Annotated in this window: 80 protein-coding genes, 1 tRNA gene and 1 other RNA gene; 30 read left to right on the top strand and 52 right to left on the bottom strand. The window is 58.2% G+C overall.

Annotation, left to right across the window (positions count from 1 at the left end; genetic code table 11):
• Positions 1 to 965, top strand: a 965-nt coding sequence (gene pfkA, locus A3K90_RS02235) for a 6-phosphofructokinase (RefSeq protein ID WP_303680970.1), incomplete at its 5' end; no start/stop codon positions are given.
• A 272-nt stretch (positions 966 to 1,237) separates the two neighbouring features.
• Here pfkA and mnmE read toward each other — a convergent pair.
• Positions 1,238 to 2,656, bottom strand: coding sequence for a tRNA uridine-5-carboxymethylaminomethyl(34) synthesis GTPase MnmE (gene mnmE / locus A3K90_RS02240; protein WP_303680971.1), 1,419 nt, complete (start codon positions 2,654 to 2,656; stop codon positions 1,238 to 1,240).
• Positions 2,657 to 2,686: 30 nt separating this feature from the next.
• Positions 2,687 to 3,370 (bottom strand): SDR family oxidoreductase, encoded by a 684-nt coding sequence (locus tag A3K90_RS02245; RefSeq protein WP_303680972.1) that lies wholly within the window; start codon positions 3,368 to 3,370, stop codon positions 2,687 to 2,689.
• Between the two features lie 113 nt (positions 3,371 to 3,483).
• Between A3K90_RS02245 and mazG the strand changes: the two genes are divergently transcribed.
• Positions 3,484 to 4,296, top strand: coding sequence for a nucleoside triphosphate pyrophosphohydrolase (gene mazG / locus A3K90_RS02250; RefSeq protein ID WP_303680973.1), 813 nt, complete (start codon positions 3,484 to 3,486; stop codon positions 4,294 to 4,296).
• A 6-nt stretch (positions 4,297 to 4,302) separates the two neighbouring features.
• Here the strand turns inward: mazG and A3K90_RS02255 are convergent, their stop codons facing one another.
• The 3 genes from A3K90_RS02255 to A3K90_RS02265 are packed head-to-tail and all read right to left on the bottom strand — an operon-like array spanning position 4,303 to position 10,407.
• Complete coding sequence (locus A3K90_RS02255; protein ID WP_303680974.1) at positions 4,303 to 4,980, bottom strand: alpha/beta hydrolase; 678 nt, start codon at positions 4,978 to 4,980, stop codon at positions 4,303 to 4,305.
• A gap of 55 nt (positions 4,981 to 5,035) precedes the next feature.
• The gene (gene treS / locus A3K90_RS02260; protein WP_303680975.1) at positions 5,036 to 8,338 is read right to left on the bottom strand and encodes a maltose alpha-D-glucosyltransferase; all 3,303 of its coding nucleotides are present in this window, start codon (positions 8,336 to 8,338) and stop codon (positions 5,036 to 5,038) included.
• Between the two features lie 50 nt (positions 8,339 to 8,388).
• Positions 8,389 to 10,407, bottom strand: coding sequence for an alpha-1,4-glucan--maltose-1-phosphate maltosyltransferase (locus tag A3K90_RS02265; protein WP_303680976.1), 2,019 nt, complete (start codon positions 10,405 to 10,407; stop codon positions 8,389 to 8,391).
• 310 nt (positions 10,408 to 10,717) lie between these two features.
• On the opposite strand from A3K90_RS02265, the gene prfB reads away from it, so the two are divergent.
• The 3 genes from prfB to A3K90_RS02280 all read left to right on the top strand — a co-directional run bounded on the left by prfB (position 10,718) and on the right by A3K90_RS02280 (position 13,578).
• Positions 10,718 to 11,813, top strand: a protein-coding gene (gene prfB, locus A3K90_RS02270; protein WP_303680977.1) for a peptide chain release factor 2 whose coding sequence is annotated in 2 segments (ribosomal slippage) — positions 10,718 to 10,786 and positions 10,788 to 11,813 — 1,095 coding nt in all. Because the reading frame shifts where the segments join, the coding sequence is not laid out codon by codon here.
• 5 nt (positions 11,814 to 11,818) lie between these two features.
• Positions 11,819 to 12,670 carry a metallophosphoesterase gene (locus A3K90_RS02275; RefSeq protein ID WP_303680978.1) on the top strand — a complete coding sequence of 284 codons (852 nt, stop codon included), beginning with the start codon at positions 11,819 to 11,821 and terminating at the stop codon, positions 12,668 to 12,670.
• Positions 12,671 to 12,684: 14 nt separating this feature from the next.
• A complete protein-coding gene (locus A3K90_RS02280; RefSeq protein WP_303680979.1) occupies positions 12,685 to 13,578 on the top strand; it encodes a M23 family metallopeptidase in 894 nt (297 codons plus the stop codon).
• Here the strand turns inward: A3K90_RS02280 and A3K90_RS02285 are convergent.
• Positions 13,544 to 14,614, bottom strand: a complete 1,071-nt coding sequence (locus A3K90_RS02285; RefSeq protein WP_303680980.1) for a UDP-N-acetylglucosamine 2-epimerase — start codon at positions 14,612 to 14,614, stop codon at positions 13,544 to 13,546. The genes A3K90_RS02280 and A3K90_RS02285 overlap by 35 nt on opposite strands.
• A gap of 74 nt (positions 14,615 to 14,688) precedes the next feature.
• On the opposite strand from A3K90_RS02285, the gene A3K90_RS02290 reads away from it, so the two are divergent.
• Complete coding sequence (locus A3K90_RS02290) at positions 14,689 to 15,771, top strand: OstA-like protein (protein WP_303680981.1); 1,083 nt, start codon at positions 14,689 to 14,691, stop codon at positions 15,769 to 15,771.
• Between the two features lie 65 nt (positions 15,772 to 15,836).
• Here A3K90_RS02290 and A3K90_RS02295 read toward each other — a convergent pair whose 3' ends face one another.
• Complete coding sequence (locus A3K90_RS02295; RefSeq protein WP_303680982.1) at positions 15,837 to 16,094, bottom strand: zinc ribbon domain-containing protein; 258 nt, start codon at positions 16,092 to 16,094, stop codon at positions 15,837 to 15,839.
• A 106-nt stretch (positions 16,095 to 16,200) separates the two neighbouring features.
• Here A3K90_RS02295 and recO point away from each other — a divergent pair, with 106 nt between their 5' ends.
• Together recO and hemL are read left to right on the top strand one after the other, a co-directional pair.
• Positions 16,201 to 16,995 carry a DNA repair protein RecO gene (gene recO, locus A3K90_RS02300; RefSeq protein WP_303680983.1) on the top strand — a complete coding sequence of 265 codons (795 nt, stop codon included), beginning with the start codon at positions 16,201 to 16,203 and terminating at the stop codon, positions 16,993 to 16,995.
• A 103-nt stretch (positions 16,996 to 17,098) separates the two neighbouring features.
• Positions 17,099 to 18,394, top strand: a complete 1,296-nt coding sequence (gene hemL, locus A3K90_RS02305) for a glutamate-1-semialdehyde 2,1-aminomutase (protein ID WP_303680984.1) — start codon at positions 17,099 to 17,101, stop codon at positions 18,392 to 18,394.
• Positions 18,395 to 18,507: 113 nt separating this feature from the next.
• On the opposite strand, the gene A3K90_RS02310 is transcribed toward hemL, so the two are convergent.
• The 3 genes from A3K90_RS02310 to A3K90_RS02320 are packed head-to-tail and all read right to left on the bottom strand — an operon-like array spanning position 18,508 to position 19,452.
• Complete coding sequence (locus A3K90_RS02310; protein WP_303680985.1) at positions 18,508 to 18,846, bottom strand: DUF190 domain-containing protein; 339 nt, start codon at positions 18,844 to 18,846, stop codon at positions 18,508 to 18,510.
• On the bottom strand, positions 18,843 to 19,232 hold the full coding sequence (gene crcB / locus A3K90_RS02315) for a fluoride efflux transporter CrcB (RefSeq protein ID WP_303680986.1): 390 nt from the start codon (positions 19,230 to 19,232) through the stop codon (positions 18,843 to 18,845). The genes A3K90_RS02310 and crcB overlap by 4 nt, the downstream gene beginning before the upstream one ends.
• On the bottom strand, positions 19,222 to 19,452 hold the full coding sequence (locus A3K90_RS02320) for a hypothetical protein (RefSeq protein WP_303680987.1): 231 nt from the start codon (positions 19,450 to 19,452) through the stop codon (positions 19,222 to 19,224). Before A3K90_RS02320 ends, crcB begins: the two co-directional genes overlap by 11 nt.
• Positions 19,453 to 19,736: 284 nt before the next feature.
• On the opposite strand from A3K90_RS02320, the gene A3K90_RS02325 reads away from it, so the two are divergent.
• The 4 genes from A3K90_RS02325 to A3K90_RS02340 all read left to right on the top strand — a co-directional run bounded on the left by A3K90_RS02325 (position 19,737) and on the right by A3K90_RS02340 (position 24,730).
• Positions 19,737 to 22,529, top strand: a complete 2,793-nt coding sequence (locus A3K90_RS02325) for a molybdopterin-dependent oxidoreductase (protein WP_303680988.1) — start codon at positions 19,737 to 19,739, stop codon at positions 22,527 to 22,529.
• Between the two features lie 18 nt (positions 22,530 to 22,547).
• Entirely contained in the window at positions 22,548 to 23,147 is a 600-nt protein-coding gene (locus A3K90_RS02330; RefSeq protein WP_303680989.1) for a 4Fe-4S dicluster domain-containing protein, read from the top strand.
• Positions 23,148 to 23,165: 18 nt separating this feature from the next.
• Positions 23,166 to 24,080, top strand: a complete 915-nt coding sequence (gene nrfD / locus A3K90_RS02335; RefSeq protein ID WP_303680990.1) for an NrfD/PsrC family molybdoenzyme membrane anchor subunit — start codon at positions 23,166 to 23,168, stop codon at positions 24,078 to 24,080.
• A gap of 86 nt (positions 24,081 to 24,166) precedes the next feature.
• Positions 24,167 to 24,730, top strand: a complete 564-nt coding sequence (locus A3K90_RS02340) for a molecular chaperone (protein ID WP_303680991.1) — start codon at positions 24,167 to 24,169, stop codon at positions 24,728 to 24,730.
• Between the two features lie 158 nt (positions 24,731 to 24,888).
• Here A3K90_RS02340 and A3K90_RS02345 read toward each other — a convergent pair whose 3' ends face one another.
• Complete coding sequence (locus tag A3K90_RS02345; protein WP_303680992.1) at positions 24,889 to 26,322, bottom strand: NAD(P)/FAD-dependent oxidoreductase; 1,434 nt, start codon at positions 26,320 to 26,322, stop codon at positions 24,889 to 24,891.
• Positions 26,323 to 26,469: 147 nt separating this feature from the next.
• On the opposite strand from A3K90_RS02345, the gene ruvX reads away from it, so the two are divergent.
• From ruvX to A3K90_RS02370, 5 genes are all read left to right on the top strand, one after another.
• On the top strand, positions 26,470 to 26,895 hold the full coding sequence (ruvX, locus tag A3K90_RS02350) for a Holliday junction resolvase RuvX (protein WP_303680993.1): 426 nt from the start codon (positions 26,470 to 26,472) through the stop codon (positions 26,893 to 26,895).
• Positions 26,896 to 27,027: 132 nt separating this feature from the next.
• Complete coding sequence (gene pyrE / locus A3K90_RS02355) at positions 27,028 to 27,603, top strand: orotate phosphoribosyltransferase (protein ID WP_303680994.1); 576 nt, start codon at positions 27,028 to 27,030, stop codon at positions 27,601 to 27,603.
• Positions 27,600 to 28,472: a prephenate dehydrogenase/arogenate dehydrogenase family protein gene (locus A3K90_RS02360; protein ID WP_303680995.1), complete on the top strand. Its 873-nt coding sequence runs from the start codon at positions 27,600 to 27,602 to the stop codon at positions 28,470 to 28,472. The genes pyrE and A3K90_RS02360 overlap by 4 nt, the downstream gene beginning before the upstream one ends.
• Positions 28,469 to 29,326 (top strand): NAD(+)/NADH kinase, encoded by an 858-nt coding sequence (locus tag A3K90_RS02365; protein ID WP_303681051.1) that lies wholly within the window; start codon positions 28,469 to 28,471, stop codon positions 29,324 to 29,326. The genes A3K90_RS02360 and A3K90_RS02365 overlap by 4 nt, the downstream gene beginning before the upstream one ends.
• 17 nt (positions 29,327 to 29,343) lie before the next feature.
• Entirely contained in the window at positions 29,344 to 30,804 is a 1,461-nt protein-coding gene (locus tag A3K90_RS02370; protein WP_303680996.1) for a hypothetical protein, read from the top strand.
• A gap of 30 nt (positions 30,805 to 30,834) precedes the next feature.
• Here the strand turns inward: A3K90_RS02370 and A3K90_RS02375 are convergent, their stop codons facing one another.
• Positions 30,835 to 31,386, bottom strand: a complete 552-nt coding sequence (locus tag A3K90_RS02375; RefSeq protein WP_303680997.1) for an HAD family hydrolase — start codon at positions 31,384 to 31,386, stop codon at positions 30,835 to 30,837.
• Positions 31,387 to 31,422: 36 nt separating this feature from the next.
• Positions 31,423 to 32,253 (bottom strand): 3-deoxy-8-phosphooctulonate synthase, encoded by an 831-nt coding sequence (gene kdsA, locus A3K90_RS02380; protein WP_303681052.1) that lies wholly within the window; start codon positions 32,251 to 32,253, stop codon positions 31,423 to 31,425.
• Between the two features lie 135 nt (positions 32,254 to 32,388).
• Here kdsA and A3K90_RS02385 point away from each other — a divergent pair, with 135 nt between their 5' ends.
• Genes A3K90_RS02385 through A3K90_RS02395 form a run of 3 tightly spaced genes read left to right on the top strand, consistent with a single transcriptional unit; the run spans position 32,389 to position 35,344 of the window.
• Positions 32,389 to 33,714, top strand: coding sequence for an AAA family ATPase (locus A3K90_RS02385; protein WP_303680998.1), 1,326 nt, complete (start codon positions 32,389 to 32,391; stop codon positions 33,712 to 33,714).
• Positions 33,711 to 34,847 carry a glycoside hydrolase family 3 protein gene (locus A3K90_RS02390; RefSeq protein ID WP_303680999.1) on the top strand — a complete coding sequence of 379 codons (1,137 nt, stop codon included), beginning with the start codon at positions 33,711 to 33,713 and terminating at the stop codon, positions 34,845 to 34,847. The genes A3K90_RS02385 and A3K90_RS02390 overlap by 4 nt, the downstream gene beginning before the upstream one ends.
• Positions 34,844 to 35,344, top strand: coding sequence for a histidine phosphatase family protein (locus A3K90_RS02395; RefSeq protein ID WP_303681000.1), 501 nt, complete (start codon positions 34,844 to 34,846; stop codon positions 35,342 to 35,344). The genes A3K90_RS02390 and A3K90_RS02395 overlap by 4 nt, the downstream gene beginning before the upstream one ends.
• Before the next feature lie 47 nt (positions 35,345 to 35,391).
• Here A3K90_RS02395 and A3K90_RS02400 read toward each other — a convergent pair whose 3' ends face one another.
• Genes A3K90_RS02400 through lysC form a run of 4 tightly spaced genes read right to left on the bottom strand, consistent with a single transcriptional unit; the run spans position 35,392 to position 39,597 of the window.
• The gene (locus A3K90_RS02400; RefSeq protein ID WP_303681001.1) at positions 35,392 to 36,393 is read right to left on the bottom strand and encodes an NAD(P)H-dependent glycerol-3-phosphate dehydrogenase; all 1,002 of its coding nucleotides are present in this window, start codon (positions 36,391 to 36,393) and stop codon (positions 35,392 to 35,394) included.
• A 15-nt stretch (positions 36,394 to 36,408) separates the two neighbouring features.
• Positions 36,409 to 37,116, bottom strand: coding sequence for a glycerol-3-phosphate 1-O-acyltransferase PlsY (gene plsY, locus A3K90_RS02405; protein WP_303681002.1), 708 nt, complete (start codon positions 37,114 to 37,116; stop codon positions 36,409 to 36,411).
• A 50-nt stretch (positions 37,117 to 37,166) separates the two neighbouring features.
• On the bottom strand, positions 37,167 to 38,156 hold the full coding sequence (gene purM / locus A3K90_RS02410) for a phosphoribosylformylglycinamidine cyclo-ligase (protein WP_303681003.1): 990 nt from the start codon (positions 38,154 to 38,156) through the stop codon (positions 37,167 to 37,169).
• Positions 38,157 to 38,181: 25 nt separating this feature from the next.
• The gene (gene lysC / locus A3K90_RS02415) at positions 38,182 to 39,597 is read right to left on the bottom strand and encodes a lysine-sensitive aspartokinase 3 (RefSeq protein WP_303681004.1); all 1,416 of its coding nucleotides are present in this window, start codon (positions 39,595 to 39,597) and stop codon (positions 38,182 to 38,184) included.
• 155 nt (positions 39,598 to 39,752) lie between these two features.
• Here lysC and prmA point away from each other — a divergent pair, with 155 nt between their 5' ends.
• Both prmA and A3K90_RS02425 read left to right on the top strand, forming a co-directional pair.
• On the top strand, positions 39,753 to 40,643 hold the full coding sequence (prmA, locus tag A3K90_RS02420; protein WP_303681005.1) for a 50S ribosomal protein L11 methyltransferase: 891 nt from the start codon (positions 39,753 to 39,755) through the stop codon (positions 40,641 to 40,643).
• The gene (locus A3K90_RS02425; protein WP_303681006.1) at positions 40,636 to 41,574 is read left to right on the top strand and encodes a Ppx/GppA phosphatase family protein; all 939 of its coding nucleotides are present in this window, start codon (positions 40,636 to 40,638) and stop codon (positions 41,572 to 41,574) included. Before prmA ends, A3K90_RS02425 begins: the two co-directional genes overlap by 8 nt.
• On the opposite strand, the gene A3K90_RS02430 is transcribed toward A3K90_RS02425, so the two are convergent.
• The 10 genes from A3K90_RS02430 to A3K90_RS02475 all read right to left on the bottom strand — a co-directional run bounded on the left by A3K90_RS02430 (position 41,507) and on the right by A3K90_RS02475 (position 52,818).
• The gene (locus tag A3K90_RS02430; RefSeq protein WP_303681008.1) at positions 41,507 to 42,760 is read right to left on the bottom strand and encodes a class I SAM-dependent methyltransferase; all 1,254 of its coding nucleotides are present in this window, start codon (positions 42,758 to 42,760) and stop codon (positions 41,507 to 41,509) included. The two genes, A3K90_RS02425 and A3K90_RS02430, sit on opposite strands and share 68 nt — an antisense overlap.
• Positions 42,753 to 44,435: an AMP-binding protein gene (locus tag A3K90_RS02435; RefSeq protein ID WP_303681009.1), complete on the bottom strand. Its 1,683-nt coding sequence runs from the start codon at positions 44,433 to 44,435 to the stop codon at positions 42,753 to 42,755. Before A3K90_RS02435 ends, A3K90_RS02430 begins: the two co-directional genes overlap by 8 nt.
• Entirely contained in the window at positions 44,432 to 45,715 is a 1,284-nt protein-coding gene (gene bioA / locus A3K90_RS02440; protein WP_303681010.1) for an adenosylmethionine--8-amino-7-oxononanoate transaminase, read from the bottom strand. The genes A3K90_RS02435 and bioA overlap by 4 nt, the downstream gene beginning before the upstream one ends.
• Before the next feature lie 13 nt (positions 45,716 to 45,728).
• Complete coding sequence (gene bioD, locus A3K90_RS02445; protein WP_303681011.1) at positions 45,729 to 46,424, bottom strand: dethiobiotin synthase; 696 nt, start codon at positions 46,422 to 46,424, stop codon at positions 45,729 to 45,731.
• Entirely contained in the window at positions 46,421 to 47,212 is a 792-nt protein-coding gene (bioC, locus tag A3K90_RS02450; protein WP_303681012.1) for a malonyl-ACP O-methyltransferase BioC, read from the bottom strand. Before bioC ends, bioD begins: the two co-directional genes overlap by 4 nt.
• Positions 47,200 to 47,883 (bottom strand): pimeloyl-ACP methyl esterase BioG family protein, encoded by a 684-nt coding sequence (locus A3K90_RS02455; RefSeq protein WP_303681013.1) that lies wholly within the window; start codon positions 47,881 to 47,883, stop codon positions 47,200 to 47,202. Before A3K90_RS02455 ends, bioC begins: the two co-directional genes overlap by 13 nt.
• The gene (locus A3K90_RS02460) at positions 47,880 to 49,046 is read right to left on the bottom strand and encodes an 8-amino-7-oxononanoate synthase (RefSeq protein WP_303681014.1); all 1,167 of its coding nucleotides are present in this window, start codon (positions 49,044 to 49,046) and stop codon (positions 47,880 to 47,882) included. The genes A3K90_RS02455 and A3K90_RS02460 overlap by 4 nt, the downstream gene beginning before the upstream one ends.
• 8 nt (positions 49,047 to 49,054) lie before the next feature.
• Entirely contained in the window at positions 49,055 to 50,077 is a 1,023-nt protein-coding gene (gene bioB, locus A3K90_RS02465; protein WP_303681016.1) for a biotin synthase BioB, read from the bottom strand.
• Positions 50,078 to 50,080: 3 nt separating this feature from the next.
• Positions 50,081 to 51,058 carry a biotin--[acetyl-CoA-carboxylase] ligase gene (locus A3K90_RS02470; RefSeq protein ID WP_303681017.1) on the bottom strand — a complete coding sequence of 326 codons (978 nt, stop codon included), beginning with the start codon at positions 51,056 to 51,058 and terminating at the stop codon, positions 50,081 to 50,083.
• Between the two features lie 65 nt (positions 51,059 to 51,123).
• Entirely contained in the window at positions 51,124 to 52,818 is a 1,695-nt protein-coding gene (locus A3K90_RS02475; RefSeq protein ID WP_303681018.1) for an N-acetylmuramoyl-L-alanine amidase, read from the bottom strand.
• Positions 52,819 to 53,037: 219 nt separating this feature from the next.
• Between A3K90_RS02475 and topA the strand changes: the two genes are divergently transcribed.
• Positions 53,038 to 55,446 (top strand): type I DNA topoisomerase, encoded by a 2,409-nt coding sequence (gene topA / locus A3K90_RS02480; protein ID WP_303681019.1) that lies wholly within the window; start codon positions 53,038 to 53,040, stop codon positions 55,444 to 55,446.
• A 138-nt stretch (positions 55,447 to 55,584) separates the two neighbouring features.
• Here the strand turns inward: topA and feoB are convergent, their stop codons facing one another.
• The 5 genes from feoB to A3K90_RS02505 form a co-directional block, all read right to left on the bottom strand.
• The gene (gene feoB / locus A3K90_RS02485; RefSeq protein WP_303681020.1) at positions 55,585 to 57,723 is read right to left on the bottom strand and encodes a ferrous iron transport protein B; all 2,139 of its coding nucleotides are present in this window, start codon (positions 57,721 to 57,723) and stop codon (positions 55,585 to 55,587) included.
• On the bottom strand, positions 57,720 to 58,013 hold the full coding sequence (locus tag A3K90_RS02490) for a FeoA family protein (RefSeq protein WP_303681021.1): 294 nt from the start codon (positions 58,011 to 58,013) through the stop codon (positions 57,720 to 57,722). Before A3K90_RS02490 ends, feoB begins: the two co-directional genes overlap by 4 nt.
• 109 nt (positions 58,014 to 58,122) lie before the next feature.
• Entirely contained in the window at positions 58,123 to 58,506 is a 384-nt protein-coding gene (locus tag A3K90_RS02495) for a histidine triad nucleotide-binding protein (protein WP_303681053.1), read from the bottom strand.
• Positions 58,507 to 58,514: 8 nt separating this feature from the next.
• On the bottom strand, positions 58,515 to 59,840 hold the full coding sequence (locus tag A3K90_RS02500) for a hemolysin family protein (RefSeq protein ID WP_303681022.1): 1,326 nt from the start codon (positions 59,838 to 59,840) through the stop codon (positions 58,515 to 58,517).
• A gap of 112 nt (positions 59,841 to 59,952) precedes the next feature.
• Complete coding sequence (locus A3K90_RS02505) at positions 59,953 to 60,429, bottom strand: cupin domain-containing protein (protein WP_303681023.1); 477 nt, start codon at positions 60,427 to 60,429, stop codon at positions 59,953 to 59,955.
• Positions 60,430 to 60,597: 168 nt separating this feature from the next.
• Here A3K90_RS02505 and A3K90_RS02510 point away from each other — a divergent pair, with 168 nt between their 5' ends.
• Positions 60,598 to 61,260, top strand: a complete 663-nt coding sequence (locus A3K90_RS02510; protein ID WP_303681024.1) for a fibrobacter succinogenes major paralogous domain-containing protein — start codon at positions 60,598 to 60,600, stop codon at positions 61,258 to 61,260.
• Between the two features lies 1 nt (position 61,261).
• Here the strand turns inward: A3K90_RS02510 and A3K90_RS02515 are convergent, their stop codons facing one another.
• From A3K90_RS02515 to A3K90_RS02545, 7 genes are all read right to left on the bottom strand, one after another.
• A complete protein-coding gene (locus tag A3K90_RS02515) occupies positions 61,262 to 62,038 on the bottom strand; it encodes a succinate dehydrogenase/fumarate reductase iron-sulfur subunit (protein WP_303681026.1) in 777 nt (258 codons plus the stop codon).
• A 44-nt stretch (positions 62,039 to 62,082) separates the two neighbouring features.
• A complete protein-coding gene (locus A3K90_RS02520) occupies positions 62,083 to 64,023 on the bottom strand; it encodes a fumarate reductase/succinate dehydrogenase flavoprotein subunit (protein WP_303681027.1) in 1,941 nt (646 codons plus the stop codon).
• Between the two features lie 25 nt (positions 64,024 to 64,048).
• Entirely contained in the window at positions 64,049 to 64,702 is a 654-nt protein-coding gene (locus tag A3K90_RS02525; protein ID WP_303681054.1) for a succinate dehydrogenase cytochrome b subunit, read from the bottom strand.
• Between the two features lie 109 nt (positions 64,703 to 64,811).
• The gene (locus tag A3K90_RS02530; protein ID WP_303681028.1) at positions 64,812 to 65,465 is read right to left on the bottom strand and encodes a cyclase family protein; all 654 of its coding nucleotides are present in this window, start codon (positions 65,463 to 65,465) and stop codon (positions 64,812 to 64,814) included.
• A 16-nt stretch (positions 65,466 to 65,481) separates the two neighbouring features.
• On the bottom strand, positions 65,482 to 66,468 hold the full coding sequence (locus A3K90_RS02535; RefSeq protein WP_303681029.1) for a dihydroorotate dehydrogenase-like protein: 987 nt from the start codon (positions 66,466 to 66,468) through the stop codon (positions 65,482 to 65,484).
• A 53-nt stretch (positions 66,469 to 66,521) separates the two neighbouring features.
• Positions 66,522 to 68,024, bottom strand: a complete 1,503-nt coding sequence (locus tag A3K90_RS02540; RefSeq protein ID WP_303681030.1) for an alkaline phosphatase — start codon at positions 68,022 to 68,024, stop codon at positions 66,522 to 66,524.
• 105 nt (positions 68,025 to 68,129) lie between these two features.
• Positions 68,130 to 68,918, bottom strand: coding sequence for a carboxylesterase (locus A3K90_RS02545; RefSeq protein ID WP_303681031.1), 789 nt, complete (start codon positions 68,916 to 68,918; stop codon positions 68,130 to 68,132).
• Positions 68,919 to 69,120: 202 nt separating this feature from the next.
• Here A3K90_RS02545 and A3K90_RS02550 point away from each other — a divergent pair, with 202 nt between their 5' ends.
• The gene (locus A3K90_RS02550; RefSeq protein WP_303681032.1) at positions 69,121 to 69,630 is read left to right on the top strand and encodes a septal ring lytic transglycosylase RlpA family protein; all 510 of its coding nucleotides are present in this window, start codon (positions 69,121 to 69,123) and stop codon (positions 69,628 to 69,630) included.
• A 43-nt stretch (positions 69,631 to 69,673) separates the two neighbouring features.
• Here the strand turns inward: A3K90_RS02550 and fsa are convergent, their stop codons facing one another.
• The 3 genes from fsa to ffs form a co-directional block, all read right to left on the bottom strand.
• Positions 69,674 to 70,339, bottom strand: coding sequence for a fructose-6-phosphate aldolase (gene fsa / locus A3K90_RS02555; RefSeq protein ID WP_303681033.1), 666 nt, complete (start codon positions 70,337 to 70,339; stop codon positions 69,674 to 69,676).
• An 8-nt stretch (positions 70,340 to 70,347) separates the two neighbouring features.
• Positions 70,348 to 71,397, bottom strand: coding sequence for a deoxyhypusine synthase (locus tag A3K90_RS02560; protein WP_303681034.1), 1,050 nt, complete (start codon positions 71,395 to 71,397; stop codon positions 70,348 to 70,350).
• A 52-nt stretch (positions 71,398 to 71,449) separates the two neighbouring features.
• Positions 71,450 to 71,548, bottom strand: an RNA gene (gene ffs, locus A3K90_RS02565) — signal recognition particle sRNA small type.
• 203 nt (positions 71,549 to 71,751) lie between these two features.
• Between ffs and trpS the strand changes: the two genes are divergently transcribed.
• The 3 genes from trpS to argS are packed head-to-tail and all read left to right on the top strand — an operon-like array spanning position 71,752 to position 75,148.
• The gene (gene trpS, locus A3K90_RS02570; RefSeq protein ID WP_303681035.1) at positions 71,752 to 72,780 is read left to right on the top strand and encodes a tryptophan--tRNA ligase; all 1,029 of its coding nucleotides are present in this window, start codon (positions 71,752 to 71,754) and stop codon (positions 72,778 to 72,780) included.
• Entirely contained in the window at positions 72,780 to 73,481 is a 702-nt protein-coding gene (locus tag A3K90_RS02575) for an HAD family phosphatase (RefSeq protein ID WP_303681036.1), read from the top strand. The genes trpS and A3K90_RS02575 overlap by 1 nt, the downstream gene beginning before the upstream one ends.
• Before the next feature lie 8 nt (positions 73,482 to 73,489).
• Positions 73,490 to 75,148, top strand: a complete 1,659-nt coding sequence (gene argS, locus A3K90_RS02580) for an arginine--tRNA ligase (RefSeq protein WP_303681037.1) — start codon at positions 73,490 to 73,492, stop codon at positions 75,146 to 75,148.
• A 20-nt stretch (positions 75,149 to 75,168) separates the two neighbouring features.
• Here argS and nadD read toward each other — a convergent pair whose 3' ends face one another.
• From nadD to A3K90_RS02625, 9 genes are all read right to left on the bottom strand, one after another.
• Positions 75,169 to 75,753, bottom strand: coding sequence for a nicotinate (nicotinamide) nucleotide adenylyltransferase (gene nadD / locus A3K90_RS02585; protein WP_303681038.1), 585 nt, complete (start codon positions 75,751 to 75,753; stop codon positions 75,169 to 75,171).
• An 11-nt stretch (positions 75,754 to 75,764) separates the two neighbouring features.
• Positions 75,765 to 76,685, bottom strand: a complete 921-nt coding sequence (locus A3K90_RS02590; protein WP_303681039.1) for an outer membrane protein assembly factor BamD — start codon at positions 76,683 to 76,685, stop codon at positions 75,765 to 75,767.
• A gap of 70 nt (positions 76,686 to 76,755) precedes the next feature.
• Positions 76,756 to 76,828, bottom strand: a tRNA-Ala gene (locus tag A3K90_RS02595).
• 108 nt (positions 76,829 to 76,936) lie between these two features.
• Positions 76,937 to 77,482: an ATP synthase F1 subunit delta gene (gene atpH, locus A3K90_RS02600; protein ID WP_303681040.1), complete on the bottom strand. Its 546-nt coding sequence runs from the start codon at positions 77,480 to 77,482 to the stop codon at positions 76,937 to 76,939.
• 13 nt (positions 77,483 to 77,495) lie between these two features.
• The gene (locus A3K90_RS02605; RefSeq protein ID WP_303681041.1) at positions 77,496 to 78,023 is read right to left on the bottom strand and encodes a F0F1 ATP synthase subunit B; all 528 of its coding nucleotides are present in this window, start codon (positions 78,021 to 78,023) and stop codon (positions 77,496 to 77,498) included.
• Between the two features lie 104 nt (positions 78,024 to 78,127).
• Complete coding sequence (gene atpE / locus A3K90_RS02610) at positions 78,128 to 78,355, bottom strand: ATP synthase F0 subunit C (RefSeq protein WP_011358809.1); 228 nt, start codon at positions 78,353 to 78,355, stop codon at positions 78,128 to 78,130.
• A gap of 117 nt (positions 78,356 to 78,472) precedes the next feature.
• Entirely contained in the window at positions 78,473 to 79,498 is a 1,026-nt protein-coding gene (locus A3K90_RS02615; protein ID WP_303681044.1) for a F0F1 ATP synthase subunit A, read from the bottom strand.
• Positions 79,495 to 79,881, bottom strand: a complete 387-nt coding sequence (locus A3K90_RS02620) for a hypothetical protein (RefSeq protein ID WP_303681045.1) — start codon at positions 79,879 to 79,881, stop codon at positions 79,495 to 79,497. Before A3K90_RS02620 ends, A3K90_RS02615 begins: the two co-directional genes overlap by 4 nt.
• A gap of 18 nt (positions 79,882 to 79,899) precedes the next feature.
• Positions 79,900 to 80,157, bottom strand: a complete 258-nt coding sequence (locus A3K90_RS02625) for an AtpZ/AtpI family protein (protein WP_303681047.1) — start codon at positions 80,155 to 80,157, stop codon at positions 79,900 to 79,902.
• Between the two features lie 191 nt (positions 80,158 to 80,348).
• Between A3K90_RS02625 and pgeF the strand changes: the two genes are divergently transcribed.
• Positions 80,349 to 81,146, top strand: coding sequence for a peptidoglycan editing factor PgeF (gene pgeF, locus A3K90_RS02630; protein WP_303681048.1), 798 nt, complete (start codon positions 80,349 to 80,351; stop codon positions 81,144 to 81,146).
• Here pgeF and A3K90_RS02635 read toward each other — a convergent pair.
• Positions 81,130 to 81,330: a hypothetical protein gene (locus A3K90_RS02635; RefSeq protein WP_303681049.1), complete on the bottom strand. Its 201-nt coding sequence runs from the start codon at positions 81,328 to 81,330 to the stop codon at positions 81,130 to 81,132. The genes pgeF and A3K90_RS02635 overlap by 17 nt on opposite strands.
• A gap of 212 nt (positions 81,331 to 81,542) precedes the next feature.
• Here A3K90_RS02635 and bchU point away from each other — a divergent pair, with 212 nt between their 5' ends.
• Positions 81,543 to 82,562 carry a bacteriochlorophyllide d C-20 methyltransferase BchU gene (bchU, locus tag A3K90_RS02640; protein ID WP_303681050.1) on the top strand — a complete coding sequence of 340 codons (1,020 nt, stop codon included), beginning with the start codon at positions 81,543 to 81,545 and terminating at the stop codon, positions 82,560 to 82,562.
• Positions 82,563 to 82,719 lie beyond the last annotated feature (157 nt).

Below are 82,719 nucleotides of genomic sequence, written 5' to 3' on the forward strand. Positions count from 1 at the left end.
TCGGCATACTGACATCCGGAGGCGATGCTCCCGGCATGAATGCCGCCATCAGGGCGGCAACCCGCGCAACCATTTCCGCAGGGCGGGAGGCTGTCGGAATCCTGCGGGGATATCAGGGAATGATAGAGGGTGATTTCATCCCCTTGCTGTCATCGGACGTCGGAGGCATCCTGCAGCTTGGAGGAACGATGCTCAAGACTGCCCGATGCAAAGAATTCCGGACACCTGAAGGACGACTCAAAGCCCGAGAGCAGTTGGCAGCCGCATCCATCGACGCCGTTATCGTCATCGGCGGCGATGGATCGTTCACCGGAGCCTGGGTCATGTCGCAGGAATGCGACATCCCGTTTGTCGGCATTCCCGCCACCATTGACAACGACATGTACGGAACAGACTATACCATCGGCTATGAAACTGCCCTGAACTCAGTGGTCTGCGCTGTCGACAAAATCAAGGACACAGCCCGCTCGCACGGACGGATATTCTTCATCGAGGTCATGGGCCACGAAGCCGGCCTCCTCGCCCTCAACAGCGGCATCGCCTGCGGAGCCGAGGTGATCCTCATTCCCGAATCGAAAGCCCAGCACGACGAACTGCAGAAATTCCTGGAGAAGGGATACCGCGACAAGGAGTCCAGCGGGATTGTCATGGTAGCCGAAGGCGACGAAGCCGGCGGTGCCATGCTCATCGCAGAACAGGTCCAGAGGGATCACCCCGACCTCGACGTCCGAATCTCAATCCTCGGCCATATCCAGCGCGGCGGCAGCCCCGTGGCCAGAGACCGGATCAATGCCACAAGGATGGGCATCGCCGCCGTCGACGCGCTCCTGAACGACCAGAAAAGCATCATGATCGGCCTCGACAACGACAGGATCGTGCATGTGACATTCAACAAGGCGGTCAAAATGAACCACAGCATCGACACCGAACTTCTGGAGGTCCACAACCTGCTGAACGGGATGTAGGATGCGGGGCTGTGCCCGGATAAAATACTGAAGCCTCCAAATGAAGCTCTTCTCACTCGAAACCGGAAGACTGAGGGGGCACAATCCGTCCCTCATAAAAGGGGGCCAAAGCGTCTGCGATGCAGGCCTCAAGCAGCCGCCGATAGAGCGGTGAAGCGCCCATAAGCGTATGCGGAAAAAGTCGGAGGTATCGGGAATAATTAAGCACAACCGCAAAAGCCTCTTTCATCTCAGCTCTGGATGAACGCCGCGCCGCCCAAGGCCGCATACGCTCACTTCCCGATGCAGAACTGGCTGAATATCGTATTCAGCAGCTCTTCACTGACAACCTTTCCCGTGATTTCTCCGACATAATCGAGTGCGGAACGGAGCTCAAAGGCGATAAGCTCTGTAGCCTCTCCTCCGTCGATCAGTTCGAGGGCGTTATGGAGTGCATCCGAAGCGTTGCGCAGAGCCTCGTAGTGTCGGAGGCTGGTGACGAGCACGCTGGCTTCATGGAGTTTGTCAAGCCCTTCGACCATTCCTGCCATGACATCTTTGAGCTCCCCGAGCCCTTCGCCCTGTGAAGCGGCCATGGGAACAACGACGCAGCCAACCGCTCCGCGAAGTTTTTCTATGCGCTCAGTCCAGTCCTGCGTAAGATCGGTCTTGTTTGCGACAACAAGCATACGTGCTGCGGGACAGCTCTTTTGGAAGCCTATGGCAACAGCTGCCTCCAAGAGGTAGTCTTGCGATGACAGGTCGAGAATGTAGATAATGAGATCGGACTCGGATATTTTGCGATAGCTACGCTCTATCCCCTCATGCTCCACCTCTTCGTCGGACTCACGCAGCCCTGCGGTGTCGGTGAGCCGGAACATCGTCTTTTCATGGATGAAGCACTCTTCGATATAGTCGCGGGTTGTACCCGGCATGTGGCTGACGATGGAACGCTCTTTGCCGAGCAGCAGGTTGAGCAGGGTCGACTTGCCGGCGTTCGGCCTGCCGGCAATGACGCTCGAAACCCCTTCCGAAAGCAGCCTGCCATGCTGATATGAATCGACAAGGCGTGAGAGTTCTTTATCGAGCCGGTCAACTTCACTCCTGAGTTCCTCCCTGCTCTGGAACTCAAGATCCTCTTCGCTGAAATCGAGTTCAAGCTCAAGAAGAGCACAGGACTGCAGGAGCCCCTCCCTCATCTCATTCAGACGGCGCGAAAGGCCGCCCTGCATCTGCGTTACAGCAGTGCGGAATGCCGCATCGGTACGGGCGTGGATCATCTCGCCGATGGCTTCAGCCTGCAAAAGGTCGATTCGGCCGTTGAGGAAGGCGCGCCGGGTGAACTCTCCGGGTTCGGCGAGCCGGCACCCGCCATCAAGCAGCGCCGCAAGCACCCTGCGAACGACCACGGGCCCGCCATGACAGGTAAACTCGACCATATCCTCCATGGTGAACGACGAGGGGGAGCGAAAAACGAGCGCAACGACCTCGTCGACCATACCTTCACTGTCAAAGAGCGTGCCGACATGCGCGGTGAACCCCTCGGCCGCCTCGAAACTGAACGACTTCCCCATTTTTTTCCTGAACACCCGGTCAGCAATTCCTAAGACGCCACTCCCGCTCATACGGACAATGGCAAGCGCACCGACACCCACCGGAGTAGCAATTGCGGCAATAGGGATATCGGGCTGCTGAAATACGGATGCAGGCATGGCTTCAGGAAGATATTGAATGGTTAATGGTTACAGCGGACAGATGATGACCTCTTCGTGCAGGACATCATCATCGGCAACGATGGCGGCAATGATGGCATCAACGACCGCCATGGTGTCCATGCGTTTTTCAGGCTGGATGCTGGTCGTATCGAAAAACGGTGTATCGACGGCTCCGGGGCAGATGCAGGAAACCCTGATGCCATACTCCCGAAACTCCTCCTTCAGCGATGCCGACAGACCAACGAGACCGAACTTGGTGGCGCAGTATGCCGCAGCCCCCTTGATGCCCCTCTTGCCGGCAATAGAAGCAACGTTGATGATCATCCCCCGGCGCCGTTCCTTCATCGCGCTCACCACCTCCTGTATGGCAAAAAACGGAGCTGCAAGGTTGACAGAAAGCATCCCCTCCCAGCTTTCGCGCGGGAGGGTCTCCATGTCCCCGAATTCACCCCACCCGGCGTTGTTCACCAGAATGTCAACCGGCGGACCCTCTTCCTGGATCCGCCGAAACGCCTCGGCAATATCCTCGGGAAGAGAAAGATCCGCCTGAAAGGAGCGGAAGCGTCCTCCGCCCGCCCCAGCCGGAATGAGGGTCTTTCTCCGACTGAGCCCTATGACATTCCCACCATTTTCAACAAGGGCTTCCGAAAGGGCCAGCCCTATTCCGGAACTTGATCCGGTCACAACGATTCCTGCATCCCTGATTTTCATGGTCGTTCTCCAAATGCATTATGCAAGGGGGGATCATTTCAAGTATACGCAATAGCTCAGAGGAAATTGCTAACTTCACCCAAAGTCAAAGAAACCGATCGATCCCCCGCATCATGAATGAACAAAATCCGAACGAAGCACTGAAAGCCGAGATAGCCGCCATTCGTCCTCGCACCCTCCCCGAACAGTTCGACCGGGTGCTCAGCCTGTTGAAGATCCTGCGCCGGGAGTGCCCCTGGGACCGCAAACAGACGCCCCAGTCTCTCGCGCACCTGCTTCTGGAGGAGAGCTATGAACTGGTGGACGCCATCGACGGCAATGACGATGAGGAGCTGAAAAAAGAGCTGGGCGACCTGTTCCTGCATGTCTGCTTCCAGGCCGAGCTGGGCGAGGATTCGGGGAAGTTCACCTTCAACGAGGTGATGGACGGCCTCTGTCGTAAGCTGATCCACCGCCACCCGCACGTATTCGCCGATACAGTCGCTGAAACAGAGGGTGACGTGCTGAAGAACTGGGAGTCGCTGAAAATGAAGGAGGGGCGCAAGCGCCTGCTTGAGGGGGTACCGAGGGCCATGTCGGAGCTGCTTCGCGCCTACCGGGTGCAGAAAAAGGTTGCGGGAGTCGGCTTCGACTGGGCCAGCGCCGAAGGTGTGCTTGAGAAACTTGCAGAGGAGGTTCGGGAACTGCAGGAAGCGCCAGGGCCCCGGGAGCAGGAAGAAGAGTTCGGTGACATACTCTTCACCCTCGTCAACTACAGCCGCTTCATCGGCACAAACCCGGAAGATGCGCTGAGAAAGGCAACGAACAAGTTCATGGACCGGTTCGGGAAAGTCGAAGAGCAGGTACAGGCGTCAGCTCGAAGCTGGCAGGACCATACCCCCGAAGAACTCGACGCCTTCTGGAGGAAAGCGAAAAACACTCCCTGAGCGGATTCAGCCCCGGACACAGCCGGCGAGAAACGCCCCGGCTGACCGGAGATACTCCGCCCCGGGGCCGTGCCCACCCCTGAAAGTGCAGGCATCAACCATCACACCTGCGTCCCGGAGCCGGGTTCTATCCTCATCGCATTTTTCTACAGTATACAACCGATCCTTGAGACCGCGGGCAAGGTGCACCCGCCCCATCCTACCGAGATCCTCCGCTTCAGGAGGAATATCACCGCCAAGCAGCATTACGGCCGCGGGAGAGTGGTGCCCCTGCAGGGCAGCCCTTACTGCCATCCCGGCGCCCTGCGAAAAACCATGGAAGACAATCGTACCGGGGATGCCGCCCTCGACGTCCAGCGCGTCAAACACACCATCCACATACCGGATATTCTCTTCGATGCGCCTCAGCCGGTCCCGGGAGGTCATCCAGCTGCTGCCCTGTCTGCCATCCTGAAGGATTACGGGATGGAGGGCCTCGATGGACAGAAGAGTCCATCTATCGCTCCCGGGAATGGCGGTAAGAAGGCGGAGCTCATCTTCAGCGGTTCCCCCGTACCCGTGAAAGCCGACAAGGTGCCCGGCTGGTGTTGGGAGCGCGGAAGGACGCAATAGTGCCCGCCCGCAGATTGTAACAGGGATAACCCGTTCGTTCACCATATCCTCATGCTCATCTTCTGTGCTCACCCTGAAAAGCAAAGGGCCGCATCACTTGCGGCCCCCTCTGCTTATCCTGATTCCGTTACATATCGAGCATCTTCAGGATGCCCCTGATCGGGATGCCGACCCACTGCGGGCGGTTGTTGAGCTCGTAATTAAGCTCGTAGACCGCCTTGTTCATGAGGTAGGCGTTCATCAGATGCTCCCGCTGACGGGGATCCTCCGGAACGATTGCACTGCCCTCGGTGCTCTTGAAGTAGGCGTCGAGGAAGTGCTGACCGACAGCATTGCTCCAGCGATCGGCCCAGGGCTCCATCTGATGCCGGTCTTCAGCGCGGACCACCGATTCGTTGAGGTGGAGCACATGGAAGGCCGCATAGTCGAACGAACGAAGCATGCCTGAGATATCACGGAAGACCGAGCGCTTGATCTTGCGTTCTGAAATCGGACGGGCCGGCTCTCCCTCGAAGTCGATGATGACGAAGTCCTTGCCGGTGAAGAGCACCTGGCCAAGGTGGTAGTCCCCATGAATCCTGATTTTCAGGGTATCGATCTTATCCTGTCGGACCGGCTCGAACTGCTGCAGGATGTCCTTCTGGTTCCTAACGAGCAGTGAGCAGAGTTCGCGCTGTTCCGGCTCCATGGAAGGCATCAGCTCGCCAATGAGGATCATGGCGCGCTTCACCTGCTCACACATCGCCTGATAGATCGAGCGCTGGTAGAGGGTGGTGAAGGGCTCCGGGGCGAACGCCGGATCGGCGTCGAGCGAGGCCAGCGAAAGGTGCATTTCAGCGGTACGCTCAGCCAGCTTCTCGATCATGCCGAGATAGGCGCCGCCGATAAGCTCATGCATGAGTTCAGGGACCAGGACGGGGCTGCCGCTGAGCTGCTGCATGGGCGGAAGTTCGATGCCGGCGCCAACCTTGGCCTGAACGTCGCCGAAGTAACGGGCAACCTGGTCAAGAGAGAGCTGCCATGCATCACCTTCATTCTCCACGAAATTCTGCAGGATGCCGATGGAGTATCCGGCATGGCGACCCTGGTCATAGTTGAGCGATCCGAGATATTTCGGAAGGCTTTCAAAGCCGGTTTTTTCCGTCAAGGCACCGCACATCTCGATTTCGGGCGAAATGCCTTTCTCGATGCGCCGGTAGAGCTTCAAGCAGAGCGAGTCATGAAAACGGATTGAGGTATTGGTCTGCTCGACCCCCATGAGGAAGGGCTCCGGCTCCGACCCGTCCGTCACATCGCGGAACGCTTCGAGAGCGGATCCTTTCGTCCCGGAAACGATGCCCGCCTTGCCTTTCCACTGCTCCCCGCCGACCATGATGCTGAAGAGACGGCTGAGGAACGCGTTCTCGTAGGTCGCGTCGCACAGGTACCCGTCCACTTCCCCGACAACAGCGCGGCCGATGACCCTCCTGTAGAAGTTGTCGTCGGAAGACGATGCATCCGCAAGCGGAACAAAGCTGACCGGCAGCTGATAGAGTTCATTCTCTCCGCTGGAGTAGCGGACTTCGGTAACAAGGAGCTTGGCATGCTCCATACCCTCAACCGGAATGGTATCGACAATCGAAATGCGCAGGACATTGCGCGCCTTGCCGCCAAACCAACGCATTGCCTGGTAGTAGCAGGGCAGAACCGAGTTTTCAAGCTTCTCACGGCTCCTGCCGGCAAAGAGCGCCGGCCAGTTATAGACTTCAGCGAACGGCGTTTCCAGACCGGAACGGCATGATACATCGCCGGCATCGGGTACCATCTTCAGCCAGAAATACCCATAGGCGCCAAGCGAGAGCATATAGGGCGACTGGCGGATTTTCGGGAAGCGGTTCATGCTGAACACCTCTTCGGGAGTGTAACCCTCGAAGTCGGAGAGGTCGACGGAGACCGCCTGGGCGTTTCTTGAAAGATTGATGACCGACAGGATGGTTTCGTCCTCGTAACGGCGGATGAAGATGAGCACCTTGGGGTTACTGACCTGCAGAAACTCGATGGTGCCACGGCTGAGCGACTTATAGCGACGCGCGGTGGCAATGGCGTGACGGGTCCACCAGAGCAGCGAGTTGACATTGCTCTCCTGCACCTCGACGTTCACCGCCTCATAGTGGTACTCGGGATCGATGATGACAGGAAGCAGCAGCTGCTGCGGGTTGGCGCGGGAGAACCCGGCGTTGCGGTCGCTGTTCCACTGCATCGGGGTGCGCACACCGTCGCGGTCGCCAAGGTAGTAGTTGTCGCCCATGCCGATTTCGTCTCCGTAGTAGAGAACCGGCGTGCCGGGGAGCGAAAGGAGCATGATGTTCATGAGCTCGATGCGCCGGCGATCGTTGGTCATGAGCGGAGCGAGGCGACGGCGGATTCCGAGGTTGATGCGTGCCTTGGGGTCGTTGGCGTAGACGCGGCGCATGTAGTCGCGTTCCTCGTCGGTCACCATTTCGAGGGTCAGCTCGTCATGGTTGCGCAGGAACGATGCCCACTGGCAGCTCTCGGGGATTTCCGGGGTCTGCTCGAGGATGTCGATGATGGGGAATCGGTCCTCGGTGGCAAGGGCCATGTACATCCTCGGCATCAAGGGGAAGTGGAAGTTCATATGGCACTGGTCGCCATTGCCGAAGTAGGCTGCGGAATCTTCCGGCCACTGGTTGGCCTCTGCAAGCAGCATGCGGTTCGGGAAGTACTCATCGACATGGCGGCGGAGCTTCTTCAGGAACTCGTAGGTCTCGGGAAGGTTTTCACAGTTGGTGCCCTCAGCCTCGTAGAGGTAGGGAACGGCGTCGAGCCGGAGGCCGTCGACCCCCATACCGAGCCAGAAATCGAGCACGTCGAAGAGCGCCTGCTGGACATCAAGGTTCTCGAAGTTCAAATCCGGCTGGTGGTGGAAGAAGCGGTGCCAGTAGTACTGGCCGGCAACAGGATCCCATGTCCAGTTGGAGGCCTCGAAGTCCTGGAAGATGATGCGGGTTTCGGAATACTTGTTGGGATCGTCGCTCCAAACATAGAAGTCCCGCTCCCTTGAGCCTGCCGGCGCCCTGCGTGCGCGCTGGAACCATGCGTGCTGGTCTGAGGTATGGTTGACCACCAGCTCGGTGATGACCTTCAGCCCTCGGCTGTGGGCCTCTTCGAGGAACTCCCTGAAATCGTCCAGCGTCCCGTAGTCGGGGTTGACCGTCATGTAATCGGCAATGTCGTATCCGTCATCGCGCAGGGGCGAGGGATAGAAGGGAAGCAGCCAGATGGCGGTGACGCCGAGGCTCTCCAGATGGGGAAGTTTGCGGCGAAGCCCCTGAAAATCGCCGATGCCATCATTATTGCTGTCGTAGAACGTCTTGACATGCGCCTCGTAGATGATGGCGTCTTTGTACCAGAGCGGTTCAGGTTGATACATGGTGGGGTTGAACGGGTAAAGTGATTGAATTTTCAGATCGACAAAATTTTTCAGGCAAGCCTCACCCTGAACACATGCGCAGGCATGATTGAGGGGTCAAGCTCCACATAGTTCCACTCCCCCCTCCACTCGTACTGCATTCCGCTGAAGAGGTCCTCGACCCTGAAGGCGTGGTCGTGGGAGAGGCCGAACTGCTCAAGCGGAAAGCGCATCCAGCCGCTGCGGCGCCGCTGGTGATCGAGATTGACGACGGTGAGAATGATGTTCGTGCCATCATCGGACTGTTTGACGTATCCCATGAGCCACTCGTTCTCGTGACCAGGCGAGTCTTCGATGGTAAGGAAAGAGATGGACGGGGTCTGCTGCAGGGCAGCATTCTCCCTTCGGATGCGGTTGATGCGGGTGATCTCGGCACGGATGTTGCCGGGGCGGTCAAGATCCCACTCCCTGATCTCATACTTCTCCGAATCAAGATATTCCTCTTTGCCCGGTGCCGGAGGCAGGTGCTCGCACAGCTCATAGGCAGGGCCGTACATACCGTAGTTCGAAGAGAGGGTTGCGGCAAGCACCATGCGGATGATGAATTTCGGCCTGCCGCCCGTCTGCAGCTCCTCGTGGAGGATGTCGGGAGTGTTCGGCCAGAAGTTAGCCCGCATGAAGTGGCTGAGCGGAGGCGTGGTGAGCTCCTTCATGTATTCCTGGAGCTCATGCTTGGTGTTCCGCCAGGTAAAGTAGCTGTAGGACTGGCTGTAGCCGATTTTACCAAGGCGGGCCATGAGCTTCGGGCGGGTGAATGCCTCGGCGAGGAACACCGTATCGGGATGCTCCGCCCTGATTGAGGCGATGGCCCATTCCCAGAACCCGAAAGCCTTGGTGTGCGGGTTGTCGACGCGGAAGATCTTCACTCCCTTTCCGATCCAGAAAAGGAAGACGCTTTTCAGCTCCATCCAGAGGTTCTGCCAGTCGGCCGTCTCGAAATCAAGGGGAAGGATGTCCTCATACCGTTTCGGGGGGTTCTCGGCAAACTGCACCGTGCCGTCCGGTCTCCAGCGGAACCAGTCGGGGTGCTCCTGCACCCAGGGGTGGTCGGGAGAGCACTGGAAGGCGATATCAAGGGCAACGGCAATCCCCTCGGCTCCTGCCGCAGCGACAAAGGCCGTAAAATCCTCGATGGTACCGAGCTCGGGATGGGCCGACTTGTGTCCTCCCTCCGGGCTGCCGATGGCCCAGCAGCTGCCGGGCTCCCCGGGCTCAGCCTTGAGCGCATTGTTCTTTCCTTTTCTTTTCGTAGTACCGATCGGATGGATGGGCGGAAGATAGACGACATCGAACCCCATGCCGGCGATGAAAGGCAGGCGCTCCATGCAGTCGCGGAAGGTGCCATGCCTCCCCGGAACCGAACCCCATGAACGGGGAAAGAATTCATACCATGAGCTGAACCCGGCCTTCTCCTGCTCGACGGTGAGCGGCAGGACCCGGTCATACACCGAAACCGCCGAGCGGTCGGGGTTCCTCTCCATGAGAAGCACGAGGGCCTCGTCAAGCGCGGCATCGACCCCCTTGCTTTTGAGGCGCCCTTCTCTGCGGATTGCTGCGGCAGATGCCTTGAGTTTTTTTGCATCGGCTTCACCGGCGCGACCGGCGGCCGCATCAACCTGGAGCGCACCGATTTCAAGGTCGAGGGCAACGTCCTGAAGCGCTTCGATTTTTTTTACCAGCCCCCTTCGCCAGGTGCTGAAGTGGTCTACCCATGCCTGGACCGTATATTCATAGGGCCCGGGCATGCCGACCCTGAACGAGCCGCCCCAGCGATCGTTGTCCATCGGCTTCATCGGCGAGCATTCCCAGTCAGCAGTTCCCGCCGGGCGGAAGCACACTTCAGCCCGGAGCATGTCGGCACCGTCGACGAAGATGTCCGCCTCAACCTGCACCAGCCCCCCCTCAACCGCCTTTGCGGGATGGCATCCCCCGTAGGCTTCGGGAGAAACATGCTCGATAACGGCCCGTTGCCGTCCATCGAACTCCCTGGGTGAGCAGAGGGGAGCGGAGCGGAGGAAGGTGTCTTTCATCGTGGACTTGGATCTTGTTGTGGGCCGGATGCATTCCGGCGGTGCAGCAGCATCGACTCCCGGAGGGAAAGCCCGCCCTCGGAGGGGCAGGAGGGTGTCCGGCACTGCCGTATGAAAACTTTATTACGGCCTGAACTGGAAAATAGGAAAACTCCCATACTTTTTTGCCAGCGAACTCCGCTAATTTCCTGAGCGCAAGGAAAAGGACCCGCTTTGCATTCCGGCAAAAAAAATCCTTCTTTTATGGAAGTTTCCGTTTTCACCCACACACCAGGGGGCACAGCCGCACCCGCAATAAACAGCAACCATTATGTTTGAACCACAAAAAGAAAGACTGCAGGACATCAACAGGCGCCTGGAACAGTTACGGGGGTATCTTTGACGTCGACCAGCGCAAAGAGAAAATAGAGGATCTCGAAAAGGTTTCCGGAAACCCCGAATTCTGGAACGACCAGAAAGCAGCACACGCTGTCCTCAAGGAGTTGAACGAAAACCGATCCTGGGTCGAGGGCTACGAAAAGCTCGCAGGGCAGGCTGAATCCTGCCGCGATGAGCTTGCAATAGCAGACGAGCTGGAAGACGAGTCGTTCGAACGGGAGCTGACAGCATCGATTGACGCCATTATGCAGGAGATTGCTGCCATCGAGTTCAAGAACATGCTCTCCGGAAAGGACGATCCCGGCAATGCCATCATCACAATCCATGCGGGAGCCGGCGGCACCGAGGCCCAGGACTGGGCCGAGATGCTCTATAGGATGTACATGCGATGGGCCGAGCGCAAGGGGTTCAAGGTCTATACCGATGACTATCAGGAGGGTGACGGCGCCGGCATCAAGACCGCAACCCTTGAAATACAGGGCCCCTATGCCTACGGGTACCTGAAGGCGGAAAACGGCGTGCACCGTCTCGTGCGGGTTTCACCGTTCGACTCGAACGCACGGCGCCACACCTCGTTCGCCAGCGTCTACACCTACCCCGAGGCTCCGCCCGATGTGGAAATCGAGGTCCGCAAGGAGGACCTTGAGCTGTCGACCTTCCGTAGCGGCGGCAAAGGCGGCCAGAACGTCAACAAAGTGGAAACCGCCGTACGTATCAAGCATATCCCCTCCGGCATCGTGGTCGGCTGCCAGCAGGAACGCTCGCAGTTCCAGAACAGGGAACGCGCCATGAAGATGCTGATGGCGCAGCTCTACCAGCGCCAGCGCGAGGAAGAGGATGCAAGGAAACGCGAAGTGGAAGGAAAGAAGAAAAAAATCGAGTGGGGAAGCCAGATCCGCAGCTACGTGCTCGACGACCGCCGCATAAAGGACCACCGCACCAACTACGAACGCTTTGACGTGGAAACCGTGCTGGACGGTGATATCGACGACTTCATGGAGAAGTACCTCTCCGAGTTCGGAGACTGAGGCACATGATGGAACATGGGGAACCCCTGCAGTTCGGCATCGTCACCGACGTGCACTTCCAGACTGAGGACCCCCGGGCCGCACATCGTGACGAAGCCTATCTCCGGCACTGCCTGGAGGATTTAGGAAGCCGTGGTGCCCGATTTCTGGTACAGCTAGGAGACCTCATCAAGGGCACCCCGGATCACGCCCCCGAAGAGCTCCGACAGGCACTCTGCCCGTTCAAGGAGTTCAATGGGCCGATTCACCACGTCATCGGCAACCACTGCCTTCAACTACCGGTAGCGATCCTGCAGCCGGCATACGGGCTCCGGCACCCCTGGTACTCCTTCACGGAGGGGGGAGTTCTGTTCCTCGTGCTCGACGGCATGGAGGTCAGCCTGCTCCGCGAACCCGAAACGGATGAAGACCGGGCTATGCTTGAACACTTCAGGAAAACCCCGGGATGCCAGCCGTGGTGCGGAGCTGTCGGGTCACGCCAGAAAGCCTGGCTCCAGAAAGAGCTTCGACTGGCCGGAGAACAGAGGATGCCGGCCTTCGTGCTCTCGCACCTCCCGCTCCATCCAGCAACCACGGACGAGCGCCACGGCATCCTCTGGAACCACGGCGATATCCGCGACATCCTCGCTGCATCTTTCGCAGTGAAGGCCTGCATCAGCGGGCACTACCACCCCGGGGCGTACAGCAGAGAGAGTGGCATCCACTACATCGTGCTGCCGGCCTTCAACACCCGCGGCACAAAGGGTGACGACGGCTGTTTTATGGCAGTACTCCGGGAAGGACAGCTCATCATAAGCACCTCCGCTGGCACCCTGCTCCATGATGCTGATCTGCCAAAGAGAGCACAGCAAACCTGAAAACCCGACACACCATGCACCCGTTCCACCCCATCTTCCACACGATGCTCCGCACTCTCGCGCTGCTCTCCCCGATACTTCTCATATCGGCCGCTTCGGCCATCGGCCGGGCCACACTGGATGTATCCCTTGACCGCAACAGCCGGGAGCAGGGAGGATTCTTCACCGTTGATGCCAGGGGGAGCGAAACGGCACCCGTCGTCAGTTTCATGGAGAAAGAGTGGCCGATGTTCCGGCAGGAGGACGGGTCATGGCAGGCGCTGGTACCGGTTGAAAACCTCAGCGAACCGGGCACCTACACCCTCGCTGTTTCGGCAGGAGACCTGCATCGGGAGCTGCCGGTCACCGTGAAACCAACCGGAATGAAGGTGCAGTACATCACCCTCAGTCCCTCGAAGTCGTCGCTGCAGGCCACCGCCGCTGAAAAGTCGCGGGTCAGAGCCGCCCTCATGACCAGCACGCCGGACCGACTGTTCGGGGAGGGGTTCATTCGCCCCTGCAAGGGAGAGACAAGCAGCCTGTTCGGCCTGAAGCGATCGTACAACGGGGGACCCGCCACCAGCTACCACAGGGGCATCGACATAGCAGCACCTCAGGGCGCGGCAGTCTACTCGACCTCAGGAGGGAGGGTGGTGTTGGCCGGAACCGTCCAGGAGGGATTCCAGATCCATGGAAACACTGTCATCCTCGACCACGGCCAGGGGGTGACATCGGTATACCTCCACCTCGACTCCATCACCGTGAAAGAGGGCCAGCGGGTGGAAAAAGGATTGCAGATCGGAACGGTTGGCCACACCGGCATCTCAACCGCCCCGCATCTGCACTGGGGCATCTACCTCTACGGGGTAAGCGTCAACCCGGAACTGTTCCTCGTCAATCGTCCCGCCTTTCTTCGAGCCAGGCGCTGATTCTTGAGGCCGCAGCCCCGTCCCATTTTTCCGGAATCTTCGAACGCCGCGTCTCACCTTTCTTCATCTGGAGGCTCTCAAGCATCCGGGCCGAAGCCTCCTCGACATCTAGCCCCACAAGGACGTTGGTTCCGATCTCAAGAGTTGATGGCCTCTCGGTCCGCTCGAGCATGCTCATGCATGGAACGTTCATCACCGTTGCCTCTGCCGCCAGCAGGCCGCTACCCTGAAGCAGCAACGATGCATCACGGAGCAGGACAAGAAGGTCGCCATAAGCAGGAATCGCAGTCACATGCACCCGGGCCATCCCCTCCAGCCTCTGCTGGAGCACGGCCGAGGACGAAGCATCGTCCGGAAGGAGAACAAGGACATCGGTTGCGGCTGAAAGCCCGGCAAGCATCATGAAGAGGGCATCCTCGAACCCGTTGCCGCTGTTCAGAGAAGGCAGGACGAGGGCGTACTGTTTCGGCTTAAGGCCCAGTGATGCTGCCAGAGGAGCAGCACCGCCACGCTCCATGAAAGCACGGAGAGCATCAATGACGAGGTTCCCGGCAAACAGGACACCCTCTTCGGCGACACCCTCGTTGATGAGGTTGTACGCCCCGCTGTGCTCACTTACGATATGAAGCGAGGCAACGGTATCGATGAGCATTCTGCGAATCTCCTCAACATCCCCACGGTCATAACTGCGCAGGCCCGCATCGGAAGAGGCCACAGGCAGACCGAGTTCGGCAGCGGCAAGAGCGGCACCGAGGGCCGGGGCATCGGAACCGCACACGATGACGAGGTCCGGCCCGATGGCGGCGATGGCATCCTCCATCGCCGCCAGAGAACGCGCCAGCGTGCAGGGCGTACCGCAGTCGACAACCCTTGACGACGCCTCTGTAAGGCCGAAGCATAATGCCATGTCGGCAGAGGGCGGCTCCGACGATACGAGAGAAACGTTGAACGAGCCATTTTCTTCAAGAGCGGCAAACAGGGGGCCGGAGACGAGCAGGCCACGGTGGCCGCCGGCGGCAAGGAGTATATTTTTCACAGCGCGGAAACCTTTAGTACATTAAGAAAACAAGAGCACCATATTTTTTTCAAGGCACCCAACAATCACGAACAATGACACGACCGGGCCGACTGCTCATCCTCACCGCAAGCCTCTTGCTGCTTCAGGATGCCCCGCTTCCGGGCCTGCACCATAATACGGCTCATGCGGAGAAAAAGAAAATCATTCTCCGCCACGCCGATACGATTGAAGGCGGCGAGGATGCCGGAGGCAGCTTCCGCGCAGCCATCGGCAACGTGCTGTTCGAGAAGGACAACCTGACATTGAGTTGCGACCGCACCACAGACTATGAGGGCCAGGACCGCATCGTGATGAACGGCAACGTCCGCATCTCTGATGGCGCCAAGGAGATTTTCGGCGATGACGGCGTCTTCCACCCCTCCACCGACGTCTGCGAACTCCACGGCAACGTCCGCGGCCGGATGCTGGACAACTCCATGATGGTCCGGTCCAGAAAAGCAGTCTTTAACAACAAGGAAAACCGCCTCTGGTTCTACGACAACGCCATCGGTTGGCGTTACAACGAACAGGTCAGCGGAGACATTCTGCGGATCCAATTCAAGCCTGCGGATGAGAATGCACCGTCGAAAGATGGTGGCGGCAAACAGAAAATCGAGGAAATGCAGGTCCACGGCCACGCGTTCTACGCCACACGCGATACGCTGACAGCCGAACCCGAAGGCTATGACCAGCTCAGTGGACGCCATATCGTGGTGCTCATCGGCGATGACTCGAAAGTAAAAGGGGTCAGGGTGACCAAAGAGGCAGAAAGCCTTGTCCACATATACGATAATGACAGTATGCAGAAGCCGGACGAAAGCAAAAGGAGCAAGGATGAGGACACGAACAAGCTGAGCGGCATCAACTACTCAAGTGGCGACAGGATCAGGATGATCTTCAAGAACGGCACCCTGAATAAAATGAACGTCACCGGCAATGCCGAGGGAACCGAATACCCTCCCGAGCTGCGCGGGTCAGTCAACCTCCCGAAATTCAAATGGAGGGAAGACGAGCGGCCGTTCGGAAGAAAACCCGCTGCCGATACCACGGCGGTAGGGAGAAAGACAGTAAAAATGCGTAGCGAAACTGCGCCGGACAAGGGCGCTGAGGCGCCTGAAAGAGAAAGCCTTCCGTAAAGGGAAGGCTTTCAGCAGCATGCCGGGTGCCGGCAGCGCACCGATGACGACAGGAAAACGCTGTCTTACTTAGCGAACGGGCATGTACCGGTCGAGCAGGAGGAGCCTGATGACGACGAATCGGAGCAGGAGGACTTCTTCGCACTGTAATCGGTGCCGTAGAAACCCGACCCTTTAAGCACAAAACCGCCCTCGGCGCTGATGACGCGCTCCAGCGCATCCTTCCCGCATTGAGGGCAGGTCTTCAGGGCATTCTCACTCATTTTCTGGACCGCTTCAAGTTCGTAGCCGCAGCTGGTGCAGCGATATTGATAGGTAGGCATAGGTTCGAGCGCATTATGGTTGAAAGGCATCCGGAAAGACTCCTTCTCTGTAGAAGGGCCTGTGAATGTATATAGGGATATTTCAAAAAATAAAAAAGGGGCTCCGTTGATCCTCAAAACCCGGGCGGTCGTGCTGCGGGAGGTCAAATACCGCGACCAGTCCAAAATCCTCACCCTCTACACCCGAGAGTTCGGAAAGATGGCCTGCATCCTGAAGGGGGGGCGCAATCCTAAAAACCGCCTCTCGGGCATCTTCTCCGCCGGAAACGTCCTCGACATCGTCCTCTACCGCAAGCCCGAACGGGAAGTTCAGCTCATCAGCGACGGAAGCCTCGTCTCATGCCCGATGGTGCCCGGGCCCGACATCGAGCGTTTCGGGGTTCTCTACCGGATCATAGACCTGGTGCGCCTGACAACGGAGCGTGACTCCAGAAGTCTCCGCCTCTTCAGCCTTCTGGAGTCGACCCTCCTTGAACTCAACCGGGAGAGGGTTGCCTACAGGACGCTCTACGCATGGTTCCTGCTCCGATTCATCTCATTGCAGGGTTTTGCCCCGGAGCTATGCCGTTGCGTCTTCAGCGGCAGGGAAATACCCGGAGATGGGGGCGAAGGACCCCGCGGTGAACTCCTGTTCGTCATGAACCCCGGAGGCCTTGCCCTCCCGGGTACCATCCACGCTGACGGCCGGAACGTCCGGCCGATCACTCCTGAAGCCGCAGACCTGCTCTCAGCCCTTTCCCGTACAGCAACTGCCGCCTCAGCCGCAGATGGGAGCGGTACGGCGGAGGGCGGAGCTGCCCTCATCTGCGGAACCATCCTCCAGGAATACTGCCGGCACCATCTGGAACACACCGGCGGACAGAAGAACCTTGCCGTGATTTCGCAGCTCCTCGCGGAATGAGCAGCGGGATTTGGAGTTTTATATCTGCTGGAGTATTCCTATCTTGACCCTACATTTTCATTTTTCCACATCGTCTCGTCCAATCAAAAACGCATTGACCGACATGCCGACACTCACCAGATCAGCCGAACTCTTTGAAAAGGCAAAGAAGTTTATCCCCGGAGGCGTCAACTCGCCGGTCCGGGCCTTCAAATCCGTTGGAGGCAACCCCATCTTCATGGCAAAGGGCCAGGGCGCTTACATGACCGATGTGGACGGCAACACCTACCTTGACTATGTCGGATCATGGGGACCGTTCATCCTCGGCAGCATGCACCCGAGGATCACTGCCGCCCTTGAGTTCACCCTCACCAAAATCGGCACCAGCTTCGGAACCCCGATCGAGATGGAAATCGAAATCGCCGAGCTCCTCACCAAGATCGTACCATCCATCGAGATGGTCCGCATGGTCAACAGCGGAACCGAAGCCACCATGTCGGCGGTCCGCCTTGCCCGCGGATGCACCGGCCGTGACAAGATCATCAAGTTCGAAGGCTGCTACCACGGCCACGGCGACAGCTTCCTCATCAAGGCAGGCTCCGGCGCCCTGACCCTCGGCGCCCCCGACAGCCCCGGCGTCACCAAGGGCACGGCACAGGACACCCTGAACGCGAAGTACAACGACATCAAGTCGGTTGAGCTCCTCGTTGCCGAGAACAAGGGCAACATCGCAGCAATCATCATCGAACCGGTCGCAGGCAACACCGGTGTCATCCCCGCGAAGAAAGAGTTCCTCCAGGCGCTCCGCGATCTCTGTGACCGTGAAGGCATCGTCCTCATCTTCGACGAAGTGATGTGCGGCTTCCGCGTGGCCCTCGGCGGTGCGCAGGAGCTCTACGGCATCACCCCGGACCTCACCACCATGGGCAAGATCATCGGCGGAGGCCTGCCTGTAGGAGCATTCGGCGGCAAGCGCAGCCTGATGGAAAACATCGCTCCGCTCGGCGGCGTCTATCAGGCCGGTACCCTGTCGGGCAACCCGCTCGCCCTCACCGCAGGCATCGAAACCCTGAAGATCCTCATGGAAGAAAATCCCTACCCGGAACTTGAGCGCAAGGCAGCGTTCCTCGAAGCCGGATTCAGGGACAACATGCAGAAGCTCGGCCTGAACTTCGTGCAGAACCGCGTGGGCTCCATGGCCTGCCTGTTCTTCACCGAAACCCCGGTCGAGAGCTACGACAGCGCCATCACGGCAGACACCGTGAAGTTCGGCAAGTACTTCAGCTCCATGCTCGAGCAGGGCATCTACCTTGCACCCTCGCAGTTCGAAGCGATGTTCACGAGCACGATGCACACTGATGCCGACCTCGAAAAGACAGTCAAAGCGAACTACGTCGCGCTTCAGGCCGCAACGAAGTAACCGGTCCGGCTAACTGATCGTTAAGGCGGAACATTGAAAAAGGAGGCCCGAAAAGGCCTCCTTTTTTATTTGTCCGAAGGCAAAGAGGAACGAGATCAGGTCCGGCCGAGGTTTCAGCCGATGATGGATGAACGGACCGCCGCCCTCGAAACCATGACGCGGCCGCCTGAGTCGCGGACCATCTGCTCAAGCACAGGAAGAAAGGTGTCAATCTTTTGGGGAGTGTCGCAGATATCCACAACCATCGGCAGGTTCGCTGCGAACTCCATGATCTTCGCGGTATGAATCTCCATATCGTGGCCGAACGAGAGGACCCCCTTCAGCACCGTAGCACCGGCCATTCCCTGAAGGCGGGCTTCGCGGACAACCTCCTCATAGAGCGGCCGGTGGCCGAGGCGGATTTCTTCGCCGAGGAAGATCCTGAGCATTTCACTATTCCTGAATTCCATCATGACCATGGTTTGGCGGCAATGATGCCGGTGTAGAGCGCAACAAACCCGGCAACAATGCTGCCGGCAAGGTAGAGGCTGAAATAAAACAGTTCACCCTCACGGGCAAGCGTCGCACCCTCAAACATGTAGGACGAGAACGTGGTGAAGCCTCCGCAGAAACCGGTCACCAGAAACAGCCTCGCCTCGGGCGACACAATCGTGGTGGAGACAGCAAGCTCGCTCAGAAAACCGATAAGGAAGCTCCCTGCGATGTTGACCGAAAAGGTGGCATACGGAAACCCCGGCGATGCCGGACTGAAGGCAAGCGCCACGAGATAACGGGCCACCGTACCAAGAAAGCCGCCAGCTCCGACCAGCAGGATAGACAAGGGCTGATTAATGCTCATCGCCCCCTTTCTGGCGGTCTTCTATCCGGCGGTGAGCGCAGCACATCTCGTCATGGATGGAAAGAAGTGTATTAAAAATACCCACGGCGATGATGGTCGGAGCCCAGAGGCCGATGAAAATGGCGATCAGTTCGTGGTTTGGAGCCGTGCCGAAAATGAAGACATGAATCGAGAGCACGATTGATAGGGTGGCGGACACGAAATAGTAGAGCGGCTTCATGCACGAATGTCTGTAGTGTGACTGATTGACTGGTAGATGAGTGAAATGTACACATTTGCCGCCATTATGAAAAAAACGGCAGGGGGCCCGAAGCGCCCCTGATGGAGGCTCGGGGGAGGGATTTAACAATTGGAAGAACGGTTGGGCTGGATTATATTGGAACCTTTTCCATGCACTCGGAAAACCGTCAGGCCGGCACAAACGCCATCCTCGCTTTCTCATCGATCCATCGATTCCTTCAAGGAAATCACAGCAATTTTTCATCTGTCTGAAGGGGAGATTCTATGCACAAAACTATTTCACGCCGCCAGTTCCTGAAAGTCGCCGGCGTTCTGGGGGGCATGTCCCTGTTGCGCCCCGTCTGGAGCCTTGGGCAGGCCGGAGCACCCGAACACGGCGGAGCCGTATCGGGAACCGTCACCTGGGTCCCGAGCATCTGCAACTTCTGTTCCTCATTCTGTGACATCAAGGTCGCTACGAAGGAGATTGACGGGGTGAAGCGCGCCGTCAAGATTGAAGGCAATGCCGAAAGCCCCCTCAACCGCGGAAAAATCTGCGCCCGCGGCCAGGCCGGCCTCTACCAGACCTACGATCCGGACCGGCTGAAGCAGCCGCTCATCAGGGTCGAGGGAAGCAAACGGGGCGAATGGAACTTCAGGGCTGCGACCTGGGATGAGGCATACCGCCACATCATCGGCAAGATGCAGAAAGTCAACCCATGGGAAATCAGCCTCGTCGGCGGATGGACGGCCTGCGTCTCCTACATGCATTTCAGCCTGCCTTTCTGCCAGAGCCTTGGAATCCCCAACATTGTTGCATCACCCCTTCAGCACTGCGTTACTGCGGGCCATCTCGGCACCGATCTGGTGACCGGCAACTTCAACGTGCACGACGAAATCCTCGCCGATTTCGAAAATGCGCGCTACATCCTCTTCAGCCTCAACAACGCCTCTGTGGCGGCCATCTCAACGGCGCGTGCCGTGCGCTTCGGCCAGGCAAAGAAAAACGGCGCCAAAGTGGTCTGTCTCGACCCCAGAATGGGCGAGCTTGCCGCAAAAGCCGACGAGTGGATCCCCGTCAAACCTGGCACCGACCACGCATTCTTCCTCGCGATGCTCCACACCCTGCTCCGGGAGAAGCTGTATGACGGACCCTTTGTTTCCAAGCACACCAATGCACCATTCCTGTCGTTCGTCGACGAAAAAGGTGCCGTGCAGCTTGCCGCCGACAAGGGCCCGGACGGAAACCCCACCGCCTACTACGTATTCGACCTCATAAGTCAGGAGGTCCGCGCCGTCCCGGCATACACCAACACCAACGAGCGCACGAAATCGGGATCGAGGATCCAGCCGGGCCTCAATGCCCCGAAAAACCTCAGCTGGCAGGGCCGACCCGTCACAACCGTCTTTGACCGGTTCATTGCGGAGTCCGAACCCTACACCCCCGAGTGGGCATCGAAGATCACCGACATTCCTGCATCAACAATCAAGCGCATCGCCGTCGAGTTCGGTCAGGCACGCCCCGCCATGGTCGATCCAGGCTGGATGGGCGCACGCTACCACCACATCATCGGACAGCGCCGTCTGCAGGCAATCATCCAGACCCTCGTCGGCGGTATCGACCGGCCCGGAGGCTGGATGATGAACGGCGAGCTGCACCACAAGGCCGAGGTTTCCTGGCACAACACGCAGCAGGGCAAGAGCGACAAGGACCTCCTGCCGGTCCAACGCCCCGGCATGGGCTTCGCCTACGGCCTGCTTGACATCTTCGCCAACCCCGGAGCCTGGGAACACGGAATGCCGGCGTTCTCGTTCGCATGGGCCGAAGAGCAGGCGAAAGCCGGCAAGCAGTCCGCGTTCCTTCCCGCCATGGCCGACACCGGTCTGCTTGAAGCGGTGAAGGGCGAACTGAAGTACCATGGGCGGCCTTACAACATCAAGGCCATCATCCTCAATGCGGCCAACCCGATCCGCCACTACTTCCCCGCAAAACGCTGGGAGGAGATCCTTTCGCACAAGAACCTCGATCTCGTGGTGGCAATCGACGTACTGCCTTCCGATTCGACGCTCTATGCAGACGTCATCCTGCCGAACCATACCTACCTTGAGCGCAATGAGCCCCTGCTCTACCCGCTCGGGCCAAACACCGGGATAGGGTTCACGACCAGGATCAGGACCATCGACCCGATCTACGACACGCGCGACACTGCCGACATCCTCTGCGCCATCGCCGAGGGTATGGGCAAGCTCGACAGCTACGTCCAGGGCGTCGCTGAATACGCCAGCCTCGACCATGCGATGCTGAAGCGGGAAATCGCCGCTGCAAAGAAAGCAGGAAAACCGCTGAACGAAGCGTTCCTGAAGACCGCCTATGAAGCCATGGGCCACTTTGCAGGCCATCTGACCGGCAAACACATGAGCGCTGCCGAAGTCGAAGCGACCATTATGGACAAGGGTCTGCTTATGCTGAAAGACGCCGATACCGTGGTTGAAGAGATGAACATGCCTCGCAAAATCCCCGTACCGACATCAACCGGACGGCTCGAGATCTTCAGCCCGATCCTCTCTTCATTCGGAGAGAAAGCAGGACGGATTCCGCTGTTCGACCCCGTGCTCGGCTATGTTCCCAGGGTCATCAGGGACAAATCCCCCGAACCCGCCCTCAAAGCCGACGAGTTCTACTTCACCTATGGAAAGGTCCCGGTGGTGTCGCACGCATCGACCAACAACAACAACGCGGTACTTGCCGCTGTGACAAAACCCAAAGAGGGCGCATTCACGGGGCTCTGGATGAACACGACGAAGGCGCTTTCACTCGGCCTCAGGGATGGTCAGGAGGTGGAAATAACCAACCTCCGCTACGGCCCGAAAGTAACTGCAACACTCTTCGTCACCGAAATGATCCGCCCTGACACGGTCTTCCTCCCTTCATCCTACGGAAGCCGGAACAAGATGCTCTCGGTCGCAGCAGGAAAAGGAACGGCGCTGAACGAGCTCATGCCCTACAGCATCGAGCCGATCGCCGCATCGTTCATGTCACAGGAATTTACGGTAAGCGTCACGCCCGTCAACAGTTAAATGGAGGAGTAAGCACCTATGGCGCGATATGGAATGGTAATGGACATGCGGACCTGCGTCGGATGCCAGGCCTGCATGGCTGCATGCACGGCGGAGAACCAGACGCCGTTCTGGAACGGGAAGTTCCGGACGCATGTCGAAGACAAGGCACAGGGCACATTTCCCGACGTAAGGCGGGTATTGCTTCCGAGGCTCTGCATGCACTGCGAAAACACCCCCTGCCTGTCAGCATGCCCGACAGGGGCAACATTCATGACGGAGGACGGGATCGTCAAGGTCAACTATGACCGTTGCATCGGCTGCTACGCCTGCTGCATCGCATGCCCTTACGACGCCCGCTACGCATACGACCGCGAGGATGTCAAAAAGGAGGAGGAGCTCTACGGAAAGTTCACGAGCCACCAGCAGCCGCATGTCGACAAATGCACATTCTGCGACCACCGGGTTTCGGAAGGGCGTGAGCCGGCCTGCGTCAGCACCTGCCCGACCAACACAAGGATATTCGGAGACCTCGATGACCCCAACAGCGAGGTGCACAAGCTGGCAACAAGCGGAAAAGCCCAGGCGCTGAACCAGTCGCTCGGCACGTCCCCGAAAGTATATTACATCCCATCATAGTTTAGGAGGAGGACCATTATGACTTTTGTTCATCAGGAGGTGTGGCACTGGCAGATCGCCACATACCTATTCTTGGGCGGACTGGGCGGTGCAACATTCGCCATCAGCGCCCTCATCCACCTCTTCGAAGGGTGCGACCGTAAAATGCTATCCGTCGCAGTCATGTCGTCAATCGGGTTCCTTGTGCTTGGAACCATCTTTCTTCTTGCCGACATGCTCCAGCCGCTGAAGGCGATTTACGCCCTCACCAATCCGCGGTCATGGATCTTCTGGGGCGTCATCTTCATCAACTTCTACTTCGTATCGGCCATAGCATACGTGATACCGCTGCTGGAGGTATGGCCGAAGATAAACCCCTACATACAGAAAATCCCCAGAGGGATCCTCGATCTTCTGGAGCGATTCAACAAGCTTGCCGCGCTGACCGGCTCAGCTGCCGGCTTCCTTGTGGCGATCTACACCGGACTGCTTATCTCTGCAGCCCCGGCCATAAGCTTCTGGAACACCCCGGCCCTTCCGTTGCTCTTCGTCATTTCCGGGTTCTCGACCGGTGCAGCATTCCTCCTCCTGCTCTCGACGTTCTCGAAGAACGAGGAGTCCTGGAAGATCATCGCCAAGCTCGAGGAACTCGACGCAATGCTGATCGTGACCGAGCTGATCATTCTCGGCGCCTACTTCAACTTCGCGCTCTTCCTGCCAACCGGTGCCCGCGAGTCCGCCCAGGTGCTTTTCCACAGCCCGCTCTTCATCATCGGATTCTTCATCTTCGGACTCATCGTGCCGCTTGCGCTTGAAACCTACGGGATCTTCTTTGCCAAGCACACCAAGAAATCGGGGCATCTTCTCGTCCTCGCCAGCGTCATGGTGCTTGTCGGCGGCTACCTCCTCCGCTACTACGTCCTCAAAGCCGGGCTCTTCCAGTTCCCCTGGTAATCCGCTTTGAATGAACCGTAACCCTCAACCAGAAAGCCCGTCATGCAGCATCCAATTGCATGACGGGCTTTTATGATACAACGATTATGAACGATTCACGCGATCCACGACAAAAGGCCCTCACCTTCCGCTTTTTCAGCCGCTCGTTTGCCTATCCGAATGAAGCCTTCATCAAGGAGCTCAAGACGTCTCTGGAAGAGCTGAGGGATGCTCCCGACCAGTTCAGGGAGATGATGGCTGCCTTTGAACATGAGGGAATCGAAGCCCTGCAGGGGGAGTACACCCGCCTGTTCCTGAACGGCTACCCCTCGACGCCCTGCGTCCCCTATGAATCGGTCTATCTTGAGAAACGAATGCTCGGAGATGCATCCATCGGCGTACAGGCCGCTTACAGCCAGTGGGATATGACGGTGGCGCCGGGCCTCATCGACCACATCGCAACAGAGTTCGAGTTCCTCGCTTTCCTCGCCTCAGCGGAGTCCATGGGTGGCACCCTCGGGGAAGATGCCCGTATAGCCGCGGAAGCCTTCATGAAGGAGCATCTCTGCCGCTGGATGCCGCGCCTTGCGGCCGACCTCGGCAAGGCTGCCAACCTGGAACCATACCGCCTGCTGGCAGCTGCCCTCCAGACCATCCACTGCCCCGTCTGACGTGCCCCCCACGAACGCTTCTCCTTATGAGGTTTTCTCGTGGTGGACGGCCTTGAGGATCTTGATGTTCAGTACGATAAACCGCCAGAACTGGTAGATGCGGCAGCGCATCAGGGCTTTCTGGAAAGAGGTGGGCCTCATGGGTCGTTACGGTTTGGTTATTCCGGGATGAACTGCCAGAAGGCGCGGCCGCGGAACTTGTGCATGAAGGTGGTCTCGACCATCTGCTTCAGCCAGGCACCGCTGATGCCGCGCTCAACCCGCGTCACGAACATGTCGCGCCCCTCGCGGTTGTCGTAGTGCTTCAGGTCGGGAACGACCGGATAGATGATCATGACAATGGCAGAGCCATTCCATAGCGACTTGCCGTTCGAGGCGATGCAGACGGTGAGCATCTCGGTCATCCGCTCCCGGTGAGTCATGCGGCCCGTCCGGATCATATCCATCACATTGAACGCAACCACCCTGCCGGTGACTCCGGAAATCATTCCGGTCCTTGGCGCGCCGGCAATGATAGATGTACCGTTTTTTGTGATATGCGGCCTGGAAATGGGCCCGGGAGGGGCGAATGCGATGCCGGCGGAGAAGATGTTCCTGTAGACAGGATGGTTGTACTGTGCAGGCCAGGCGTGGGGAGTTTCGCGGAGTTCTTCATAGCTGAGACCGTAGATGCCGTCGGCAAGTACGAACCCTGCGGGGTTGCATACTTTGGAGGTGATGTTTGTGCCATCTCTGTCGAAAAATGGAAAGGTGACGCCCTTCGACTGGGGAATGAGCATCGCAAAATCATAGCCGGTCTCTCCGTAGTTTCCCTCGAAATCCTCCCAGAATATGGTGTTCCGATCAACTTCGTGCACCCCCCTCCGGACGGCTTTTTCGATGCCGAACTCGTCCATCGCGTCTTCGATGAGATCACCGCCGCGGGCTATCCTCCCGCCTTTTGCCACCACATTGATGCCACCGACCCCGAAGTCGCCGATCTCGGGTTCGTTGGTGAGGTAGACAAGGTCCGCCCTGCTTCGCAGCCCGCGCTGGGTAAGGTCGTGGTGGATGTTGGTAATGTACTCGAAGGCCGCACCCTGGCAGGCTGCCGACGGATGACCGGTGCCGATCACGATGCGGCGGTGCTCTCCCTTCTTCATGCGCTCGACATTTTCAAGGTAGCGGTCCCGGGCCTGTATGGCGGTGTCAAAGTGGCAGATGGACTCGGTGTGCTTATGGGGGCCGAGGCCGGGCGTCGCATCGTAGTTCATGTGAGCGCCGGTAGCGATGATGAGATAGTCGTAATCGAGCCGCTCCGCTACGCCACCCTCAGCCCGCCGCAGAAAAACATGGTTTTCATCGGGGTGGACACTCAGGACGCTGCCCTGGATGAAGTGGACATTGAATTTGTCATAAATCGGCTGTAACTTGAACACGGTGTTCAGGGGGCGCACCGCATCAATGCCGAGCCAGACCCATGAAGGTACGAAGCCGAAGTAGTCGAACTTATGGATGACCGTTATGTCATGCTCTTTGCCGATACCGCGGCCAAGGTACATGGCCGCGGTATGACCCGCAAACCCCGCACCAATGATCACAACCTTTGCCATGACGGCTCTCCTTTCCCGTTCTCCGAAGTTGCAGAAATGCCGGAACCTCTTCCCGGACGCCACCGCTAAACTTACGACCAAAAAACCGGAAGGCATAATCCCGTTCGCATGCCAACGGAAGAAAACGGCCCCGGAGGCAACCGAAGCATGAAACCCAAAGGACGTATCATCGGGATCGATTACGGCACCAAGCGCATCGGCCTTGCCGTGACGGACCCGCTGCAGCTGTTCGCCAGCCCGGTCGGCACGTTCGAACCCGAGGGGCTCCATCATGAACTGCGCCGGATCATGCAGGGGGATGGCGTTGTACTGGCCGTGGTGGGCAGCCCTGTCAGCGAAGACGGAAGCGGGAACGCCATGACTGCAGTAGTCGACCGATTCGTTGAAGAACTCAGGGCTGTGTTTCCGGAACTTCGGGTGGAGCGGGTCGACGAGTCGCACTCATCGAAAGAGGCCTCGAGAATCCTTGCCGCCTCAGGCAAAAGCCGGAAAGTACGCCGGGAGAAAGGCCGGTTGGACAGTGCCGCAGCATGCGTGCTCCTCACCCGTTTCCTTGAGGAAAACAGGGGATGAAGGCGGGACTCCGGGGGAGACGTTTTCGTCTGGCTTTTCGGAACTGCTTCTGTATCTTATAGTTAATAGCTGCGGCAAATCATTCCGGAGCCTGTCTTTTTTCCACCTCCACACCATCTGAACAGATACGTAATGCTAGAGATCTTCAAACAGACGGGAGCCCTGCTCGAAGGGCATTTCAAGCTGACCTCCGGCCGGCACAGCAATACCTATTTCCAGTGCGCCAAGGTCCTGCAGCACCCGGAGCACCTGACGGTGGTCTGCGGGGAGATCGCCGGGCATTTCAGCCATAAGGAGATCGATACCGTCATCTCCCCGGCCATCGGCGGCATTGTCGTCGGCACCGAAGTAGGGCGGCAGCTCGGGGTAAAAACCATCTTTGCCGAGCGCAAAGACGGCAGAATGACGATCCGCCGCGGATTCTCTCTGGAAAAAGGGGAACGGGTCCTCGTGGTGGAGGATGTGATCACGACAGGCGGTTCGGTGCAGGAGGTCATCGAACAGGTGAAGGCCGCGGGTGCCGTGCCCGTCGGGGTCGGATCGGTGGTTGACCGTAGCAACGGCAAAGTTCGCCTTATTGATGACCAGTACTCCGTACTTTCGATGGAGGTGGTGAGCTACGATCCCGAAGAGTGCCCGCTCTGCCGGAGCGGCGTACCGATAGAAGCTCCGGGAAGCCGTGCCAGCGTAGGAGGCCCGGCAGCATGAATACGAAACCATCCATAGAGAGCATCTCTTTCATAGGACTCGGCCTGATCGGCATGTCCCTCCTGCGGGCGCTCCGCAGCACCCCCATTGCGGTGGAGGCGGGCATCATCTTCAGCGGATTTGACCCATCGTTCACCGAAGCCGACATAGAGGAGGCCGGAATGCTCGGTCTCGACCAGTTTATTGAAGATCGCGAAGAGCTTTTCAGTGCCGACGTCGTGGTGCTTGCCGCACCGGTGCTGACCAACATTGCATTGCTCGACGAAGCGGCACGCCTCTCGCCACCGACCACCATCATTGCAGACGTATCAAGCACGAAAGGCGATATCTTCAAGAGAGCACAGGAACTCAACCTCCCCTACTTCGGCTTGCACCCGATGGCAGGCAAGGAGTTGCAGGGTTTTCGTGAAAGCTCACCTGACCTCTTCAAAGAAATGCCGATCTTCCTCTGCCATGATCATAAACTGCCCTATAAGGGCCGGGGCCTCATCCTGAGGAAGATGATTGAATCGATTGCCGGCTCCCTGGTAACGTCGAATCCCATCCTGCACGACCAGATTATGGCACGAGTCAGCCACCTCCCACAGTTGATGTCCACCCTCCTCATTGACTACTGCTCGTCTCAACTGCGAGTCTCCGGTCCGGGGTTCGCCTCACTCACCCGCCTGGCGGGAAGCCCCTGGGAGATCTGGCATGACATCATCGGCACCAACAACAAAAACATCGCCGACGCAATTGAGGAGTTCGCAATGAAGCTCGTAGAGCTCTCATGGGAGGTGCGCGATATTGATAATGAGAGTCTGGAATCACGCTTCGATGAAGCAAACAGGCTGCACAAGTACATGCAGTTACCTGGATGGCGCACATGAAATTCGGCATCGTCATCAACGTATCCAGAGAGCGGGCCCTCGAACTGGCACGCAAACTGGTATCGTGGCTTGAAGCGCAAGGCATCGGATACATCTTCGAAACCCTTTCGGCAGAGCGCATTGGGAGCGCGCTGTCAGCTCCGATCGAAGAGCTCAACACCCAGTGCGACGCCTTCATCTCACTCGGCGGCGACGGAACCCTCCTCTTCACCTCGCAGCACTCGGTCACCAAGCCCGTCGTCGGCATCAATGTCGGCTATCTCGGGTTCCTGACGGAGTTCACCCAGGAGGAGATGTTTGAAGCGGTAGAAAAGGTGATCAAGGGAACCTACACCATCCACACGCGCACACAGCTCGAGGCCTCGGTGCCAGCAGACGGACGGAACGAGCAGTTCCTTGCCCTGAACGATGTGGTCATCGAAAAGGGCACCTATCCGAGAATCCCCGCCTTCGTCATCAAGCTCGACGGCGAACTGCTCAGCTCCTACCGTGCTGACGGCATCATCATCGCCACATCTACCGGTTCGACGGCCTACTCGATGTCGGCCGGAGGGCCCATCATCGCCCCGAAGTCGAGCGTCTTCGTCATCACCCCCATCTGCCCGCACATGCTGACGGTGAGGCCCATCGTCATCAGCGACGAAAAGATCATCGAAATCTCGGTCGAAGCCCCCGACGGCGAGTTCCCGCTCAACTGCGACGGGCACCTGCGCAGAATGCTTGAGCCGATGGAGCGTGTAACGGTCCGTAAATCAAGCCGCCTCATCAATCTGGTGGCAAACGAAAAACGGGACTACTGCGAAGTTCTCCGCACCAAACTGCTTTGGGGCCGTGAACACAACTCCGGCCTATAGGCCTCCTTCCTGTCTCAATGAACAGCATCAGTGAAGCATCACTCGGCGCCATGCTGGGCATCCCGGCCGGCACACCGCTCACCATTCCGGCCATGTGCCGGGGGCTCCGGCCGGTGTTCTATCCCGCACCGAACATGTCAGGGCGCCTCAAGGTATTCTCCCGGAGCCTTCAGAGCGCATTTGAAGCGCTCGGCATCAAGGTAGAAAGCCCCGAAGCGGCGTCAGGTCCTGACGGGAGGATTCTTGCAGGCAGGGTTGTCATAGCTCCCGGCGTCTTTCCGGACAATGAGCTTGCGATCAACCGGGTCTCGACGCTCTACAACAACATCATTGTCGGCATCTATGACGAACCGCCGCCGCTCTCCGGCCAGTCGGGTGCACAGGAGCGGCTTGACGCCATCGTGGCACGCCTGGCGCGAGATATGGTCCACATCCTTATTTACGTTACCGCTGAGTCCTGGACCATCTGCACGATGAACGGAGGCGTAGCCGTATTCCAGACGCCGCTGCCCTGCGTGGAAGACGTTCGACGTACGCTGGTACCGAAACTGACGGCCCAGGTCGTACCGCCGCGCCCGAAGGATTTCATGATACGGGAGGGAGAGCTCAGCACCCGGTCTCCCTTCTTTCTGGAGGCCGCAGAGGATTTCCGGAGATCCGGCCGGCTGTGGGAAAAGAGCCCTGTGCTGCTCACCCATACCTCAACCGACAACCTGGAATACCGGAACGGATACTACCGGCGGATTGTCCGACGCTACCTCGATGAACGAAGCGGCATGAGTTACGGGTTCTTCGCCCGCCAGCTTCCTGTGAGGGTCGAGGCGGCAGTGCCAGTAGCATATGGGGATACATACGACATGGCGCCGGAGAAAGATCCCGGCGGCCTCAGGGTCCCGGTACGGGTGGAGGGAACAGTCTATATGATAAAGGTTCCGACGGTGCGGGTACTGACAACACGGTCGGGATGCAAGAAGACCGCCGTCGAGCCCCTGCGCGACCTTCTGGAAATCGGAATGGAGGACGGGCGGCCCTACATCACAACTCCTGCCCTCAGCGAAGAGGGCACAACGCCGCGCCCCTCATTCGACACCCTCACCATCCTGGCCCACGCCCTCGGCAACGCCCTTGTAGCGTCCATACTCCTCTCAATCAGCCCTGAATCCACCTTTGCACGGCGGCTTGGAGAGTCAGGAGCATCCTTGACGCACTGGCACGGATATCCGGAAGAGGAGAATCTGCCGGACGGGTATTTCATGCACGGCACCGCCAATCCCCCGGTGTCGTGTTCGACTCCGCAGTCGGCGGCTTACAGCATCATTGGAAAAATCGAAGGATTGGAGCAGGCCCTCCAGGCGAGGAGCGCATGCACCCGAGGCGCTTCAGGCTATATGGGAGACGTGCATGTCGAGCCGAACCACGGAACGAACATCATAGGGGTCCTCTCGCTTTCGGAGACAGCGGCCGCCCTCAACCCCTAACCAGGGGGAGCCAGCCGTTTCAGGATAAATTCAGTCCTCTTCAACTGAAGGCTCAACCCAGGGCCACAGGCCCTGACTCCCGAGAATCATCTCCAGAACCTCCCGCACGCACCCGTTGCCACCCTCAAACGCAGAGATGTATCCGACACGATTGCGCAACCAGTCTGCACCGTTGATTGCAGTCACAGGAAGACCGACGCGCTCCAGTACAGCCAGGTCACCGACGTCGTCGCCGATGCAGGCACAGACATCGTCACCGAGGCCGTGCTGGTCCCTGAACGCCTCGTAGGCGTCAAGGAATGATCCGGTTCCGAACCGGAGGTCCTGCACGCCGAGCCCTTCGAGAATCGGACGGTACCCCTCGCTGCGCCGCTCCGAAAACACCGAGATGAGTAGCCCTTTGCGTACCGCCTCCTGTATGGCTACCGCGTCGCGTACAGAAACCGAACAGAGCTCTTCACCCCGGCCGTCAAAGGTGATGCGACCGCCGTTGAGCACGCCGTCGATGGGGAATATCAGTGCCCGGGTAGCTTTGAGTGCTTCGGCGACACGCGACGAGGGGTCGGCCAGGGATGGCTCCATCCCGAAATACTGGAAACCTGACAAGGGAGTGGGGATTTAGGATGAATGAAGCGGCTGCACGCACCGGTAGAGGTCGATCAGCTGTTTGACAAGTGGACGGAAACTCCCCAGCGGAAGCTGGGTTGCCGCATCGGAAAGGGCTTTTTCAGGATCCGGGTGCACCTCGAAAAAGAGGCCGTCAACCCCTGCAGCAACTGCGGCACGGGCAAGCGGGGCAACATACGCCCTCTCTCCTCCCGATACGCCGTTGCCGGCACCCGGCAACTGCAGGCTGTGGGTGGCATCGTAGATAACCGGCCAGCCAGATTCACCCATTTTGACGATACCGCGGAAGTCGACAACGAGATTATTGTACCCGAAACTAGACCCGCGCTCCGTCAGCATAATGCGATGGTTGCCGGTCGCCGAAACCTTAGCGGCTGCAAGCGCCATGTCCTGAGGGGCCATGAACTGCCCTTTCTTGATATTGACCGCAAGTCCGGTTTCGCCGGCAGCATGGAGAAGTTCGGTCTGGCGCGAGAGGAAGGCCGGGATCTGCAGAACGTCAACATACCGGGCGGCCAGCTCAACGTCCCTCGTCTCATGCACGTCGGTGAGTACCGGCATATCATACGTATCGCCGATTTCGCGGAGTACCTCGAGAGCCTCCTCGTCACCGATACCGGTGAACGAGGAACCCGAAGAGCGGTTCGCTTTGCGGTAGGAGCCCTTGAAAATGAAGCGCACGCCAAGCTCACGGCTGATACGCTGCAGTTCCTCGGCTACCGTCACGGCCATTGAACGGCTCTCTATGACGCAGGGACCTGCGATGAAAAGCGGGATATCGGGATCGGGTACGGCTATGGAGCCGATGGAGAACTTTTGCATCATCCAGCCTGTTAAGAATTGTAATGGAGGCCAAATCCCGCCAAGGCATTTGGGCATTGTGAGTTTGCCGCCATAAGCGTTAAATTTACAACAATATTCTGTTATTCACAGTCTGCAATCAAACGCACAGCACCCATGAGTATCACCGACACGAAGCAACGGCTGCAGGAGATCGAAAAGCAGCTGGCCGATCTCAGCGAAGAGCAGCGAAGCATCAAGGCGCGCTGGGACAGCGAAAAAGAGCTGATCAGCCAGTCCCGCGACCTGAAATCGCAGATTGAGGAACTGAAGGTCGAAGCAGAAGAGTATGAGCGGCGTGGCGATTACGGAAAAGTCGCTGAAATCCGCCACGGAAGAATCAAGGAGATAGAGAAGGAGGTTGAACGCAACCGGGAAAAGATCGAGCGGAAGCAGTCGGCCGGCGAGCTCATCATGAAGGAGGAAATCGACGCCGAGGACATCGCTGCGATTGTAGCCAAATGGACAGGCATCCCGGTCAGCAAGATGCTCCAGTCGGAACGCCAGAAACTGCTCCACATCGAGAGTGAACTGCACGAGCGGGTGATTGGCCAGGATGAGGCAGTCAGGGCGGTGAGCGAAGCCGTAAAGCGCTCCCGGGCGGGAATGGGTGATGAGAAGCGCCCCATCGGTTCGTTCATTTTCCTCGGCCCCACCGGCGTCGGCAAGACCGAGCTGGCAAGGACGCTTGCCGACTACCTTTTTGACGACGAGGACGCAATGATCCGCATAGACATGAGCGAGTACATGGAATCGCATACCGTCAGCCGCCTTGTCGGAGCGCCTCCCGGCTATGTGGGCTATGAGGAGGGTGGACAGCTGACGGAAGCCGTCCGCCGCAAGCCGTTTTCGGTGGTGCTGCTCGACGAGATCGAAAAAGCGCACCCTGACGTTTTCAACATCCTGCTTCAGATACTCGACGATGGTCGTCTGACCGACAGCAAGGGCCATACGGTGAACTTCAAGAACACCATCATCATCATGACCTCGAACATCGGTGCCCAGCTGATCCAGTCCGAGATGGAAAAAATCGATGGCAGGCCTTCGGAAGAGGTGCTCGAAAACCTTCAGGAGAAACTGTTCTCGCTTCTCAAGCAGCAGGTGCGCCCCGAATTCCTCAACCGGATAGACGAGGTTATACTCTTCAAGCCGCTGACACGCGAAGACTTGAAAAAGATCGTCCTTATCCAGTTCGACAGCATCAGGAGCACCGCCCTGCGCCAGCACATCACCCTCACCATCACGGATGAAGCTCTTGGCTGGCTGGCAGAAGCGGGATTTGATCCCGCATTCGGTGCACGTCCGCTGAAACGGGTCATGCAGCGGAAAATCACCAACAGCATCTCCGAATTGATCCTCTCCGGAGAGGTATCGGAAGGTGAGGGAGTGGAGATCAGCCTCGTAAACAAAGAACTGGCGTTCAAGACGACGAAATCCGCATGAGGCCGAAGGTACCCGTTTATCTTGCGCTGCTGCTCTTGGCCATCCTCCTTCAACCACTGCCCGTAGCAGAAGCCGGAACGAAGCCGGACAGCCTCACCATTAAAATAGGACAGATGCTGATGGTGGGGTTCAGGGGCACCACCCTCGGCCAATCCCCCGACGTACGGCGCGCCATCGACCGCCAGCGCATAGGTAGCGTGGTGCTCTTCGACTATGATGTCCCCTCCCGGACCCCGAAACGCAACATAACCGGCCCGGAGCAGCTCAAGCAGCTGAGTGGCGAACTGCAGGATCGTTCCCCCATCCCGCTCTTCATCTCAATCGATCAGGAAGGCGGCATGGTCAGCAGGCTAAAGTCGGCACGGGGGTTCCCCCGGAGCCCGAGCGCCCGGAGCCTCGGACTGCTCAGGAACCCCGACAGCACCCTCGCTGCGGCGGAGGAGACTGCCCGGACACTGAAGTTGATGCGAATCAACATGAACCTTGCTCCGGTGGTCGACCTTGATACCAACCCCCAGAACCCCGTCATCGGACGCATAGAGCGGAGCTACTCCCCTGATCCCTCAATCGTCACAACCCATGCATCCATCGTCACGAAGACGTTCCTCCGCGAGGGGATCATCCCCGTCCTGAAGCATTTTCCCGGCCACGGCAGCTCGACGTCGGACAGCCATCTGGGCTTCACCGACGTAACGGAAAGCTGGAACGAGATTGAACTTGAACCCTACCGCAGGCTCTTTCTTGATGGATATCAGGGAGCTGTCATGACCGCGCACGTCTTCAACGCCCACCTGGATCCCCGATATCCCGCAACCCTTTCGAAGCCGACCATCAGCAGACTCTTGCGAGAGAAGCTGGGGTTTCGCGGAGTGGTGCTTACCGATGACATGCAGATGGGCGCCATTGCCCATAACTTCGGCTTTGAAGAAGCGATCCGCCTGTCGATTGAAGCCGGTGCTGACATTCTTGTGTTTGCCAACAATACAACCGTCTACGACCCAAAAATCGCAGAAAAGGCATCAGGCATCATCCGCAGGATGGTGGATGAGGGCATAATTTCTCCCCTTCGCATCGAGGAGTCGTACCGGAGGATCATGACACTCAAAGAGACTGTAACCAACCCGGCCAGATGAAAACACTCTACCTTGTCAGACATGCCAAAGCAGGCTGGAGCGCCGATGCCGCCTCGGATTTCGAACGGACGCTCAGTGAACGGGGGATAAAGGATGCACATTTCATGGCGCGGCTGGTGCATGAAAAAGGCGCTCGCCCCGATATGCTTGTTTCGAGCCCTGCACTCAGAGCCCTCACGACTGCGGAAATATTCGCAGGGGTGTTCGCTGTTCCCTTGGAGTCGATCCTGCAGAAAATGGAAATCTACCACGGCGGAGCTCAGGAACTTCTGGACACCGTCCGTTTACTGCCAGATGAAGCCGGGAGCGTGATGCTCTTCGGTCACAATCCCGTCATCTCGGAACTTGCCAACCGCTTTGGCGACATGAACGGTGAGGCCATGGAGACGTGCAGCGTGGCGCGTCTGGACTTCCAGGTCGACCGATGGAGTGAGGCAGGCCCTGGGAAAGGGCTGATGATGTGGCATGAACATCCCGAGAAACGGCATACCCGCTGACCCGGAAAACGGCAAAGGATAGGCAAAAGAATGGACGGAAAAATCCCTCAGTCCCGCTCGGGCTTCGGTTCGCGCGTCATAAGATCAAGGATGGCCTTCTCGACAGGCTTCTCCTCAAACAGCATCTCATAGACCGCCTGTGTTATAGGCATCTCGACGCCGAGGGTGCAGCTGAGTGCGTATACGGCCTTGGAACTCAACACCCCCTCGGCGATCATATTCATATGGGTGATGATGTCATCAAGCGAGCGGCCGCGACCAATCTCCTCACCCACAAAGCGGTTTCGGCTGTGACGGCTAAGGCAGGTGACGACAAGGTCGCCGATGCCCGACAGCCCTGAAATGGTCATGGGGTCGCCGCCGAGTTTCAGCGCAAGACGGGATATCTCAGCCATGCCGCGGGTAATGATGGCAGCCTTTGCGTTGTCGCCGAACCCGATGCCATCGGAAATTCCTGCCGCAATGGCGATAATGTTCTTGACCGAACCGGCAACCTCCACACCGACGATGTCGGTATTGACGTAGACCCGGAACATATTGGTGTGGAACACTTCCTGAACCGATTCAGCGGTCTCCATAGAGGGGGAGGATGCGACAACCGTCGTCGGTTGCTCACGGGCAACCTCCTCCGCATGGCTCGGCCCGTACAGCGCAGCCACCTGGTTCAAAGAGAGACCGGGGAGCTCGTCCATGAGGACTTCCGTCATCCGCTTGCCGGTGCCGACCTCGATTCCTTTGGCCACGTTGACGATGATCACTCCATCAAGCGGCATAGTGCTGAACGCACGGGCCGTCTCGCGCAGCGCCTGGGAAGGCACCGCAGTGACGATCATTTCAGCCCCGGCAATGCACTCCTTGAGATCCGCCATGACTTCGAGAGACTCAGGAAATGGCGTCCCCTTGAGATAGCGGGTGTTTTCGCGCTCGACCTGAAGGGTTCGGGCAAACTCGGGGCGGTGTGCCCATAGCCGCACACTGTAACCCTTTCGGGCAAGCAGGACAGCAAGCGTAGTGCCCCAGCTTCCGGCCCCAAGGACGGCGATATGCATCAACGCACCGCCATCTTAGGCGCGTTTTCCGAAAGTGATGCGGTTCTCGGTACCTGAAATAAGGCGCCGGATGTTCGCTCGATGCGTATAGAGGATGGCAAGAGCCACGATGAGTCCGAAGATCAAGAGGTGGTAATCGAGGCTGTCATGGAAGAAGAACGACTCCCCGAACAGGCGGATGTAGTAATCAAGGCCCCCGCCGAGTTCGAACACATACTTGCGGATGGCTATGATGAGCGGAAATGCGAGGGCTGCAAGGATGGATGCCACGGAAACATAGCGCGAGAGCCAGACCGTAAGAAGAAAAATGCCGATGACAATCAGCATGCTGACAGGAGCGATGCCGATGAGCATGCCGGCAGCCGTGCTGACACCCTTGCCTCCCTTGAACCCGGCAAATACGGTGAACACGTGGCCGATAACGGCAGCCATGCCTGCAAGAAGGCGGAGCGCAACCTCGTTGATATCAGGATAGGCCCCGATGGGGTGCATCCTGAAGAACGCCACAACGCTGACGGCGGCGATGACGCCCTTGGCAATATCGATGAGGGTAACGGTGAGGCCTGTCTTCCAGCCGAGGACCCTGAATGCGTTGGTGCCGCCGGCATTACCGCTGCCGAACTGCCGGATGTCGATTCCTTTGAGCATTTTTCCCGCCATGATGCTGGTGGGAATGGAGCCGATGATGTAGCTCACCGCCAGAATAGCCAGTAGTGTCATCATATCTCTTGTTCGGATGTGCTTATGGAGAAAACCGCTTTGGCGCCGCCAACTCAGGCAGCGCTCACCTGACCTATAATGTACGCATTTTCACCTTGAGATTTCAAGCCCGCCATCACCCTGTCGACTCCGTCCTCCGCAACAATCATGACAAGGCCGATGCCGAGGTTGAAGGTGCGGCGCATATCATCCTCAGGCACGGAACCCTCACGGCGTATGAGATCGAAGATTGGAAGTTCCGGCCAGGCATCCCACTGCACGTCAAGCTGCAGGCCGTCGGGTACAATCCGCATAGTGTTGCCCATCAGGCCACCGCCTGTAATGTGCGACAGTCCATGCAGATCCGGTGATCCGATGAAGGGCTCGACCACCTTGAGATAGGAGCGGTGGACTTTCAGCAACTCTTCACCGACAGAACAGTCAAATCCCTCGAAGGTTTCCCGCATGCGTCCCTCGAATACCTTGCGGGCCAGTGAGTAGCCGTTGGTATGCAAACCCGTGGAGGGAAGGCCGATCATCACGTCGCCAGCACGCATCGCAGTTCCGTTGACGATCTTTTGATGATCGACGACCCCGACGACGGTGCCGGCAAGATCGAAATCGTCGCCATGGTAGACGCCCGGCATCTCAGCAGTTTCACCACCGATCAGGGCGCAGCCGTTCTGGCGGCAGGCCTCAACCATCCCGGCGACAACCGCCGCAGCATCGTCGGGCACAAGTTTGCCACAGGCGTAGTAGTCGAGGAAGAAGAGAGGACGGGCTCCGCAGACCAGTATATCGTTGACACAGTGGTTGACCAGGCATGAGCCTACCGTGTCGAAGCGGCCGAGCTCGACGGCAATTTTCAGCTTGGTTCCCACTCCGTCGATGCTGCTGACCAGCACCGGTTTTTCATAGCCCTTGAAGTCGGCTTCGAAAAATCCGCCGAACGCACCGATGTCAGTCATCACTCTCGGTGTGAACGTCTTGCGGACGTTTGACTTGATCAGGCGGACGAATTCCTCTCCCGCGCCTATGTCGACTCCTGCATTCCTGTAATCCATGTGGCTTAAGCTTTTTTGTTTCGTTTCAGGCCTTCCCTGCGGGAACCTCAAAAATACCTGCCGCGTCGTCCCCGGAAAAGAACTCCCGGTGCAGCGCACTAACAGCAATCGGCACGTCATGCAGGCCGACGACAAAGCCGACGTTGATCTCCGAGGCTCCCTGGGAGATCATCCGGAGGTTCACTTCGGAAAGCGCGCCGAAAATTCTGCCGGCAACCCCTTTCGACATGCGGAGGTTGTCGCCGACAACACTGACGGTGGCTACTCCATGTTCGATGTCGACCTGGCCGAACGCCCTCAGTTCCCCGAGCAGCTCATCACTGAACGGTACGTCTTCGACCGTCACCGACACGGAGACCTCGCTGGTGGAAATCATCTCTACCGATACCCGGTAGCGGGCGAACACATCGAACAGTTCATTCATGAAGCCGTGGCGGCCGAGCATACGGTTGGAACGGACGTTGATGATCGACTGCCCTTTCTTTACGGCAATCGACTTCACAAGGCCTCCGTAGCTCATTCCCGACAGACGCTCCGGATCATTGGTGATGACGGTTCCTTTGGCGTCGGGGTGCCATGTATTGAGGACAAACACAGGAATATTCTTTTCAACTGCCGGAGCGATGGTGTCGGGATGAAGAACTTTCGCTCCGAGATAGGCGAGCTCCGCCGCTTCGGAAAAGGTCATCACCCTTATGCTTCGGGCCTCCGGCACAATCCTGGGATCACAGGTCATAACACCGTCGACATCGGTCCAGATCTGTATCTGCGACTCGTGGAGCCAGGCGCCGAGAAGGGCGGCAGACAGGTCCGATCCGCCACGTCCGAGCGTTGTGGTCCTGCCGTCCTCCGTCCTGCCGATATAGCCCTGGGTGACGACGGTTTTCCCTGCCCTCTGGAGGGGACGAATGATCTTTTCGGTATTGGCCATGCACTCTTTCAGGAGCGGGCGAGCAAACCCGAAATGGTCATCGGTGACCATGACGGTGCGCACGTCCACCCACTCGGCTGGATGCCCGGCGGCCTGCATGGCGGCGGCAAACACGGTAGTGGAGAGGAGTTCGCCGAATGAACAGAACATGTCGCGCGAACGCTCGGTAAGTTCGCCAACGATCTCAACGCCCTTGACGAGCAGTTCAAGACGGCTGAGAAGCTGTTCGATACGGGGGATGAGCTCCTCCTGGGGTTCCCCGGAGGGGATCAGCTCCCGCACCAGACCGATATGGTGGCTTCGCACTTCACCGACAAGCTCCATGGCCTCGTCGAGGGAACCACGGCCGGAAGCGTCAGCGATCTTCAGAAGAGTGTTCGTGATGCCGCTGCATGCGCTAAGCACCACGATCGGCGTGGACTGCTCTGCCTCGCGGGCAACAATGGAAATGGCCTGCTGCATGGCCCTGGCGGTCCCTACAGAGGTGCCGCCGAATTTCATTACAGCCATAAGTTTCTCTGGGAATGGTTTGTCGGTTGTCAAGTCTCGCAAATATAGCTTAAAAATGAGAAAAACATCTTTGAGGACAAAAGTCTTATATTGAGCCACTGATCGAGCAACCCCCTGCAAAAGCAGGGCATCAGCCCACATGACACCAAGAGTAGATGCCAGGCACCCAACACCATATCGAGCTGTCGATACAGATTCCTTCCGACCAGCACGAGCTGGCCATAGCCCTGCTCGCAATGCAGGGCATCGGATACTTCCAGGAGGAGGACCAAAGACTGCTGGCCTACATCCCCGAAGCGGAGTGGTCAGAGGAAAAAGAGTCTGCCGTAATGCTGGCCCTTGGGGCCCTTCCCGGCGGAACGCCACCCATCAGGACTGAGTTCATGGCGGACCGGAACTGGAACGCTGAATGGGAGGCCCAGCTGAAGCCGATCGAGATTTCCGACCGGTTCCTCATTGTCCAGAAAAAAGGCGGGCCGGGTCCGAAACCAGGGCAGATCCAGATAGAAATCAACCCGAAGATGTCCTTCGGGACAGGCTACCATGCCACCACCCGGCTTATGCTCCGCCAGATGGAGGACCTCGGGCTGGAAAATGAGAAGATCATGGACATCGGTACCGGAACCGGCGTTCTGGCCATTGCCGCCCGCAAGCTCGGCAACACCCATCCCATCCTTGCGTTCGACAACAATGCCTGGGCAGCCGATAACGCACTTGAGAACATCGAAGAAAACAATGCCCCGGATATCCAGATTGAGCTGCTTGACGCCGAGGAAGATCTGGCCGTCAACCTCAGGAATGGCTACACCCTCATACTGGCCAACATCAACAAGAACGTAATCGACCGGATCCTTCCCGTCATCCGGGCCAACGCGCCGGGTGCCACGGTACTGCTCTCCGGCGTCCTCGTCTACGACGAGCCGTGGCTGAAAAAGCTGCTGAAACGGCTCGACTGCGAAGCTGTGCGGACCATATATGAAGACGAATGGCTCTCATGCCTCGTGCGCACCGCCGCAGACCAACCCCATCAAGCACCACATGACTGAACGCGTATCCTGCATAGATATCGGAACCAATACAGCCCTTCTCCTCATAGCCGACCTTGATCCGGAAAAGGGCACCGTGGAGCCCGTCTTCCACAAACAGACCATCATACGGCTCGGTGAACATGTCGACGAGATGAAAATCATCGACCCTGAAGCCCGTCAGCGCCTCATCAGCTGTATGCGCGACTACTCCGCGCTTTCCGGAGAACACAAATCCGACAGGATCATCGCCGTCGGAACCAGCGCACTGCGCGACGCGAAAAACCGCATGGAGGTCACCAGCGAAACCGTCCGCTCGACCGGCATCGTCATCCGCTGCATTTCCGGCGAGGAGGAAGCCGGGCTGACCTTTTTCGGTGCAGTCTCCGGAATGCAGGAAGTCCCTGACCCCTTCACGGTGATCGACATCGGGGGCGGAAGCACGGAACTCTCTATGGGATCGGTCACGGGGGTCACACAGAGTACCAGCATGGACATCGGCTCAGTGCGCCTGACGGAACGTTTTTTCTCCACCCTGCCGCCCTCGGAAGAGGAATTCGCCCGAGCAAAGGAAGAAGTGAACCGGGTGCTGACAGGAGGCGTCCTGCCGTTTTTCGCCTCCCGCGAACATGTCTTCGGCGTGGCCGGAACCCTGACGACCCTTGCCCAGCTTGCGCAGGGGATGCGGGAGTTCAACCCGGAAAAGGTGCACGGTTACCAGCTCCGCTACGATGACGTACGCCGGATACTGGAACTGCTGAAAGCCTCCTCCCTGGAGGAGATCCAATCCATGGGGGTTCCCGAAGGCCGTGCTGACGTCATAACCATGGGTGCACTCATCCTCCATCAGCTGATGCGTCTGCTCGGCCTCGGAGAAATCCGGGTCAGCGGCCATGGTCTCCGCTACGGCATTGCACTCCAGGAGCTGCAGAACATCCGCCGGAAGGAGTAAGGGCATAGATTGCAATCAGCCGTCCTTTTGCATCGCGCGTAAAGAACAGAAACCGCCTGTCATCCTCCTTCAGCCGGTATCGAGCCCGGATCGCATCGGATGAAAGAGGGAAGTCCCGCCGCTGGATGGCCGCACCCTCAATACCATGGCGCTTCAGGAACTTCCCGAACCCCTTACCGCTGTAAAGCGTCGCCTCGACCACCCGGAACACCCGCCCCGGGAACCCCTCCGGCCGATGTGCGGCAGTCAGGTAGCCGACCGAATGGTTGAGGAACACAAGCCCGCAGCTCTCGGCAACCACCCCCTCAAGCCCCGCGTTCAGGATCGCCGGATCAGGCTCCAGAAGCCACTCCATCACCTCATCCGACACCCTCCGCTCCCCCGTATCCCGCCAGGTGAACCGCCGGGCATCCCCGTCCGCGCCACGGATGCAGACCGCATGGCGTTCGACTTCCAGAGGGGCTTGAGAGTGGAGCATGAGAAGGGTTGCGCGGCACTGAGCATCGACCGAGAGTACCGTGACCGATGCAAGCGAGGGGAGGCGCTCTTTCAGCCGTGAGGTTTCCAGCGCTGGTGAGGCCTTGATACAGACATTTTGTGCCTTTTGAAGCAGCATGTCGTGAAGAGAGACAACATCCGGAGAGGCCTCTTCAAGGCGGATGCTGCGACGTGCACCTTCGCGGCGATCGGGGTCAACGTATATCCAGTCAAAGTAACCATCCGGGAAGGATGCGAGCTGCTCTTGGCTGTCACCCTGAAGACACGCCACATTCCGGCGGCCGAGAACCTCCATGTTGTGGCATGCAACGGCGGAGAGCACTACATCACGCTCAACATGCACGACCTCCTCAAACGACCCGGAAAGGAAACATGCATCGATGCCAAGCCCGCCCGACAGGTCGATCACCCGCGTGCCCTTGAGAAGCGAAGCCATATAGGACGCCGCGCGCTCCTCTGAAGCCTGCTCAAGGGCACGGGCAGTATAGAGAAGAGGACTTCGGGAAAGAAGGGGAAGTTTTACGGCGGCTTTTTTCCTGCAGGAGATCTGCTCCGCCATCGCCCGGACTGGCAGATCGGTACGGCCGTGCATGCGCATCGCAAACTCCGCCGGCTCTTCACCCTCATGCATGCCAATCATGGCGAACACGCCGGGCTCCTGCAACAGGAACAGTTCGTCCTCAGTCATCTCCGCGAAGTTTGCGCCGCAGGACCTTACCTATCTGTGATTTCGGGAGCGACTCCCTGCACTCCAGAAAGCGGGGTACCTTGTAGGCGGCAAGATCTTTCCTGCAATGCTCCCGAAGCTCCTCCATGTCAAGCCGCATGCCTTCCCGAAGCACAACCCAGGCTTTCACCGCCTCTCCCTGGCGCGGGTCCTGAACCCCCGCAACCCCGACCTCCAGAACGGCAGGGTGGCGGGCGATGACCGCCTCTACCTCACGCGGCCATACCTGGAACCCGCCGGGCTTGATGACATCTTTTTTCCGGTCAACAATAAACAAATAGCCGTCTTCATCCATATAACCGATGTCACCGGTCAGCAGCCACCCATCCCTCAGAACCTTCCCGCTCTCCCCGGGCCTCTGCCAGTACCCGCGCATCATCTGCGGAGCGCGCATCAGGACCTCTCCCACCATGTTCGTCCCGAGCGGTCCGTCGCCAGACACTTCGTCCACGATCTTCACTTCGACATCGGGCAGCGGTATGCCGACCGAGCCCGGCTTGTAGGTTCCGAGGATGGGGCTGAATGTCCCTGCGAGGGTCATTTCCGTGAGACTGTATGCATCAATGATACGTCCGCCGGTCAACGACTCGAACCGCTCCTTCGTTTCCTGCAGAAGGGGCGCAGCCCCGGAAACGCAGAGCTTCAGCGAGCGAAGCAGGCCGGGATCCCTCTTGACCCTCGGATGGGCGATGAGCGCGGTGAAGAGGGTGGGAACGCCAGGAAGAACGGACGGGCGCACACGGCGGATGGTCGAGAGCAGGTCATCGAGGTCGCGCGGGTTCGGCACCAGCACCATGGGATGGCGACCAGAGAGCGCTGCCGTCATGATGCCAGCCTGACCGTAGACATGGAAGAGCGGCATATTGAGCATGATAGGATCGCTGCCTCTCTGGAGAATGACACTGAACCACATAACAATCTGCATGCCGGAAGTGACAAGGGACCGATGGGTACTGACGACGCACTTCGGAGTACCGGTCGTGCCTCCCGAAAAGAGGAACAGCGCAGTATCGTCCGGGTCTGGAGGTGCCGGGAGAGCACCGCCATGACGACCGGACTGAAGGACGGACTGGAACGGAAGGTCTCCCTTCAGAGCGGCAACCCGGTGACCCTCCGAGCGCTCCTTCAGGAGGGTAAAGAGCATACGCGTAAACGGGGGAAGGTACTCGCCGATGCCGGTCGGGATGAGGAGGCGGAGCGGCCCGTCGGGGCTGCGATCCCTCAGGGCAGCAACTTTCGGGTAGAAAGGAGCCAGAACGACGGCCGCCGAAGCCCCGCACTCCCGGAAGGCATGTTCGAGTTCAGTATCGCTGTAGAGGGGGTTCATCGGAACGACAACGGCACCCGTCTTCCACACACCGAACTCACCGATGATCATCTGCGGGGAGTTCGGCAGGAGCAGGGCAACCCGATCCCCTTTACACACTCCGAGATCCTGTAGGCCCCGGCCAAAAGCATCACTTTCCCGCTCCAGCTCACCGTACGTCATGCTCCTTCCCTTGAACCAGAGAGCGGTTGCGTCTCCAGCCTCCGCAGCCGCACGGCGGAGCACCTCCACAAGGCCCTCTTCGGGATAGGGATAAAGGGAGTGCGGCACGCCGCGATCATACCCGCGGGTCCAGTACGCAGCATTCATGCCGTCACCTCCCTTACCGCCCGGCAGAGGACTGCCAGATCAGATTCATCAATGATGAAGGGTGGCATGAGATAGACCAGACGGCCAAACGGGCGGACCCATACTCCGCGCCGGACGAACTCGCACTGCATGGAAGCCATATCGACCGCTCGCTTGAGTTCCACCACGCCGATGGCTCCCTGAACGCGGACATCGGCTACCCCATCATATCCCCGGCACGCATCAAGCCCGCTAAGGAGGCCCTCCTCAATGCGGTGGACGGACTCCTGCCACGGCTGTGAGAGGAGAAGCCGGATGCTTGCCAGAGCGACGGCACAGGCAAGAGGGTTTGCCATGAAGGTCGGTCCATGCATGAAAAGGCCCGGCTCGCCCGAAGAAATGGCCATGACGACGGCGTCGGTCGTCAGCGTGGCGGCAAGCGTCATGTACCCGCCGGTCAACGCCTTGCCCACACACATGATGTCAGGCTCGACCCCGGCATGCTCGAGAGCGAACATCTTCCCGGTGCGTCCGAAGCCCGTGGCTATTTCGTCAAAAATGAGCAGCACGTCATACTGCAGGCAAAGCTCGCGGAGTCGGAGAAGACACTGAGGGGAGTAGAATCGCATCCCCCCGGCGCCCTGCACCACCGGCTCCAGGATTACGGCGGCAAGTTCCCCGTGGTGCTCTTCAAGCTTGCTTTGAATGTCGGCCATGACGACGTCCGTGCACTCGGCTGAAAACGGGCAGTCGGGGAGTTCGGCAAACAACTGCTCCTGCATGGCCCCGCGGAACAGGCCGTGCATACCTGTCACAGGGTCGCAGACCGACATGGCGCCGAACGTGTCGCCGTGGTAGCCACCACGAAGTGCAAGCATCCGTTTCTTTCCTGGCCGGCCAAGGGCATCCCAGTACTGCACAGCCATTTTGAGGGCAACTTCAACTGCAACGGAGCCTGAATCACTGAAAAACACTTTCTGCAGCCCTGCCGGAGTCAGATCAACGAGCAAGCGGGCCAGTTCGACGGCCGGTTCGTGGGTCAGGCCTCCGAACATGATATGGCTCATCCGTCCAAGCTGGCGGCGCACCGCATCGTCCAGCACGGGGTGACGATATCCGTGGATGGCCGCCCACCATGAGGACATGCCATCGATGAGCTGCGATCCGTCTTCAAGCTCGATCCGCACTCCCGAGGCACTCCGGACCGGATAGACCGGAAGCGGATCTTCCATGGATGTGTAAGGATGCCAGAGATGTCGGCGGTCGAAGGTGGTATCGACGGAACTGGAATCGTGCGGCATGAGGAGAAAAGGGTTAACGGGTTGGAAATCCGAGACACCTGAGCTGATCCGGCGTGAAACGCTGGCTTCCCGGCTCCCCCCGAAGCTCCACGATGCCGGCTCCGGAACCGGACCGGCATAGATGCCGGCGGAAGTAATCCAGAGAGTCGTCGCCGATCGAAGGGTCCGTTTCGCCGTAACGGTTATATACCAATCCCTGCAATGGAATACCCCGGTGGCTGCATGCTTCGAGGGAGAGGAGGGTATGGTTGATGCTTCCGAGCCAGGGACCCGACACCAGAATGAGCCCGAAGCCCTCCCCCGCGACAAAATCCGCAAAAAGCAGTTCTCCGGAAAGTGGTACAAGGAGTCCCCCGACCCCCTCAAGCAGCACTATGGGGTAGCGCTCCCGGAGGGCTGCCGTTGCACGTCGAATCGACTCCGCCGTGATTGATCCTCCCGCGAGGCGGGCTGCAAGGTGGGGAGAGGCTGGAAAGGGAAACGAACAGGGGCATGTAAGACCCTCAAAGTCTGCATCCTCCGGCGGAACACCCATCAGCCGGCGGTGTTCCAGAATGTCTTCCGACATGCCGATGCAGCCGGTCTGCACGATCTTCTGGGTGATGGCATGCCGCCCCTCCGCCCTGAGCGCTCCGGCAAGCAGACCGGTGACCACCGTCTTGCCGACACCTGTTCCGATACCGGAAATGACCGTCACGGCTCCGCTCATAACGGGCAGCCCTCCCGTTTTCGAAGGCAGCAGTATACAGGGTGGTAGGTCAGCCCCACCCCTTCCTGACGGGAAAACATGCTGCGGTAGCGATCCGAAAACTCCCTTTGCATCCCTTTCGTCCAGCGCTCACGGTTGAGACCGTTGACACCGGTGCGGCTGATGTGACGGAGGACCGCTTCAGGGGAACTGAAGGTGAGGGTGATTTCGGCCTCCCGGAGTTCAAGGACTTCGAAATGCCTTTCACCAAGTTCACGAGTCTCTGCCATGGTGCGGTAGCTGAGGGCAGTGCCCAGAAGGGCAGCGATTTCCTGCATGTTGGAGCTGCTGAACGAAGTGAACACAAAGAGCCCGCCCGGTGCCATCGATTCTCTGATTCTCCCGAAAAAAGCATCAAGGTCGTCGAGCCACTGCAGGGTTGCGTTTGAGACCACAAGATCCGACTGTTCCGGCAGAAAGGGCAGAGATTCGACGTCACCGCCGAGAAAATCAAACACCACCTCCAAATGGCGATCCATAATCCTCTTGAGGCACTCACGACTCTCCTCCACCAGATCGTTCGCAGTATATCGTGCAATGCTGAAAGCCTCAAGCATCTGCTCCGTCAGAACACCCGAACCCGAACCCACCTCCAGCACCCGTTCGAAGCGGATGGAGGGTGCATGGCGTGCCGCCATGGAAACCAGTTCCCCGGCCATTGCCTTCTGCACCACTGCCTCGTCGGAGTAGGAACCGAGGGTGCGGCGGAACCGTTCGCGGACGAGGGCCTTGTCTGTCAACCCTGCCATGCCGTCACCTCCCGGATGGTTCTGCAGTGGAAAAACGGATAGTGCGGCATGGCCGCAATCAGTGTTCGGGGGGTGGCATCCCACGCCGCATCCTGGCATACAGGAAGAAAAATGGCATCACGCCCGCCAATGAAAGCGTGGCCGTACTCCCACCCCGGCTGGAGAGTCGGCCCGGAGAAGCTGTACTGAAGACTCAAGAGTTCATTTTTCTGATCTTCGGTCGTGCGGCTGGAGGAACATTCGCGAAAGAGGGTGAGGACTTCCGGCGTCCGGCACATCCGGCCCTCAAACCGGCGACGGCTCTCTTCGCCGTACCCATCAAGCGTCGCCTGGAAAATATCAGGATGTATTCCCCGGAGCGGGTCAACAGGAAAGAGTGTCCCGTTCAGGGCGACGGCCGCATCAATCGCGGGAAGAGGAACCGCACGGGCAGCCCAGACCCCGAAGGACCAGGCGATGAGGATGATGCGTCGGTACAGGGAGAAGTCCGCTTGCAGGTCAATTTCGGGAGTGGGGGCCGTGTAGTCGTAAAAGGCGAGCATGTCGCCCGCGAACCCGTCGGCAAGGGAGTCTCTGAAGAACCGCCCGGCGTGGCAAGCGTCCGTTCCCCAGCCGCTGAAGAAGAGCACCAGCTCTTCTCGGCCGTCTCTTTTGAACCAATGGTGCTTCATCGCCGCAGTCCTCCTAGGCAGCCGGCCACACCGGCAATGTCATCCCAACCGAGAATGGATCGAAGGGAGATGCGGATGCGGGCGCTGTTTTCCGGCACGGTGGGAGGCCGGACCGCCAGAGCCAGAAACCCGGCCTCCCGCAAAGCCTCGGCCATATCGAGAGCGCGGGAGTCCGCACCAGCCGTGACCGGCACGATATGGCTCTCCCCCGGAACGTCGAACCCCAGTGCAGAAAGCTCGCTGCGGAGCCTTGAGGCCAGTGCTAGAAGCGCACTTCGCTCAGCCTGCATCCCGACCTGGCGACGGAGCGTCAAAAGGCTCCAGCCAAGGGTCACTGGAGGCAGGGCCGTCGTAAAGATAAAGGTGCGCATGGTGTTGACGAGGTACCGGCGTACCAACCCGTCCATGATGGCATACGCTCCGGCGGAGGCCAGCGCCTTGCCGAATGTACCGACGATGATGTCAACCTCGCCGGTTACGCCCTCAGTTTCAGTAAGGCCAAGCCCACGCCGGCCAAATACCCCGATGCCGTGGGCCTCGTCGATGATGAGCACGGCATCATAACGCTTTTTCAGCTCGACGAGGCGCCGGAGATCGGCCCTGTCACCGTCCATGCTGAACACCGATTCAGAAATGATGAAGATCTGGCGATACCGGCCTCGAGCCGCTTCGAGCAGTTCCTCAAGATGAAGATAATCACAGTGGCGGTATCGCTCCCACCGTGCATCGGCGATCTTCATCCCGTCAATGATGCTGGCATGATTGAGGCGGTCGGAAAGCACAAGATCGTGGCGTCCGGCAAGGGCGGGAAGGATGCCCGTATTGGCGTGGTAACCGCTGTTGAGCACCATGGCCGCCTCTCGCCCGTATAGGGTTGCCAGTTCCTGCTCAAGTTCATCATAGAGCGGGTAGCTGCCGGTCAGGAGACGGGAGGACGAGCTTCCGAGGGGCGGAAGTTCGCTCCGGCAGCTCTCGAAATAACCCCTTCGCAACTCCTGATCGTCACCGAGTCCCAGATAGTCATTCGAGGAAAGATTCAGGAGACGTTCACGGCCGATAGCAATGAACCGACCCTCACGGGATGTTACCTCAGGCACCGCGCGCAACCGGTCCCGCTCCTTCAGCTGACGGAGTTCTTCTGTTATGCGTTCATGGAACTGCATCAGCACCCTCAGGAAAAGCTTGCAAGCTGCCCTGCGAAACGGGTATCGTCAGCGACCTCGCGTCCCCTGGTGGTCAGGTACCCGCCGGTCAACAGCCCGTCAGCGCCCGATAGCATCAGCAATCCCTGGAAATCCTTCATGACGGTCTCCCGGCCTGCGGCGAACTTTATGGTTTTACGGGGGTGAACCAGACGCATGATGGCGAATGTCTTCACAATATCGACGAGCGGAAGGGATGGAGCACCTTCGAGCGGGGTCCCCTTGATAGGGACAAGAACGTTGATTGGAATGACGGAAACATCAAGCTCCCGGAGGGCGAACATCATCTCCACCCGGTCCTCCATTTGTTCACCAACGCCGATGATGCCACCGCAGCAGACCGACACGCCGTGACGGCGGAGCAAGCGGACTGTCTCTATCCGATCTTCAACGGTATGGGTGTCGGCAATAAGCTCACCATATCGGCCTGGAGCCACCTGAATATTGATGTTGTAGTGCGCTATGCCGCGTTCGGCAAGCGCTTTTGCGGTATCGGGGCCGAGCACGCCGAGCGAGGCGCAGACCTCAAGTGAAGGGAGTTCACTGTGCAGGCGGTCGATCATGGAGAGGATGCGCTGAAACTCGGTGCTCATCTTCAGATAGCCACAGCCGCTCGTCACAATACCGAAGTGCGACACCCCCTGCTCCAAGCAGCCGCGCGCCTCGAACAGCGCGGCGTCCTCATCGACAAGCGGGTATACCTCAATGTCTGAATGATTGTGGCGGGACTGGGCGCAGAACCGGCAGTTTTCGCTGCAGACCCCCGACTTCGCGTTCATGATCGAACAGGCATGCACCCCGCCCTTCCCCCAGCGGTTCCGGACCTTGTTGGCAAGGGAGGCGATGTCGAGAGCGTGTTCTCCCGGAAGTGCGGAAAGCACGAGGGCCGCATCACGGCCGATCGGCTCTCCGGTCTCGAGCACGCTGTATGCCGCACTGACAGCGGGATGAAGCGGCGGAATGGGTAAGGTGGAGGACTGCATGTGTTCCATAGGTTATTTCCTGAGACGGGCCTCGCCGGATGCCACCCTGCAGGCGGTACCGTCAGAGGTTGTGATGATGAGTTCTCCGGTCGGTGCGATGCCTGTTACCGTACCTTCAAGGGTTCCGCGCATCCGCTCGACAGACACCCTCCGACCCTGAAGGAATGCGTTTTCTTCGAGTTCCCTCTGAACGAAGCTGAGGTCGTCCTCCTGCTGCCAGCGGTCGTAGATCGGCTCAAGATGGTTGAGGACCGAGGCAAGAAGGGCGGGGCGGGAGGTTATCCTGCCGGTTTCCATCCGGATCGAAGTTGCCGTTCCCTCAAGTTCCCCCTCGAACGCCGGCTGATTGACATTGATGCCGATGCCGGCCACAACGAAATGAGCACGGTCCGCTTCCGACTGCATCTCACAGAGGATACCGCAGAGCTTCCGTCCGCTGACGAATATATCGTTCGGCCACTTGATGGCCGGCCGGAGGCCTCCGTCCAGAATGGTGAGCGCGCGATGCAGCGCCACGGCCAGCAGCAGGGTCAGCTGGGGAATGCGTTCCATCGGAAGCCGGGGCCGGAGCACCAGTGAGAAATAGAGGTTCACGCCTGATGGAGAATCCCAGCTGCGCCCGAGCCTCCCGCGTCCGGCACTCTGGCGTTCGGCAACGACGACAGTTCCTTCCTCTGCTCCCCCCGCAGCAAGGGAACGTGCCGTAGTGTTCGTGGACTCAAGACTCCGATGCCAATGGATCGGACGACCAAAACGGCCAGTAGAAAGGTGTGGCCCGACCTCAACGCCGAGCGGCCTTCCTGCCATCGAAACGAGACGGTACCCGAGACCTGTGCGGGCGTCGATGCCGTAGCCTTCAGTCCGGAGCATGCGGATATGCTTCCACACTGCGCTACGGGTCATGGCGAACTCCGCCGACAACTCGGCACCCGACAGAAAGGTACCTGAAGCAGCAAGGCGCTGGAGGATATGAAGTGAAACAGTGTGCATAGAAACGGCAAAGTTGTCAACCTGAATGTACAACCAGGTCGACAACTTTGCAAAAAGGATCCAAACTAACGGGTGGAGGCCATGCGTGATGCCTCGTATTGGGTCCGGTAGGACTGGAGACCCTGGAAGATGCCGTAGGCTATCTTGGTCTGCTCCTGGCGATCACGAAGAATAACCTCTTCACGGGGATTGGAGATATAGCCGACTTCTACAAGGGCGCTCGGCATTGAAGGAGTCCAGAGCACCATAAACCCAGCCTGGCGGACGGTCCGGCCGTTCGTGCTCGTCGAACGGTCGAGCGGCTTTACGAGTTCCCTGGCAAGAGTGGTGGAGTGGCGGCTGAAGGAGCTCTGGGCCATGGAACTCATGATGAGATGCTCGTCACTGAAGTTCCGGTACTGCTCCCGGTAGTCCGCCTCCTGGCTTATGACGCCGTTTTCAAGCATGGCGACCTTCAGTGCGGCTGCTGTCTTGTGCGGACCGAGGATGTAGACCTCCGGCCCCCGGATCGAACGGTTTTCATTGGCGTTGCAGTGCACGCTGAGGAACAGCTTGCCCTCAGTGCGGTTGGCGATCTTGCCCCGCTCGTGAAGAGGAATGAAAATGTCGTCTTTCCGGGTATAAACGACCTCCACGTCAGGCCACTTCCTTGAAATAATGCTGCCAAGATCTCTGACGATGTTGAGCGCAACGTCCTTCTCACGGGTTCCTTTCAGACCGACCGCCCCGGGATCCTTTCCGCCGTGACCGGCGTCGAGCACGATGGTGTTGAGTCTCCATTTCTCCACATCGCCTCTGATGACACTTGCAATCCGCTGTGATTTTTCCCTGCTGCGAATAGCCTCCACGTCTGCATCGCTTCGCACATAGAGCAGGTAACGGTTGTTGCGCTGGTCTCGCTGGTAATCGAGTGAGCGCACGATACCTGAGCGGCCGTCAAAGGCCACACTGAAACGCAGTGCGCCGGCAGTAGTTCGCTCGGCCGTGACGGAGCGAACAATGCCCGAGGGGAAGATCTTTCTGAGGGTGGCGGGATCGCCGGAGGCTCCGGAAAGGATAAAAGCGGCATTGCCTGCAGTATCGGGCTGCGAAAGCGATGCCGAAGCATGTGCTCCGGATGCTGAAAACGAAATGATTGCCCCGTTGGCACGCTCTTCAACCTCAATGCCGGTTATCCTCGTCGGGCCGAAAGCCGGGGGCGGTTCGGGCGAAAGGGTGCCGATGGCAGCTTCGGAGCGGCCGGCAGGACGGGGCTGCAGCCAGGCCTTGAAAGTCTTTTCGGAAGCGCTGTATACGACATCGCGGTCAAGCCAGAGGGAAAAAAGTCTGGCAGTCTGGCTTATGGGAAGAAAGAGACGCTGGTCAAGCAGTTGCGGAGCAGCGGAAAGCTGCACAATCCTTGCTGGATCGGCCGCACGACGGGAGACGATACGGGCAAAACTGTTACCGGCAGTAACGGTGCACACGCTGCCGGGCAGAGCGATAGCCTCTTCAGCCGAAAGCATTCCTGCCGAGGTCCGGTAGGTAAGCCGCATTGCTCTCGTCATGGACTGAAGGTCGACAAGGATCCGGCCGTCTGCGCCTTTCCGGGTAAGCACCTTTATGGTGTACCCCTCGCCGTTGCCCTGAATGACTCGAAGGGGGACCGAGGAAACAGTCCATGGCGGAGCGGTGGCTGCAGAGAGTTGCTCCGGCAGGAAAAGCGCAATAATCAGGGCAAACAGGATATGCAGGACCGCAGGACGAGAAGAGGGCATCATGAAAACGGCCGATTGTCTATGAGTTGAATTCTTATGGGTTATGTCGCGGTTTTTTCCGGTCTGAATCGACCACCCCGCGATCCGGGCCCGTCCGGGTGCCGCGGCACCGATCAGCGGCATTATAATAAATATAAGGGTAGCCTGAAATTTGTTTTTAAGCAACCAAGGCCTATCTTTTTCAAAAATTCATTGCAACGCTCTCACCACAGGGACTGACGAATGGCTTCAAAAGCAGCGGCACTGTCCGCCAGAAACAGGACCCTGATCGTCGTGGAGTCACCATCCAAGGCAAAGACGATCAACAAGTACCTCGGGGACGGCTACACGGTGTTCGCCTCGGTAGGCCATATCAAGGATCTTCCCAAAAAGGAGATCGGGCTTGATTTCGACAACCATTACGAGCCCCGGTACGAAGTCATCCCCGGCAAGGAGAAGGTGGTGCGCCAGCTAAAGAAGCTCGCATCGGAGGCTGACGGGGTCCTGATCGCAACTGACCCTGACCGCGAGGGTGAGGCTATCGCATGGCACATCGCAAATGAAATCGGCAGTACACCGAAGCCTGTATTCAGGGTGATGTTCAATGAAATCACCAAAAGTGCTATCCTTGCAGCCATTGAGGAACCGCGCCAGATTGACTACCGGCTGGTCCGCTCCCAGCAGACCCGCCAGGGGCTCGACAAGATTGTAGGCTACCGGGTCAGCCCGTTTCTCTGGAATGTGGTCATGCGCGGACTGTCTGCAGGACGCGTGCAGTCCGTAGCCCTTCGACTGATCTGCGAACGCGAGGTGGAGATTAACAATTTCGAGGTTCAGGAGTACTGGACCATAGCAGCGGACTTCATCACAGAGAGCAAAGAAACCTTCCGTGCCCGGCTGGTTAAGCTCGAGGGAAAGAAACCCGAACTCTCGAACCAGAAGGAGGCAGAAGCTGCTGCCGACCTCGTCAAGAACGGCAGCTACACACTTCTGGACATCGCACCGCGCACCCAGCAGCGCAAGCCCCCGCTTCCCTTTACCACGTCCCTCCTCCAGCAGGCTGCATCGAATCAGCTCGGATTCGGCTCAAAGAAGACCATGCGACTCGCACAGCAGCTTTATGAAGGAATCGATCTCGGAGAGGAAGGTGCAACGGGTCTCATCACCTACATGAGGACTGACTCGATCCGCATCGGCACTGAGGCGGCAGGACAGGCCCGCAGCTTCATCGAACATGCCTTCGGCAAGGAGTACATCGGCTGGGGCGGAGCGGCAAAATCATCGAAAAACGCTCAGGATGCCCACGAGGCGGTCCGTCCGACCGCCGTCGGAAGGCGCCCCGAGCAGCTTAAGTCCTATCTCTCAGCGGACCAGTTCAAGCTCTACGATCTCATCTGGAAGCGGTTCGTGGCAGCTATGATGGCTCCGGCAAAAATCGAGCAGACAAGGGTCGACGTCGGCGACCCGGCCCGCGACATCATGTTCAGAGCCAGCGGAAGCCGGGTACTCTTCCCCGGCTTCATGCGGGTGTTCAACGACCAGGAGGAGCTTGAATACGAAGCCCGGAAATCGACAAAGGACGAAGGGGAGAAAGAGCAGGAGGTGCGCCTCCCGAAGCAGCTTGACAAGGACGGCCGGCTCGGCCTCGGAGAAATCGACAACCGCCAGAGCTTCACCCGCCCCCCGGCGCGATTCAGTGAAGCGACCCTCGTCAAGGAGCTCGACAACTACGGCATCGGACGCCCCTCGACCTATGCATCCATCTTCTCCACCCTGCAGGACCGACGCTACGTGGAGCTGCAGAAAAAGAAGATCATACCGACCATGCTCGGCATGGACGTGTCGCAGATCCTCGTAGCAAACTTCCCCGATCTCTTCAACGTAGACTTCACCGCCGAGATGGAGGGAGAGCTCGATAAGGTTGCGGCCGGCGAGGATGAGTACGAGAAAGTGCTCGACAGCTTCTACCGCCCGCTCGAAACTGCTCTCAGCGTTCGCAAGGAGGATCCGCTGATCCCACAGAACCGCGATGCTGCGCTCTGCGAGAAATGCGGAGAAGGGCACATGATCGTCAAATGGACACAGAGCGGCAAGTTCCTCGGCTGTTCCAGATATCCGAAATGCCGTAACATCAAGCCGATCAGCACCAACCGCGAAAAGCCCAAGGATACAGGCATACTATGCCCTTCATGCGGCGAAGGGCATATGCTCCTGCGCAACGGCAGGCTCGGCCCGTTCCTTGCCTGCTCCAGCTACCCGAAGTGCAACACCCTGCTCAATCTCTCGAAGCAGCGGCATGTCGAACCGATGAAGATCCCTCCGGTACAGACCGACCTCGCCTGTCCTAAGTGCGGCTCTCCGATGAACCTCCGGGTAGGCAAGCGGGGCCCCTGGCTCGGCTGCTCGAAGTTTCCAAAATGCCGCGGACGGATGGCATGGAACACTCTCGACGAAGGAATCCGGGCGCACTGGGAAGCGGTCATGGAGGAGCACAGGAAGGCCCATCCCGCCGTCACCCTCATGATGGTGGACGGCACGCCAGCACCGATGCAGATGGCAGTCGACGATATCATACAGATGGCAGAGGAAAACGGCATGGTCGAAATTGCCGTCGAAGCACCTGAAGAAGCGGTGAGCGAAAAGCAGGACTAGGCATCGAAGCACGGCAGAGGCGAGCCATGCATCTGATACACCCCTTACAGACAAAGCCCGGCGGGAGCGCTTGCTCCGCCGGGCTTTTTTCGTTCTGCTCCCCTTGCTGTGGTTACAGCGCTGAGGCTGTGGGCAGTATTAGAGGAACAGCAGCGCCCCCCGGTAAGCAATGAATGACAGCACCCAGGCCACAGCGAGCGAGTATGCCGAATAGAGCAGAACCGGCTTCCACCGGCCCACCTCCTTCTTCATGACCCCGAGGGCTGCGACGCAGGGCAGGTAGAGCAGCACGAACACCATCAGGCTGAGAGCCGTTGCCCGGTTGAAGGCCGGATCGCTCCTGAGGGTCGCCTGCAAATCCCCGGTATCGGTATCGGAAGAAAGCGAATAGATGGTGGCCATTGTGGAAACGACCACCTCCTTGGCGGCCAGACCTGTGACAAGAGCGATCCCGATCCGCCAGTCGAAGCCGAGGGGCCTGATGACCGGCTCCATCAGCATGCCTGCACGTCCCGCAAGGGAGTGGGCCAGCTGCTCACTCTGGGCACTCTGCTCAAGGGCGGAGAGGCGATCCTCTTTTTCGGCGGCACCGAGCCCTGCATCCGCTTCAACCGCAGCGCGAGAGCGCTGGAGGTCCGCTTCAATGACCGCACTCCGGGGGTAGTTGCTCGCAACCCAGATGATAACCACAGCAGCAAGGATAAGGGTACCGGCCTTTTTAACGTACATCAGAGCCTTCACCTTCGCCTGGAAAACTACCGACCCCAGTGTCGGCCAACGGTAGGGAGGAAGCTCCATGACAAAGGGCTCGGAGTCGCTGCTGAGCACCGTCGACTTCAGGATCCATGCGGTCCAGAGCCCGACGGCGATGCCGAGCAGATAGATACCGAAAAGGATGTTAGCGGCCATCGAGGGGGCGAAGAATGCCCCGCAGAGCAGCACATAGACCGGCAGTTTGGCACCGCAGCTCATGAACGGGATGATCATGATGGTCGCGAGGCGGTCGGTACGGCTTTTCAGGGTCCGGGTGGCCATGATGGCCGGAATGGAGCAACCGAATCCGGTGATCATCGGGATGAACGACTTTCCGTGCAGCCCGAAACGGTGCATTACCCGGTCTATGACAAAGGCTGCCCGGGCCATGTAGCCCGATGCCTCGAGGAACGACAGGCCGATGAAGAGCAGCACGATATTCGGCAGGAACACCAGGACGCCACCGACACCGGCAAGCACCCCGTCAAGAAGGATCGAGCGCACCATGCCGTCCGGCAGGTATCGCCCACCCGCAACAGCCAGCATACTGAAAAGGGAGGATAGCCACTCCATGACCGGTGCGCCTAAAGTAAAGGTGAAATGGAACACCGCCCATACGACAAAAAGGAAAACGGGTAAACCAAGCACCCTGTTGAGCACAACCATGTCGATATAGTCCGTCAGCGAGGTGCGTTTTTCCTTCGGCAGCTCGACGCACTCTTTCATAGCTCCCCTGATGAACGAATGCCGGTCTTCACTGATAAGCTCTTCAGGATCCGACCCGTAAAGCCGGCGGGCATCTTTCAGCGCGGCCTGCATGACCACTTCGGCCTTCACCCATGCGGGCTGGCGCTGGATTTCACGGTAGACCTCCCGGTCGCTCTCGAGCAGCTTGATGGCAAGCCATCGGCTGTTGTATGCGGCGAGTTCCCGCTCCGCTGCCAGCAGTTCGGAGATCTCGTTGATGGGCTCTTCGAGGCCTGAACGAAAAAACAGTTTGTTCTTCTGTATGGTAATGTCTCCCGTTCCGACGCGGATGACATGGTCAAGCAGCGACTCAAGGCCCGTACGCTTTTTGGCGGAGGTCGGCACAATGTGACACCCGAGAAGTTTCTGGAGCTGCCGGGTGTTGATCTTCATTCCCCGCTCCTCTACCTCGTCCATCATGTTCAGGGCAACGAGGAAATCAACCTCCATCTCCATGAGCTGGGTGGTGAGCAGAAGGCTCCGCTCGATGTTCGGCCCTTCGATGACATTGACAACCACGTCAGGTCGATGCTCGATGAGATACTTCCGGGTGACTATTTCCTCAGGGGAGTACGGAGTGAGGGAGTAGGTGCCGGGAAGGTCGACGACCTTTATGCGGTAGCCCCGGTAGTCTAGGTACCCTTCATATTTTTCTATCGTTACGCCAGGAAAGTTGCCGACTTTCTGGTGGGCACCCGTCAAAACGTTGAAGAGCGATGACTTGCCGCAGTTCGGATTGCCGGTGAGGGCTATGGAGAGCTCTTTGGATGTCGTCATCTCCCCCCCCCGAATCCATATCGCCGACGGGCTCCGGTGTGCATCGGCATGCCATCGCCGACACCTCCGCTGCGCTCCACCATGATTCCATCAGCCTCGCTTTTGCGCATGGTAAGGTAGAGTCCCTTGAAGAAGATCTCCATGGGGTCACCGAGCGGAGCTACCCTCAAGACTTTGAAACGGGTGCCCTTGATGAGCCCCATATCCATAATTCGCCGCCTGATGGCGGCATCAACATTGAGGCCTGTTACTTCAGCCTTGTCACCGACCTGCAGTTCCGATAAACGCATGTACTTCACTCCCTCTGAAAACGCGTGCGCGTCAATTAATCTGGATTTAATATAAATAACCGCGCGCGATCACAAAAACGTTCCGGGCCTCTTTTCAAGAGCGCCATCGTTACGCGCCGTGCGTAACGGCTGCGCCGGGAAATGGGGGCCAGCCCATCTCTGTACCGCCGAGAAGATGGCCGTGGATGTGGAAGACGCTCTGCAGGGCATCGGGTCCGCTGTTGAACACGAACCGATAACCGGACTCCCTGATGCCGAGAATTTCGGCAACCGTGGCGGCTGCAAGCATTATCTGACCTGCAATCCGCTCATGGTCAGGCGCAAGATCGCTCAATGATGCAATGTGCTCAAGAGGAATAATGAGGGCATGGGCCGGAGCCGCAGGAGAGATGTCCCTGAAAGCGAGGACATGGTCGTTACGGTAGAGGATGTCAGCAGGGATTTCGCCGGCTATGATCCGGCAGAAAATGCATTCGGTACGATGGTTCGCCATGGCAATGGTCACGGTAAATGGTTAACATCCTCCACCCCCTCCGGGGCGGAATCGCGAAGCAGTTTCGAGGCAAGGACCTTGTCGATGCGCTGGCCGTCGAGGTCGACGATTTCCAGCCTCCAGTTCTCCCAGGTCATGATGTCGCCAGTCTGCGGCATCCGGCCGAGCAGCCACATCATGAGGCCGCTGAGGGTGTGGTAGCGGCCCTTCTCCTCTTCGGGAACGCTTTTGAGTTCAAGCGTATCCTTGAGTTCCGGAACGGGGATAAGGCCATCAAGGAGCCAGGAGCCGTCTTCGCGCTCGACGGCCCACGAATCCTCGCTGTTGCGCGGAACGAACTCCCCGGTTACCGCCTCAAGCATGTCCTGAAGGGTGACGAGGCCCTGAATCTCCCCGTATTCATCGACCACGAACACCATCTGGCTGCCGGAAGTCCTGAAATGATCGAGCAGTTCCATTCCGGTCAGCGATTCGGGAACATAGATGCATGGCTGAAGCTGGGAAGTGAACTCCGTCAGCCCGCCGCGAAGCGACTGTGAGAGCAGCTGCTTGGCATTGACGACTCCAAGCAGCGACTGCAGACTGCCGCTGCATACCGGAAAACGGGAGTGCTCCGACTCCGTCACCCTCGCAATGTTCTCCTCCACAGGACGGAGTATGTCAAGGTATACGATGTCTGCCCTGGGCACCATCAGGGTACCGAGCTGGCGGTCGTCGAGACGGAAAACATTGCGGACCATCTCATGTTCCTGCTGCTCGATAACACCAGCCTCGGAACCCTCCTCAAGCATGGCATGGATTTCCTCCTCCGTCACACGCTGAACCTCTTCGGGATCCTTGCCAAGCAGGCGGAGGATTGCATCGGTAGAAAAGGAGAGGAGCCTGACGAACGGGCGGGTGACAGTGGAGAGGGTGAGCATCGGCAGCGCCACGAACCGGGCAACTCCTTCCGGATTGAACTGTCCCAGCCGCTTCGGCACCAGTTCGCCGATGACGATGGTCACATAGGTGATGGATACGACCGCGACAACCGTGGCGGATATGCGGCTGGCGTCAGGATCCATGCCGAGGGAGACGAACCATGCAGACAGCGGATCGGCAAAAGCCCCTTCGCCGACGATTCCGTTGAGAATGCCGATGGAAGTTATGCCTATCTGTATGGTAGACATGAAGCGGGTCGGCTCCTGGCCGAGCTTGACTGCCACCGAGGCCGGACGGTCGCCAGCCTCGGCCAGTTTCGAAAGCCTGGAGCGCTTGGCTGAGATAAGAGCTATTTCGGTCATGGCAAGCATGCCGTTGACCAGAATCAAAAAAAGGAGAAAGAGCAGTTCCATACGTTGGATTTGGTTCGCCGGGGAAACAGGTTTTGGAACCCGGATGCATTCTATTACGCTTTTTCCCTTTTATTTCCAAAAGGGGCATCCGGCCGGCGTTCTAAAACGTTGCTCAGTGACTTCCGTTTCCGACGTAAGTCGTTCCATCGGGACCGATGGCGTGGAGTTCGAGCACGACTTCCTCGCTGCCGGCCACGGCATAATGGGGCACCCTTACCGGCTCGGTAAAAAAGCTGCCGGCAGGCATGGCGCGGAGGGCGGCGTTGTCGAACCGCTCCCCGAAAGCGAAGTAGAGTGTTCCTTTCAGCACAGTCACCATCCGGGCCTTATTCGGATGGTAGTGCGGATCCAGACGGGTACCGGGCGCAAGCTTTATGCGCTGGGCATATGGTTCAGAAAGGGCTGGATCGCCAGCGAGCAACGTTGTCTCAAGACCGTGGAGTTTCGGATTCGCCACCCAAACCAGTTTTTCAGGCAGGATTGCTATGCCCGTTTCTTCGGTGATAGACTGGCTTACCGTTGCCAAAGAGTACTGCGGTGCCGCTACGAGGAGGCCCAAAAGGAGCGCAAAGAATATGGAACGCTTCATGCTGAAGGGGTTTTGATTTATAAATACCGTACAATCTACGCAGATCTCCCCACTCGGCAAAATCCAGAACCGACAGCAGGCAACAGATCCGGAACTGCGGAATAAGAAACATTCCTATATTACCTCTGATTGTTGGCATATGACCGTAAACACACCATCCTGACGACCATGCACCAGACACTGAAAAGAACCCTCGCCTGCATCCTGTTTCTCCTCATGGCCGCCTGCTCCCGACCGGCACCGGAAGCCGTCGACATCGACGGCAACAGCTACCGGACCGTGCGTGCCGGCTCCATGATATGGACTGCCGAAAACCTGACGGTCTCAAGGTTCCGTAACGGCGAGCCGATCCCCGAAGTCCGGGATGCGGCCGAGTGGGCGGCGCTCACCACCCCGGCCTGGTGCTGGAACAGCAACAGCCCGGAAAACGGAAAGAAGTATGGAAAACTCTACAATTGGCATGCGGTCAATGACCCGAGAGGGCTGGCGCCTGAGGGTTGGCACGTGGCCACGGATGCTGAATGGACCTTGCTCTCGGAACTGCTCGGTGGCGAAGGGGTGGCCGGAGGAAAGCTGAAGGCTGTCAAGGGCTGGACTGAGCCTAACGAGGGGGCGGAAGACGCCATCGGGTTCCGGCTGCTTCCGGCGGGGGCGCGCCGCGACACGGATGGGGATTACATGGAACCCGGCGGCTACAACCGGCTCTGGACATCGACCGAAATCTCCGGCAAAGCCGCGTGGGGCCGCAGTATCGGCTACTTCGACGCCACCTTGAGGCGCGGAAAGGCGAACAAGAACACCGGCTTTTCTGTCCGCTGCGTCAAGGATTGAGTCAGAGCGAATCGCCCTTCGAGGGCTTTTCTTTCTGCTTCATGAGTGAAGCCGTGAGGAACCCTCTGTTCAGAATGGCGATGTTTGTGACGGATATTCCCTTCGGGCATTCAGCCTCGCAGGCATAGGTGTTGCTGCACCCGCCGAAGCCGAGACCGTCCATGCACTCCACCATCTTCATCACCCGGTGTTCCGCCTCAATCTCTCCCTGAGGCAACAGGGCGAGATGGGAAACTTTCGCTCCGATGAAAAGCATTGCCGCTGCATTCGCACAAGCCGCTACACATGCCCCGCATCCAATGCAGGCGGCGGCATCGAACGCGTCGTCCGACTGCTCCTTCGGAACAGGAATGCTGTTGGCGTCCGGCACACCTCCGGTATTGATGGAGACATATCCGCCTGCCTGGATGATGCGGTCAAGCGCGCTGCGGTCAACAATAAGGTCCCTGATGACAGGAAAAGCCTTCGCCCGCCATGGCTCTATCGTGATGGTGTCGCCGTCCTTAAACGAACGCATGTGCAACTGGCACGTGGTAACACCCTTTACGGGCCCGTGCGGGCGGCCGTTGATGTAGAGGCTGCAGGTGCCACAGATTCCCTCCCGGCAGTCATGGTCAAAAGAAACGGGCTCCTGGCCGCCTTCGATCAACTGCTGGTTGAGGATGTCGAGCATTTCGAAAAACGAACTGTCGGGAGAGATGCCGGAAACCTTATAGGTAACCATGCTGCCTTTTGCTTCGGCGTTTTCCTGCCGCCAGATCCTGAGAGTGTAGTTCATGACCGTCGTTGAAATGGTGATGGGGGCAAAGGGACGCCGCCCCGTTACTTGTAGCAGCGCTGCGATAACTTGATGTCGTTGAACTCGAGGCGTTCTCGGTGCATCGAGGGCTCGGCACCTTCGCCGGCAGCCTCCCATGCGGCAACGAATGCATACTCATCATCGTTGCGCAGGGCCTCTCCTTCGGGAGTCTGGAACTCTTCGCGGAAATGTCCGCCGCACGACTCCCTGCGCATGAGGGCATCGCGGGCCATGAGTTCGCCGAGCTCAATGAAATCGGCGACCCGCCAGGCCTTTTCAAGCTCGGGGTTGTACCGGTCCATCCTGCCAGGCACACGGACATCCTCCATGTACTCCCGGCGGAGTTCGCCGATAAGCCCGAGTGCATGCTGGAGGCCCGCCTCGTTGCGGGCCATGCCGCAATGATCCCACATAATCCGGCCGAGACGACGGTGGAAATGGTCGACGCTCCGGCTTCCACCAGTAGAGAGATACCGGTTCAGGCGCTCACGAACGGCTTCTGCCGCGAGGGTAAACTCGTGAGAAGCGGGGTCGATGCGGGGGGTGTGGATCTCGTCGGCCAGGTAGCTGCTGATCGTTGCCGGCAGGATGAAGTACCCATCAGCCAGTCCCTGCATGAGGGCCGATGCTCCGAGCCGGTTGGCCCCGTGGTCGGAGAAGTTGGCCTCGCCGATCGCATACAGACCCGGAATGGAGGTCATGAGTTCATAGTCGACCCAAAGGCCGCCCATCGTGTAATGGACCGCCGGATAGATCATCATCGGAGTACGGTAAGGATCCTCTGCGACGATCTGACCATACATCTGGAAGAGGTTCCCGTAGAGTGCTTCTATGGTGTCATGCCCTTTGCGCTTGATGGCGTCCTTAAAATCAAGGAAGACTGCCATGCCGGTGCGGCCGACCCCGAACCCCGCATCGCAGCGCTCCTTGGCAGCGCGTGAAGCCACGTCGCGCGGCACCAGGTTCCCGAAGGCAGGATAACGGCGCTCAAGGTAGTAGTCGCGGTCCGACTCGGGAATATCGACCGGAGTAATCTCCCCGCTTTTGAGCCGATCAACATCCTTTTTTAAAGCTGGAACCCAGATGCGGCCGTCGTTGCGGAGGCTTTCGCTCATCAGCGTCAGCTTCGACTGGAAATCGCCGTGAACGGGAATACAGGTCGGATGGATCTGGGTGAAGGAGGGGTTTGCAAAAAGCGCCCCTTTCCGGTATGCGCTCCAGGCCGGGCTTACGTTGGAGCCCATGGCGTTGGTGGAGAGGTAGAAGACGTTGCCGTATCCGCCGCTCGCCATCACCACTGCATGCGCAGCATGACGCTCGATCTCTCCGGTGACGAGGTTGCGGGCGATGATGCCGCGCGCCCGGCCGTCTATGAGCACGGTGTCGAGCACATCGCGACGGTTGTAGAGGGTAACGGTTCCGGCCGCGATCTGGCGGGAAAGGGCTCCATAGGCACCCAGAAGCAGCTGCTGTCCGGTCTGGCCCCTTGCGTAGAAAGTACGGGAAACCTGCGCCCCACCGAACGAGCGGTTGGCCAGAAGGCCACCGTACTCGCGGGCGAAGGGAACTCCCTGAGCCACGGCGAGGTCAATGATGCTGTTGCTTACTTCGGCAAGCCGGTAGACGTTGGCCTCACGGGCCCGGTAGTCGCCGCCCTTGATAGTGTCGTGGAACAGGCGATGGATGCTGTCACCGTCGTTAGGATAGTTCTTGGCTGCGTTGATGCCGCCCTGCGCAGCGATGCTGTGGGCGCGCCGCGGGGTGTCCTGATAGCAGAACGCCTTGACGTTGTAGCCAAGCTCGCCAAGCGACGCGGCGGCAGAAGCACCGGCCAGACCTGTGCCGATGACGATGATATCGAGCTTGCGCTTGTTCGACGGACTGACCAGCCTGCAGCCCGAACGGTAAGCCGTCCATTTTTCAGCAAGGGGGCCTTCGGGGATCCGGGCGTTGAGTCTTGTCATTGCGGTACCGGTAGCGGTAAGGGGGTTAAGGGAAAAAAGCCAGCCTTAAGGGAATCAGGCTGAATCCAGCGGTCATAATGACGGCATACACCGATCCGGCGATCTTCAGCAGCGGGGTGTAGCGGCTGTGATTCACGCCAAGCGTCTGGAAGGCCGACTGGATGGCATGGTTCAGATGGAAGCCGAGAAAGAGAAACGAAGCGATGTAGAAGCTTGAATACCAGGGGCTCTGGAAGAGGATGAGGGCCCGGCTGTAGAAGTCATGCCGATCGATGCCTTCGGGCGGAGCCACGAGGCCGACCTTCAGCATCCAGAAGTCCGCAAGGTGCAGAGCGAGGAACACGAGGACGACGAGGCCGGTATGGAACATGTATTTCGACAGGAGCGAGGTGTCGCTGCTGTTTGGTCGCTGGTAGCCGACAGGACGCGCGGCACGGTTCGCGCCCGAGACCATGAGTCCGTAGAGGATGTGGAGAAGGAATCCCAGAAACAGCACAGGCTCGGCAATCCTGATGAGCGGATTGGTGGCCATGAACTCTGCGGCAACGCTGAAGCTCCGGCCGCCATCCTGGGCAAGAAGCAGAAGATTGACTCCGAGATGGACGGGAAGAAAGACCGCAAGGAAGAGGCCTGCAAGAGCCATGAGGGATTTCCTGGCGATGGACGAGTTCAACGGCATGATGGTTGATCCGGTATTGAGTGAATGGGAAAGAACGGACTGCGGTGCCACGCGGCTGCGCCTTCGGGCGGTAAGGTAACGCGCAGGGTACCGACTTCCAATTAAATAATCACATAACCAACTCTTCTTCCTCAATCGCTGCGGCGCGGACCGGCGAAGCCTCGGCTCCGGCGATCTTGAGCGGGAAGGCGGAAAACAGAAACCGCTTCCCGATGAGAGGAAACAGGCCTGTCAGGTTTTCTATGACCGCCAGCCCATGGCCGAGCAGCATCCTGTGCGCCGGGTAGGCGCCCAGATGCGGAGCATCGATTGAGGGTGAGTCGATGCCGATGCCTTTTAGGCCCATCGACACCAGAAGCAAGGCTGCGTCCTCCTGAAGATACGGGCATGCTTCAAAATAGGATGGGCTACCCCAGCGGCTGCTCCACCCGGTATGAATCAGCAGGAAATCGCAGCTCCCCTCAAGAGGCGCGCCGGCAGCAATGACAGAGGTCGTAACCGCCCCGACGTTTTCCGAAGCGGCGTCAAGCACATATCCCCTTCCAGCAAACCAATCGAGCGGGCAATCGTCCAGCGACGGGCCGTTTGGCAGCATATGCAGAGGCAGGTCGACATGGGTCCCTGCATGGGAGGAAAACGAGTACTCCCGCTCCAGATAGCCATCCGTCCCGTACCCGGCAGCATCCCGCACACGGGTCACGGGAGAGCCCGGCCAGAGGGGCATGCCTTCGGTAATCGAATGACTCAGATCATGAATGCGCATGGGGAAGATCGAATAGTCATGATATGTTGCTGAAATGCTTCATGAACTGCACGCGCTCATAGCCGGCAGGGTTCTGGACTGCATCCATCGCCATCCGGCCGATAAAATCGTCGAGCCTCGCAAAGCCGTGGCGGTCCATGTACTCCTCGAGCTCACCGAGCATTATGCGGATCTCCTCGAACCCTTTCCGATAAAGCACCGAAGCAATCTCTACGGCTTTGGCGCCGGCAAGAAGCTGCTTGATGAGCGCTTCGCCATCATGCACTCCGGTTGAAGCCGCAAGATCGCAACCCGTCCGCCCCGAAAGCATTGCAATCCAGCGCAGGGAGTTGTACACGTCACCCTCCGTACTGAAAACAGGGCCCGCTTTGAGGCTGAAGGTTTCGATGTCGATGTCGGGCGAGAAAAAACGGTTGAACAGCACCATGCCGCCGATACCGGTACGCGACAGCCGGCCGGCCGTTTCCGACATGGATGAAAAGTAACTGCTGATCTTGGCGGCAACTGGAATGTGGACTGCGCGCGTCACCCGCTCAAGCACATCGAAGTATACCTGCTCGTTCTCGGCACCTGTTCTCGATGTGTCGGAGGGCGGCACGAAAATATTGACCTCGAGCCCTGCGGCGCCAACGCCCTCCATCTCACGGGCGAACGACACCCACTCACCCGGAGAGACGCAGTTGATACTTGCTATCACAGGAATCGAAACGGCATCGCTGCACTCCTGAACGAGTGCGAGGTAGCGATTGAGTGCGTCGCCGCGTGAGTATTCACGGATGTAGTCCTCGGCCTGAGCATACCAGAAGCGCTGCTCGTTACCGGCGAGGCTTTCGGCGCTCTCCATATGAATCTCTTCTTCAAACAGCGACTTGAGAACAACGGCACCCGCACCGCACCGCGCAGCCTCAACAACGTTGTCAATACTGCCGGTAAGGGTTGAGCTTGCTACGATCACGGGACTGCGAAGATCAAGCCCCATCCAGCTCGTTGAAATATCTGCCATACGCTTTCTGGTTGTTCAGATTGTTGTCGGTTGCTTCAGCTCCCGGAAAGGGATCATGGTGCAGAACGCGCCGGAGCGGGGGAAAATTCCCCGGGATGAGGGTCCGTAGCGCCGGAGAACCCGGCTGCCTGCATAAGCCTCCGACCGAAAACAGTGTTCGGGTAGGAGCCGCTGAACAGCCCGGCATGCGCTCCGATCGCGAACACGGGGACCGGAACGGCAGTATGCACCCTGCTCCCCCACCCGATGCCCGCCCGGCGATTCAGGATCGCGCTGACAGCCGGAGAGAATGTGTCAGGGGCCGGGAACGGAGCCATGGAGGCCGTAAACTCCAGCTGCAGCTCCCTGCGTTCCCCGGCTGAGAGAACAAGCGCTGAGTCACAGGGAGAACCGAGACCGAAAAACACTTCGAGGCTGTCAAGCGCCATCGGAAATGTAACCCGCTGCTCGCTCCGCCACGTCGCAACCCTGTCCATGAAACGCTCGAGCGACACTCTCTGGTTGAGGAGCAGCCGGGGCCGGCTTTCGTATCCCCCGGAGGCATTGCCAAGACTGAGGCCGCCGCATTCATGGTCGGCAGTCACGACGATGAGGGTTGTGGAGGGATGGCGGCGATAGAAGGCGAGAGCCTCTCGGACCGCACGGTCGAATGATGCAACGTCATGCGCCGCAGCCGCACCATCATTGCCGTGACAGGCCCAGTCGATTTTTCCACCCTCCACCATCATAAAAAAGCCCTTCGGGTTCTCGAGCAGGCGTATACCTTCGCCTGTATATGTCGCCAGATCGATCTCCCCTGATTCGGCATCCATGGCAAACTTCATCGCAGCATTCCGGTCATAACGGCCATACGCCCAGACGGGCGTGCCACTCTGAACCGCCCGCAGCTCAGGAGCGTTTCTCACAATCCGGTACCCGCCGGCCTGCATGAGGGAATCGATGTCACCATGATCCAGATCTGCACGTGCCCGCATGAGAGGGAAGTTCCCTTCAGCATACCCGCCGGCGAAATAGTCGACTCCGCTCCCGACCATCTGGCGGGCAATGTCGTGAATGCGCTTGCGCGATGGGCTATGGGCGTAAAAGCATGCCGGAGTCGCGTTGTCGATGCCGACACTCGTGACGATGCCGGTCCGCATGCCCGCAGACTCAGCCATTTCGACAATGGTTTTGAGGGTGTCGAGCCGGCTGCCCATGGAGATGGTGCCGACCGTCGTGCCGTGCCCGGTGGCCAGAGCAGTTCCTGCAGCAGCAGAATCAGTGATGTAGCGGTCAAGGGCATGAGTCGAGACGAGTCCAGTGACCGGCAGAGAGGTCATCGCAAGCGTGTCCCCCTCCGGGAGGAGTGCGCGGCCGAGTTCAACCTGGGCCAGTCCCATGCCATCACCGATGAAAAGAAAAATATTGCGTGCGGGGGGAGCCGTTCGGGAGGGCACTTCTCCTGCAGCCCCGATGGCAGGGTTGCGTGCCGAACAGCCCGGCATGAGAAAGAGGGCCGAGAGGAGGAGTGCAGGGAGCATCCACGTCCTCTGCATTGTGGCTGATCTGTGGATCATGGCGGCGGCATTGTTAATCGGTTAGGATGAACATACCATGCCGGCCGGAAAGATAATAATGCGGTCGCGTTACAGTCCGGTTAAATCCAGAGGGGGATTGGAGAACTACTCATTTCGCGCTTCACTGCGACCCATACGACCTGACACGTAACGGATGATTGCGTCGACAGCATCCTCGCGCTCGCAGTCGCAGAAGACCTGATGCCCTGAACGGCTTAACCAGAGAACCGACTGCAGGGAATCCGGTGTTCCAAGTGAGCTGTTGAGGACCCCGACACTTTCGGGGAGCACCGTGCTCTCAGTGCGGTTATGAAGGATGAATACAGGGCAATGCACCGCACCGAGCAGCTTCTGGGTCTTTTTGATGAGCCTGAAAAACGAAAGAACCGCATCAGTAGGGACCCATTCGTAATGACCCCGGCAGGCCGCTCCCTCCGGATCGGCAAAAACGGACTTCAACCCCCACCGCTTGACAATGAGGCTGATCGGCAGAGCTGCAAAATTTAACGGGCGCCCCGGAGCGAGCACCGAGACCAGACGAATGGCCGTAGCAACAAGAACCAGAGAGTCAACCTTTCCGGGATGACGCACTGCAAGGTTGAGCGCAAGCAGAGCGCCCATGCTGTGGCCGACGATGATGATGCGGTCCGCCCGGTCTCCGAGCTCCCTGAAGGCCACATCGGCATCATGAAGCCAGTCCATCCATCCCAACCCTTTCAGGGCAGCGGGCGAAGGTCCGCCATGACCGGCAAGGAGAGGCATGGAAACAGGAATGCCAAGACTCTGGAGTGGGTGCAGGAGGAGTTCGACACTCTCCCTGGTCGCCGTGAACCCGTGGATAACGAGCACCCCGAAGGGGCTTCGCCCCGCTGTTCCGGCGTTCATGGTTCCCATTCGGACAGGCTTTGGTTGCGTGGATACTACAAGCGGACCGGCATCCTTCTCCCGAAAGGGTTCAGGAATATACCTTTAAGGGTAATATAATGGGGTAAAGGGGAATTTCCCGTATATTGAAAAAGACAGACGTACAATCTTCTGCAACCCCCGGAATCCGCCCAAGCTCCCGCCGAGGGCGTCCGGACAGGCACCCTCTCTGATGAAGTCGAACGCACTGTTTCCCGCATGCATCATCCTCACGCTGACCCTCAGCTCCTGCTCCTCTTCCAGGGGGCCGTTTGTCAGAGAACGTCTGCCGCGCATTTCACCCGAAGAAGCCTACCGGCAGGGGAAACTGAAGAATACCCCCTACGTCATTGACGGCAGGATCTACGTTCCGATGAGCTATGAACAGGCTGCAGCATATGAAGAGGTGGGAAGAGCTTCGTGGTACGGACATGAAACCCTCGACAAGAACAACGGGCAGCCTACTGCTTACGGGGAGCCCTTCGATCCTGCGGAGCCAAGTGCCGCCCACAAGTACCTGCCGCTCCCCTCGGTGGTTAAAGTAACCAACCTTGAGAACAGCCGTTCCATCGTAGTCCGGGTCAATGACCGGGGACCGTTCGTTGATGACAGAGTGATTGATTTGAGCGCCGAGGCAGCAAAACAGCTGGGCTTCTACCAGCAGGGGACGGTGAAAGTGAGAGTCGAGGTGCTGAACCGCTGAAGGGCGGGACTGAACGCCCGCCCATTCAATCGGCACGATGTCATTACTTTATGACGGCGGCGTCTTCCATGAATTTCTTCAAGCCGGAATCGGTCAGCGGGTGGCTTGCCAGCTGGCGGATGACGCTGTACGGGATGGTGGCAATGTCAGCTCCGATGAGGGCCGACTCGACGACATGCTGAGGGTGGCGGATGCTGGCGACAATCACCTCAGTCATGAGCCCGTAATTGTCGTAGATCTCGACAATCTGCCCGACAAGGGCCATCCCGTCCGTACTGATGTCATCAAGCCGCCCGACAAAAGGACTGACGTAGCTCGCCCCCGCCTTCGCGGCAAGGAGCGCCTGGTTCGGCGAAAAGACGAGGGTGGCGTTGGTTCGGATACCCTTTTCCGAAAGACTGCGAATTGCCTTCAGCCCGTCAATGGTGAGGGGGCACTTGACCACCACGTTATGATGGATTGCGGCAAGCTCCTCACCCTCCCGGATCATTGACTCAGCCTCAAGCGTGGTCACCTCGGCGCTGACAGGTCCGTCGACAATGTCGCAGATGCGGCTTATGTGGTCCATGAAATCTTTCCGGGTAAAGGAAAGAGGATCCTCGACGATCTTTGCGATGAGCGAGGGATTGGTGGTCACACCATCAAGCACGCCGAGCGATTCGGCTGCACGGATTTCGTCGAGGTTTGCGGTATCGATGAAAAATTTCATGTCTCCTCCTAGGCCGTAACCTGCTGGCGGTCAAGCATTTCGTTGAAGTTTTTCGCTTTCCTTCCTTCCCAGCTACGCCGGTGATAGGCATATCCAGCGATGAGCGGCATGGCGATGGTGGCCTCGGCGAACACCATCTGCTCGAAGACGGTATCAACCTTGCCCCAGGAGCTAGCCTCTTTGAGGGTCGAGCCGGAAAGTGCTCCGTCACGCTCATCGGCAACGGTGATCTGCACGGCATAGGTGTGCATGGAAACGTCCTCATAGCCAAGGACCTCGGCTGCGACGACAATGTCCTGAGTGAAGTTCTTCGGTACGCCGCCGCCGATCATGAAGATACCTGTCCGGTCGTTTTCAATCTTGATGCGGGTCAGTTCGCGGAAATCCTTCACCGAATCGATACTGACATGGCTTCCGGGGTTGTTCCACTGGTGGTGAACCAGCCCGAATCCGGCTGAGCAGTCGGAGAATGCAGGGCAGAAGATCGGCACTCCCTTTTCATACGCCTTGTAGACGATGGAGTTGCGGTCGTGACCGTTCGCCTCGATATAGCGGGCCATCTCGACGATGAACTCGCGCGAGGAGTAGGCTCCATGCGCCATGGAATCGGCAATCTTTCCTGTAGTCTCATCGCAGACTCGCAGGTCGTCTTCATCTATGTAGGTGTCATAGATACGATCAACATGCATATCGCGAAGGATGGCATCATCAATGAAGGGGGTTCCCTTGTAGTGCCGGAATCCGAGGGCTTCGAAGAAATCCTGGTCAACGATGTTTGCGCCGGTGGAAACAATCGCATCCACCATATTGTTGTCGATCATGTCGATGATGACCTGCTTCAGGCCGGAGCTGATGAGCGAACCTGCAAGCGTAAGGATGACGGCGCACTCATGATCTTTCTGCATACGGTCGACGATTGATGCCGCGCGTGCAAGATTGCGTGCCTGAAAAGCCGTATCGGCCATCTGGTCGATGAGCGGTACAATGTTCGTCTCTTTGATGTCAATGTGCTTTACCTGTTCGGAAAGCAGTTCCTTTTTAGTGATAGCCGATGCCATGGCGGACTCCCTTGCCTGTTGTTCTGTGAAATTAAAGATCTAAATAAAAAAAGGAGAGCAAGCTGACTATATCACACACCTGAATTGCCGGATGCTGCTTCCTTCCGGATCTGACATGGTTGGGCAACCAAGTGTTGTATAGGACTTACTCTCCAATAATAGAGGTTTTCGACACCTTCTTCTGTGAACAGAATGCAACAAAAGGAAATCGAAACAAGTTGCATAATATAGTGCTGCGGGCTCAAAAAACAAACATAGCCCTTTTATCTTTATTGGAACTGTTATAACTTCTTTGAATTTCACCACCAAGCCTCCTCGAGGCGCACTGCCGCCCGTCGCGGCAACATTCATTTTATGGGAACACAAAGGATTTTGAGCGGGATGCGGCCGACCGGAAAGCTGCACCTCGGCCACTACACGGGAGCGCTTGAAAACTGGATTGAACAGCAGAACCTCATGGCCCCTGACGGCTCAAGGCTCTATGAGACCTGCTTCCTCATCGCCGACTACCACAGCCTGACCACTTCGCTCGACACCAGCGAGATCTACAGCCACACCATCGACATGCTCACCGACTGGCTCGCGGCAGGCGTTGATCCGGAAAAAAGCCCGGTCTTCCGTCAATCGCAGGTCAAAGAGCATGCTGAGCTCTTCCTTATCTTCTCGATGCTCATCACCTCGGCCCGCCTGGAGCGGAACCCGACCCTGAAGGAGCAGGTCCGCGACCTGCAGATGGAATCACTCACTTACGGGCACCTCGGCTATCCGGTACTGCAGGCCGCCGACATCCTCCTCTACAAGGGGAGCGTCGTTCCCGTCGGAGAAGACCAGATTCCGCATGTCGAGATTACCAGAGAGATTGCCAGAAAATTCAACAACCACTACCCGCATCCCACGAAAGGCGAGGTATTTCTGGAGCCTGAGCCGAAAATCACTAAATTCTCGCGCCTCGTCGGTCTCGACGGCAGGGCGAAGATGTCAAAGTCGCTCGGAAACACCATCCTGCTTTCGGACGGACCCGAAGAGGTCCAGAAAAAGATGCGCAACGCCGTGACCGACACACAGAAGCAGAGAAAGAACGATCCCGGACGCCCTGAAGTATGCTCCGTCTTCAGTTATCACAGCCGCTTCAGCAGCCCCGAACTGCTCTGCAGCATCGAAGCGGACTGCCGCTCGGGAGCGCTCGGCTGCGTCGACTGCAAGCGGATGTGCGCCACAGCCATCTCCGAAGAGCTCGCCCCGATTCTCGAAAGGAGGAAACAGTATGAAGCAGACCCTGTGCTCGTGCGATCGATCCTGCTTGAAGGGGAAAATAAAGCGCGGGCTATAGCCAAAGAAACCATGCAGGAGGTCCGCGCTGCAATGCAACTTGGAGAACAGTGATGCCGCACATTACCACACAGGCCTTCATTTTCGACATGGACGGCGTCCTGACAGACAACATGCACCATCATGCCGAATCCTGGGTGCAGCTGTTCCGCGACTACGGTCTCGAGGGAATGGACGCACAGCGCTATCTGGTGGAAACCGCCGGCATGAAAGGCCATGACGTACTCCGATATTTTCTTGATCCAGCCATCAGTGCCGAGGAAGCTGAAAAACTCACCGAGCTGAAGGACTTTCTCTACCGCGTCATGTCGCGTGACCTTATAGCGCCGATGGAGGGCCTGCTCGGGTTTCTTGATACCGCCCGCAGCCATGGCATCAAACTGGCCATCGGAACCGGTGCAGGGCCCAAGAACATTGCCTTCGTACTCCGCCTGCTCGGACTGGAAAACGCATTCAGCGCCATCGTATGCGCTGATGATGTTCCCCACGGCAAACCCGCTCCGGACATCTTTCTGCGCGCGGCAGAACTTGTCGGCGCCCATCCCTCGTCCTGCGTTGTTTTCGAAGATGCACTACCCGGGCTTGAGGCCGCAAAAAGCGCCGGCATGGCTGCCGTCGGCGTCACAACAACAAACAGCGCCACTGAACTTGCCGGGTTTGACAATGTGGTCCGGGTCATCGACGACTTCACCGGCCTCGATCCCCTGACGCTCCTGCCTCTCCCTGGCGACCGGCATCAATCGAATCCAGCTTAACACCAGCGATGCACTCATTCCTTGTAGCAGAGATCCAAAAAGCCCTCCGCTCGGCCTCAGTAACGACCGGCCAGTCGATCATCATCGAAAAACCCACTTCGCCGAAATTCGGCGACTACGCCACCAACATTGCCTTTCTTGCGGCAAAGGAGCTGAAGCGCAACCCCCGCCAGCTGGCCGAAGAGCTAACCGGGCACTTCGGCTTTCCGGAAGGAACGGTTACAAAAATCGAGGTAGCCGGACCAGGGTTCATCAACTTTTTCATGGAACCGGCGTTCATCATGCAGTCAGCTGAAAGGGTTTTCAGGGATGGCGTGGAATACGGCAAGGGAAGTGAAGGTGCAGGAAAGACCGCCATCGTTGAATACGTAAGCGCAAACCCTACCGGACCACTCACCATCGGGCGCGGACGCGGCGGGGTTCTCGGAGACTGCATTGCCAATCTGGCAGAGGCACAGGGATACAGGGTAAACCGAGAATACTATTTCAACGATGCCGGCCGGCAGATGCAGATTCTCGGCGAATCGGTACGTTACCGCTATTTGGAACTATGCGGCAGGAGCGTTGACTTCCCGGACACCCATTACAAGGGCCTCTATATCGGGGAGATTGCCGAAAAGATCTACAGCGAGCACGGTGAAGGGCTGCTTCAGGATGAGTCCATCGAACCGTTTCGCAGCGAGGCAGAATCGATCATCTTCAGCTCGATACAGAAAACGCTCGGAAGACTCGGCATTGTTCATGATTCATTCTTCAACGAGCACACCCTTTACACCGCGGACCAGAACGGCATATCGCCCAACCAGCAAGTGATTGACCGCCTGAGGGAGAACGGTTTCATCGGGCAGTACGACGGAGCGACCTGGTTCCTCACGACGAAGCTCGGCCAGGAGAAAGACAAGGTACTCATCAAATCTTCAGGAGAACCAAGCTACCGCCTCCCGGACATCGCCTACCACCTCACCAAGTATGCCCGTGGCTTTGACATGATCATCAACGTTTTCGGTGCGGATCATATTGACGAATACCCGGACGTGCTCGAGGCGCTGAAGATCCTCGGCCACGACACCACGAAAGTAAGAATCGCCATCAACCAGTTCGTCACGACGACAGTGAACGGCGAGACCGTCAAAATGTCAACCCGCAAAGGCAATGCCGACCTGCTCGACGACCTCATCGATGACGTCGGCCCTGACGCCACACGCCTCTTCTTCATCATGCGGAGCAAAGACTCGCACCTGAACTTTGACGTTGATTTGGCAAAGAAGCAGTCAAAGGACAATCCGGTATTCTATTTCCATTACGCTCATGCCAGAATCTGCAGCCTCCTCCGGCTGGCATGGAGTGAAATAGGCTTTGATGCTGCGAAACTTCCTGAGCACGGCATTCTGATGCGTCTCAGGGCCCCCGAAGAGCTGCAGCTTGCATTCGGCATTCTGGACTTCGGGGATGTGTCCCGTTCGGCGTTCAGGATGCTCGAGCCCCAGAAGATGGTTGACTACATGCACGCAATCGCCGAACTCTTTCACCGATTCTACCAGGAATGTCCGATCCTGAAGGCCGAACCGGAAATTGCCGAGGCAAGGCTCTTTCTCGCGGTTGCGGTACGCCAGGTGCTCCAGAATGGTTTCAGGATCCTTGGAATCTCTGCACCGGAATCCATGTAGTTGCCGGCGTAGCAGGGAGGCTACGCCCCCCTGTATAGCCCTTCGGAAAGGATGTACTGCATGACAGACTCCGGAACAATCCCACGCAGCGACTTACCGGCCGCGGCAAGCTCCCGCACCATGGTTGAGGATACCGGGGCCTCGAATGCTATGCATCGCACCCTGCTGTCCTCAGCAAGCATATCAGGCCCTGCATCTCCTCTGCGCCTGAACACAGCCACATCGGCAAGGGCAAATATGCCCTCTGGATCCCTCCATCGCGGAAAGTCCAGATAACTGTCCTCTCCGATGAGGAGAGTCAGGTGGGCATCGGGATAAGAGGAGCGGATATGGCGGAGCAAATCGACGGTATAGGATGGGGTCTGCTGCTGCAGCTCCCAACCGCTCACATCTGAGTCCATGCCTGTCCGGTTGACTTCAAGGGAAAGCAGTTCCGCCATGGCTAACCGCTGCCGGTCGGAAGCGCCGCACGTGGACTTAAGCGGATTGTTTGAAACGGAAATCAGGATTCGGTCGGCAGGAAGAAGCTCTCTGGCAAACAGCGCAAGAGCAAGATGACCGTTATGCGGCGGGTCAAAGGTCCCGCCGAATACTGCAAGGTGCACAAGGCTCCCCGTCAGGAATTGCTGAAGTTCTGCATGATCACCTCACGCGTACCCTTCATCTCTTCAAGATCCTCGGGATAACTCTGAAGATAGGCATCGAGCGCGCGCTGAGCATCGAACCACTTGCCGCGCTTCACAAGAACGTCGACAAGCCCGGCCTGGGCTTTTTTCATCCAGGGGGTGTCACCGTAGTTTCGCACCACTTTCTCGAAGTAGATTGCAGCCGCTTTGTACTTTTTAAGCTTCACATACTGTGTGGCAATGGAGTACGTTGCAGCACCGAGCTTGTTGTGCAGAACCGGAATCGCAGCAGATGCGTGTTTAACGCTGTCCTGACGGGCCATGGCAAGCTTTGCTGCCTCATATCCACGCTGATAGGAGGCACTGGACGGGTCGATCTTCAGAAGCTCGCTGTACGTATCGAGATCGCGCGCACTCGAAGCGGGATCCTTTACTCCGTATTCAGCCAGATACTCTGAATAAGCCCCTATGGCCTTCCGGGTATATTCCTGGTCAAGTTCGTATCCGGGAGAGAGCTGCTCATAAGACTTGGCCAGCATATAGCGAGAAGCCTCCCGGTAGGGAGATGAGGGGACCTGCTGCAGAAGCCGATCATACATGTCGGATGAAAGCAGGTACTGCTCAGATGCATAGTAGGACTGTGCGAGAAGAAAGAGTACATCATCCTCAAGCGGAGTTGCCCGGGAGGCGAACAGCTGTGGCTCAAGCGCCGCTGCCGCATTCTCGTATTCCTTTTTCTCGTAGAGTTCGGCTGCCTTCTTGTAGGCAACGCTTACCTGCTCCTCTGCGCTCATCTGCGGCCGGCTGGATGAGCACGATGCAAGCGCAAGTGTGCCTGCGACCAGGAAGAAAACAGATAGAGTACGGATGCTTGAAAGAAATGTAGCCTGCGGGATTCTCTTGACCGCCATAGTGACTCCGTTATGCAATTGTGTCCGGAACAGGGTCCCGTGTCATTGTAAAAGTATGCAGGGCTGGATGTGGAGCTTAGGGGAGTCGAACCCCTGACCTTCTCATTGCGAACGAGACGCTCTACCAACTGAGCTAAAGCCCCGGAACGGCGCCGGATGGCGCCTTCATAAAAAGCCAACAGCCTGCACTAGGCAGGCTGTGAATGCGTATCCCGCCTGCTGCGGCTTCCCGGGGACCCCCCCGGGCTGTCTCAGGCCTCTTCGTTCGAAAGGGTCCGGCGGAGCAACTGCAGCTGATGGCGGATGCTACCGTCAAGAATCGTATCTCCGATCTTGACAGATACTCCGCCGATAAGTTCAGCATCAAGAGCCATGCGGGCCCTGATCTTCTTGCCGGTGTATGCGGCAAGTCCGTTGGCCAGTTCTTTTGCCTGCTCCCCGCTGAGCTCCGTCGCGCTGGTCACATCCACGTTGACCACTCCGTTCTTCTCATCGAGCAGCACCTTGAATTCAGAAGCTATCCCGCGCAGAATTCCTGCACGCTTCTTCCGTGCGATAAGCGACAGGAAACGCATCATCCTGTCTCCGACCCGTCCACGGAAAATCTCTTCGAGTATATGTGTCTTGCGGTCGCCATTGATCAGCGGGCTTGCAAGCACGCGGACCAGGTCGCGGGATCCGGCAAGGGTTTCGCCGATCATATCCATCTCAGCCGTCACTTCCTCGAGGAAACCTCCCTCGTCTGCGGCGCTAAGAAGGGCATATGCGTATCGGCGGCTTGCAATTACACTTGACATTTCAGGCCCGTTTTCAGTTACGATTGGTGGAAAGATCCTGGATCATGCTGTCCACGACCTTTTTCTGCACATCTGCATCCAGCGCGCCGCGAATAATTTTCTCCGCGCCACGGACGGCAAGATCTGCAACTTCGTTGCGGAGCTCGGCAAGCGCACGGCGCTTCTCCTGCTCAATTTCATTTTTTGCGGCTTCGATCATCTTCTGTGACTCCTGATGAGCCTTTTCAGTGATCTCCGCACGAATCTTTTCGGCATACTCCCTGCCTTCGCGGATGACCCTGTCGGCTTCTGCATCGGCTTTCGCAAGCAACTCCCTGTTCTGGCGGAGGATTGCTTCAGACTCTTCTTTCGCGCCGTGTGCACGGTCGATGGATGACTGGATCCCTTTCTCGCGCTCTTCCAGAGCACTGATGATCGGCCCCCAGGCTATCTTCTTCAAGATGATGAGCACGAGGACGAAAGTGATGGTCGTCCAGAAAATCAAACCGGGTTCAGGGCTCAGAAGACTGCCGGCAAGTAGGATGTTTCCCGACGTAAGCATGGACAATGTTTACCGTTAACGGTTGATAAAATCCGATTGCGGCCGAGGCTGACCCTGCCGCAATCGGGATGACTTCTGCTTGGCTCTCGTAGGCTTGAAAAAGCTTACTTAAGAGCGAGAAGCACACAGATAACCTCACCGAACAGCGCAACACCCTCGATAAGAGCAGCTGCGATGATCATTGTGGTACGGATATCGGAAGTTGCCTCAGGCTGGCGGGCGGTACCCTCTGCCGCAGAAGCTGCGATGTTACCGATACCAAGGCCTGCGCCGATGACTGCAAGGCCGGCGCCGAGACCTGCGCCCAAATAACCCAATCCAATTCCTTCCATCTTGTAATTACCTCCGTTTGTTGTTTTAAGTTGTTCGCTAACGCTGACTAGCAGTATTGAACCTGTTGATGAAAAGCCGAAAAATACTACTTATTCCCCAATAATCCAGACATCTTTTCAGTGGTGTGCAGCTTCGGCCTCACCGCCCTCATGCACCGTGGCAAGCCCGATGAAGAGCGCCGAAAGCATGGTGAAGATGAAAGCCTGCAGGAACGCCACGAAAATCTCAAGCAGGTAGATGAAGATTGAAAAGGGGACCGATACTGCAGCCGCGACAACATAGCTCTTCAGGATGAAGCTGATGAAGATCAGGCTGAGAATGACGATATGGCCAGCCGTCATGTTGGCAAACAGACGGACGGTGAGCGCAAACGGCTTGGTGAAGAGGCCGATCACTTCGATCGGAATCATGATGATCCAGAGCGCCCAGTGGGTACCTGCCGTCAGGTGGACAAGGTAACCTTTCAGCCCGTGGGCCTTGAGGGAAGCGGCCTGGGTGATGAAGAACGTGAAGACAGCGAGGGTCAGGGTGACGTTGATGTTGCCGGTGGCCGTTGCTCCGTAGGGGACGAGACCGAGAAGGTTGCAGAGCAGGATGAACATGAACACCGTGAGGAGATACGGCAGATGCTTCTCATAGCCATGACCGATGTTTGATTTGGCCACATCAAGACGGATGAACTCGACGAGCGCCTCCATGGTGTTTGCCACGCCGGAAGGCGCAGTCCTCGGAGTGATCTTACGGTAGGCTGCTCCGACGAAGGAGAAGAGAACGAGAAGAATGGCTGACACGATCCAGAGCATTACGACGTGCTTCGTGATGGAGATGTCAATACCGAAAAACGGAGGCAGCGCGGGAAGGTGGACGGTGCCGAAAGGCTCGAAGGAGAAACTGTGAGAGTTGAGGATGTGGTGCATGATCACATCACCGGCCTTCTCCTCTTCGTGCCCGGTGGCCTCAGCGTGAACGGGTTCCAGAGCCGGATCGACTGCGACCTCAGCATTCACCGCTGCCACGGTGGAAACAGGTGCGCCATGCTCTTCGGATGCCTGCACGGGCAGGTATGCATTCAGCAGTAGCGGCGCAAGAAGCGCCATGATCCTGAAAAAACCTTTGACCTGAATGAGTTTGATCCGTTTCATGCAGCGTTCTTTTTCTGTTTGTTCTTCCGTTGGTAGCCGAGGATTTCGACAATCACATAAATACAGTAAAAAGCGAAAAACGAGAGCACGAAATCGTTGATGACCGCCAGATCCCTAAGGATGACGAGGGCGACGAGGACCATCAGGACGAGAAGCCTGATGACGAGACCGCCGAACACCACCTTGGTGAACACCTGCGACTCACGATCAAACGCGTACTCAAAGAGCAGGTAGCCGGCGAGGGTGTTGGTTACAATCATGACCCAGGCGATGAACACCGAGCTGAGATCCACACTGCCGGGCGCAAGCCCGTAGGCTATTACCCCCCATAAAATGACGGACAAGATACATAACTTTAATAGAAAATCAAACAATGGTTTCATCTCTGGAGCTGGTTCGGGTTAACGGGGGCGCCTCCCTTTGCGGTTGGCCTCACGGAGTACCTTCCATAGCACAAGCGACATGCCGGCCATGCCGAGAAGGACTCCGAGCAGGAGAAGGACGGGTGAAGAGCCGAGCTTCAGGTCGGCCCAGTATCCGAGCAGCACGAACAGGGCAAAGCTCACGGCTATCTGCAGACCTATACCCAGATAGTCCGACAATGCCCGAACGGAACGGCCGAAATAGTCCGGGAATCGCTCATCGTCCTCCTTCCGCATCGGCCGACCTCCCTCTGGTTGCTCAAGGTAGCTCTCTTCTGTCCATGAAGATAACACTCTTGCCCGACATCGTGAAGCTCTCTGTACTGATATTAGGCGAAAGGAGGTTCCCGTCGCAGGAAAATGCTATTTTCCACCCAAAGGCCGGCGAGCATCCGGTACGAAATCCCCAGGTAACGTACTACTGAACAATGGAACAGGACGAACTTCGCCGCCATGACGGCAATGCACCATTCATCACCCCCGGAACCTTCGGCAGGGGTGGAGACATCCTTGCGCTGCAGAGCACGCGCCATGGCGGCCTGAGCCCCGACCCCTGGAACTCCCTTAACCTCGGCGAAAACACCCTGGACGATCCTCGGCGGGTACGCGAGAACATGCTTATCCTGGCCAAAGCGGCGGGCTTCGATGCATCAAGAACCGTCGGGTCCCTGCAGGTTCACGGCACGGAGGTGCTCCATGCACGCGAGCCCGGACACCATAGCGGTTACGACGCATTCATCACAGACACTGAAAACCTCTGGCTCTGCATCTTCACCGCTGACTGCCTGCCGGTGCTCATCTACGACCCAGAACAGCGCGCCATCGGCGCAGCACACGCCGGATGGCAGGGAACCGCCGCAGGAATAGTCGGAAAAACCCTTCATGCGATGGGGGAGGCATTCGGCTCACGGCCGGAATCCTGCGAAGCATGGATTGGCACAGGCATCAGCGGAGACGATTACGAGGTGGGAGCGGAAGTGGCCGCGGCCGCGGCATTTCCAGAGAAATGCAGTATGCCGGGAGCTGAAGGCAAACGCCTTCTGGACCTTGGCGCGGCAAACCGCATGCAGCTCCTGCAGGCAGGAGTGGACGAAGAGCGAATAGAACGTGCTCCCTACTGCTCCTTCAGGGACGAAGGAATGTTCTTCTCCTACCGGCGGGACAACGGCCGGACTGGCAGGATGGCTGCTGTGATCGGTATCAGACCCGTCAGCCGTCGCCCTTGACGGCGACCAGCATGGTGCCGATCCTGTCTTCAAGTTCACGGATTTTCTCAAGCTCACCCGGAGTCAGCACCTCAGGAGATACATCACATCCTGAGAATGAAAGAATCGTCTTTCCGAGCTCCCGCTCCAGGCTCCGTACTTCCTCGATCTGGGACTGGGTCAATGCAGAAAGGGTTGGCAGCATCGTTCACCTCCTCTTGTCACATGTTCGGATTTGGCTTCTCCCCTCAGCTCACCGAGCGCTCCGGGAAGACTGTCCACTCTTTAATTATAACACATGTGCCGAACTCCGCACAGTTGTTTCGTAAAAGCATTTAGGCTAAATTTAAGTTTTAATCTGTCCGGCATTTGCCCCCGGCTTTTGCCTTCTATAAAACCATAAGCGTAACTGCCACCATGAACGACATTGAGCTACTGAAACAAAACCACAGGGCCAACGAGCTGATTTTCAAGGGCCTAGTGGAATTCGGATGTTTCAAGGCCGCCCTGGAACTCGATCTTTTCTCCCTTCTTGCGGATGGAGAAAAAGACACCGCAACCCTGGCCACAGAAGCCGGTGCTGTCCCCCCGAGGCTCGGCATGCTCCTGGAAGCACTCCGCCAGATCGGCGTTACCACTGAAAACGCCGGCCAATGGGACCTCACCCCGATGGCAAGAGCCATGTTCGTCCCCGCCGCCAATCAGCCCAACATGTATATGGTTCCGGTTGCCAAAGCCATGGCGCACCTTGCCGACAGCTTCTATCTGAAAATGGCTGATGCAGTCAAGGGCAATCTCAACTTCAAAGGCGAAGTCCCATATCCGCCCGTCACCAGGGAAGACAACTGGTATTTCGAGGAAATCCACCGCAGCAATGCGCACTTCGCAATCAAGCTCCTGCTTGAAGAGGCCCGCCTTGAAGGCACCAAAACCCTCGTCGACGTCGGCGGCGGCATCGGAGACATCTCCGCTGCCCTTTTAAAAAAGCATCCGCAGCTTGAATCTACCATCCTCAACCTTCCCGGCGCCATCGGCCTGGTCGATGAGAATGCCGTAGCACAGGGCGTCGGGGGACGGCTCCGCGGAGCTGCCGTGGACATCTACAAGGATGCCTATCCGGCAGCCGATGCCGTGATGTTCTGCAGAATCCTCTATTCAGCAAACGAACAGCTCACCGAAATGATGTGCAGGAAGGCATATGACGCCGTTCCAGCCGGAGGAAAAGTCCTGATCCTCGACATGATCGTCGATGACCAGGAGAACCCCAACTTCGACTACCTGAGCCACTACATCCTCGGCGCCGGCATGCCGTTCTCCGTGCTCGGCTTCAAGTCACAGGAGGCCTACCGCCAGATCCTCGAGTCGATCGGCTTCACCGATGTGCGCATGGTCCGCAAATACGACCACCTGCTCTGCGAAGCAGTCAAGCCCGCCTGAGACGCCGGCGACAGGAGGGCGCAGCCCTTTGCCGGCGTCGCCCCGGATGCAAACAAGAAAAGCCTTCTTCCCGTAGTGCAGGGAAGAAGGCTTTCTCTTTACACTGAAACAGGCACGGCAGAATCAGCATGCCGCCTGCTGCCGGCCAAGTGAGGCT

It is taken from the genome of Pelodictyon luteolum (assembly GCF_001622165.1).
Classification (GTDB): domain Bacteria; phylum Bacteroidota; class Chlorobiia; order Chlorobiales; family Chlorobiaceae; genus Chlorobium; species Chlorobium luteolum_B.

Excerpts from the sequence above, each read along its gene's own strand:
- A3K90_RS02395 (WP_303681000.1), top strand. The coding sequence starts at position 34,844 with ATGAAAACACTCTACCTTGTCAGACATGCCAAAGCAGGCTGGAGCGCC.
- A3K90_RS02295 (WP_303680982.1), bottom strand. The coding sequence starts at position 16,094 with ATGCCTACCTATCAATATCGCTGCACCAGCTGCGGCTACGAACTTGAA.
- treS (WP_303680975.1), bottom strand. The coding sequence starts at position 8,338 with ATGTATCAACCTGAACCGCTCTGGTACAAAGACGCCATCATCTACGAG.
- A3K90_RS02455 (WP_303681013.1), bottom strand. The coding sequence starts at position 47,883 with ATGAAGCACCATTGGTTCAAAAGAGACGGCCGAGAAGAGCTGGTGCTC.
- A3K90_RS02360 (WP_303680995.1), top strand. The coding sequence starts at position 27,600 with ATGAATACGAAACCATCCATAGAGAGCATCTCTTTCATAGGACTCGGC.
- A3K90_RS02605 (WP_303681041.1), bottom strand. The coding sequence starts at position 78,023 with ATGCTTACGTCGGGAAACATCCTACTTGCCGGCAGTCTTCTGAGCCCT.
- nrfD (WP_303680990.1), top strand. The coding sequence starts at position 23,166 with ATGACTTTTGTTCATCAGGAGGTGTGGCACTGGCAGATCGCCACATAC.
- pgeF (WP_303681048.1), top strand. The coding sequence starts at position 80,349 with ATGGAACAGGACGAACTTCGCCGCCATGACGGCAATGCACCATTCATC.
- A3K90_RS02390 (WP_303680999.1), top strand. The coding sequence starts at position 33,711 with ATGAGGCCGAAGGTACCCGTTTATCTTGCGCTGCTGCTCTTGGCCATC.
- A3K90_RS02340 (WP_303680991.1), top strand. The coding sequence starts at position 24,167 with ATGAACGATTCACGCGATCCACGACAAAAGGCCCTCACCTTCCGCTTT.
- A3K90_RS02425 (WP_303681006.1), top strand. The coding sequence starts at position 40,636 with ATGACTGAACGCGTATCCTGCATAGATATCGGAACCAATACAGCCCTT.
- kdsA (WP_303681052.1), bottom strand. The coding sequence starts at position 32,253 with ATGCAAAAGTTCTCCATCGGCTCCATAGCCGTACCCGATCCCGATATC.
- mnmE (WP_303680971.1), bottom strand. The coding sequence starts at position 2,656 with ATGCCTGCATCCGTATTTCAGCAGCCCGATATCCCTATTGCCGCAATT.
- A3K90_RS02365 (WP_303681051.1), top strand. The coding sequence starts at position 28,469 with ATGAAATTCGGCATCGTCATCAACGTATCCAGAGAGCGGGCCCTCGAA.
- atpH (WP_303681040.1), bottom strand. The coding sequence starts at position 77,482 with ATGTCAAGTGTAATTGCAAGCCGCCGATACGCATATGCCCTTCTTAGC.
- A3K90_RS02615 (WP_303681044.1), bottom strand. The coding sequence starts at position 79,498 with ATGAAACGGATCAAACTCATTCAGGTCAAAGGTTTTTTCAGGATCATG.
- purM (WP_303681003.1), bottom strand. The coding sequence starts at position 38,156 with ATGGATTACAGGAATGCAGGAGTCGACATAGGCGCGGGAGAGGAATTC.
- topA (WP_303681019.1), top strand. The coding sequence starts at position 53,038 with ATGGCTTCAAAAGCAGCGGCACTGTCCGCCAGAAACAGGACCCTGATC.
- A3K90_RS02550 (WP_303681032.1), top strand. The coding sequence starts at position 69,121 with ATGAAGTCGAACGCACTGTTTCCCGCATGCATCATCCTCACGCTGACC.
- hemL (WP_303680984.1), top strand. The coding sequence starts at position 17,099 with ATGCCGACACTCACCAGATCAGCCGAACTCTTTGAAAAGGCAAAGAAG.
- trpS (WP_303681035.1), top strand. The coding sequence starts at position 71,752 with ATGGGAACACAAAGGATTTTGAGCGGGATGCGGCCGACCGGAAAGCTG.
- bioD (WP_303681011.1), bottom strand. The coding sequence starts at position 46,424 with ATGAGCGGAGCCGTGACGGTCATTTCCGGTATCGGAACAGGTGTCGGC.
- A3K90_RS02320 (WP_303680987.1), bottom strand. The coding sequence starts at position 19,452 with ATGAAGCCGCTCTACTATTTCGTGTCCGCCACCCTATCAATCGTGCTC.
- A3K90_RS02560 (WP_303681034.1), bottom strand. The coding sequence starts at position 71,397 with ATGGCATCGGCTATCACTAAAAAGGAACTGCTTTCCGAACAGGTAAAG.
- A3K90_RS02325 (WP_303680988.1), top strand. The coding sequence starts at position 19,737 with ATGCACAAAACTATTTCACGCCGCCAGTTCCTGAAAGTCGCCGGCGTT.
- A3K90_RS02265 (WP_303680976.1), bottom strand. The coding sequence starts at position 10,407 with ATGAAAGACACCTTCCTCCGCTCCGCTCCCCTCTGCTCACCCAGGGAG.
- mazG (WP_303680973.1), top strand. The coding sequence starts at position 3,484 with ATGAATGAACAAAATCCGAACGAAGCACTGAAAGCCGAGATAGCCGCC.
- A3K90_RS02310 (WP_303680985.1), bottom strand. The coding sequence starts at position 18,846 with ATGATGGAATTCAGGAATAGTGAAATGCTCAGGATCTTCCTCGGCGAA.
- A3K90_RS02525 (WP_303681054.1), bottom strand. The coding sequence starts at position 64,702 with ATGCCGTTGAACTCGTCCATCGCCAGGAAATCCCTCATGGCTCTTGCA.
- A3K90_RS02635 (WP_303681049.1), bottom strand. The coding sequence starts at position 81,330 with ATGCTGCCAACCCTTTCTGCATTGACCCAGTCCCAGATCGAGGAAGTA.
- crcB (WP_303680986.1), bottom strand. The coding sequence starts at position 19,232 with ATGAGCATTAATCAGCCCTTGTCTATCCTGCTGGTCGGAGCTGGCGGC.
- bchU (WP_303681050.1), top strand. The coding sequence starts at position 81,543 with ATGAACGACATTGAGCTACTGAAACAAAACCACAGGGCCAACGAGCTG.
- A3K90_RS02545 (WP_303681031.1), bottom strand. The coding sequence starts at position 68,918 with ATGGGAACCATGAACGCCGGAACAGCGGGGCGAAGCCCCTTCGGGGTG.
- atpE (WP_011358809.1), bottom strand. The coding sequence starts at position 78,355 with ATGGAAGGAATTGGATTGGGTTATTTGGGCGCAGGTCTCGGCGCCGGC.
- argS (WP_303681037.1), top strand. The coding sequence starts at position 73,490 with ATGCACTCATTCCTTGTAGCAGAGATCCAAAAAGCCCTCCGCTCGGCC.
- A3K90_RS02430 (WP_303681008.1), bottom strand. The coding sequence starts at position 42,760 with ATGACTGAGGACGAACTGTTCCTGTTGCAGGAGCCCGGCGTGTTCGCC.
- A3K90_RS02620 (WP_303681045.1), bottom strand. The coding sequence starts at position 79,881 with ATGAAACCATTGTTTGATTTTCTATTAAAGTTATGTATCTTGTCCGTC.
- A3K90_RS02370 (WP_303680996.1), top strand. The coding sequence starts at position 29,344 with ATGAACAGCATCAGTGAAGCATCACTCGGCGCCATGCTGGGCATCCCG.
- A3K90_RS02435 (WP_303681009.1), bottom strand. The coding sequence starts at position 44,435 with ATGAATGCTGCGTACTGGACCCGCGGGTATGATCGCGGCGTGCCGCAC.
- A3K90_RS02475 (WP_303681018.1), bottom strand. The coding sequence starts at position 52,818 with ATGATGCCCTCTTCTCGTCCTGCGGTCCTGCATATCCTGTTTGCCCTG.
- A3K90_RS02280 (WP_303680979.1), top strand. The coding sequence starts at position 12,685 with ATGCACCCGTTCCACCCCATCTTCCACACGATGCTCCGCACTCTCGCG.
- A3K90_RS02625 (WP_303681047.1), bottom strand. The coding sequence starts at position 80,157 with ATGCGGAAGGAGGACGATGAGCGATTCCCGGACTATTTCGGCCGTTCC.
- A3K90_RS02375 (WP_303680997.1), bottom strand. The coding sequence starts at position 31,386 with ATGGAGCCATCCCTGGCCGACCCCTCGTCGCGTGTCGCCGAAGCACTC.
- A3K90_RS02510 (WP_303681024.1), top strand. The coding sequence starts at position 60,598 with ATGCACCAGACACTGAAAAGAACCCTCGCCTGCATCCTGTTTCTCCTC.
- A3K90_RS02535 (WP_303681029.1), bottom strand. The coding sequence starts at position 66,468 with ATGGCAGATATTTCAACGAGCTGGATGGGGCTTGATCTTCGCAGTCCC.
- A3K90_RS02345 (WP_303680992.1), bottom strand. The coding sequence starts at position 26,322 with ATGGCAAAGGTTGTGATCATTGGTGCGGGGTTTGCGGGTCATACCGCG.
- prmA (WP_303681005.1), top strand. The coding sequence starts at position 39,753 with ATGCCAGGCACCCAACACCATATCGAGCTGTCGATACAGATTCCTTCC.
- A3K90_RS02500 (WP_303681022.1), bottom strand. The coding sequence starts at position 59,840 with ATGGAACTGCTCTTTCTCCTTTTTTTGATTCTGGTCAACGGCATGCTT.
- A3K90_RS02520 (WP_303681027.1), bottom strand. The coding sequence starts at position 64,023 with ATGACAAGACTCAACGCCCGGATCCCCGAAGGCCCCCTTGCTGAAAAA.
- A3K90_RS02540 (WP_303681030.1), bottom strand. The coding sequence starts at position 68,024 with ATGATCCACAGATCAGCCACAATGCAGAGGACGTGGATGCTCCCTGCA.
- A3K90_RS02460 (WP_303681014.1), bottom strand. The coding sequence starts at position 49,046 with ATGCAGTTCCATGAACGCATAACAGAAGAACTCCGTCAGCTGAAGGAG.
- A3K90_RS02490 (WP_303681021.1), bottom strand. The coding sequence starts at position 58,013 with ATGCGTTTATCGGAACTGCAGGTCGGTGACAAGGCTGAAGTAACAGGC.
- bioC (WP_303681012.1), bottom strand. The coding sequence starts at position 47,212 with ATGGCAGGGTTGACAGACAAGGCCCTCGTCCGCGAACGGTTCCGCCGC.
- fsa (WP_303681033.1), bottom strand. The coding sequence starts at position 70,339 with ATGAAATTTTTCATCGATACCGCAAACCTCGACGAAATCCGTGCAGCC.
- A3K90_RS02245 (WP_303680972.1), bottom strand. The coding sequence starts at position 3,370 with ATGAAAATCAGGGATGCAGGAATCGTTGTGACCGGATCAAGTTCCGGA.
- bioA (WP_303681010.1), bottom strand. The coding sequence starts at position 45,715 with ATGCCGCACGATTCCAGTTCCGTCGATACCACCTTCGACCGCCGACAT.
- A3K90_RS02575 (WP_303681036.1), top strand. The coding sequence starts at position 72,780 with ATGCCGCACATTACCACACAGGCCTTCATTTTCGACATGGACGGCGTC.
- A3K90_RS02400 (WP_303681001.1), bottom strand. The coding sequence starts at position 36,393 with ATGCATATCGCCGTCCTTGGGGCCGGAAGCTGGGGCACTACGCTTGCT.
- A3K90_RS02290 (WP_303680981.1), top strand. The coding sequence starts at position 14,689 with ATGACACGACCGGGCCGACTGCTCATCCTCACCGCAAGCCTCTTGCTG.
- A3K90_RS02505 (WP_303681023.1), bottom strand. The coding sequence starts at position 60,429 with ATGAAGCGTTCCATATTCTTTGCGCTCCTTTTGGGCCTCCTCGTAGCG.
- A3K90_RS02470 (WP_303681017.1), bottom strand. The coding sequence starts at position 51,058 with ATGCACACTGTTTCACTTCATATCCTCCAGCGCCTTGCTGCTTCAGGT.
- plsY (WP_303681002.1), bottom strand. The coding sequence starts at position 37,116 with ATGATGACACTACTGGCTATTCTGGCGGTGAGCTACATCATCGGCTCC.
- ruvX (WP_303680993.1), top strand. The coding sequence starts at position 26,470 with ATGAAACCCAAAGGACGTATCATCGGGATCGATTACGGCACCAAGCGC.
- A3K90_RS02515 (WP_303681026.1), bottom strand. The coding sequence starts at position 62,038 with ATGAACTACACTCTCAGGATCTGGCGGCAGGAAAACGCCGAAGCAAAA.
- pyrE (WP_303680994.1), top strand. The coding sequence starts at position 27,028 with ATGCTAGAGATCTTCAAACAGACGGGAGCCCTGCTCGAAGGGCATTTC.
- bioB (WP_303681016.1), bottom strand. The coding sequence starts at position 50,077 with ATGGAACACATGCAGTCCTCCACCTTACCCATTCCGCCGCTTCATCCC.
- lysC (WP_303681004.1), bottom strand. The coding sequence starts at position 39,597 with ATGGCTGTAATGAAATTCGGCGGCACCTCTGTAGGGACCGCCAGGGCC.
- A3K90_RS02275 (WP_303680978.1), top strand. The coding sequence starts at position 11,819 with ATGATGGAACATGGGGAACCCCTGCAGTTCGGCATCGTCACCGACGTG.
- A3K90_RS02385 (WP_303680998.1), top strand. The coding sequence starts at position 32,389 with ATGAGTATCACCGACACGAAGCAACGGCTGCAGGAGATCGAAAAGCAG.
- A3K90_RS02330 (WP_303680989.1), top strand. The coding sequence starts at position 22,548 with ATGGCGCGATATGGAATGGTAATGGACATGCGGACCTGCGTCGGATGC.
- A3K90_RS02530 (WP_303681028.1), bottom strand. The coding sequence starts at position 65,465 with ATGCGCATTCATGATCTGAGTCATTCGATTACCGAAGGCATGCCCCTC.
- A3K90_RS02495 (WP_303681053.1), bottom strand. The coding sequence starts at position 58,506 with ATGGCGAACCATCGTACCGAATGCATTTTCTGCCGGATCATAGCCGGC.
- feoB (WP_303681020.1), bottom strand. The coding sequence starts at position 57,723 with ATGACGACATCCAAAGAGCTCTCCATAGCCCTCACCGGCAATCCGAAC.
- A3K90_RS02590 (WP_303681039.1), bottom strand. The coding sequence starts at position 76,685 with ATGGCGGTCAAGAGAATCCCGCAGGCTACATTTCTTTCAAGCATCCGT.